The 115,343-nt window shown below is 41.2% G+C and carries 102 protein-coding genes, 1 tRNA gene and 1 pseudogene; 41 read left to right on the forward strand and 63 right to left on the reverse strand.

Annotated elements, in window-relative coordinates; all coding sequences use genetic code 11:
• Positions 1-116: 116 nt before the first annotated feature.
• Positions 117-184: transfer RNA gene (locus AN394_RS21895), tRNA-OTHER, on the forward strand.
• 175 nt (positions 185-359) lie between these two features.
• On the opposite strand, the gene AN394_RS06155 is transcribed toward AN394_RS21895, so the two are convergent.
• On the reverse strand, positions 360-2,306 hold the full coding sequence (locus tag AN394_RS06155; RefSeq protein WP_055021024.1) for a glycoside hydrolase family 97 protein: 1,947 nt from the start codon (positions 2,304-2,306) through the stop codon (positions 360-362).
• 194 nt (positions 2,307-2,500) lie between these two features.
• On the opposite strand from AN394_RS06155, the gene AN394_RS06160 reads away from it, so the two are divergent.
• Positions 2,501-3,409, forward strand: coding sequence for an ABC transporter substrate-binding protein (locus AN394_RS06160; protein WP_054561379.1), 909 nt, complete (start codon positions 2,501-2,503; stop codon positions 3,407-3,409).
• A 40-nt stretch (positions 3,410-3,449) separates the two neighbouring features.
• On the opposite strand, the gene prpF is transcribed toward AN394_RS06160, so the two are convergent.
• The 5 genes from prpF to AN394_RS06185 all read right to left on the reverse strand — a co-directional run bounded on the left by prpF (position 3,450) and on the right by AN394_RS06185 (position 10,144).
• Positions 3,450-4,619, reverse strand: a complete 1,170-nt coding sequence (prpF, locus tag AN394_RS06165) for a 2-methylaconitate cis-trans isomerase PrpF (RefSeq protein ID WP_054561378.1) — start codon at positions 4,617-4,619, stop codon at positions 3,450-3,452.
• A 3-nt stretch (positions 4,620-4,622) separates the two neighbouring features.
• The gene (acnD, locus tag AN394_RS06170) at positions 4,623-7,214 is read right to left on the reverse strand and encodes a Fe/S-dependent 2-methylisocitrate dehydratase AcnD (RefSeq protein WP_054561377.1); all 2,592 of its coding nucleotides are present in this window, start codon (positions 7,212-7,214) and stop codon (positions 4,623-4,625) included.
• A 116-nt stretch (positions 7,215-7,330) separates the two neighbouring features.
• Entirely contained in the window at positions 7,331-8,455 is a 1,125-nt protein-coding gene (gene prpC / locus AN394_RS06175; RefSeq protein ID WP_054561376.1) for a 2-methylcitrate synthase, read from the reverse strand.
• Positions 8,456-8,479: 24 nt separating this feature from the next.
• Entirely contained in the window at positions 8,480-9,355 is an 876-nt protein-coding gene (gene prpB, locus AN394_RS06180; protein ID WP_054561375.1) for a methylisocitrate lyase, read from the reverse strand.
• Positions 9,356-9,442: 87 nt separating this feature from the next.
• Complete coding sequence (locus AN394_RS06185; protein WP_054561374.1) at positions 9,443-10,144, reverse strand: GntR family transcriptional regulator; 702 nt, start codon at positions 10,142-10,144, stop codon at positions 9,443-9,445.
• A gap of 280 nt (positions 10,145-10,424) precedes the next feature.
• Here AN394_RS06185 and rsmF point away from each other — a divergent pair, with 280 nt between their 5' ends.
• Both rsmF and AN394_RS06195 read left to right on the forward strand, forming a co-directional pair.
• The gene (gene rsmF, locus AN394_RS06190; protein WP_055021025.1) at positions 10,425-11,864 is read left to right on the forward strand and encodes a 16S rRNA (cytosine(1407)-C(5))-methyltransferase RsmF; all 1,440 of its coding nucleotides are present in this window, start codon (positions 10,425-10,427) and stop codon (positions 11,862-11,864) included.
• 310 nt (positions 11,865-12,174) lie between these two features.
• Positions 12,175-12,990, forward strand: coding sequence for a polysaccharide deacetylase family protein (locus AN394_RS06195; protein WP_054561372.1), 816 nt, complete (start codon positions 12,175-12,177; stop codon positions 12,988-12,990).
• Here the strand turns inward: AN394_RS06195 and AN394_RS06200 are convergent.
• The 14 genes from AN394_RS06200 to yceD all read right to left on the reverse strand — a co-directional run bounded on the left by AN394_RS06200 (position 12,987) and on the right by yceD (position 24,685).
• Entirely contained in the window at positions 12,987-14,807 is a 1,821-nt protein-coding gene (locus AN394_RS06200) for an alkaline phosphatase D family protein (RefSeq protein ID WP_054561993.1), read from the reverse strand. The two genes, AN394_RS06195 and AN394_RS06200, sit on opposite strands and share 4 nt — an antisense overlap.
• Before the next feature lie 35 nt (positions 14,808-14,842).
• Positions 14,843-15,622: a TatD family hydrolase gene (locus AN394_RS06205; RefSeq protein ID WP_054561371.1), complete on the reverse strand. Its 780-nt coding sequence runs from the start codon at positions 15,620-15,622 to the stop codon at positions 14,843-14,845.
• A gap of 13 nt (positions 15,623-15,635) precedes the next feature.
• Positions 15,636-15,962 (reverse strand): PilZ domain-containing protein, encoded by a 327-nt coding sequence (locus AN394_RS06210; protein WP_054554720.1) that lies wholly within the window; start codon positions 15,960-15,962, stop codon positions 15,636-15,638.
• An 8-nt stretch (positions 15,963-15,970) separates the two neighbouring features.
• Complete coding sequence (locus AN394_RS06215) at positions 15,971-16,864, reverse strand: DNA polymerase III subunit (protein WP_054561370.1); 894 nt, start codon at positions 16,862-16,864, stop codon at positions 15,971-15,973.
• 1 nt (position 16,865) lies between these two features.
• Positions 16,866-17,492, reverse strand: a complete 627-nt coding sequence (gene tmk / locus AN394_RS06220; protein WP_054561369.1) for a dTMP kinase — start codon at positions 17,490-17,492, stop codon at positions 16,866-16,868.
• Between the two features lie 17 nt (positions 17,493-17,509).
• On the reverse strand, positions 17,510-18,487 hold the full coding sequence (mltG, locus tag AN394_RS06225; RefSeq protein ID WP_054561368.1) for an endolytic transglycosylase MltG: 978 nt from the start codon (positions 18,485-18,487) through the stop codon (positions 17,510-17,512).
• The gene (pabC, locus tag AN394_RS06230; protein ID WP_054561367.1) at positions 18,484-19,296 is read right to left on the reverse strand and encodes an aminodeoxychorismate lyase; all 813 of its coding nucleotides are present in this window, start codon (positions 19,294-19,296) and stop codon (positions 18,484-18,486) included. The genes mltG and pabC overlap by 4 nt, the downstream gene beginning before the upstream one ends.
• Before the next feature lie 57 nt (positions 19,297-19,353).
• On the reverse strand, positions 19,354-20,592 hold the full coding sequence (gene fabF, locus AN394_RS06235; protein ID WP_054554715.1) for a beta-ketoacyl-ACP synthase II: 1,239 nt from the start codon (positions 20,590-20,592) through the stop codon (positions 19,354-19,356).
• A 117-nt stretch (positions 20,593-20,709) separates the two neighbouring features.
• Positions 20,710-20,946 (reverse strand): acyl carrier protein, encoded by a 237-nt coding sequence (gene acpP, locus AN394_RS06240; protein WP_016707440.1) that lies wholly within the window; start codon positions 20,944-20,946, stop codon positions 20,710-20,712.
• 238 nt (positions 20,947-21,184) lie between these two features.
• A complete protein-coding gene (gene fabG, locus AN394_RS06245; RefSeq protein ID WP_054554714.1) occupies positions 21,185-21,931 on the reverse strand; it encodes a 3-oxoacyl-ACP reductase FabG in 747 nt (248 codons plus the stop codon).
• A gap of 11 nt (positions 21,932-21,942) precedes the next feature.
• A complete protein-coding gene (fabD, locus tag AN394_RS06250) occupies positions 21,943-22,869 on the reverse strand; it encodes an ACP S-malonyltransferase (RefSeq protein WP_054561366.1) in 927 nt (308 codons plus the stop codon).
• 70 nt (positions 22,870-22,939) lie between these two features.
• Positions 22,940-23,968, reverse strand: a complete 1,029-nt coding sequence (plsX, locus tag AN394_RS06255) for a phosphate acyltransferase PlsX (RefSeq protein ID WP_054554712.1) — start codon at positions 23,966-23,968, stop codon at positions 22,940-22,942.
• Between the two features lie 11 nt (positions 23,969-23,979).
• Positions 23,980-24,150, reverse strand: a complete 171-nt coding sequence (rpmF, locus tag AN394_RS06260) for a 50S ribosomal protein L32 (RefSeq protein WP_036967969.1) — start codon at positions 24,148-24,150, stop codon at positions 23,980-23,982.
• A 10-nt stretch (positions 24,151-24,160) separates the two neighbouring features.
• Positions 24,161-24,685 carry a 23S rRNA accumulation protein YceD gene (gene yceD, locus AN394_RS06265; RefSeq protein WP_054554711.1) on the reverse strand — a complete coding sequence of 175 codons (525 nt, stop codon included), beginning with the start codon at positions 24,683-24,685 and terminating at the stop codon, positions 24,161-24,163.
• A 141-nt stretch (positions 24,686-24,826) separates the two neighbouring features.
• On the opposite strand from yceD, the gene AN394_RS06270 reads away from it, so the two are divergent.
• Both AN394_RS06270 and AN394_RS06275 read left to right on the forward strand, forming a co-directional pair.
• A complete protein-coding gene (locus AN394_RS06270) occupies positions 24,827-25,423 on the forward strand; it encodes a nucleoside triphosphate pyrophosphatase (protein WP_054561365.1) in 597 nt (198 codons plus the stop codon).
• A gap of 52 nt (positions 25,424-25,475) precedes the next feature.
• Positions 25,476-26,558 (forward strand): hypothetical protein, encoded by a 1,083-nt coding sequence (locus tag AN394_RS06275; RefSeq protein ID WP_054561364.1) that lies wholly within the window; start codon positions 25,476-25,478, stop codon positions 26,556-26,558.
• Positions 26,559-26,578: 20 nt separating this feature from the next.
• Here the strand turns inward: AN394_RS06275 and AN394_RS06280 are convergent, their stop codons facing one another.
• Entirely contained in the window at positions 26,579-27,223 is a 645-nt protein-coding gene (locus AN394_RS06280; protein ID WP_054561363.1) for an HAD family hydrolase, read from the reverse strand.
• A complete protein-coding gene (rluC, locus tag AN394_RS06285; RefSeq protein WP_054561362.1) occupies positions 27,210-28,178 on the reverse strand; it encodes a 23S rRNA pseudouridine(955/2504/2580) synthase RluC in 969 nt (322 codons plus the stop codon). The genes AN394_RS06280 and rluC overlap by 14 nt, the downstream gene beginning before the upstream one ends.
• Before the next feature lie 619 nt (positions 28,179-28,797).
• Between rluC and rne the strand changes: the two genes are divergently transcribed.
• The gene (gene rne / locus AN394_RS06290) at positions 28,798-32,019 is read left to right on the forward strand and encodes a ribonuclease E (RefSeq protein ID WP_055021026.1); all 3,222 of its coding nucleotides are present in this window, start codon (positions 28,798-28,800) and stop codon (positions 32,017-32,019) included.
• Between the two features lie 59 nt (positions 32,020-32,078).
• Here the strand turns inward: rne and AN394_RS06295 are convergent, their stop codons facing one another.
• From AN394_RS06295 to yejK, 11 genes are all read right to left on the reverse strand, one after another.
• Positions 32,079-32,945, reverse strand: coding sequence for a PhzF family phenazine biosynthesis protein (locus tag AN394_RS06295; protein WP_055021027.1), 867 nt, complete (start codon positions 32,943-32,945; stop codon positions 32,079-32,081).
• Positions 32,945-33,457, reverse strand: a complete 513-nt coding sequence (locus AN394_RS06300; RefSeq protein WP_055021028.1) for a GNAT family N-acetyltransferase — start codon at positions 33,455-33,457, stop codon at positions 32,945-32,947. Before AN394_RS06300 ends, AN394_RS06295 begins: the two co-directional genes overlap by 1 nt.
• Before the next feature lie 38 nt (positions 33,458-33,495).
• A complete protein-coding gene (locus AN394_RS22020; RefSeq protein WP_161805749.1) occupies positions 33,496-33,660 on the reverse strand; it encodes a hypothetical protein in 165 nt (54 codons plus the stop codon).
• A gap of 105 nt (positions 33,661-33,765) precedes the next feature.
• The gene (locus tag AN394_RS06305; protein ID WP_054561358.1) at positions 33,766-34,218 is read right to left on the reverse strand and encodes a hypothetical protein; all 453 of its coding nucleotides are present in this window, start codon (positions 34,216-34,218) and stop codon (positions 33,766-33,768) included.
• Positions 34,219-34,245: 27 nt separating this feature from the next.
• The gene (locus AN394_RS06310; protein WP_054561357.1) at positions 34,246-34,974 is read right to left on the reverse strand and encodes a hypothetical protein; all 729 of its coding nucleotides are present in this window, start codon (positions 34,972-34,974) and stop codon (positions 34,246-34,248) included.
• 135 nt (positions 34,975-35,109) lie between these two features.
• A complete protein-coding gene (locus AN394_RS06315; protein ID WP_055021029.1) occupies positions 35,110-35,355 on the reverse strand; it encodes a hypothetical protein in 246 nt (81 codons plus the stop codon).
• 48 nt (positions 35,356-35,403) lie between these two features.
• Entirely contained in the window at positions 35,404-35,637 is a 234-nt protein-coding gene (locus tag AN394_RS06320) for a hypothetical protein (RefSeq protein ID WP_054561355.1), read from the reverse strand.
• A gap of 35 nt (positions 35,638-35,672) precedes the next feature.
• On the reverse strand, positions 35,673-36,122 hold the full coding sequence (locus AN394_RS06325; RefSeq protein WP_054561354.1) for a DUF3291 domain-containing protein: 450 nt from the start codon (positions 36,120-36,122) through the stop codon (positions 35,673-35,675).
• Between the two features lie 265 nt (positions 36,123-36,387).
• Entirely contained in the window at positions 36,388-36,732 is a 345-nt protein-coding gene (locus AN394_RS06330) for a hypothetical protein (RefSeq protein WP_054561353.1), read from the reverse strand.
• Positions 36,733-36,861: 129 nt separating this feature from the next.
• Positions 36,862-37,251, reverse strand: coding sequence for a hypothetical protein (locus AN394_RS06335; protein ID WP_054561352.1), 390 nt, complete (start codon positions 37,249-37,251; stop codon positions 36,862-36,864).
• A gap of 119 nt (positions 37,252-37,370) precedes the next feature.
• Positions 37,371-38,387: a nucleoid-associated protein YejK gene (gene yejK, locus AN394_RS06340; RefSeq protein WP_054554703.1), complete on the reverse strand. Its 1,017-nt coding sequence runs from the start codon at positions 38,385-38,387 to the stop codon at positions 37,371-37,373.
• Positions 38,388-38,450: 63 nt separating this feature from the next.
• On the opposite strand from yejK, the gene AN394_RS06345 reads away from it, so the two are divergent.
• The 6 genes from AN394_RS06345 to AN394_RS06370 all read left to right on the forward strand — a co-directional run bounded on the left by AN394_RS06345 (position 38,451) and on the right by AN394_RS06370 (position 44,118).
• The gene (locus AN394_RS06345) at positions 38,451-38,663 is read left to right on the forward strand and encodes a DUF1414 domain-containing protein (protein ID WP_054554702.1); all 213 of its coding nucleotides are present in this window, start codon (positions 38,451-38,453) and stop codon (positions 38,661-38,663) included.
• 5 nt (positions 38,664-38,668) lie between these two features.
• On the forward strand, positions 38,669-40,162 hold the full coding sequence (locus AN394_RS06350; protein ID WP_054561351.1) for a DUF3413 domain-containing protein: 1,494 nt from the start codon (positions 38,669-38,671) through the stop codon (positions 40,160-40,162).
• Between the two features lie 75 nt (positions 40,163-40,237).
• On the forward strand, positions 40,238-40,717 hold the full coding sequence (locus AN394_RS06355; protein ID WP_055021030.1) for a DUF4124 domain-containing protein: 480 nt from the start codon (positions 40,238-40,240) through the stop codon (positions 40,715-40,717).
• A 91-nt stretch (positions 40,718-40,808) separates the two neighbouring features.
• Positions 40,809-42,533, forward strand: a complete 1,725-nt coding sequence (gene aceK / locus AN394_RS06360; protein WP_055021031.1) for a bifunctional isocitrate dehydrogenase kinase/phosphatase — start codon at positions 40,809-40,811, stop codon at positions 42,531-42,533.
• Positions 42,534-42,549: 16 nt separating this feature from the next.
• On the forward strand, positions 42,550-43,488 hold the full coding sequence (locus AN394_RS06365; protein ID WP_054554698.1) for a LysR family transcriptional regulator: 939 nt from the start codon (positions 42,550-42,552) through the stop codon (positions 43,486-43,488).
• Between the two features lie 186 nt (positions 43,489-43,674).
• Positions 43,675-44,118: a PA2169 family four-helix-bundle protein gene (locus tag AN394_RS06370; RefSeq protein ID WP_054554697.1), complete on the forward strand. Its 444-nt coding sequence runs from the start codon at positions 43,675-43,677 to the stop codon at positions 44,116-44,118.
• A gap of 69 nt (positions 44,119-44,187) precedes the next feature.
• Here the strand turns inward: AN394_RS06370 and AN394_RS06375 are convergent, their stop codons facing one another.
• Both AN394_RS06375 and AN394_RS06380 read right to left on the reverse strand, forming a co-directional pair.
• Positions 44,188-45,609 (reverse strand): DUF1254 domain-containing protein, encoded by a 1,422-nt coding sequence (locus AN394_RS06375; RefSeq protein ID WP_054561348.1) that lies wholly within the window; start codon positions 45,607-45,609, stop codon positions 44,188-44,190.
• Between the two features lie 262 nt (positions 45,610-45,871).
• Complete coding sequence (locus AN394_RS06380) at positions 45,872-46,849, reverse strand: catalase family peroxidase (RefSeq protein WP_054561347.1); 978 nt, start codon at positions 46,847-46,849, stop codon at positions 45,872-45,874.
• Between the two features lie 288 nt (positions 46,850-47,137).
• On the opposite strand from AN394_RS06380, the gene AN394_RS06385 reads away from it, so the two are divergent.
• Positions 47,138-47,536, forward strand: coding sequence for a biopolymer transporter ExbD (locus AN394_RS06385; RefSeq protein ID WP_055021032.1), 399 nt, complete (start codon positions 47,138-47,140; stop codon positions 47,534-47,536).
• A gap of 58 nt (positions 47,537-47,594) precedes the next feature.
• On the opposite strand, the gene AN394_RS06390 is transcribed toward AN394_RS06385, so the two are convergent.
• The 4 genes from AN394_RS06390 to AN394_RS06405 form a co-directional block, all read right to left on the reverse strand.
• Positions 47,595-50,558 (reverse strand): TonB-dependent receptor, encoded by a 2,964-nt coding sequence (locus AN394_RS06390; RefSeq protein WP_082422952.1) that lies wholly within the window; start codon positions 50,556-50,558, stop codon positions 47,595-47,597.
• A 68-nt stretch (positions 50,559-50,626) separates the two neighbouring features.
• Complete coding sequence (locus AN394_RS06395; RefSeq protein WP_054561344.1) at positions 50,627-51,697, reverse strand: FecR family protein; 1,071 nt, start codon at positions 51,695-51,697, stop codon at positions 50,627-50,629.
• On the reverse strand, positions 51,694-52,254 hold the full coding sequence (locus AN394_RS06400; protein WP_055021034.1) for an RNA polymerase sigma factor: 561 nt from the start codon (positions 52,252-52,254) through the stop codon (positions 51,694-51,696). Before AN394_RS06400 ends, AN394_RS06395 begins: the two co-directional genes overlap by 4 nt.
• A gap of 85 nt (positions 52,255-52,339) precedes the next feature.
• The gene (locus AN394_RS06405; RefSeq protein ID WP_054561342.1) at positions 52,340-53,215 is read right to left on the reverse strand and encodes a LysR family transcriptional regulator; all 876 of its coding nucleotides are present in this window, start codon (positions 53,213-53,215) and stop codon (positions 52,340-52,342) included.
• A gap of 106 nt (positions 53,216-53,321) precedes the next feature.
• Between AN394_RS06405 and AN394_RS06410 the strand changes: the two genes are divergently transcribed.
• The 10 genes from AN394_RS06410 (at position 53,322) to AN394_RS06455 (ending at position 66,655) form a co-directional block, all read left to right on the forward strand.
• Positions 53,322-53,975 carry a peroxiredoxin-like family protein gene (locus tag AN394_RS06410; protein WP_055021035.1) on the forward strand — a complete coding sequence of 218 codons (654 nt, stop codon included), beginning with the start codon at positions 53,322-53,324 and terminating at the stop codon, positions 53,973-53,975.
• Between the two features lie 55 nt (positions 53,976-54,030).
• On the forward strand, positions 54,031-54,723 hold the full coding sequence (locus tag AN394_RS06415; RefSeq protein ID WP_054561992.1) for a haloacid dehalogenase type II: 693 nt from the start codon (positions 54,031-54,033) through the stop codon (positions 54,721-54,723).
• A 202-nt stretch (positions 54,724-54,925) separates the two neighbouring features.
• On the forward strand, positions 54,926-56,131 hold the full coding sequence (locus AN394_RS06420) for an efflux RND transporter periplasmic adaptor subunit (protein WP_054561341.1): 1,206 nt from the start codon (positions 54,926-54,928) through the stop codon (positions 56,129-56,131).
• 14 nt (positions 56,132-56,145) lie between these two features.
• The gene (locus AN394_RS06425; protein WP_055021036.1) at positions 56,146-59,319 is read left to right on the forward strand and encodes an efflux RND transporter permease subunit; all 3,174 of its coding nucleotides are present in this window, start codon (positions 56,146-56,148) and stop codon (positions 59,317-59,319) included.
• Between the two features lie 105 nt (positions 59,320-59,424).
• Positions 59,425-60,018, forward strand: a complete 594-nt coding sequence (locus AN394_RS06430; RefSeq protein WP_054561991.1) for a PilZ domain-containing protein — start codon at positions 59,425-59,427, stop codon at positions 60,016-60,018.
• Positions 60,019-60,102: 84 nt separating this feature from the next.
• Positions 60,103-61,161, forward strand: a complete 1,059-nt coding sequence (locus AN394_RS06435; protein WP_054561339.1) for an agmatine/peptidylarginine deiminase — start codon at positions 60,103-60,105, stop codon at positions 61,159-61,161.
• Entirely contained in the window at positions 61,154-62,047 is an 894-nt protein-coding gene (locus tag AN394_RS06440; RefSeq protein ID WP_055021037.1) for a carbon-nitrogen hydrolase, read from the forward strand. The genes AN394_RS06435 and AN394_RS06440 overlap by 8 nt, the downstream gene beginning before the upstream one ends.
• 29 nt (positions 62,048-62,076) lie before the next feature.
• On the forward strand, positions 62,077-65,550 hold the full coding sequence (mfd, locus tag AN394_RS06445) for a transcription-repair coupling factor (RefSeq protein ID WP_055021038.1): 3,474 nt from the start codon (positions 62,077-62,079) through the stop codon (positions 65,548-65,550).
• Positions 65,550-66,380 carry a peptidoglycan binding protein CsiV gene (locus tag AN394_RS06450; RefSeq protein WP_055021039.1) on the forward strand — a complete coding sequence of 277 codons (831 nt, stop codon included), beginning with the start codon at positions 65,550-65,552 and terminating at the stop codon, positions 66,378-66,380. The genes mfd and AN394_RS06450 overlap by 1 nt, the downstream gene beginning before the upstream one ends.
• A gap of 11 nt (positions 66,381-66,391) precedes the next feature.
• Entirely contained in the window at positions 66,392-66,655 is a 264-nt protein-coding gene (locus AN394_RS06455) for a hypothetical protein (RefSeq protein WP_054561990.1), read from the forward strand.
• A gap of 49 nt (positions 66,656-66,704) precedes the next feature.
• On the opposite strand, the gene AN394_RS06460 is transcribed toward AN394_RS06455, so the two are convergent.
• The 3 genes from AN394_RS06460 to AN394_RS06470 all read right to left on the reverse strand — a co-directional run bounded on the left by AN394_RS06460 (position 66,705) and on the right by AN394_RS06470 (position 71,791).
• On the reverse strand, positions 66,705-68,081 hold the full coding sequence (locus tag AN394_RS06460; RefSeq protein ID WP_054561335.1) for a hypothetical protein: 1,377 nt from the start codon (positions 68,079-68,081) through the stop codon (positions 66,705-66,707).
• A gap of 108 nt (positions 68,082-68,189) precedes the next feature.
• The gene (locus AN394_RS06465; RefSeq protein WP_055021040.1) at positions 68,190-70,781 is read right to left on the reverse strand and encodes a TonB-dependent siderophore receptor; all 2,592 of its coding nucleotides are present in this window, start codon (positions 70,779-70,781) and stop codon (positions 68,190-68,192) included.
• A gap of 590 nt (positions 70,782-71,371) precedes the next feature.
• Positions 71,372-71,791: a hypothetical protein gene (locus tag AN394_RS06470; protein ID WP_055021041.1), complete on the reverse strand. Its 420-nt coding sequence runs from the start codon at positions 71,789-71,791 to the stop codon at positions 71,372-71,374.
• Between the two features lie 346 nt (positions 71,792-72,137).
• Here AN394_RS06470 and ccoN point away from each other — a divergent pair, with 346 nt between their 5' ends.
• From ccoN to uspE, 10 genes are all read left to right on the forward strand, one after another.
• Positions 72,138-73,571 carry a cytochrome-c oxidase, cbb3-type subunit I gene (gene ccoN / locus AN394_RS06475; protein WP_036967883.1) on the forward strand — a complete coding sequence of 478 codons (1,434 nt, stop codon included), beginning with the start codon at positions 72,138-72,140 and terminating at the stop codon, positions 73,569-73,571.
• Positions 73,572-73,583: 12 nt separating this feature from the next.
• The gene (gene ccoO, locus AN394_RS06480; protein ID WP_054561332.1) at positions 73,584-74,258 is read left to right on the forward strand and encodes a cytochrome-c oxidase, cbb3-type subunit II; all 675 of its coding nucleotides are present in this window, start codon (positions 73,584-73,586) and stop codon (positions 74,256-74,258) included.
• A 5-nt stretch (positions 74,259-74,263) separates the two neighbouring features.
• Positions 74,264-74,449 carry a cbb3-type cytochrome c oxidase subunit 3 gene (locus tag AN394_RS06485; RefSeq protein WP_054561331.1) on the forward strand — a complete coding sequence of 62 codons (186 nt, stop codon included), beginning with the start codon at positions 74,264-74,266 and terminating at the stop codon, positions 74,447-74,449.
• The gene (ccoP, locus tag AN394_RS06490) at positions 74,446-75,411 is read left to right on the forward strand and encodes a cytochrome-c oxidase, cbb3-type subunit III (RefSeq protein ID WP_054561330.1); all 966 of its coding nucleotides are present in this window, start codon (positions 74,446-74,448) and stop codon (positions 75,409-75,411) included. Before AN394_RS06485 ends, ccoP begins: the two co-directional genes overlap by 4 nt.
• Before the next feature lie 149 nt (positions 75,412-75,560).
• On the forward strand, positions 75,561-76,052 hold the full coding sequence (locus tag AN394_RS06495) for a FixH family protein (protein ID WP_054561329.1): 492 nt from the start codon (positions 75,561-75,563) through the stop codon (positions 76,050-76,052).
• 9 nt (positions 76,053-76,061) lie between these two features.
• Positions 76,062-78,437 (forward strand): heavy metal translocating P-type ATPase, encoded by a 2,376-nt coding sequence (locus tag AN394_RS06500; RefSeq protein WP_055021042.1) that lies wholly within the window; start codon positions 76,062-76,064, stop codon positions 78,435-78,437.
• Positions 78,434-78,601, forward strand: a complete 168-nt coding sequence (gene ccoS / locus AN394_RS06505) for a cbb3-type cytochrome oxidase assembly protein CcoS (protein ID WP_054553052.1) — start codon at positions 78,434-78,436, stop codon at positions 78,599-78,601. Before AN394_RS06500 ends, ccoS begins: the two co-directional genes overlap by 4 nt.
• Positions 78,594-79,265 carry a sulfite exporter TauE/SafE family protein gene (locus AN394_RS06510; protein ID WP_054561327.1) on the forward strand — a complete coding sequence of 224 codons (672 nt, stop codon included), beginning with the start codon at positions 78,594-78,596 and terminating at the stop codon, positions 79,263-79,265. The genes ccoS and AN394_RS06510 overlap by 8 nt, the downstream gene beginning before the upstream one ends.
• 38 nt (positions 79,266-79,303) lie before the next feature.
• On the forward strand, positions 79,304-80,038 hold the full coding sequence (locus AN394_RS06515) for an FNR family transcription factor (RefSeq protein ID WP_054553050.1): 735 nt from the start codon (positions 79,304-79,306) through the stop codon (positions 80,036-80,038).
• A 102-nt stretch (positions 80,039-80,140) separates the two neighbouring features.
• Positions 80,141-81,064 (forward strand): universal stress protein UspE, encoded by a 924-nt coding sequence (uspE, locus tag AN394_RS06520; protein WP_055021043.1) that lies wholly within the window; start codon positions 80,141-80,143, stop codon positions 81,062-81,064.
• Positions 81,065-81,112: 48 nt separating this feature from the next.
• On the opposite strand, the gene ttcA is transcribed toward uspE, so the two are convergent.
• From ttcA to AN394_RS06545, 6 genes are all read right to left on the reverse strand, one after another.
• The gene (ttcA, locus tag AN394_RS06525) at positions 81,113-82,006 is read right to left on the reverse strand and encodes a tRNA 2-thiocytidine(32) synthetase TtcA (protein ID WP_054561325.1); all 894 of its coding nucleotides are present in this window, start codon (positions 82,004-82,006) and stop codon (positions 81,113-81,115) included.
• Positions 82,007-82,232: 226 nt separating this feature from the next.
• Complete coding sequence (locus AN394_RS06530; RefSeq protein WP_055021044.1) at positions 82,233-82,652, reverse strand: hypothetical protein; 420 nt, start codon at positions 82,650-82,652, stop codon at positions 82,233-82,235.
• 295 nt (positions 82,653-82,947) lie between these two features.
• Positions 82,948-83,085, reverse strand: a complete 138-nt coding sequence (locus tag AN394_RS22025) for a hypothetical protein (RefSeq protein WP_161805750.1) — start codon at positions 83,083-83,085, stop codon at positions 82,948-82,950.
• Between the two features lie 11 nt (positions 83,086-83,096).
• Complete coding sequence (gene ppk2, locus AN394_RS06535) at positions 83,097-83,990, reverse strand: polyphosphate kinase 2 (protein ID WP_082422950.1); 894 nt, start codon at positions 83,988-83,990, stop codon at positions 83,097-83,099.
• A 495-nt stretch (positions 83,991-84,485) separates the two neighbouring features.
• Entirely contained in the window at positions 84,486-85,154 is a 669-nt protein-coding gene (locus AN394_RS06540) for a DUF2987 domain-containing protein (protein WP_054561320.1), read from the reverse strand.
• On the reverse strand, positions 85,147-85,965 hold the full coding sequence (locus AN394_RS06545; protein WP_055021045.1) for a glucosaminidase domain-containing protein: 819 nt from the start codon (positions 85,963-85,965) through the stop codon (positions 85,147-85,149). The genes AN394_RS06540 and AN394_RS06545 overlap by 8 nt, the downstream gene beginning before the upstream one ends.
• Positions 85,966-86,179: 214 nt before the next feature.
• Here AN394_RS06545 and AN394_RS06550 point away from each other — a divergent pair, with 214 nt between their 5' ends.
• Together AN394_RS06550 and AN394_RS06555 are read left to right on the forward strand one after the other, a co-directional pair.
• A complete protein-coding gene (locus tag AN394_RS06550) occupies positions 86,180-87,475 on the forward strand; it encodes an anti-phage deoxyguanosine triphosphatase (RefSeq protein WP_055021046.1) in 1,296 nt (431 codons plus the stop codon).
• Between the two features lie 101 nt (positions 87,476-87,576).
• On the forward strand, positions 87,577-88,668 hold the full coding sequence (locus tag AN394_RS06555) for a DUF481 domain-containing protein (RefSeq protein ID WP_055021047.1): 1,092 nt from the start codon (positions 87,577-87,579) through the stop codon (positions 88,666-88,668).
• 68 nt (positions 88,669-88,736) lie between these two features.
• Here the strand turns inward: AN394_RS06555 and AN394_RS06560 are convergent, their stop codons facing one another.
• From AN394_RS06560 to AN394_RS06585, 6 genes and pseudogenes are all read right to left on the reverse strand, one after another.
• On the reverse strand, positions 88,737-90,890 hold the full coding sequence (locus tag AN394_RS06560; RefSeq protein WP_055021048.1) for a prolyl oligopeptidase family protein: 2,154 nt from the start codon (positions 90,888-90,890) through the stop codon (positions 88,737-88,739).
• 161 nt (positions 90,891-91,051) lie between these two features.
• Positions 91,052-92,053 (reverse strand): annotated as a pseudogene (locus AN394_RS06565) (branched-chain amino acid aminotransferase); the annotation flags it as partial.
• A 178-nt stretch (positions 92,054-92,231) separates the two neighbouring features.
• Positions 92,232-93,020 carry an SDR family oxidoreductase gene (locus tag AN394_RS06570; protein WP_055021049.1) on the reverse strand — a complete coding sequence of 263 codons (789 nt, stop codon included), beginning with the start codon at positions 93,018-93,020 and terminating at the stop codon, positions 92,232-92,234.
• 21 nt (positions 93,021-93,041) lie between these two features.
• Complete coding sequence (locus tag AN394_RS06575) at positions 93,042-93,545, reverse strand: DUF962 domain-containing protein (RefSeq protein WP_055021050.1); 504 nt, start codon at positions 93,543-93,545, stop codon at positions 93,042-93,044.
• Between the two features lie 104 nt (positions 93,546-93,649).
• A complete protein-coding gene (locus AN394_RS06580) occupies positions 93,650-94,054 on the reverse strand; it encodes a hypothetical protein (protein WP_055021051.1) in 405 nt (134 codons plus the stop codon).
• 53 nt (positions 94,055-94,107) lie between these two features.
• Positions 94,108-94,770 (reverse strand): Crp/Fnr family transcriptional regulator, encoded by a 663-nt coding sequence (locus tag AN394_RS06585; protein WP_055021052.1) that lies wholly within the window; start codon positions 94,768-94,770, stop codon positions 94,108-94,110.
• Between the two features lie 109 nt (positions 94,771-94,879).
• Here AN394_RS06585 and AN394_RS06590 point away from each other — a divergent pair, with 109 nt between their 5' ends.
• Positions 94,880-96,169 carry an amidohydrolase gene (locus AN394_RS06590; protein WP_055021053.1) on the forward strand — a complete coding sequence of 430 codons (1,290 nt, stop codon included), beginning with the start codon at positions 94,880-94,882 and terminating at the stop codon, positions 96,167-96,169.
• A gap of 116 nt (positions 96,170-96,285) precedes the next feature.
• Entirely contained in the window at positions 96,286-96,915 is a 630-nt protein-coding gene (locus AN394_RS06595; protein WP_054561309.1) for a trimeric intracellular cation channel family protein, read from the forward strand.
• Here AN394_RS06595 and AN394_RS06600 read toward each other — a convergent pair.
• The 8 genes from AN394_RS06600 to AN394_RS06635 all read right to left on the reverse strand — a co-directional run bounded on the left by AN394_RS06600 (position 96,912) and on the right by AN394_RS06635 (position 112,320).
• On the reverse strand, positions 96,912-97,367 hold the full coding sequence (locus AN394_RS06600; RefSeq protein ID WP_055021054.1) for an N-acetyltransferase: 456 nt from the start codon (positions 97,365-97,367) through the stop codon (positions 96,912-96,914). The genes AN394_RS06595 and AN394_RS06600 overlap by 4 nt on opposite strands.
• Positions 97,354-99,420 carry an exodeoxyribonuclease V subunit alpha gene (gene recD / locus AN394_RS06605; RefSeq protein ID WP_235576244.1) on the reverse strand — a complete coding sequence of 689 codons (2,067 nt, stop codon included), beginning with the start codon at positions 99,418-99,420 and terminating at the stop codon, positions 97,354-97,356. The genes AN394_RS06600 and recD overlap by 14 nt, the downstream gene beginning before the upstream one ends.
• A 5-nt stretch (positions 99,421-99,425) precedes the next feature.
• Positions 99,426-103,001 (reverse strand): exodeoxyribonuclease V subunit beta, encoded by a 3,576-nt coding sequence (gene recB / locus AN394_RS06610; protein WP_055021056.1) that lies wholly within the window; start codon positions 102,999-103,001, stop codon positions 99,426-99,428.
• A complete protein-coding gene (gene recC, locus AN394_RS06615; RefSeq protein ID WP_055021057.1) occupies positions 102,988-106,311 on the reverse strand; it encodes an exodeoxyribonuclease V subunit gamma in 3,324 nt (1,107 codons plus the stop codon). The genes recB and recC overlap by 14 nt, the downstream gene beginning before the upstream one ends.
• A 153-nt stretch (positions 106,312-106,464) precedes the next feature.
• Complete coding sequence (locus tag AN394_RS06620) at positions 106,465-107,526, reverse strand: alkaline phosphatase D family protein (protein ID WP_055021058.1); 1,062 nt, start codon at positions 107,524-107,526, stop codon at positions 106,465-106,467.
• Complete coding sequence (locus tag AN394_RS06625; protein ID WP_054561303.1) at positions 107,523-108,650, reverse strand: sulfatase-like hydrolase/transferase; 1,128 nt, start codon at positions 108,648-108,650, stop codon at positions 107,523-107,525. The genes AN394_RS06620 and AN394_RS06625 overlap by 4 nt, the downstream gene beginning before the upstream one ends.
• A 56-nt stretch (positions 108,651-108,706) precedes the next feature.
• Entirely contained in the window at positions 108,707-111,064 is a 2,358-nt protein-coding gene (locus AN394_RS06630) for a TonB-dependent receptor domain-containing protein (RefSeq protein WP_054561302.1), read from the reverse strand.
• A gap of 212 nt (positions 111,065-111,276) precedes the next feature.
• Positions 111,277-112,320, reverse strand: a complete 1,044-nt coding sequence (locus AN394_RS06635; protein ID WP_054561301.1) for an alkene reductase — start codon at positions 112,318-112,320, stop codon at positions 111,277-111,279.
• A 284-nt stretch (positions 112,321-112,604) separates the two neighbouring features.
• Between AN394_RS06635 and AN394_RS06640 the strand changes: the two genes are divergently transcribed.
• The gene (locus AN394_RS06640) at positions 112,605-113,186 is read left to right on the forward strand and encodes a TetR/AcrR family transcriptional regulator (protein ID WP_054561300.1); all 582 of its coding nucleotides are present in this window, start codon (positions 112,605-112,607) and stop codon (positions 113,184-113,186) included.
• A gap of 85 nt (positions 113,187-113,271) precedes the next feature.
• The gene (locus AN394_RS06645; protein ID WP_054561299.1) at positions 113,272-113,670 is read left to right on the forward strand and encodes a DUF2750 domain-containing protein; all 399 of its coding nucleotides are present in this window, start codon (positions 113,272-113,274) and stop codon (positions 113,668-113,670) included.
• A 27-nt stretch (positions 113,671-113,697) separates the two neighbouring features.
• Here AN394_RS06645 and AN394_RS06650 read toward each other — a convergent pair whose 3' ends face one another.
• Positions 113,698-114,582, reverse strand: a complete 885-nt coding sequence (locus tag AN394_RS06650; RefSeq protein WP_054561298.1) for an AraC family transcriptional regulator — start codon at positions 114,580-114,582, stop codon at positions 113,698-113,700.
• 229 nt (positions 114,583-114,811) lie between these two features.
• Between AN394_RS06650 and AN394_RS06655 the strand changes: the two genes are divergently transcribed.
• Positions 114,812-115,336 carry a carboxymuconolactone decarboxylase family protein gene (locus AN394_RS06655; RefSeq protein ID WP_055021059.1) on the forward strand — a complete coding sequence of 175 codons (525 nt, stop codon included), beginning with the start codon at positions 114,812-114,814 and terminating at the stop codon, positions 115,334-115,336.
• The last annotated feature ends 7 nt before the right edge of the window (positions 115,337-115,343 follow it).

Consider the following 115,343-nt stretch of genomic DNA (forward strand, 5'->3'; position numbering starts at 1 on the left):
AAATTTAAAAGCTCAGTTGGTTAGAGCGCTACCGCTCTCTATGGCCCACGCCAAAATCGGTGGTTCGAATCCACTCGGTCGTACCAATTCTAATTTTTCCGAATTATAAATTTAAAAGCTCAGTTGGTTAGAGCACTACCGCTCTCTATGACCCGCGCCAAAAGTTGGTGGTTCGAATCCACTCTGTGTACTAATTCTAAATTTCTCTAATTTAAAAAAATAAAAAGCTAAGTTTATTAGCGCATCCCTCCTCTCTGTGACCCACGTCTAATTTAACAAGGCAAATATAGCTATAAAAAAAGCGAGCAACCTGCTCGCTTTTCTCTACTTGGTTTTGTTTATCGCCTATTAACTCACATTTAGCGACCAATTATCAGTGCGCCACCTTGAGCTAGTAAGTTTAAGGTTAATTTACCACTGTTACTTACTGTGACTTGCTTACTACCTGCACTGCCATCTTTTTTATCAAACAACAGGGTGATTTTTTTACCTGCTAACATAGGCAAATCAATATCTAATGTTTTAGATTTATTTTCACCATTTATGGCTGCTACCCACCATGTTTGCTGGTGACGCCTCGCAATCGTTGCATCTTGACCCGGCTGACCTGCAATATAGCGTGTTTCATCCCATACCGTTGGCATCGCCTTTAAAGTATCAATAACAAATTTAGGTTGCTCTTCAAGGTTATTTGGCGTCAGGCCAAAATGTTGCACTGGTGATTGATAAAGCACACCTGTTGCCAGTTCAAATGTATCTGTGGTTTTACGAATATTGCCGACTGTTTGATCTTGAGATAAGCGTTTGTTTAAAAACACTGGGGCAAAGTCCATAGCGCCAATAGCATTACGAGTGAACGGTAAAATAGTCGCGTTATACGCATGTAAATCTAACGAATTTTGATGAAAAACAAGGTTCTCCGATGCCAGTACCGCTTCAGATGTGACGAAGTTAGGATACATTCTTTCCCAGCCACGCGGGATGGTGCTGCCATGAAAGGTGATCACTAAACCATACTGATTTGCATCTGTAAGAATATCTTCATAGAGTTTAATGGTCTCTTGTTTGTCACCACCAAAAAAATCTACTTTAAGCCCTTTAACACCAATGCTTTGCAACCACGCCATTTCATTTCGACGTGCTGGTGCACTGTTCATTCTATTTTGTGGGGTTTGAGGTGCGTCATTCCACCAGCCATTTGAGTTGTACCATAAAATAACATCAACGCCCTTTCCATTGGCGTACTTAACCAATTCAGCCATTCTCTCGCGGCCAATGTTTTTATCCCACCAATTGTCGATTAATACATATTCAAAATTTAATGATGCAGCTAAATCGATAAATTTGATTTGGTCATCGTAGTTGATACTTGGGTCTTGCCAAACAATCCAGCTCCATGTTGAACGACCCATTTTATATTCTTGGCTTGCTTGATAAAGGGGTTTAACCAAATCAAACGCCACGGTTGATTCAACAATTGGCTTTAAACTCGTTCCTAACGTGATGGTGCGCCAAGGTGTGGTTGCAGGCATTGCCATAGCCGCATAAGTTGCACCAATGCCATTGTTTTCTCCAGCCTGAGGAAATGAAATACGATAAACACCGTCTTTCGTGCCCTCGCTTAATTTTGAGCCAACATAATGGCTATCAACACCGGTTTCAGAAATTAATAACCAACCTTTATCGCTATTTTTAAATAATGCAGGAAATGTATAGCCCACGCCATTCGCTGACGGTGTTCCAAGGGCTTCGTTGAAGGTGTAAGGCTCTTCGTAACTTGGTTTTGTTTGCATCCAGCCCGTTTCAGGTAAGGCTTGTGGGCTTATAAACGTGGTTGCATTATCTGGTAGGTTAAAAGCACTGTATTCAGCTAACACCTTAATACGGGTATCAGTTTCAGCTCCCGATATCTGATAACGAAATGCAACATCGCTATCAGACACGTTAAACTCGACTCCTAGTACTTTGCCCTCTTGATTTTCAAATTGCGCTTTTAAGGTATTCGCCGTGTAGTTTACTTCACTCACCTTTGCATTATGCAGCTTATATCTTTCATTGACTGAAGCTGTTGTATGGCTTTTATATTTTAGGCTTTGTGAAAAATCACCCAGGTTGGTATTTAAACCAAGCTGTGATTGCTGCAAAAACTCTTGGTTGCCATAATTTACGCTATAAACAAGCTGATTTTGTTGTTTTTCGAGTTTTACAGTTATTTGTCCATCTGGGCTTGTAACGCTAAGCGGTAATTGTGCGTGAGCAAGCATAGAGCTTGTGAGAAGTGATATATAGATACTTGGTTTTATCATTGTTGTTATCCTTAAGCTGCAAAAGCATTAAGTGATATCATAATACAAATGTAAACTTTTTGTCACTCAAGTCTATTAATATAAGCTGTGATCGAAAAATGTACTCCATCCGTTAGATATTGTTACAGTTACTAGGTTGTATATTTACGGCAAAAGGCTAAGCTTTAGATAAATAACAAAAACTTAAACAATTTATGAAACTACTGACCGTATTTTTTTTATTCGCCTCATATCAAGCTCTTGCGGGCCTTACGCCTGTTAGCTTTGAAAAAAATGGCGAAATCATCACTGAAGAAGCGGTGCGTTTCAACGGCGGATATGGGTATAACTTAGATGCCAAACATGTATTAAAGCTCGTTACTTTAGATTGGCCTCCTTATATAGACGAAAACTTATGCAACAAAGGCTGGCTCTATCAATTTACTGTAAGCTCCTTACTTGAAAAAGGTTATGGCGTGCATATTGGTTTTTATCCTTGGGCACGTGCCGTAAGAGAAGCTGAACTAGGCCGCGCTGATATTCTTTTTCCTGAATATTTCGTTGAAGATGATGTTATTTCAGATAACTTCCTTGATAAAACCCGCAACGATTTACTCGCTTTGAGCCATGCCATTCCAGGTGGGGATCTTTCTTTCGTGGCGTTAAAGGGAACTCAAATTCCATTTAATGGCGATTTAAACTCTGTAAAAGACTTGCCTATTGGTGTAGTTCGCTCATATAAAAACACCAAAGAACTCGATGCCATGATTGATAATAAAGAAATCGATACAATCGTCGCTAATAATGAGTACCAACTAATTCATCTCTTACTTAGTAACCGCGTAAGCCTGATTGTGGCAGATCTTGAAGTGTTAAAAGCAAGCGTTTACAAGTCTGAATTATCAATTAGCGGCAAACGACAAATACTAGAATCACTGGTCGCATTAGAGCCTAAGCTTGAATACAAACCGCTATATTTTTCTGTCAGCAAATCAACGCCACACTGGCAAAAAGTTTTAGAAGACTTAAATGATGAAATAGAACTCATGCAACAGAGCGGCAAGTTTGATGAGTTTATTGAAGGTATGAAGCAACAATGCTACGGATTAGACAAAGCGGCGTAAACGCCGCTTTATTTTGATTATATCAGTACGCAAGTGAGTACTACTCGGGCACTCGAACCCAGCCTTCCATTAATACACGTGCACTTCGGCTCATACTTGCTTTTGTGACTTGCCAATTACCATCAACAAGTGTTGCAGCAGCGCCCACTTTTAAAGTGCCAGAAGGATGACCAAAGTTTACCTCCTGTCGCTCACCACCACCTGCAGCAAGGTTTACCAAGGTACCAGGAATAGAAGCTGCAGTACCTATTGCAACCGCAGCCGTGCCCATCATGGCATGGTGCAACTTACCCATCGACATAGCACGTACTACTAAATCAATATCAGCTTCGTTTACAACTTTACCGCTTGATGCATGATAAGTTTTAGCTGGTGCAACCCAAGCTACTTTTGGCGTATGTTGACGTGCCTTTGCTTCATCAATATGAGAAATTAGCCCCATTTTCAACGCCCCATAGGCACGAATCGTTTCTAACTTTTCAAGTGCCGATGCATCACCGTTAATGGCTTCTTGTAGCTCTGTGCCATCATAGCCAACTTCACTGGCGTTAATGAAAACTGTAGGAATACCCGCATTGATCATCGTTGCAGACAACATACCAATACCCGGCACTTCTAATTCATCGACTAAGTTACCTGTTGGGAACAAAGCCCCTTCGCCATCAGCAGGGTCCATAAATTCAAGTTTTACTTCAGCGGCTGGAAAGGTCACGCCATCAAGCTCAAAATCACCAGTTTCTTGCACTTCACCGTTAGTAATTGGCACGTGCACTATGATGGTTTTACTAATATTGACTTGCCATACTTTAACTTCAACAACGCCGTTCTCTGGAATTTTGCTGGCATCAACAAGACCATTTGATACAGCAAAGGCCCCGACTGCTGAAGTTAAATTACCGCAGTTACCACTCCAATCTACAAACGCTTTATCGATAGCAACTTGACCAAACAGATAATCAACATCGTGATCAGCTTTAGTACTTTTCGATAATATCACCGTCTTACTGGTGCTTGAGGTTGCACCGCCCATACCATCAGTTTGTTTTTGGTAAGGATCGGGGCTGCCAATCACACGTAATAACAGGTTGTCGCGCGCCTCACCTGCCACTTGAGCAGGCTCGGGTAAATCAGTCAAGTTAAAGAACACCCCTTTACTGGTGCCGCCACGCATATAGGTCGCTGGCACCTTAATTTGTGGTTTAAATACCATTGCTTAGTGCTCCTCAGATTCTAAAAAATCTTGCGCGAAACGTTGCAGTACACCACCCGCTGAATAAATTGACACTTCTTCAGCTGTATCTAAACGGCACGTCATTGGTACTTCAACGATTTCACCATTGGCACGGGTAATCACTAGTGTCAGTGTTGCGCCTGGTGTTGGCTCACCTTTAACACTGAAACTCTCACTACCATCAATACCTAGCGTAGTTCGCGTGGTACCTGCTTTAAACTCAAGCGGTAATACACCCATACCAATTAAGTTGGTACGGTGAATACGCTCAAAGCCTTCGGCTGCAATCACTTGAACACCAGCTAGGCGTACACCTTTTGCAGCCCAGTCACGTGATGACCCTTGACCATAATCGGCACCAGCCACAATGATAAGCGGTTGTTTGCGCTGCATGTAGGTTTCGATAGCTTCCCACATACGCGTCACTTTGCCTTCTGGTTCAATGCGAGCATATGAACCTTGCTTCACTTCACCATTTTCTTTAACCATTTCATTCAATAACTTAGGGTTAGCGAATGTAGCACGCTGTGCTGTTAAATGGTCACCTCGGTGAGTAGCATACGAGTTAAAATCTTCTTCTGGGAGACCCATTTTAGCGAGGTATTCACCAGCAGCACTTGACGCTAAAATCGCATTCGAAGGTGATAAATGGTCAGTAGTGATGTTGTCGCCCAACACAGCTAAGGCACGCATATCACTCAAAGAGCGTTCACCCGCTAATGCGCCTTCCCAATAAGGAGGACGGCGAATATAAGTACTTTGTGGACGCCATTGGTAAAGCGGATCGTTGTCTTCGCCATAATCTACACTTAAATCAAACATTGGCTCGTAAACCTTTTTGAACTGCTCAGGTTTAACACTTTGTTTAATCACTGCATCAATTTCTTCGTCTGATGGCCATAAATCCATAAGGCGAATTTCGTTGCCTTGTTGATCATGCCCTAATACATCTTTTTCGATATCAAAACGAATAGTACCGGCAATAGCATAAGCAACAACCAGTGGTGGTGAAGCTAAGAATGCTTGTTTAGCATAAGGGTGAATACGACCATCGAAGTTACGGTTACCCGAAAGTACAGCCGTTGCGTATAGGTCTCGGTCAATCACTTCTTGCTGAATTTTTGGATCAAGCGCACCACTCATGCCGTTACAGGTTGTACACGCGAAGGCAACAATACCAAAGCCAAGTTGTTCAAGCTCAGGTAATAAATTGGCTTCTTCTAAGTAAGACTTAACCGCTTTAGAACCCGGTGCCAGTGATGTTTTAACCCATGGCTTACGAGTTAACCCTTTAGCGTTGGCATTACGCGCAAGTAAACCTGCAGCAATAACGTTGCGTGGGTTACTGGTATTAGTACAACTTGTGATTGCAGCAATGATACAGGCGCCATCTGGCATTAAGCCTTCTTCATTCTCAACAACGCCAGTGATACCTGCTTTATCAAGTTCGCTTGTTGCAACACGGCGATGTGGATTTGAAGGGCCCGCAATATTGCGACCAACTGAAGACAGATCAAAAGTTAACACACGCTCATACTCGGCCGTTTTAAGGCTATCACTCCAAAGGCCAGTCTCTTTTGCGTAAGTTTCAACTAGTTTAACTTGCTCTTCTTCACGGCCTGTTAAACGTAGGTAATCAAGTGTGTTGTCATCGATGTAGAACATCGCAGCTGTTGCGCCAAACTCTGGCGTCATATTAGAGATAGTTGCTCTATCACCTAGGGTAAGTGCATCGGCACCTTCACCATAAAATTCAAGGTAGGTCGACACAACTCTTTCATTACGTAAAAATTCGGTGATCGCTAATACGATATCGGTTGCAGTAATACCCGGTTGTGGCTTGCCTTTTAGTTCAACACCCACAATATCTGGTAAACGCATGTAAGATGCACGGCCAAGCATCACACTTTCAGCTTCAAGACCACCTACACCGACTGCAATAACACCTAGCGCATCGACCATAGGTGTGTGGCTATCTGTACCAACTAATGTATCTGGGAATGCCACGCCGTCACGTTTTTGGATCACAGGTGACATTTTCTCTAAATTAATCTGATGCATAATGCCGTTACCCGGCGGGATCACATCAATATTTTTAAATGCTGTTTTCGTCCAATTAATAAAGTGGAATCGGTCATCGTTACGACGGTCTTCAATAGCACGGTTTTTTTCAAATGCGTCAGGTTCAAAACCTGCGTGTTCAACCGCTAATGAATGATCAACAATTAACTGTGTAGGTACCACAGGGTTCACTTTTGCAGGATCGCCGCCTTTTGCAGCTATTGCATCACGCAAGCCTGCTAAATCAACTAACGCTGTTTGACCTAAGATATCGTGACACACAACACGCGCAGGAAACCATGGAAAATCTAAATCACGCTTGCGGTCAATTAACTGCGACAGTGCATCATTTAGCATTTCAGGGTCACAGCGACGAACTAAGTTTTCGGCAAGTACTCTTGATGTGTAAGGAAGTGTGTCATAGCTGCCCGGTTTAATTGCATCAACAGCAGCGCGCGTATCAAAGTAATCGACGCCGGTGCCTGCTAATGGTTTTCTAAAATTTGTATTCATGATGATTCTACTTGTACTTGGTGACGGTGAACAAAGGTGGCCTGATTGTTTTTGTATTTATTTCGCCCCTTCATAAAGGGGCAGCCAAGCTACCCCTATCACTGATTTAATTACGATTAACGCTCAGAAATTGGCGTATAGCTACGCGCTTCTGGGCCCGTATAATCTGCACTTGGGCGAATAATACGGTTATTAGCACGTTGCTCTTTCACGTGCGCTGTCCAACCTGTTACACGGCTCATCACGAAAATTGGCGTGAATAACTTAGTTGGGATACCCATGAAGTGATACGCAGATGCATGGAAGAAATCAGCATTACAGAATAATTTCTTTTCACGCCACATAACTTCTTCACAGCGAACAGACACTGGATAAAGCACATCATCACCCACTTCTGCTGCCAGTTTTTCTGACCACTTTTTGATAATCACGTTACGTGGATCTGATTCACGATAAATGGCATGACCAAAGCCCATGATCTTGTCTTTACGCTCAAGCATACCCATCAGTGCATCTTCAGCTTGGTCTGCACTTGTGAAGCCTTCAATCATATCCATAGCCGCTTCGTTCGCACCACCATGTAATGGACCACGTAAACTACCAATAGCACCCGTTACACAAGAGTGAATATCAGACAATGTTGATGCACACACACGCGCAGTGAATGTTGATGCATTAAACTCATGCTCTGCATAAAGAATTAAAGACACATTCATTACTTGCTCGAACAGTGCTGATGGTGCTTCGTCATGTAATAAACGTAAGAAGTGTGCACCTACCGAATCATCATCTGTTTCAGTTTCAATACGAACGCCGTCATGGCTAAAACGATACCAGTAACAAATAATGCTTGGGAATACGGCAACTAGGCGATCAATCGCATCATTCGCTTGCGAGAAATCTTGCTCCATCTCTAAGTTACCTAGCATAGAACAACCCGTACGCATTACATCCATTGGGTGCGCGTCTTTAGGAATGTTCTCAAGCACTGTTTTAAGTGAATCTGGTAAACCACGTAGTGATTTTAGCTTTGCTTTATATTCAGTCAGCTCAGACTCTGTTGGTAATTCACCGCGCGACAGTAAAAAAGACACTTCTTCAAACTGCGCTTTATCTGCTAATTCACTAATATCATAACCACAATAAGTTAAACCTGAACCTGATTTACCTACTGTACACAGTGCTGTCTCACCTGCTACTTGTCCACGTAAACCTGCGCCGCCTAATGCTTTATCTACCATGAGTGTTCTCCTTATATGTTGTCGTTATGATTTTTTAGCTGAGAAAAGGTTATCGAGTGTGTTTTCATATGAGTGATAATCTAAAAACTCATATAATTCCGCACGTGTTTGCATATTGTCTACTTGGCTTTGTTGCGAGCCTTCGCTAAGAATAGACGAATACACATTAAGTGCGGCTTTGTTCATGGCTCTAAATGCACTAAGTGGATAAAGTACAATTTCAACACCCACTTCGCTCAATTGCTCTTTTGTATAAAGCGGTGTTTGGCCAAATTCGGTGATGTTCGCAAGAATTGGCACATTTAACGCTTTAGCAAATGCTTGGTAATCTGCTAAATCATGCACAGCTTCTGCAAAAATAGCGTCTGCGCCAGCTTCAACACACGCTGCTGCGCGGTCAATAGCTGCATTTAAGCCTTCTTTTTGGAATGCATCAGTACGCGCCATAATGTAAAAATCACTGTCTGTTTTGGCATCGACCGCAGCTTTAATACGGTCAACCATTTCATCTTTAGACACGATCTCTTTATTAGGACGGTGACCACAACGTTTTTGTGCTACTTGGTCTTCAATATGGAAGCCCGCTGCGCCTGCTTTGGTCATTTCTTTAACGGTACGAGCAATATTAAATGCACCGCCCCACCCTGTGTCAGCATCAACAAGAAGCGGTAAGTCGGTAGCGCTGGTGATTCGACGAATATCTTCAAGTACGTTATCAAGGCTAGTCATACCTAAATCTGGCATGCCGTATGATGCGTTAGCAACACCAGCACCTGAGAGGTAAAGTGCTTGGTGACCTGTTTTTTCTGCCATCATTGCGCAGTACGCGTTGACGGTGCCAACCACTTGCAATGGCTTGTTGTTGGCGATTGCCTGTTTGAATTTCAATCCTGCTGACATTGGATAACTCCTATCTTTGAACGGTTTTAGCTCTTTGGCTAACTCTATTTTTTAAATCTAAATTGTGACTGTTTAACTAAAGCGCTACTAATTTTTTGCTGCGAGTAAGTCAAACTTAGTCTGAATATTTGCCTGAGACGCACTGATATGGCGCTTCATAAGCATTTCGGCTAATTCACCGTCATGGTTTTCAATGGCATTAATAATAGCCAAGTGTTCATCAAACGCTTTTGATACACGCGGCCCAACCATCCCCATTTGTACACGGTACATACGAATTAACTGGTACAACTCATTACATAAAAGATGAATTAAGTGTGCGTTTTTCGACCCTTTAATAATGCGATAATGAAAATCAAGGTCGCCCGCTTCTTGGTAGTATGATTCACCTTCTTTTACACGCTGTGTTTGTAAGTGCTGGTTCAATAACTGTTTTAAACCCTGCACTTCTTCAGGTTCCATGTTATCGGCAGCTAAACGACAAGCCAGCCCTTCTAAGGCACTACGAACCTGATAGACTTCGATTAAACGCTCAGCTGTTAGTGCAACGACACGGCAACCGACATTTGCTTTACGCTCTACCAAATAACAGCTCTCTAAACGATTTAGCGCCTCACGTAAGGTGGCACGGCTTACACCATAGCGTTTAGCAAGTTCTGGCTCAGAAATTTTGCTACCCTGCTCGATGGTGCCTTGGACAATTTCACGACGCATGTCGACAAACACTTGGTCTGATGCTGTTGTTATCGTGATATCGTTGTAGTTATCGTTGGCTTTTTGCTCTGTCATAATAGGTCTATCAAAGTACTAAATTAAGATTGTCGACAATTTGTGAGTTCACTATGCGCCCTATCATTGCAAGTGTCAACCTTGAGATCGGAAAAACAGGCTAAAAAACCAACAAAATGTCGACATAAATTGATATTTATCAAAAATAATGGCTATAAAGAACATTTATATTAGCAATATGTCGACACTTCAATATCACTCTTAAAAAGCTAAAAATATCCCCTGATAGCGCTATAAATGGTATGATCCAGCTATTACTACGTGATGTGAGAGCCATTTAGTGGACGCTAATACATATATTCCTGACTCATTTATTGATGATGTAAAAAGCTACCTTCCCGAACATTTATCTTTAGACGACTTTATTGCAGCCTGTCGCCGCCCACTCAGACGATCTGTTCGCGTAAATACCTTAAAAATGTCAGTCGATGAATTTCAGCGTCAATGCGCCAAAAAAGGATGGGAATTAACAGCAATTCCATGGTGTGAAGAAGGATTCTGGCTAACACGTCCTAGCGACGAAGAAGCGGCGCTTGCCATCGGAAATACCGATTTACACTTAAGTGGTGCTATGTATGTACAAGAAGCCAGCTCAATGTTACCGCCGGTAGCACTGAGAGCCGAAGTTCAGCAAAGCGATGCGGTACTTGATATGGCATCGGCACCAGGTTCAAAAACATCACAAATCGCTGCCATGATGGATAATAGTGGCGTGTTAGTGGCCAATGAGTTGTCATCGTCACGCTTAAAAGTATTAGCAGCAACCCTTAAACGTATGGGCGTAGGTAATTGTGCATTATCACATTTTGACGGTGTGATCTTTGGGGATTACATGTATGAGTGCTTCGACAGTATTTTGCTAGATGCCCCGTGTTCAGGTGAAGGCACGGTTCGTAAAGATGCAGACGCCCTAAAGAATTGGTCAATCGAATCTAATATTGATATTGCTGCTGTGCAAAAAGCCCTTATCAAAAGTGCCTTTTATGCATTAAAACCAGGCGGCACATTAGTGTATTCGACCTGTACTTTAACACCTATTGAAAACCAACAAGTGTGTGAGTATCTATTAGCAGAGTTCCCTGATTGCATCGAAGTACAATCGCTCAATACTCTGTTTGATGGCGCAGACAAAGCGACAACCAGCGAAGGTTATTTGCATGTTTGGCCGCAAACTTACGACAGTGAAGGTTTCTTCATCGCTAAATTTAAAAAAATAGCGTCAAGCGATAACCCTAATCAAAAAGTTAAAAAAGGCGCATTTCCGTTTGCTGAGTTTGATAAAAAACAAAGCCAAGCGTTTATGCAAACAATTAAAAAACAGTTCGGTCTAAAATCACTCAAAGGCACGTTAATGCAGCGTGATAAAGAGCTTTGGTTGTTTCCTGGTGGCTTTGATGAACTGCAAGATAAAATTAAATACTCACGTTTAGGTATTCAACTTGGCGTGATCCACAAAGGCGGAGTTCGCTTAACTCACGAGTTTGCCACTGTCTTTGGCCAAGATTGCGATAAAAATACCTTTGAGATGTCTGCTTGCCAAGCAAACGATTACTTTAACGGTAAAGATATTAGGCTAGAAAAACCAACGCAAGATAATGGTGAAGTAGTTTTAATGTTATGTGGTTGTCCGGTAGGCCTAGGTAAGTGGCAAAAGAATAAAATTAAGAACTCATTACCTCGTGATTTGGTCCAAAATGCCCAGTTGATAACTTGGGTATAAGTTGCGCATAAAGACTGTATAAATAAGGCGCTAATTTAGGTAAAAAGCTGTAACAGACTGATTTTAAACTAGTATAAAATTTGTACATTTACCGTGCAATTTCCTGCTGATTAACTACACTTAAAAGTACTTTCTACTTCTCCCTACTGAATTTAGAAGGTGTTTTTTTATAGTTAGCGCAGGCTCACACGAGCCACCCCCTAAGCCCAGAACAATGCGGATTCGTTCTGGGCGTTTTTTATTCAAAAGTCGCATAGCAAAGCATTAGTCTTTTTGATTTCATTGTAAAAACAATGATAAAGGATTGATTATGCTTAAACCCTTGTGCGTCGTACTACCACTTTTAATCAGCTGCCAAACTCTGGCAAAAAGCAGTGACTACCTAGGCTTTGACTACCCTAATAAGGCTAAAAATGCTGTCAGTATCACTTTTGATGATGCAAGACATAGCCAAGTTGATACCGGTTTAGCACTTTTAAACAAATACCAAATAAAAGCGACATTTTATGTATCCCCTTTTAACGTAAAAGAACGTGTTGAAAAGTGGCAAATGGCTGTAAAAACAGGTCACGAAATTGCTAATCATACGGCAAGCCACTTGTGTACCGGCAACTTTGAATGGCTTCGGGAACTTGGGGTGTCGCTTGAACAATTTACGTTAAAAGAAATGGAGCAAGATATCTTAAAGGGGCAAGATTATATAAAAGCCACACTCAACGTGACACCAACCGCTTTTGCCTACCCTTGCGGAAACACCTTTGTTGGCCGTGGTGCAAATACTAAAAGTTATGTACCGTTAATAGCCAAGCACTTTAAAACAGGTAGAACTTGGCTCGACGAAACGGCAAATAACCCCAACTTTACAGACTTTTCGCAGTTAACTAGCTTACCCATTGATGGACTTACTTTCGAAGAGATCCAAAAAACCATAGAGCAGCACCGAACTAACAATAGTTGGATCATTCTGGCAGGCCACGATATTGGCAAACGAGATCAGTACACTACCGGCACCGACGCGCTAGAGCAGCTCATTGTTTATCTACAAGATCCTAAAAATGGGTTTTGGTTAGATACAGTAAGTAATGTTGCTGACTACGTTGAGGCGAATCGCAAAGCAATAGATTAATTATCGTTTAAATCGAATTCAGTTATTTGGTTATCAGCGTGAATAAGTTCATATTTAGCAAGCAAACCGTCATTGAGCTCAATTAAGCTGATAGCCGCATTACTGACCAAATACTTTTGCCCTTCGCCTATGGTTTGGTGTTTATCAACTTCCATTTGCCAACGTTTAGTGAAAAAGTTAAGTGGGCTTTTTGGCGCATATAAAATTGAGTCGAGCTTATCGAGTACATTAATAAGTTTACGTGGGAACTCATTTTTAATGCCACTGGCGGTCAACTGCCAAATCCGATTTTTATGCTTACCAAAGCGTTTTTGCACTGAAAAACAAAATGAATAATGGACATCACCAGAGAGGATCAAGGTTTCTTTTGGCGTATCTTCACGGCGAAAAGTATCTAGCAACTTTTTAGCAGAACCTTCATGGGCCATCCAGTTTTCAACATCAACTAACAAGGGTTGCCCGCAAAAATTAAAAATCGCTTGAATTGCTTCAATCGATTTAACACCAAACACCGGAGCTGGAGATACGATAATCACTTTATCGTGAGACAATAAGCTTTCTTCTAATTCAGTGAGCCTTTCCCAATCAAGTAAACCTGATGGCTCATTGAAGTTTTGTTCATTACGCCAGCGATGGGTTCGGGTATCGAGCACTACAACCTTTGGAATGGTATTAAGCTCGTAATGCCAATGGTTAAAATTGAGTATTAACTTATCAAAGTCTTTAAAATACCAGCTCTGTTGCTGCAGACTTTCTTTAAAGCTGGGTAATAAAGACAGTGAGTTATCGCCTGCATCATTACCAATCCCCTGCATTAACCAATAACTAATTAAACCATTATTTACAATACGACGGCTAGCTGGGTGCTGATAAATAGCCTGCTCCCAGCCTGCGGTTAAGTTCCAATCATCGGTGACATCATGATCGTCAAACATCATTAATGTCGACACATTAGCGAATAACCTTTCAACGCTTTGAAGACCCTTTGCAAAGCCAACCAGTGCGTCCTTTTCAAGTTTAAATAAGTTAGCGTATTTAGGGGCTAATGCTGGGCATTCAATTGATTCAAAATCAATTAGCTGCCAAGTAACAGCGCTGAAGTTTAATAAATAAAGCGCAATAAATTCTTGAAAATGAATTAAGTGGTTTTCAGCTTTTAAACTTGAGAAGTGTGGCTCGTCTTTTTTGAGCCAATAACCAACACCAAATTTGCTCCGTTTCTGCCAAGGTACTTTGGGTAAGTGTAAATGGCGCTGATATAGTTGCTGCTCAAACTCTTCTGGCAAATCTAAATCAAGCTCTGGTTCTCGAAACACACCAAATAGGCTAATCACTTTTTCAATCGCGAGCAGCATTGGCCCTGCGACATCATCCGCATATATTTGGTCGCCAGATAACAATAATAAATCAGCACCTGCATTAAGCGATTGGCGCTGATCATTTTGCCAATTATCTGCAGCAACAAGGCTGTCTTTTGCAGGGTGATGAGGATTACGACACGAACCATGAAGAATTCTATCGAGTCGATTTGGGATCACAAATGCCGGAGATTCGGCACGTTCATAGCAATAAGACGATAAATCAAGGCTTTTTTCTTCATCATGTAATGAATAGTAGATCAGTGAATCAACTGCAAACTGGCCACTGACTGGCATGACATTAATGAAATTTAAGTAAAGGTGTTGCCCTAATTGGATTGATTCTAAGCTAGAGAATGTCTCAACACCTTTAAACTCTATTCGGTATTGGCAAGGCCTAGTTGTAACAAATTGAAAGCACACTCGCCCTGCATCTGCTCGGCGTACCATTGGCCCCATTACTAACTGAGGTAAATTCGATACGCCGTGCACTATTACGCCCTTTTAGCCTGATTGAACAACGAATAAAAGTTGTTAGTTGTTGCTTCAGCTAATTCGTTAAAAGTAAGCCCTTTTAACTCAGCGATGTAGTAAGCGACATCTTCAACATAGGCTGGTTGATTTGTTTTACCACGATATGGCACAGGCGCTAAATACGGTGAATCTGTTTCGATTAGTAAGCGATCTAGCGGAATTTGCTTTACAACGTCTTTTAACTCTACTGCATTTTTAAACGTAACAATGCCCGAAATCGAAATATAAAAGCCCATATCAATGGCTTTTTTGGCCATTTCCCAGTTCTCTGTAAAACAATGCAATACACCGCCACAATTCTCAGCATTGTGAGCGCGCATTAAGTTAATAGTGTCTTCTCTAGCGTCTCGTGTATGAATAATAAGCGGCTTATTTAGCTCATTGGCAACGTCGATATGACCCACAAAGCTTTCTTGCTGAACAATATGGGTGTCTTTTGAGTAATAGTAATCAAGACCCGTTTCGCCAATAGCAACCACTTTGTCGTGGCTTGCAAGTGAAATAAGCTTTTGCTTATCGAGTGCGTCTTTTTGATCGAGTGGATGCACACCGCATGATGCAGAAACATCTGGATAGTTCTTAATTTTATCCAGCATACTTGGGAATTGATCTAAAGTTACACTTACACATAAAAAGTGTTCTACTTTCTTTGCGCGAGCATTATCTAGTACTTGGTCTAAGTCTAAGTCTAGTTTTTCAAAATCTAAACGATCTAAATGACAATGAGAATCTACAATCATGGTACTTCTTTTATTACATGGTATAGGTCGGATTGCCGGAGTTTAACATAGTACCGAGTAGTTTTTCGATTTTCGCATTCAAATTGGTTTTATCATCGATAAAATTAACACCAATACCTGGTGGGTTTGAGCTTTGTGCACCTTGTGGTGTGATCCAAGCAACTTTACCCGTTACTACATCATCTTCTAGTGCATCTGGTAATGTGACCTTTAAAGCCAATGAATGACCCATTTCAAAGCGCATATTAGTGCGAACAAACAAACCACCATTTTTTAGATAAGGCATGTAACAGCGATATAATTCTTCTAAGTCTTCAATATCTACTAATAATTCTTGCACGATACTTCCTAATTTTGGCTTTCACGTAAAGTAAACGCTAATTGTGAAATGGCTAGTTCCATATTCAAGCCAAGCACATGTGAGTTATTATAAAGAAACTCTGAAATTGCAGTTTGTGCTTTCTGATAATTGAAAAAGTCCATTCCTAACATTAATTGCGTTTTAAGATGCTCTGTTAAGAACAAAGCAAATACATTAACCAAGCTATGATCTTTATTAAGGATGTCGACTAACGCACTGAAATTATGGCTGTCTTTTATCTCAGTTGCAAATTTATAAAGAGAATCGACAGCTTCAAGTTGGTTGTCATTTTGCCACTGCTGAACAAGTAAAGGTTGCCTAGCGAACAACTCTAACCATGAATAATTAGCAATATTTAATGATGCTAACCATTTTTTCGTATATTCAGAGTTAACTTTTATTTCGTGTACGGCACAGCGACTTAAAATTGTTGCAGGTAATAATGCTGTTTGCTCGCACGTTAACAATAAATAACGGCGTAAGCTTGGCTCTTCAAGGGTTTTTAATAAAGCATTAGCCGCAGCAGTGGTCATTTTGTGACACTGTTCGAGCACAACTACTTTGTTACCATTTTGCGCCGCTGAATGGTTGATAAAATCACTGATCTCACGAATTTCATCAACGCCTATTGTTTGGCCTTCCACCTTTACAACGCGTTTATCAGGATGAGTACCCGCTTGATTAAGTTGACAGCTTTTACAATTGCCACAGGCTTTTAAATTTACAGGTGACGCGCAAAGTAAGCCATCGGCGAGCGAATCGACTAAACATTGTTTGCCGACACCTTTATCACCATTAAATAGCTGGGCATGATGAAAGCGTTGCTGTGCAAAACTTTGCGCTAGTTGCTGATAAAGCCCTTCAAGCCACGGCAAAGGCATATTAATTTAAACCTGCAAAAAAGTTATCAAGCACAGTTGTGATTGCCGCATGTACTTCTGGCATTGTTTGGTTTGCATCCACTGTTTTGATACTGCTATCAGTTTTAGCTATTTCAAGGTAGCGTGCGCGCGTGCGCTCAAAAAAACCTAACGCTTCTTGTTCGATACGATCAAGTTCACCACGGCCTTTTGCACGGGCAAGCCCAACTGCAGGGTCAATGTCTAAATAAATGGTTAAATCAGGTTTTAAACCATTTAGCACCATATCAGCTAAAAAAGAGAGTTTAGTCTGTTCAATACCGCGACCCCCACCTTGATATGCTTGTGATGAAAGATCATGGCGATCACCTAAAACCCAAGTGCCCTTTTCAAGTGCCGGATTAATAACATTAGCAACTAATTGTGAGCGTGCTGCATACATGATTAACAGCTCTGTTTCACCCGTCACTGTTTCTTGGTGAGCCTGTTTGACGATATTACGCAGCTCTTCAGCCATAGCTGTACCGCCAGGCTCACGTACATTAATAAAATCGACTTGCTTGTTTTCTAAATAAGCTTGGCATACGGCAATGGCCGTTGATTTTCCGGCACCTTCTAGGCCTTCAATCACTATAAATTTCGCTGTCATAGACTCAATTCTGGTTGTTAGTTTAATTGGTACTGCTTTACCGCACGATTATGTTCTTGCAATGTTTTCGAAAATTGATGGCTACCATCCCCTTTCGCAACAAAATACACATATTCAGACTCAGGTGGATTAACCGCGGCCAAAATCGCTGCTTTCGAAGGCATGGCTATGGGTGTTGGCGGCAAGCCTTTTATCTTATACGTGTTATACGGTGTATAGGTTTTTAAATGTTTTCGTTTTATATCGCCATCAAAATCAGCACCAATACCATAAATAACAGTTGGATCGGTTTGTAAGCGCATATTGGTTTTTAAACGATTGGTAAATACCGCAGAAATTAATGGTCGCTCAGAAGCAAGGCCCGTTTCTTTTTCGATGATAGAAGCCAGTATTAACGCTTCATACGGTGAACTTAACACCAAATCTGCTGCTCTAGTTTGCCATGCGGTGTCTAATTCCTGCTGCATTTTGTTGTATGCGCGTTTTAATAAGCCGCTGGCACTATCTTCACTGTGGTAGTGATAGGTGTCAGGGAACAACCAGCCTTCTAAATTCTCTTGCGTGTTACTTATCTGCGCCGCTAAATTTTCTGTATCTAAGTCTTGGTTTAAATGCGCTTGCTTTTGAATATTAGCAACAACGTCTCGAAGTGGCTGACCTTCAATAATTGTGAAGCTAAAACTCACTTGTGCACCTTGATTGATACGACGAATATTATCAATAACAGCGCTTGTATCCAGTTCATATAGACCCGCTTTTAAATCGGTAAGCGTAGGATCTAATTTAGCAAGTACCTGAAATTTAAAACAGCTATCAACCCACTGCTTTGTTTGCCATGCTTGGCAAAGCTGATTAAAGCCAGTGCCACGTTCTACTTTAAATAAAGTACTATTTTCAACCTTTAACGGCATTTTTAATGCTGATTGAAGCTGTTGATAGCCAATACCACAACATAGCAATGCTAATAACAGCACGCTAACAATGACTTTTATCACACACTCTCCTTGGCAAACTGCGCCGCTAATAGCGCTTTACTGCATTCAATATCAAACTGTGTATCAGCAATCCGTGCAACGGGAACCACGCCCATTAAACTGTTACACATAAATACGGCATCCATAGCTAAAAGCTCATCTAATTGGATTGCTTTAAATTCAATGGCTAACTTATCACATAAAGCGCTGAGATAAACCCCAGTGATACCGCAGCGGTCTAACTTAGGTGACATAACTTGACCGTCTTTAATAGCAAATAAATTTGCAGCCGAACATTCAATCACATTGTTATCATAATCAAGAACAACAACGTCATCACATTCAAGGCTGCTCATTTGCTTTTTGATAAGCACTTGCTCTAAACGGTTCAATGTTTTTAAGCCTGCAAGTAAAGGTTGATGTGCAAGTTTCACGTCGCTGACTGCTAAGCTTACGCCCTGCTGCTGCCAACTTTTATAGTGTGAAACTGCAGGCATTATACTGATCAGCACTTGAATACTTGGTGTATCTGGTAAGCCATAACCACGCCCACCTGCACCACGGGTGATAACTATTTTTGAAATACCGGTTTGTGTATCACTGATTGCGTGGTTAACTTCACGCTCAATTGCGGTTAAATCTAATTCGGGGAAAAATAGTCTTTGCGCGCATTCTTCTAAACGCGCTTTGTGTAAATCCCAGTGCTCAACGACAGAATTCACCACAGAGGCGGTGGTAAAAAAGCCATCACCATAATTTAAGCCACGGTCTTGCGTGCTTATTGTGGTGTCTGGTGTGATTATTTTTATTGTTTGTTTTAATTTACTCATACAAAAAAGCCCAGTTAAACAACTGGGCTCTTCTTTTTAGTCCGTTGTTAAAAAGAATTATACCTTTTTAAACAGCAACGAGCCATTAGTACCACCAAAACCAAATGAATTACATAGTGCGTAATCCAATTTAGCATCACGTGCAGTATGCGGTACGTAGTCTAAATCACAGCCTTCATCTGGGTTATCAAGGTTGATTGTAGGGCTTACTTTCTGGTCAACAAGTGACAAGATAGTAATGATCGACTCTACCGAACCTGCTGCACCTAACAAGTGACCCATCATTGATTTAGATGAACTTACCATCACATCTTTCGCTGCATCACCAAAAATAGTTTTAACAGCTGATGTTTCGGCTTTATCGCCTGCATTCGTCGATGTACCGTGAGCATTAATGTAACCAACTTGGTCTGCATTAACTTGTGCATCGTTTAGGGCATTTTCCATCGCTAGAGCTGCGCCTGCACCGTCTTCAGGTGGAGACGTCATGTGATATGCATCACCACTCATACCAAAACCAACGAGTTCAGCGTAGATTTTCGCGCCACGTGCTTTAGCATGCTCATATTCTTCAAGTACGATAACACCAGCACCATCAGCAAGAACAAAACCATCACGGTCTTTATCCCAAGGACGAGATGCTGCTTGTGGATCATCGTTACGAGTTGATAATGCACGTGCTGCATTAAAGCCACCCATACCAATTGGTGTCGATGCTTTTTCAGCACCACCGGCTACCATTGCATCTGCATCGCCGTATGCAATCATACGCGCAGCATGACCAATGTTATGTAGACCTGTAGTACAGGCTGTAACGATTGAAATATTAGGACCACGTAAACCGTGCATAATCGATAAATGACCAGAAATCATATTGATAATGGTCGAAGGCACGTAGAACGGAGAAAGCTTACGCGGGCCGCTGTTTAATAGTTTGATGTGGTTTTCTTCAATTAAAGTTAAACCACCGATGCCAGAACCCACTGCTACACCAACACGAGTGGCGTTTTCTTCAGTGATCTCTAGACCAGAATCTTGTAGTGCTTGTACACCCGCTGCAATGCCATATTGGATAAACAAATCCATTTTCTTTGCATCTTTCGGTGACATGTAAGCTGATGCATCAAAGTCATTCAGCAAACCTGCGAATTTGGTGCCGAAACTTGAGGTATCGAAATGCGTGATAGTTTGAATACCACTTTTACCGTTTAACAAACCTTGCCAAGTAGATTCAACATCATTACCTAGCGGTGTCAACATTCCTAAGCCAGTTACGACGACTCGACGTTTAGCCACGGGTTGCCTCCAATAAGGAAATTATTTTAGGTGGGGTGTATACCAAATTTATTAGTATCATTCTATAGATAGACTAAGGGCAGCTTAATGCTGCCCTTAAAATCAAAATGCGTAAAATTACTCAGCGTGAGCTGTAACGTAATCGATTGCAGCTTGAACTGTAGTGATCTTTTCAGCTTCTTCGTCTGGGATCTCAGTGTCGAATTCTTCTTCAAGAGCCATTACTAGTTCTACAGTGTCAAGTGAATCAGCACCTAAGTCGTCAACGAAAGAAGCTTCATGTTTTACTTCTTCTTCTTTAACACCTAGTTGCTCAATGATAATTTTCTTTACGCGTTCTTGGATGTCGCTCATTCTTCTTTCCTTTATTAAAAACGCCAATGCGTTATTTTCAGATTGCGGCGTAGTTTACGCCGCATAATTCTGTGATTCAAGGATTTGCTGATAATTACTTATCTGGTCAAACCTCTCGAATAGTATTTGTTCATTTATCGCTTATTTTCATAGCGAATTCAAGTATGTTTAAAGCAAGATCACAAAAATTTCAACAATTTTCGATAATCTTCCGTTAGCAAATTTTTGCTAACTTTCATTAAACCATGTACATCGCGCCATTTACGTGCAATGTTTCGCCTGATACATACGCAGCAGCGTCAGATGCTAAATAACATACCGCAGCAGCGATTTCTTCAGGTTGGCCTAAACGCCCTGCAGGTACATTTGCAAGCGTAGCTGCTTTTTGGTCTTCAGTCAGCTCGTCTGTCATATCTGTTTGGATAAAACCAGGTGCAACAACGTTCACTGTGATACCACGTGATGCAACTTCGCGTGCTAATGACTTAGTAAAACCAATTACACCCGCTTTCGCTGCAGCGTAGTTAGCTTGACCCGCATTACCCATAGTGCCCACAACAGAACCGATATTAATGATACGGCCATTTTTCTTTTTCATCATAGGGCGTAAAACAGCCTTAGATAAACGGAAAATTGAGCTTAGGTTCGTGTCGATGATGTCATCCCACTCACCGTCTTTCATACGCATTAATAAGTTATCGCGAGTAATACCCGCATTGTTAACTAATACGTCGATATCGCCTAAATCAGCCTTGATCGCAGCAAGTGTCGCCTCAATCGATTCAGGATCTGTAACGTTAAGGGCATAACCTTTACCGTTGTCACCCAGGTATTCACTGATTTTAGCAGCACCTGATTCGCTTGTTGCAGTGCCGGCTACTTTTGCACCTTGTGCAACTAGCGTATTTGCAATCGCTTTACCAATACCACGGCTTGCACCAGTGATTAGGACAACCTTGCCCTCAAGAGAAAATAAATTTGTCATTCTATTCCTACTTATTTCGCTTCATCAATAGCAGCTTGCGTATTAACCGCACCACATACCATTGCTTTATCAATTCGTTTAGCAAGACCCGTTAATACTTTACCTGGGCCAAACTCATAGCTTTGTGTGATACCTTGCGCAACTAATGCTTGTACAGTTTCAGTCCAGCGTACCGGGCTGTAAAGTTGGCGTACTAATGCATCTTTAATTGCTTCACTTGATTGCTCAGCTTTTACATCAACGTTGTTGATTACATCACACTTAGGTGTATTAAATGTTAAAGCCGCTAAATCAGCAGCTAATTTTTCAGCAGCTGGTTTCATTAGTTCACAGTGAGAAGGTACGCTTACTGCAAGTGGTAAAGCACGTTTAGCACCTGCTTCTTTACATGCTTCTGATGCACGCTCAACTGCCGCTTTGTGGCCGGCAATAACAACCTGACCTGGTGAGTTGTAGTTTACTGGTGAAACGACTTCACCATTTGCTGATGCTTCACACGCTGCTTTGATTTCGTCGTCACCTAAGCCGATGATTGCAGCCATAGAACCAACACCCGCAGGTACTGCTTCTTGCATATATAAACCACGATTTTCTACTAGTTTAACGGCTTCGCTTAAGCTTACAACGCCAGCACAAACTAATGCTGAATACTCGCCTAAACTGTGACCAGCCATAACAACATCGGCATCAGGGTTTGCGTCTAACCATTGACGGTAAATAGCAACACTAGCAGTAAGAAGTGCTGGTTGTGTACGATGGGTTTGATTTAATTCTTCTTCTGGACCATTTAGTACAAGTGCAGCTAGATCATAGCCAAGAGCTTCAGATGCTTCAGCGAATGTTGCTTTAGCAATTTGTGAATCAGCTAATAGTTCAGATAACATGCCCACAGTTTGTGAGCCTTGACCTGGAAATACGAGTGCAATTTTATGTGCCATACTTTGCTCTTATAATTAAACAAAAAAATATTCTGTAGCAGGCAGCATAACAAGTTTTAGATATGCTGCACTACTTTGTTGTTGGATGTGTTTGCTCAAAAATCGCAGCGATTTTTTCAGGGAGTTGGCGTTCGACTTCCCGCGCGGCTTCATCAATAGCAGCATGAAACGCCTTTGGTGAGGCATTGCCATGGCTTTTAACAACAATACCGCGCAATCCTACCAGACTTGCGCCGTTATACTGGTCGGGGTTCACCCGCTTGTAGAGTTTTTTTATCACTGGACGCAATAAAAACGCTAAACTTTTGTATAAGAAATGTTTGTGTAAGGCTTTGGTGAGTTTATGCATGATCAGTTTGGCAATACCTTCACAGGTTTTTAATGCCACATTACCTACAAATCCTTCGCACACTATAACATCGGCTTTTCCGCTGAAAATATCACTACCTTCACTGTAACCTGTGTAGTTGAGATATTCACACTGCTGCATTAACTGTGCAGCTTGTTTTATTCCTTCATGCCCTTTGATGTCTTCAGAGCCAATATTCAATAAACTAACTCTTGGGTTATCACACCCAAGTGCCTGCCCTGCTACCACAGAACCCATAATGCCAAATTGATAAAGGGTTTGTGCGTCACAATGCACATTCGCACCTAAATCAAGTAAATAAACAGGGTTTTTACGTTCGGTTGGAACAGCAGAGATTAATGCAGGCCGTTTTACGCCTGGAAGCATCTTTAATACATAATGCGCCATAAAAAATAACGCGCCTGTATTACCAGAGCTTACACACGCTTGCGCTTCACCCGATTTAACTAAATCGAGGGCAACTCGCATTGATGAATCTTTTTTAGAACGAACCGCTGAAGCAGGTTCACACGCATTTGTGACGACTTCGCTACAATGGCGAATAATTAAACGAGGGTGTGAAACAGAATCGAGTGCTTCGAGTTCTTTTAGAATAACTTGCTGATTACCACATAAGATGAGTCTTAAGTTGGTATTAGCATTTACCGCTTGCACGGCAGCGGGGATAGATGAACGGGGGCCGTAATCGCCCCCCATCATATCTAACGCTATGGTTAGATTGGTCAGCATATAGCAATCTCTTAGTTAGAAATTACTTTAACGCCTTTGTAGTAACCGTCAGCAGTTACGTGGTGACGACGGTGAGTCTCACCAGAAACTTGATCTACAGTTAAAGTTGGACCACTGATCGCATCGTGTGAACGGCGCATGCCGCGTCTTGCACGAGACTTTTTGCTTTTTTGTACAGCCATTAGTCTTCTCCTAAGAATCTTTCTTAAGTTGTTTCAAAATATCAAATGGATTTGGTTTGTCATCTTTTGCTGCTAATTTACCAAAGCTAGTAGGCTCTGATGAATAACTGCATGAAGCTTCGTTGTGTGTAGGCACTATTGGAATAGCTAAAATCAGTTCGTCTTCGATTAACTCAAATACGTTGATTTCACCGTTTTCGTCCAGCTCTACTTCATCGTAACCTTCAGGTAGATGATCTGACTCTGCATCCAAACCAATTGGCGAATACACAAAGTCTTGTTCCAAATCCAACCCTAATTCTCCATTACAGCGTTGACAAGTTACAGTTACATGTGTTGATAAGTTACCACTTATTACCACTAAACCTTGCTCGTCAATTTTGCAATGAATCTTTACCGCTATTTCACCTGCTTCCTCCTGCACAACTTGCTCTAAACGAGAAAGTTTTTCAAGCGGGACAATACCGTCATACGTTAAACGATGTTGAGCTGCTTTGCTGGGATGAAGAGTGATGGGAATTTTCACCTTTTGCATAGGGGCTGCATCATATAGATAGTTAGTAAGTTAGTCAAAGTAAAAAACCAATTTTGGTAGGTTTTTAACGATCTTCTGCTTTGTTTTCGGATTCATTGTGGCTTATCCTTGGCAAAATACAATTTTCATCCAGAATTTATTATGAAACCAACACTTATATTAGCGTCAAGCTCACCATTTAGACAGCAATTATTAACTAAGTTTAACTTACCTTTTCAAAGTTTTTCTCCAGATATTGATGAGTCCCCTATCGCAGCTGAAACGCCAGAGCAATTAGTTGCTCGTTTAAGCGAGCAAAAAGCCCGAGTAGCCAAACAACATTATAGTGAAGGTTTGGTAATTGGCTCTGATCAAGTTGCGGTATTCAACGATACAATTTTAGGTAAACCTCATACTAAAGAGAATGCCATTAAGCAGCTATCATCGTTTAGTGGCCATATAGTGACCTTTTTAACTGGTTTAAGTGTATTTGATATACAAAGCGACAAAGCAATTACCACCGTGGTGCCATTTGATGTGACATTTAAAGCACTCACACTTGAACAGATCAATGCTTATTGCGATGCAGAGCAGCCATACAACTGTGCAGGTAGCTTTAAAAGTGAAGGATTAGGCATCTGTTTATTTGAAAAGCTCAGTGGCGATGACCCTAATACATTGATAGGCCTGCCACTGATCACATTAACTAAAGTGCTGGCTGAGTTTGGTGTTGACGTGTTGACATGTCACAAAACTTAGTAAAATCTATTAAATAGCATAGATTAAAATTCAGCTAAAAAGGAAAGGCTTTATGACTCGACAAGGATTGTTAATAACCTTTTTTCTATCAGGGTTAAGTTTGTTTACGAGCAAAATGCATGCCTCACAAGGGTTATTAGAAGTGTACTCATGCAATACGTGTAATTATGAAAAAGCCAAAACAATTGCTAAAGAACACCACGTCAAACCTGACTGCCAAAGGGAACCTTCATCTAATGAAAGGTTACACCTTGGTCAGCCTATTCTTAAATGCGATACATCATCGAAAAACTTGATAATAGCAAATCCATTAGATAAAAGAGCTTTTAAATTTAATGTTAAGGCGACAAACAACTCATCAACTTCTCAAGAAAATGAGATTATTTCAACAATCGAAAGCTTGCCATTAAACACCTCAGAAAAAGATTTATTAAAAACTTTTTACGATATAGACCGAGATTTCAGAACCGCAGTATCGAAAAGTTCTTCCACAACATCCTCTAAAATTCAAAGTCCGCTTGAGCTTAATTCAACGAGTTCAAATAACGAAGATAGCTGTGCCTTACACCCAGTTAATTACTTTGGCAATCAACAATATCAAACCAACCTCCATGAAGATTTAACAAAATTCATAGAAAAAGAACTTTTTGATGCAAATTGGTTTGATAACTTTAAAGCCTCTGATACAACTGAAAGTGTGCTAAAACTACGTAAAGGCGACTCAGGATTTCAAATAAGTCTTCAACACAATGAAATAGGTTCTTATATTAGTAAGGTTTATGGAAGTTCGGATAACCTTTTAAACTTTGAAGTGAAATATAATGGTGAATTTAATATTGGTGGTACTCGTAAATTAAACTTAACTTACAAGTTAAACCGTGGCGCATCAATTATAGATGGTATGGCAATGAACTTATTATTCAGCCCTGTGGTGGATTTAACTGATGTAGCTATTTCAAATTGCCTACTTAAGTTTATTGAGGAAAATAGTAAAGAAATTGAAACGATTGATAGCCACACACGTGGTAATGCGCATTTAGCTGGGAATTGTAACCGAAAAATTAAAAAGGAATTGTGTTCTAATGAACACAATAGCCAAAAATGTACAAACTCGATTATTAGCTTACGTTGTTAGTGTTTAAATTGGCTAAGCAGTTAAAGCAAATATTGCTTTAACTGCTGGTATGAATCAACAACACATAACGGCGTATGTTGTTGCAACTGCGCCGGGCTATGGGCACCAAAACTCACTCCAATACAAGCAATACCTGCGGCATGAGCCATTGCCATATCGAGTTGGCTATCGCCAATCATCACAGCATCACTTTTTGCGATGCCCTGCTCGTGCAATATTTGCTCAAGCATATCTGGAGATGGCTTCGACTGTGCATCATCTGAGCATTTTACATTCAAAAAGTACTTCCCAAGACCTGACTCATTAAGAAGCCTATCAATGCCTTCACGTCCTTTACCGGTAGCCACAGCCAATTGCATACCTGCATCACTTAACTGCTTTAAAACGGATTCTACATCTTTAAATAAAGGTGTAGGTGTAACATCTAACTCACGGTACTGTGCTTTGTAACCTGCAACAAGTTCGTCGTTTAAATGTAAATGCGCCGGAAAAAGCACTTCAGTGGCTTTTGCCAGCGACAAACCAATGACGTCTTTCGCTTGTTGCTCTGTTGGAACAGGAATACCTAAGTCTCGCGCAGTATTTCGCAAGCAGGTAACAATTTTTGGCACAGAGTCCATCACAGTGCCATCCCAATCAAAAATAACCAGCTTAAACTTGTTCATTATCGGCACGTAGCTTTTTGATACAGTTTTGAAGTGCATTATCGAGTGGCGCTTCAACATGCATGGTTGTTTCGTTTTTAGGGTGCATAAAACGTAAATCATGGGCATGTAAAAACAAACGGTTTAAACCAGTCAGCTTATTTACGTATTGATCAAACTCTGCAACGCCATATTTATCATCACACGCGATTGGGTGACCTTTACATTGCGTATGCACACGAATTTGGTGAGTACGCCCCGTTACTGGCGACGCTTGCACTAATGAGCACTCAGCATATCGCTCAAGCACACGAAAACGCGTGTGCGATGGTTTACCTTCGGTATTATCAACACGAACCACACGCTCACCAGACTTCAAGGTGTTTTTACGAAGTCCTTCGGTAACGTTTTTCGTTTTAGAATCCCATTGACCATCAACTAATGCCCAATAGTTTTTTTCCATGGTTTTTTCACGTAACTGTTTATGTAGATCAGTTAACACTGAACGACGTTTAGAAATAAGCAAACAACCTGATGTGTCACGGTCTAGTCGGTGTACAAGCTCTAAACTACGCTCTTCAGGGCGAAGTACGCGAAGCGCTTCGATTAAGCCATAACTTAGGCCACTGCCACCATGCACAGCCATACCCGAAGGCTTGTTGATCACCATTAAATACTTGTCTTCAAACAAAATGGCGTCTTCAAGTTGTTTTACTTTATCGAGTTTTTTTGGCACAAACTCTTCTTTTTCGGCCACTTTAATAGGTGGAATACGAACCACATCATTTAGTTGTAGTTTGTATACGGGTTTTATGCGTTTTTTATTTACTCGCACTTCGCCTTTACGAAGGATTTTATAAACTGCACTTTTAGGCACACCTTTTAGGTGAGTAATAAGAAAGTTATCAATACGTTGACCTAGATGGTCTTCACCTATGGTAACAAACGAAACTTGTAAGCCGGTTTTTTCTGACATTGCCTAATCACTGATTTAAGTAAATAATTTAGTTGCTAACGCGACGGTAATAGTGGGATAATCACCGTCGCGAACATAAAGTTTGCAAGTAACAACGGTGCTTTTATCACATTAATACATTCGTGAAGCATATTCTGGGTTGCCGATCATACAGATCCGCGCTAAGTTTTCCAAAGCTTTTATAATTACCCAGCCAACACGAGCGTTCAATTATCGGCGATGCGCGTAATATATTGCCTGAATAATTTGAGCACGAATGTTGATTAATGAACATAAAAAGCAATTGAACAAGATAAATTGACTGATAGTGACGACGTAGCAACGTCATTCAGAAGCAGCTGTTGTAGCAAGACATTGAATAAAAATTTGAACATGGTCGACTTCGGGACAAAACTCGTAAATTAAAACCGCAGAATTGGCGGCAGTTTTGACACCTATAAGAATTTAATAACGTGAGAACATGTTATTGTCAGCCACACTTAGTGATGCTCAATGTAAGCAAACAACTTCAGGTTTTGACTTTACCCAGTCGTGAGACTGCACAAAAACAACCGTCAGAAACCACTGAACAGACGAGTTTATATCGTCATGTCAGCGACAGAATTAGTAGAGTAACAATATGAAACGTATGCTAATCAATGCGACGCAGCAAGAAGAAATGCGCGTTGCACTGGTTGATGGCCAGCGCCTGTATGATTTAGACATAGAGAGCCCAGGTCACGAACAAAAAAAAGCAAATATTTACAAGGGTAAAATTACCCGTATCGAACCGTCACTAGAAGCTGCCTTTGTTGATTATGGCGCTGAAAGGCACGGTTTCCTTCCTCTTAAAGAAATAGCTCGCACCTACTTCCCACAAGGCTATACATTCCAAGGTCGTCCAAATATCCGTGACGTGATCAAAGAAGGCCAAGAAGTCATTGTGCAAGTTGATAAAGAAGAGCGTGGCCAAAAAGGTGCTGCGTTAACGACTTTTATCAGCGTTGCAGGTAGCTATTTAGTACTTATGCCTAACAACCCTCGTGCCGGTGGTATTTCTCGCCGTATCGAAGGTGATGAGCGTACTGAACTTAAAGAAGCACTAAGCCGTTTAGAACTACCTAAAGGCATGGGCTTAATTGTTCGTACTGCGGGTGTTGGTAAATCATTTGAAGAACTAGAGTACGACTTAAAAGCCCTATTAGTGCATTGGCAAGCGATTCAGCAAGCTGCTGATAGCGGCCCTGCTCCGTTCTTAATTCACCAAGAAAGTAACGTAATTTTCCGCGCAATCCGTGACTATTTACGTCGTGATATTGGTGAAATTTTAATTGATAAAGCACGTGTATTTGAAGAAGCGAAAGCGCATATTGAGCGTTTCCGTCCTGACTTCATGAGCCGCGTTAAGCTTTATCAGGGCGATGTACCACTATTCACTCACTACCAAATTGAAAGCCAAATTGAATCTGCTTTCCAACGTGAGGTTCGCTTACCATCAGGTGGTTCAATTGTAATTGACCCAACTGAAGCACTAACGTCTATCGATATCAACTCATCTAAAGCCACTAAAGGCGGTGATATCGAAGAAACAGCACTTAATACTAACTTAGAAGCAGCAGACGAAATTGCCCGTCAATTACGTTTACGTGACTTAGGTGGTCTTATTGTTATCGACTTCATCGATATGACACCACCACGCCACCAACGCGAAGTAGAGAATCGTTTAAAAGACGCTGCTCGCCCTGACCGTGCCCGTGTACAGATTGGTAAGATCTCACGCTTTGGTCTGCTTGAAATGTCGCGTCAGCGCTTACGCCCTTCATTAGGTGAAGCAAGCCAAGGTCCATGTCCTCGTTGTAATGGTCAAGGTACGATTCGTTCTAACGAATCAATTGCACTGTCTATCCTTCGTTTAATCGAAGAAGAAGCAATCAAAGACAACACATCACAAGTAAATGCACAAGTGCCTGTGGCTGTTGCCGCTTACCTATTGAACGAAAAACGTCGTAGTGTTCAACGCATCGAAAAGCGCCATAACGTTGATGTTGTGATCATTCCTAATCAACACATGGAAACGCCACATTACGAAGTAGTTCGCTTACGTAAAGACGAAACAATCGAAACAGTAAGCTACGAGCAAGTTGTTGCTCCTGAGCCAGAAGCATTTGAAATGGCTAAAGCGCCTTCAGCACCAGTTCGTGAAGAGCCGGTTCTTAAAGGTGTTGTTATGCCTACTACACCTGCACCTCAAGCTGCACCAAAAGCTGAGCAAACGACTCCTGCGGCTAAAAAGTCTGAAGGTGGCTTATTTGCTGCAATTGGTAAGTTCTTCAAGTCGTTATTCAGCAATGCCGAAGAAGAAGCTGAAAAAGAGCAAGAAGAGAAAAAAGCAGCACAAAGACGTAGCAATAATCGTCGCAACAACGACAACCGTCGTCGTAGCAACAACCAACGCCGTCGCAACTCTCGTAATAAACGTCCTGACGATGCACAAGCTAAAGAAGAAAACACAAATACTTCGAATAAGCCTGAGCAAAAAGAAGGTAACGAGAATCGCAACAAACGTCGTCGTAATTCTAACAACAGAAAACGTAATGAAAAACGTAATGATGATGTAGAACAAACGAATAAAGACACTGCACCAGAGACGAAATCTGAGCAACCAAAGGAAACTAAACCTAAGGTTCGTCGTCAACGTCGCAACTTACGCAAAAAAGTTCGCGTAACAGATGAAAGCGCAGATGAAGCAAAAGCAGTACAAACGACTGAAACAACTGAGCAAGCACCTAAAGCTGAAAAACCAGCCAAGCCTGCAAAAGAAAAAGTAGCAGTTGAAACTGAACAAGCAGAACAGCCAGTTGCTGAAAAGCAAGTATCTTCAGAGCCAGTAAAAGCTGACGCTGAGCCTAAACAAACTGAGCAAACTGAATCGGTAGTTGAATCATCAACTGATGAAGATCAAGCTCAACCTCGTACACGCTCTCGTCGTTCACCTCGCCACTTACGTGCCGCAGGTCAACGTCGCCGTCGCCCTGAGCATGATGAAAAGTCAAGTGATGACAAAGCTGATGCGCCAGCATTTATTCCAGTTGCCGATCAAGCTGCTGCTGAATATGAAGCTGAGCTAAAAGCAAAACAGGCTCAGGCTGAAACTGAAGAACCAGTAAAAGCTGAAGAGCCAGTTAAAACTGAAGAGCCAGCTAAAGCTGAAGAGCCAGTTAAAGCTGAAGAGCCAGTGCAAGCTGAAGAGCCAGTTAAAACTGAAGAACCAGTGCAAGCTGAAGAACCAGTGAAAACTGAAGAACCAGTTAAAACTGAAGAGCCAGTGCAAGCTGAAGAACCAGTGAAAGCTGAAGAGCCAGTGAAAGCTGAGGAACCAGTTAAAACTGAAGAGCCAGTGAAAGCTGAGGAACCAGTTAAAACTGAAGAGCCAGTTAAAACTGAAGAGCCAGTTAAAACTGAAGAGCCAGTTAAAACTGAAGAACCAGTGAAAGCTGAAGAGCCAGTGAAAGCTGAAGAGCCAGTGAAAGCTGAAGAGCCAGCACAAGCTGAAGAACCAGTAAAAGCTGAAGAGTCAGTACAAGCTGAGGAACCAGTTAAAGCTGAAGAACCAGTGAAAACTGAAGAGCCAGTGAAAGCTGTAGAACCTGCTAAAAATGAAAAAACTGTTTTAGTAAAAGGTTCAGCAAGCGCTGCAATGGCAAAACCTACGCCAGTTGCAGATAGTGAGCCAGAGCCAACACCAGCGGCTATGGCGCATGACAAGCGTGTAGCTATTCCAGATAGCGGCCTTCGTGCAGGTTCAATTAAACCTGCTGGCAGAGCCCGTGCTGATATGGCAAAAACCTTAGCGGCTGAATAATTTAGTCGCTTAAGTAAAAAAGCCGCGTTTATAACGCGGCTTTTTTGTGTGTAATGTTTTTAAATAACAACCTGTTGAGTACCTAGGTGATTGGCGTAACCACCTACAAGCACTTTGCTTACCCCCTGCTCATCCGAATAAACACTGGCTGAAATGTGTGAACTGCACCCCATTGCTCTGCCTTGTTCAAACATGAAACGGTTTTCTTGCTGTATAAATACATGTTTTGATAAATAGCATGCAAGCGCGCCACTGGCGCTACCGGTTGCTGACTCTTCGGGTATACCAACCAAAGGCGCAAAGTTACGACAACTTGCAGTCAGCTCACTTTGCTCTTCACATAATTCAAAGGCATGCACACCAATCACGTTATGCTGTTGGCAGAACTCGCTAAGCGCTGCCTCATCAATAACAATTTGATCTAAGTAGCCATTCGGCACAGAGACTATAATATCCGGCAATCCTGTAGTTATTACATCGATTGGTAAGCCTGTTTCTGCTAGAGTAGTTTCATCAAGTCCTAATAAGCCTGCAAGGTCGTCATAAGCAAAGTTGCCTAGGTATTTTGGCAAGGCTTGCTCCATGGTAATTTGCCCGTCTTCGGCAATTGTTACACCTAACAAACCCGCTTTTGTTCGCTGAGTGTAATAACCGGGTTTTAATAACCCTTGTTCGAAGAGCGTAGCAAACACCGCTAGGGTTGCGTGGCCACAAAAATCAACTTCTTCCGTTGTCGTAAAAAATGACACTGCAAAGTCAACTTCATGATCTTGCGCCACAAATGCGGTTTCTGAATAGCCAATTTCTTTTGCAATAGTCAGTTTTTCTGCGCTGGTGAGTTTATCTGCATTCAACACGACACCTGCTGGGTTGCCGCCTGTATTATTTGCACTAAACGAGTTAACTAAAAATGCAGTTATTATCATTATTGTATGCCTTGGTTTAAATTAAATTCATAAAACAACATGCCATTTTCCTTAGATGCTTGCTCTTCAAAAGCCAATTTTTTTAAAAGTTTAATTGATGGTGTATTTGATTCATCAACACCAGCAATGAGCTTATGCCAGTGTGGCTGAGTATCAGCCAAGTTTATAAATCCCTGCAATAACTCAAATGCAAGACCCTGCCCCCAATATTGCTCAGCTAACAAATAACCAATATGAGCATTATGGTTTTCGGTATATATAAATAAAAGCCCAACAACTTCTTGATGTTCAGATTGCAGCATTAATAAGCGGCACTCGTTAAGCATGTTAGCCAACCACTTTTCAGCAGCAGCTATAGAATCAATACCTTGAAAATAACCTGGTAAGTTTGCAATTACAGCAGGGGTTAATATCGTTGGTAAGGCAATCGTTAATTGATGATGCTCATCCATTGACGAGCTTGCGTCTATTTCAATCACATTTAATCTTTTTGTAGTGAAAGATAAATTCATTTTTCATCACCTAGTAAAAGCAATAACAAAGTGAATTATTACTTAGACCATTTATTTGAAACAACTAAGATTGCAACACTAACGCTTATTACAGCAAATAAAAGACCTATAAGCAGTTGCTGGTATGCAATGAAGATTGAAAACCCAATAGCAGCACCGATACAAAAAAATAGCCCAGTATTAGCTTTGTTACGTTTTATCATGGTCGCGTCCCTTATTTAGCCACTGCTTTATTCCTAGTACTCATTTTTTACATTACTTCTGCCCTGAATATCCATGTTGCTGCAAGGCAAAATTATTAAATGAAGTTACTTTTCTATGACCTCTAGTACATCGTATTCATATTTTGAAATTTTTATTGCATAGGCTTTACTGCGCCACTTACTTCTCGACTCAGCGGATACATTTGCATGATCTAGCGTTGTTTTAATCATAAGTAAGAATGAATCATCATGTTCTACAAAACTAACGTATTGCCAACCTTTGGATTTTGGTAATTCAAATAAGGCTGGAACTTCGTAAAGATCGCCTGTATTTACTGATATGAATAACCTAGCATTTGGGCAAGTTTGATATTCACCATCACATTCAGTCTGCGACTCCCAGCTTTGAATGACCCTAATTTGCGGGAAAGATTTATTCTTATAAAGCACTTCCATAGAAGAAAGTATAAAGCTAAGTTCAGTATTAGACAGCTTCTGAACCGATTTAGCCTGAAAGCTTGACGCAAGCATTAACAACACTAGAACCCTGTACTTCATATAATCAACCTTGTTATTCGGTATTCATTACTGTTTCGGTAAGTCAGGGTCGAGCTTCCCGCCTTCGTTGATATAAACGCTGTCCTTTATCAATTCAGACAAGTACCCTGCATAGCCTTTTAACTCAGGATCAGTCACCAATTTCAATGATGTTTCCAAATCGTCTAAGTAATCTACATTTTTATTTTGCTCTGCAAACTGTTTTGAGTAGTTAGTCGCCAGATAAAGATATTCAAGTCGTTTATATCCATCTAAATCTCCATTTAGGGCATGTTGAATATCTTTAAATGCTCTAGCTCGATAATTATTTGCCTTATCAAGGTTCCCTAAAGACTGCTGCCAACGAGCAAGGATTCTTAGTAACTTATTTTTAAAAAATTCATCTTTTTCGCGAAGTGCGTAAGTTTGCTCGAGCAAAGCTAACTTTTGCTCGAGAGTTGGCTTCGAAATGTGTTGAGACGCAAGAAATTCCGTTATTCTCTCAATTTCTGCAGGTTTAAGTTCGTCAAAGTCCCCAGTTAAAGCTATAAAACCCGATGTTTCGCAAAACCAAATGCCATTTCTATCCGTATGCGGCCAAAACACCTGATCATATTTTGATGGCCAACTGTAAATATAACCACCATAGCTTGCAGGCTCAGCAACCGCACATTTTGCACCCTTAACGATTGGGTCATCTACTTCTAACTCTCCCCACGTTGTTGAGTTAGCAAAAGATGATAAAACCAATAAAGCCACTGATAACTTTTTTTTCATAAAAACTCTCTTATAAATATCTTTAAAAATTAGATTTGTTGTTACATCTTCACGATATTCACTAGAACGTTTCAAAATCAGTTAAGGGGTTATAATTGTCATTTTAATTTTCAGCTGGTTGGGTTTATGGATGAATTACCACTTGCCAGCAGCCTCCCGAGGGCATGCATTTTTTATCTCTGTGACAAGTTTTCTTTGCTGAGCCGTCGGTTCACCTTCAACATTCGCTACCTCATCGACGAGATAACAAATTGAAGCTGCTTGCTCTTTTGTTACTTTATCTAAGCATCGCTCAATTACTTTGTGAGGTTTATTGTAAACGTCACTAGTATGCCCTAATAAATGCACACTTGAGCTTAATAAATCTGTAGCTTCTTTCATACTTAAATGAAATTCACTGTTAAAAAGAGCTAGAATTTTTTCTTTTTGTTATTTACTCATTTCTCCATCTATTTTGGCCACTGCAACCATATATAACGCAGCCACATCCATCGGTGAATCTAACTTAAATGCGGGATTTAAATCATGGTGTTTTCTGAACTTACGACGTCGGTGCCAGCTAAAAGGATTCAACCAACCAATATCTATTCCCCCTTCTTGAAGTTTATTCAGTAACACCAAAATGGTCACTACAATACCTAAAACACCTAATACAACATGCATAGTTTTTCCTTATTTTTATCGCAGTTAATTGTTATTTATTTTTTAAATTCTTCAGCTGTAAAATTGCTTTTAAATGTGAAAGCATGTGGTGTGTCGCCGTTTTCTCGCAGATACTGCAACCTCTCTAATGCCTCTTGAGGGGTTGGAATATGGTTATCTTCAATCCACCATAAAACATAACTATCTTCTGCTAAGCGGTGAAACCATTCACCTTTTCTGCGCATGAAATCTCTGTGGTGAGTACGAAACATAAAATTTTTGAGATCTTCAACGCTTTCCCACACAGACATATTGATTATCATATTCGGATCATCAAACATTTTAATATTTGTGGCATCACCAGATTCGTCTTTTAATCGCCATACAAAACCAGCACTGCTTTCAGCAACGCCATTTATTAAATCAAGATTATCAACAAAATCTTTTATTTCTGGCGCATCTAATGGATATTTAGCAAGAGCGATATTCAATTGAGCAAGTTTCATTTATGACTCTCCTTAGCCATCGGGGAAGTTTGTACCTTGAGTGTATTAAAACTAAGCGATACTGAAAGAAAAGAAAAGCACTTTTACGCCTTCCACTATTCGAATTTTTATATTAATCATGCTAAAAACCATCTGTAGATGTTTTACTAAATCAATGATGGCAAATGGAACTACTTTATCTAATCTCCGCCACCGCAATCACCGCCGCCGTCAGAACATGAACTGTCCGATGAACAAAAGCAAAGTAAATATTAGAAGTAAATTTTTACTTAAGCTTAGGTAAAGCGAGTTGAAATTCTAAAGCTGTAAATTCATTTCTAGTGTAAGGCCCAAAAACGAACTCATTATGTTCTGCATATTTATGATCGTTCACTTTATCAATATAAAAGTAAGAACAAATATTTTCAGGGCAAGCCAAAACCGAAATGTATTTATCGTTAGACGCAATCAATTTAGGTTCATCTATACGTCCAATGAATGCACCTTCACCAAGCGAGTAGCCTAACTTTTTTGAGTTATCACTAAAATAGACTTGATATGGAGGTTCTTCCCAAAGCGGTGAACAACCAAGAACAAACAGTGATATGAATAATATAAGTTTCTTTGTCATTAATATACGAGCTAATTTTTGTTGTTATTTAACCATTCAAAATACTTCTCTAAGAACAAATGAGCATCACCCAACAAAAGTTTATCATGTGCCATTAAAAGCTTCTTAGCGTGCCAACCTAGCATGGTATTAAGATGGCTTTTGATCCTTAATCTCTTGGCATATAAGTTTAAACTTTGCTTTTTTAAAGCGATTCATAAAAGAGTTTAAATAAATTAACTGACCGTATTCATCCATAGTTGATTCTCTGTGAGATACACCTAACCAATGCTGGTAAAAGTCATCAAAGTCAGAATAAGCAATTTCTTTTGAGGCCCCTTCTACTAACCAACAATGCTCTATATCTATTAAATCGAGATTAATTGTTTTGCTTAAACTCAGCCCGAGCATTGCAAGCAATAATTTGAGCTCTTCTAAATTATTCAGGCATACAGATTCTTGCAACTCAAACCGAGACTCTAAGTTATTTAACATATTAGTATCTAAACTATTTACCGCTACAAAACTATAGTGATGCAATGTTTCTTCCTTGTAGTAGATAGTGTTTTATAGTACCCAAAACTAAAAAGCCCAGCAAGTGCTGGGCTAAAAACGGTTATCTATCGTCTTATCGCTTAAAACTTGAAGCTTAAACCCGATTAACTTTCGTCCTGCTCCATAAAGCGCTGAAGCTGGTCTTTAAGATTAGGTGGAATACCTTTGATCACTAGTGTATCGGTTGCTTCGTTATACATTACGCGTTCACCTAAGTGTTTACGTTCAAAGCTCACGCTAACACCGCCGCCCATGCCAGAGAACTTCACCATACTAGTGACTGTTTTCTTATCAACAGGGAACGACTCTTCTAAGTCATAACTTTGCTCTTGGCAGAAGCTTTCAAATGGGCTGTCGTCATTTTTCGATAAGGTTGCAGAAAGCTCTTTAACGTTGGCATCTTCACCTGTTGTTACGCAATCATTACAGTAATCAAATACTTGCTTGCGTAGCTCGTCTTTTTCTGACTTATCGTATTGTTGCTCAGATAAATAATCTTCTACAGCACTAAGCATAACTTGGCTTTGCTGTTTAGGATCAATGCCCTCTTCGCAGCCTAAAAAGTCTAAAAAGAAGTCAGCCACTTTACGACCTGCACGACCTTTAATAAACGACACATAGCGATTATCTTCTGGTTGAGTATCCCACGCAGTTAAATCGACACGTGCAGCTAGTTGCATACGCGAAATATCTAAGTGACGTGATGAAGCTAAATCAAGCTCAGAAGTAATTGAATAATGCTCTTTAATATTGATCATCGCGATTAACAAAAAGTCACTTGCAACATATTGATAATGGCAAAAAACTAAATAACCCGTTTCATTAAAGGCATACTTATTTAACTCTTCTTTTAGCACATTTGTTGCTTGCTCTGTCATGTGCCAAAAGCCAAGTTCGTCGTTACGGTAACTTTGCATAGCCGAAGCAACAATGCTGTTTTTCTCGCCGCTGAATGCACAGTAGCCTTTACCTGGCTTACCATTATATGCATGGTGTAGCTGCTCTATAAAAACGGCTACTTTATCGTTAACAACCATCTCATCATTGCGTAAATGAATATCTGTATCGTCATCTTTTTTGTCTACATAATGAACGACTAATTTTTTAACATCTATTGTCATCTTTGTTTTTCACGCCTCTGGTGTTAAAATACGGGAATATAACTCTTTTTATCGAACCAACTGATGCCTATCATATCAAAATATTCTAATGACCAAGTAGAACAAATCGTTGATCAGCTGATTGATGTACTAACAGAGCACAAAGCGCCTGTTGATTTAAGCCTTATGTGTTTAGGAAATTCTATCACGCATATTTTAAAAGAGCATGTACCATCAGAGAAAAGACAAGCTGTTGCCGACAACTTTGCCAAAGCATTAGCACAGTCGGTTAAATAAGATTTATGAATTTATCGCAACAAAGTCAGTTTTCTTCAAAAGTAAGTCAGCTTTTAAGTTGGGGCCATTGGTTCACCTTTGCAAACATAGGTTTAGTGCTATTTATTAGCTTAAGCTACTTAGTTGCAGACAGTGCACCGACAACCTTCATGGGCTATTTATACATGCTCGTGACTTGGTTAAGCCACACCAGCTTTATTACTTTTATTGCCTTTGTTTTAACGATATTTCCATTAAGCTTAGTGTTTCCATACCCTCGGCATATCCGAGGGATGGCAGCCATTATTGCAACCCTCGGCGCGTCATTCTTAACGCTTGATGCCTATGTATATTTTAACTTGGGTTATCACTTAAATACGTCTGCTCTACCTGAAATCGTTTCTTTGTTGTGGCACCGTTTAACAAGCTCACCGGCATTAACAACAATTCTTGCAGGCGGCATTGTGCTGCTAATTCTAGCGTTCCAATTATTAGTCAGTAACTACACCTGGCACCACCTAGCGCGCTTAAAGCAATATAAGTTCCCGCGCTATGCAACCAGCACTATTTTAGTGTGCTTTGCACTTAGCCACAGTATTCATATTTGGGCAGATGCCAATTTAAAATTTGATATCACTAAACAAGATAATGTATTGCCGTTGTCTTACCCTACAACAGCAAAAAGCTTGTTAGCTAAAAACGATTTGCTCGATTTAGAAAGCTACAAAGAAGCACACGATGTGAGGCTTGACCCACATAATATCGATTACTTAGCACCTACTCCACTTGCCGAGTGTAAAGCTGAGTCGAGTGCGACTATCGATATTTTAGTATTTGAGAATAATGCTGACCTAGAGCAATTTGTTGCCACTGAGCCTGCACTACGCAAGACAGACTTGTTCTTACAACCTGTAGAAACCGAAGATACGTTATTTAGTTTAGTTTACGGCCTGCCAGCATTTTACAAAGCCCCTATTCTAGACAAACAGCAACTGCCTGTGTGGCTTGCTGATAATCGCTCAATTCAAATTAATGGTTTTGAGCAATTCGAATTTATTAATAACGACGACCAAAACCCAGCGGTTCGCCTTGTACGCGCAGACGCTACAACACAAGCACGTGAATCTGCTAATGCCGTATTTGCCTTTAGTCTTGCACAGCAGAGCAATGGTATTGTTACAGCCTCTCGTTTATACAGCTCAGATAAAAAAGTTGTACAAACCGAAGGCCTTATTCAACCAAGTGATATTATCGCCACCAGCGTGGGGCATTACCTTGGTTGTAAAACACTCGCAAAACAAAGCATGTTGGGTAGCAACTTATACAAACGCCATGACGACACCGGTGTTAACTACTCGCAAAATGTATTTATCGCATTTAAAAAAGACAGAATTACCCTGATAGATTCAGACGGTAACTTTAAAAACATTTCAGCAGCACAAGGCTTTGCCATTGAACAAGGATTAGATATTCCATTCCTAGTGCAAAGCATTAAAAAGCTGAAACGATATACGCCCTAGCGCTTATTGATAAATCTTTATTTCGAGCTAGCTTTAGATATTAGACACCTTATTTGATTAGGAGACACGGACGTCATGAAAGCCATAATCATTTATCTAATATCACTTACACTTCTTTGTTTTACCAACACCTCACTTGCTGCCACCACAGAATACTATAAATGTGTCACAGACAGAGGCACGGTATTTAGTGAGTTCCCCTGTGGTAGCCGTGCAACCAAGCACAAAATTCAAGTCACCGACCCAGACTTACAAGCTCCGCAAAACTTCGTTAAAGAGCTCAACGAGCTTGAGCGCCAGCAAATTATCAGAAACCTCGAAGCCGAAATTCGAAGCTATAAACACCGTTTAGATATCTTAAGCCGTGATCGAGACCGAGCTCAGTACCAGCAAGAACAGCGCTTAAACCGAATTTTGTCTGATAAAGAAGCTAAAAAAATTAATAAAGACATTAAAAAACAGCTAAAAGCAATTAACAAGCAATACGGGCGCGACGTAAAAAGCGTTAATAAAAAACTCGCAAAACTTGAGAAAAAACTAGCTCGCTATAATTAAATACACTTTACTATTGGGTTTGAAGAATAAATAACATATTCTTAACACCAATAGAGTTATTGCTCTATGTTGGTTTAAGTAAGGAGTTTATATGCAGCCACAACACATTGCAGAGTTAATTTTATCTGGGTTTCGCAATCACTATAAACTCTTTCAAGCAATTACTGCCAAAGCACCACTCGCGTTTGCAGATCGTGATTGGCAAAAAATAAATGAGATAAGCAAACTCAGAATTAGCCATTACGATGATCGGGTTAACGAAACCATTGCTAAGCTAAAGTCGCTTAATGAACAGCAAATTATTACCTTAGATCAAACCTGCTGGCTCGAAACCAAACAGCTCTATCAGCAATTTTTGCGCTTTCACCCTCAGGCAGAACTTGCCGAAACCTTTTACAACTCTGTTTTTTGTCGTTTATTTCATCGTCGTTATTTTAATAATGACTTTATCTTTGTAAAAGCGACGCTTGCGGATGCCCCAGCACTACCAATGGAAGTTGAATACCGCAGTTACCACCCTGTTGTTGATGGCTTAAGACCCACAATACGCAAAATTATTAATCAGTTTGATTTTAAAGCACCCTTTGTTGATTTAGAACGCGATATTCGCTTGCTGGTAAAAGCCTTTTATAAACAAGCGCCCGATACACATCACCAAGCATGGCAAATGCGCTTTGATATACTGCAAGCCCCGTTTTACCGTAATAAAGCGGCTTATATTGTTGGCCGTGTGGTATCAGAAAGTGGCGTACAGCCATTTATTATTGCGGTATTGCATCATGAAGACAAAGGGTTATACCTTGATGCCCTACTCACCAAATCATCACAAATGCGCGTTATTTTTGGTTTTGCCCGTGCTTATTTTATGGTTGAAACTCATGCGCCATCTGCGTTAGTACGCTTTTTAAATCAGCTTATGCCGAACAAAACACTGGCTGAGCTATACAATGCAATAGGCTTTCATAAACAAGGTAAGACCGAGTTTTACCGAGAGTTTTTAAGTCATTTAGATCATTCAAACGATCAGCTTGTAATTGCCCCTGGTACACCGGGTATGGTGATGATGGTATTTACTCTGCCGTCGTTTGGTTATGTGTTTAAAGTCATTAAAGATACCTTTGGAGAAAGCAAACCCTTTGGCCGCGATACCGTATTAAAACGCTATCAATTAGTAAAAAGCCATGACCGTGTTGGCCGCATGGCCGACACCATAGAGTATTCGAACGTCGTATTTCCACTAGCCCGATTTGATAGTAAATTACTTGCAGAGTTACATAAAACCATTGGTTCTTCGATGGTTATTGAAGGCGAATGGTTAATCATCAAGCATTTGTATATAGAAAGACGCATGACACCGTTAAATCTGTATCTTGAAAATGCCAGTGAACAACAAGCGTTTGAAGCAATAGAAGAATATGGCCAAGCTTTAAAAGAAATGATCGCAGTAAATATTTTTCCAGGCGACATGCTGTTGAAAAACTTTGGGGTGAGTAAACATAATCGCATTATTTTTTACGACTATGATGAAGTTCAGTACCTAACAGACATGAACTTTCGCGCCTTACCAAAAGCAAAGTCGTACGATGATTACTTAACCAATGAGCAAAGTTACTCTGTGGCACCGCAAGATGTGTTTCCAGAGCAATTATGTACCTTTGTGACAGCAAATCCGGTGTATAAGCAATATTTATTGAGTACACACCCAGAGCTTGAAGATCCAGCCTATTGGCGACAAGCACAATACAATTATAAGCAAGGTGTAGTTAGCCACATTTATCCATACCCTGCTGCACAACGATTTATCCATTATTGGTAAACACCAAGGACACACAATGAATATAAGTAAAATAGATTTAAACTTACTTGTTTACCTAGATACGTTACTAAGGGAGTGTAATGTCACTAAAGCTGCTAACCAGCTAAGCATTACCCAACCTGCCATGAGTAATGGCCTAAAAAGACTCCGTAATTTATTTAACGACCCTATTTTAGTGCGTACCAGCGAAGGTATGGTACCAACAGAGCGCGCAAAAGAATTACAACCGGTGATCCGCGGCATTTTAATGACCCTTGAAGAAACACTGGCACCAAACCGCGAATTTGAAGCATCACAAAGTAAACGTGTTTTTCGTATCATGGCCAGTGACTACGCAGCAAGTACCCTTGCCCCACGCTTATTAAGTAAATTACACGAAGAAGCGCCCGATACCACACTCGATATTTTGACCCCAAGTGATGTTACCTTCCACGATGTTGAAAACGGTAAAGTAGATATGGCTATCAACCGCTTTGAAAACTTACCGCAATCGTTTCACTATAAACAAATTTGGAAAGACAGCTTTTGTTGCCTAGTAAAAGCAGATAACCCAATTATCAAAGACTTCAGCCTCGACAGTTATTTAAAAGCGCGCCACATCTGGGTTAGTAAAACAGGCTTTGGTGTAGGTGTGGGTATGGACCCTAAAGATGTGCAAAAGCTAGGTTGGGTGGATGAGGCGCTCGCTCACTTTGGTAAACACCGTAATATTGCCACCTTTACCCGTAACTACCACGTTGCTATTCACTTAGCGAAAGAACAAAACTTGGTTGCAACGTTGCCTTCAAAAGCGGCGAATATCTATTTAGATGATCCGGGCCTTAAAATTCTTGAGCCGCCATTCCCTATTCCGCCATTTGAGCTAGATATGATTTGGAGCCCGCTATTACACCGTGATGCAAGCCATATTTGGTTACGCCAAAAGGTTGCAGAAGTAGCCGACGAGCTTAAGTAAGATTTTACCAACAAAATTGTAATTATTGCTGATAAGCAAGGTGTTAGCTTAGCTTATCAGCAGCATCTCTCCTATTAAAAACCAATAACCAACTGAAATAAAATAACTTTATATTTAAGTAATGAACTGGAATATGCTTTGCAAGTATCTAATTGCATTGTTTTTAATATTCAAAAAGAGGTCATTATGAATACTCATCAAGGACAAGACGTTCATCATATTGCAGATATCATCCAAGTTATGAATAGCGGTATCGATTTTTATGAAAAAGCACAGGAAAAAGTAACCGACCCAAGCATTATTGCCCTATTTCAACGCATGATAGATGCGCGTAAAGTAAGTGTTGAACGCTTACAACCTTATGCTATTAACGAAAATGGCGAGCGCGAAAATGGTTCTGATTTTGCTGTAGAAGCACGTAAAGCCTATACATCACTAATTACTAAACTAGGTGCCGACAAAAACGCCACCTATGTTAGCGAACTTGAAGAAGTTGAAGATAAAACACTAGCCGAAATCAAACATGCGCTTAAAAAACCACAACCCCATGATTGTGAAGCCGCGTTATCTAAAACCCTGCTGACAATTCAAAGTTGTCATGCTGAAATGAGTAAAATGAAAAAGCATTAAATTGTGAGAGTGCAAAGCCCAGTTAAGCTGGGCTTTTATTTGTTTAGATTTAGATAAGCGGTTCGTATCTTATCTGAGAATTTTACTATTAGTTTGGAGCTTCATCTTTGGCAGCTTATATTCGCCATTTATCATTACATCGTCAGGGCCATAGCATCGAAGTGTTACGAAGAAGGGACCATCAGGCGCAGGTAGCCAATTAGTGTACTTATCGCCTTTAGGTTGCTCATGCTGAACATAAACCGTAAGTGATCCATCATCGTTATAGCGGATACCATCAGTTCTGGGACCTAGTGAATATCTGTCGATCGGATTAGCGACGAGATAGCGACCGGGAAGATCGAATAATGTTACAGACCAAAAGAATTTCACGTTCGGCAAATCTTTCTTCTCGAAATGAATGACGTATTTGTGTTTTCCGTCTAAGGGCTGACCACTAGAATCCAAAGACCACTGGCTATAAAAAGCCTCTTCTACAGAATTGGCGTAAATTCCTGCAAATGCCCCAGCAGCTCGATAAAGATAGTTATTTTTCAATTGTTCCCGTGAGCCATACACTTCGCCAGAATTGGTGAGTGAAGGCATCACCTCTTCGATTTCTTTCAATCCTTGCTCGACGCCATCAGTCAATGCTTGTTGGATATCTCGCGGTAGACTTTTGATATCGAATGGCGCACCAGCTTTGATGCCGATCTTTTCGAATCTTTTTAGAAGTTCCTTTTCAGATGGGTGAGGCTGAGTAAACTGCAAGAGAAAGTTTAAATAAGCGATGAATTCACCTGACAATGCACGACTCTCATTCCATGCCGGCCACGCTATCTCTGCAGCGGGTACCGGCGGCTTTTGACCTGCGAATTCACTGAGAGGCTGCAACACATATTTGTGCTGGATAGCCAACATGTTTTCCACATCACTCTCACCTTTGAGCTCTGTGCGAGTGAGAGTTCCTATAAATTCACTCTCACTGCGAAATACTTTCTTAATAGATGCAGGAACCTCGCCGTTCCATTCAGGCCCTGCGAAGAGATAGCTCCCCTCTCCAAATCCAGTTGCTCGAGCGCCAGTATAGGCAAAATTATGTGTGTAAAGATCAAACCACTGCTGTGTGTAATAGCGTTCTCCAGACACTTCGGGCAAGCTCAACACCCACGGTTCCGCCCTCAAGTCGAGCCACGCCCAGGAATAAGGAGTGTCATTATTGGGCGCATTTATATCCTTATCTTCAGGGGTGTTTAGTCTAGTGTAATGACGATATCTTCCGAATCCGCCAATAAAACCCGGATCAAGTGGATCTTGGGTTTGCGCCACCATGGTCTTATACCCGTATAGCATGGGATAGGCGAAGATAAATGCCTCTTTAGCAATCTTATGAGCTTCTTCAGGTGAAGTAATTATCTGTTGCGACTTTACGCCCTGAGCATACAATCCTAGCAGAGTGATTGAGAACATAAACAGTAAGTTTTTGATATTTATATGTTTTAGAAGTTTCATTCCATTTCCCTTTCTATTTAATCGCTTCAATGCATCCTCCGTATCAGGGCAGAGAGCATACTCTAAGAATAGGTATTTTTTGACCACTTATCAACACTGTAATTGTCCCGTTTACGTGATACATGAAAGGGCAAACTATAACTATTAGAAATCAAACTCATCCTTTAGCTTATACAACAGTCAGGTTTTATTAACTCCTTTTAATCAAGCATGACAAATACCCTTAATAATTATTCAATTTAGTGAGTTAACCCCAAGAAACTTATTGCCCCGTTAAACGCTTCGAAAATGAAATTGCATAAGCTGTTGAGCGTAATTTAAGTACTTTGTCATCACTTGGCATAAAGCCTTTAGATAGTAGATTTGGGTCATAATTAGTAAGGTCGCAACCTGACTCACCTGTTGATTCTATGGTGAGCTTTCCTAAATTAATTGTTTTGCGATCCGCAGGCCAACGAACTGAAGGGTCAGTTAATGCATCACCGGGCTTGGCTAATTGTGCTTGAAAACGATAATGCACCTTCCCTTTTGCTAAATCTTCTTCAAGTCGCTTAGCCAGAAATGATTTAGGGAAGGTTTTCATTTGCTCTTCAGTTAGCACCTGCTCTGGCTCTTCTGGCACCATGATCCATCTAAAGGCATGTTTAGCGCCCTTTTCATCAACCATGTAAAAGGTATGCACACCAAAATAACGTGAAGACACATAAGATGCTGGCGGGTTATGGCTTTGCAGCCAATTAAATTGCCCTAAGGTACTCGGGTTTTGATCTCTGTATGCTTTTACTTTTGCAAAATCGATTTGCCCAGTTTTTTCGTCAGGTACTAAAGTACTTAGCAAGCCAAAAAACGCTTCTGGGCTGTTACCTGCAAATACAGGTGTAGTTAGCCCTGCAATATTGTGTACATCACCATTTTCTAGCACAAACTGCACCCCCATTCCGCGTGGAGAACGTGATGTTTCGTCAGCATGAGGGTTCCCCCCGCCCATAGAAAAACGAATATTTGCTTTTGATGGCGCATTGAATAAAGGGCTAATTGAATACTGTTTTGCTGCTTGATTAGGTGTAAATGTGCCGACAGCGCACACCCCTTTGGCGTGACCTTTTCTGATACCGGGCTGCTTTCCTGAAAGCTTTTCAAATAAATTTATAAAATCTTGCCCGTTTACTGGTTGCTCAGCAAAACTTGCTGTTGGTAAAACAAGGCACATAGCACAAACTAAAGGCTTAATTTTTAGCATTTATCCATCCTTTAAACTTAGTTCCAACAAAAATGACCAGACTAACCTCAAAATCATTTCATCAAAGCTAATAAATATTTTTACCAACAAAAACGCTACAAACATTTAATAAACTTAGAATATTTATTTAACCACCGTTTTTTTAAAAGCTGCTAACTTTAAATTTAGGATCCGAAAAACTGCTGTGGCGCCCAGCATTTTAAAATAATCCGTGTTTTTAACACGACTATGGCTAGTCCACTTAATCGTAAATTTTGTGGGTTAGTCAAAAACAACAAGGACCTAATTATGGTGAAACAACATAAAAAAACCACTGCAAACGCTGATGTAGATATGACTCCTATGCTCGATATTGTGTTTATCTTGCTGATATTTTTTATCGTCACAACCTCGTTTGTTAAAGAGCGCGCTATTGAAGTGAATCGCCCTTTAGCAAAACCAAGTCTTGAAAACCCTAAAAAACAAGCGCAATTTACTATCACTGAAAACGACAGTATTTACTTTGCAAACCGGCTTATCACACCAGAGCAGATAATCGCTAACCTTGCGTTATTTGCCGCACAGTTTGAAATGACCAATGTGCAAGTAACAGCAAGTGAGCAAAGCAGCCACAAAACCTTAGTAACCTTGCTTGATAAAATAAAACAATATCAAGATGTGCCAATTTCTATAAGCACGTCTTTATAACTAAAAAAGGGCCTAACGGCCCTTTGCAAGTTAAATAATAAAGGAATCTAAAGGGAGTTTAGAACTTGTACTCTGCACCTACGTAGTAGTACGCACCGTTAAAGCCAAATGGTGCTGAACGACGTGAGTAAGTGAATACACCTGGGCTTGAAACAATTGTGTTGCCGCTAGCATCAACAATCGTACCCGAGCGTGAATTACCTATGGTGTTCTTATCTGGATAAACATCAAATAAGTTATTTGCACCAATGTTAAATGACAGGTTTTCGTTAAAGAAGTAGTTAACTTTAACATCAGTTAAGATTTCAGCACCGTATGTTTGACGACCACCATCTTCAACTGTGTATTCGCCGTAACGGTTTAGAGATAGGTTTACAGTCCAATCTTCTAAACGGTAAAGCGCGCTTAAGTTAATGCGGTCTTCTGGTTGCCATTCTTCAATAATTGATGTTTCTTGAGCAGAAAACACATCTTCTACCGGAATAGTCTCAAGACCACTGCCTGATGGCGTAAATAAATCAACTACATCTGTTTTAGTGAAGTTAGCAGCAAAGGTGAAATCTAAAGTACCGCCAAGGCCTTCTGTGTTCCATGTAGCAACTAAATCAACACCTTCTGTTTCTGTGTCTGCACCATTTAAGAAGAACTGACCCGCACCTGCGCCTGAGCTTTCAAGTGCAGCATCTAGCGTATCTGATAAACCTTTACCTAAACGGTTAGAAATAACGATACGGTCGTCGATATCAATCGAGTAGTAGTCAATGGTTAAATTGATATTGTCGGTTACGTTATACACAATACCTAAACTACGATTTTGTGATTTCTCTTCTTTTAGCTTAGGAATACCAATTGATTGCGCTAAGGTACTGTCGTTTCTAAACGTACCTACTTGCTCAGCCACTAAGCTGCCATCATCACCTACAACAAACTGTGTACTTACGTTATTAAAGTAAAGTTGTTGCATAGAAGGTGCTCTAAAACCTGTGCTTAATGCACCACGCAAAGACACATCTTCAGTGACAGACCAGTTACCCGCTAACTTAAAGTTAACTGTGTCACCAAAGCCTTTGTAGTTATCGTAACGTACCGCACCTGAAATAATTACATCATCGATAACATAGGTTTCTGCATCCATATAGAATGAGATCACATCGCGCGATTCATCAACAGATGATGCCGGGTCTGAACCACCAAAACCTTGCGTACCGCTTGCAGCGTCAACACTACCTACCCCGCCATTTAAGCCAGAATAGATGCTCATGCCATCAACAGTGTCGTAATCACGATATGCGTATTCGCTACCTTCAAGAATGCGGAACTCATCGGTACGAAGCTCAGCACCTAGTGCTAATGAGAAGTTGTCGTAATCTTTGGTGTAATCAAGATTTAAAGTTTGCAGTGATAATTCAAGGCCATATGCATACGCTGAACGCGGGATAGTGGCACGAATTTCATCAGCCGTTAAACCTTGATCATAACGAAGGTAGTTAGCGTAAGAGCCATTGATAGTATCACTTGTTGTGTAATCAATGCTGTTTTCACCGTAGGTGTACGATAAATCAATGCTTGAGTCATTATCGAACGATTTTTTATAACCAAAGTTATAAGACACGTCATCAATGACAGTATTAATTTTCGGTAAGAAACCCATAGGAATGGTTGCATCACCATCTTGTAATACAGGGTTACCATTAGCATTTGCGTTATGACGGAAAAACGCTGCTGATTCATTTTCACGATTTGAATAAGTGATAAAGCCATATAGCTCACCACCAGCAAGCTCATAGCCAGTATTAACTGTTAGAGCGAATTGTTGTGAATCTGCATCACCAATTCTAAACGTATCTCGAGGTGCTGTTAGCTCACGAGGGTCGCCTGCCAATAGCGTACCATCATCAAGTTCAGTACAGCCGTAAAATTGACATGAGCCATGAAAGCCTGCACGGTTAGTAGGTGCACGGTCACGGTAGTTGATTGTGGTGTTTAAATAACCTTCGTCACCTAAAGCAAATCCTTTGTTGAAATCAACAGTTACAGTTTCGCCATCGCCTTCTGAATACTCACCGTAGTTGATAGCCGCTTTACCGCCCTCTTCAGCGTCTTTTAATACGATATTAATAACACCTGCAATGGCATCTGAACCATATTGCGCAGCAGCACCATCACGTAAAACTTCAATACGTTTGATTGCAGCAGCAGGAATAGCATTCATGTCGGTACCCGCCGTACCACGACCTACTGACGTATTAATGTGAATAAGGCTCGCTTGGTGGCGGCGTTTACCATTGATAAGAACTAAGGTTTGATCTGGCCCTAAGCCACGTAAGGTTGCAGGACGAAGTGCATCAGTACCATCACTGATAGACGAGCTTGAAAAGTTAAAAGACGGTGCAATAGCCTGAAGCATACGGCCTACTTCTGTTTGACCTGTATTCTCTAGTGCTTCGGCACTTAAAATATCAACCGGAACCGGTAAATCTTCAACCGAGCGTCCTGCTACACGGCTACCGACAACGGCAATTTTTTCGATGTTTTGTTCTGCTGATTGATCTTCTGCTAACGCTTGCGTATTGGCGGCAAGCAGTAATGGCACGACTGCAGCGCTGACCCCTGATACTTTGATCATGTTATTATCTATCCTATCTACTTGTTTGAGTTTTATACTCAGCAAGCCTTGTTGATCAACAACCGCATCGAGCTCAGTGCCTTCTAGCATCGCATTCAGTGCATCAAGTTTGGTGTAAAAACCAAACACAGATTGCGCTTGATATTGCTTTGCTAATTCGAAAGAAAAAATGACTGTTTGTTCGGTTTGCTTTGCAAATTCGATTAACGCCAAATCAGCTCGTTGCGCTTTGATGTCAAATTGCAGCATTTGTTTTTCAGCCGCTATTGCTACTTGGCCTGTTGTAAGGCCATAAATAACAAAAGAGGCAGGTAACAACGGCAATTGCTTACTGCGCAATTTAAACAAACAAGTGAGGAAGATAAATCCGCTATGTAAATTTAACTTTTTTTTCATTAATTTTTTGTGACGAGAAGGTGGCGCACAATTAACATCATTATATTGGCGTATTCTCATAGACAGAACTAACCTTTTGCAGCGATAGTTAAGCTAACACGATGTTCACCTAAACGTTGATGTTCTACACCTAAGTTGGCCTGTAAAGAATCAAGCAAACCTTTAATGTCGCCTGTTTTAAACACGCCAGCCACTTTTAACGAGGCAAGTTCTGGATCATTTAATTCAAAACGTGTGGCAGTATAACGACTCACCTCTTGTAGAGCTTCGCCTAAAGACTCGCCATTAAAAATCAGCATTTCTTGTTGCCATGCCAAATCACGCTGAACGTCATCAACCGATAACTGTTTAATTGGCTCAGTTTTACTTTGTTTTATCAGTGCTTTCTCACCAGATACAACAACATTAGCGCGAAGCGCTTTAATATCTGCACTGTTATCTGAGGCATCTTTTAAACGATTAAAGTCGCTAGCATCAACCTGAGTACTCGGATCAGCAATCATCACCTTGCCTTCAGTCACCACTAGCTCTAAGTCTGAAGCAGTATTTCGCTGAACATTAAACACCGTACCAAGTGCAGTAAATGATTTATCACCAGCAATAACCGTAAACGGACGGCTGGGATCTTTGGCAACATTGAAGCGCCCTTCACCGCGGCTCAAAATCAACTGCCGGCGATCGCCTGAATAGGCAACTTCGAGTTTAGTATTGGTATTAAGCTGAACAATAGTGCTGTCTGGCAGCACAAATTCAGCTTGCTCACCCACTTTGGTTCGGTAAATTTTGCTAAATTTGGCGTAATCGTTTTCTTCACTTTGCCAATAGCTTGAATAGATAAGCATGATAGAACCAAGCAGCATTGCCACTAAAAAGCTGGCAGCGGTTGCCATACCAAACACTGCTGGTTGTTTTTGCGGTGCTTTATAAGGAAACAAACTACTTAACTCATTAAGTACACTCATTTCATCCCATAAGGTCGCAAGTTCAAACAATGCCTCTTGATGAGCCGCACTTTGGTGAGCCCACAAATGTAGTTGGCTTACTTCATCTTTAGATAGGCCACGATCAATGGCACTGATCCACTGACTCGCCTGCTCTTGAATCATGTCTTTTGATGAAAATAGATGGACATTACTCATTTGTTCACCTCTTTTGCAGTGAACTCTGTGGTAGGGGTAAATGCCTGTGGTTGTACGTCGTGTGATTTCATTGCTCGGTGAACATGTAATAAGCCTTTGGCTATATGTTTTTCAACAGTACTTTCGCTAAGACTCATTTTAGCTGCAATTTCCTTTTGGCTTAAGCCATAGACTTTTTTTAAGATAAAACATTTTTTAACCTGAGGGCTTAATTCGTTAGTCACTCGGCAAAAAAACAAAAAACGCTCTTTAGAAGTCACTTCATCTTCAAGTGCCATTGAACGCATGTGATGCTCAACCTGCTGTTGTTCATCTAACGATTCTTTGTATTTATTGTCCCATTTAGCAATATGATTTAGCGCCAAATGCTTAGCCGTTTTCAGCATGTAACTGTGAGTATATTCGATATTTTGCTTAAGATCAGCTTCATAACTTTTTATAAACGTCTCTTGCACAATATCTTCTACATCATCAGGGCTGACGATACGTGATACAAAGCGCCTAAGCTTGCTCGATATCTCGGTAAAAGCGGTGATAACCCCAGTTTGATCTGTCATCCTTAACTCACCTTTATTATATTTTTATTGCTTTAGGGTACGAGATTTCAGTTTAATTACAAGCCATTTGTTAAGTTTTTGTACCTTAGGTAAACAAAGATTTCATAAACTCATAAAAAACCTCTGTTTTGCGCGTCACTAGGCTGTTTTGTGGTTTTAAAAACCATACTGGCGCGTCAGCATCAACAAGGCTATTAGGGAGTATTTCGATTAACCGTCCTTCGGCTAAATCATCTTTAATTGCAATATATGATTTAATCGCTATGCCATGGCCTGCAATCGCCGCCTGTGTCATGTTATCTGAGTTAGATACAGTAAAACGCGTTCTCGCATTATAGTTAACTATTTGCCCACCTTCGTTAAATTTAAGCTGTCGCTGCCATGGCAAACACACCCAGTAATGGTCTTTAAGATCAGCCACCGACTTAGGTTGCCCATATTTTTTAATATAGCTCGGTGCTGCGCACAAAATACGAGAGTTACTAACAAGCTTACGAGAAAGAAGGTTTGAATCTGCCAACTGACCTACTCGAATAGCCACATCTTGGGCGTCATCAACAATATTCACAAATTGATCTGTAATCATAAAATCGAGTTTTAAGTCGGGAAATTGCTGTTCAAAGTGGCCAAGCTCTGGCATCACGAATTTTGAAAAAACCCAAGGCGGCATAGTGACTCGTAAAAGCCCTGTTACTGCTGAACCTCGTGCGCCAATTTGATGCTCTGCATCATATAAAGCCTCTAAAATGGCACCAGCTCGTTGATAAAACAACTCCCCTGCAGGCGATAAGCGTATTCGCCGACTATCACGAAACAACAATACAGTACTTAAGGCTTTTTCTAACTTACTTAAGCGATGACTTACCGTCGCAGGTGAGAGGCCCTGAGCTTTAGCGGCGGCAACTACACCTTGGTTTTCAACTATGGCAATAAAGGTTTCTAAATCACATAAACTGTACATGGCTTTGATTCAATATTTTCGAATTTAGGTTTCAGTTTTGTATTGTATATATAAAAATTTAAAACTCTATACTTGCTACAAATTGTAAAAAATGATTGGAGTATGTATGTCTTTAAAAACCCAAATCGACGCATTTGAAGTGCAAAAGAAAGCCAATGTCCCAGCTGATATCTTAAATTTGATGGATGTCACGACTGAAAAACTGATTGCAGAACAATTAAGTAAACATGCTTTAAAAGTCGGTGATAAGTTTCCAGCATTTGAATTACCCGACAGCAAGGGCAAACAAATCAGCTCGACTGAATTGCTAGCGAAAGGCCCGCTTGTACTGAGTTTTTACCGTGGTGGTTGGTGCCCGTATTGTAATTTAGAGCTTCGTGCGCTTAACAATATGCAACAAGCATTTGCTGATCAAAATGCACAGTTAGTTGCTGTTTCGCCGCAGTTACCTGATGAAACACTGTCTACCCAACAGCAAAACGAGCTGGCTTATACGGTGCTTTCTGATGTGTCTAACTCTTTGGCTAAAAAGTGTGGCTTGGTATTCACCTTAGATGAACGCTTAATCCCAGTTTACGATCAACTTGGTTTAGATATTCCAAAAGCCAATGGTGACGAAAGCTACGAATTACCACTACCAGCAACCTATGTTATTGATTGCCAAGGGGTGATCCAATTTGCATTTGCTCATGAAGATTACACATTAAGAGCAGAGCCTTTAGATGTTCTTAACGCTGTTAAGGCACTAAATCATGTTTAAAAAAGTATTTTTTAGTCTAGTTTTATTGGTAACCCTAACTTACTCGGGAGGCACAATGGCAGAGTCTCAACACCAAGCTAAACCAAAAGTAATTGTGTTTGATGTCAACGAAACCTTGCTTGATCTTGAACAAATGCAAAGCTCAGTCGCTGAAGCGCTTAATGGCAATACCCAGCTATTACCGCTTTGGTTTTCGACCATGCTGCATCACTCCTTAGTGAGTACGGTGTCTAATGATTATCATGACTTTGGTGAAATTGGCGTTGCTGCACTGATGATGGTGGCAAGTAATAATCAAATTTCCTTAACTAAAGAGCAAGCAAAGCAAGCGATTGTGCCACCGCTTTTATCTTTACCTGCCCATACTGATGTTAAACCAGCGTTGGCACAATTAAAGCAAGACTATAAACTGGTCAGCTTTACAAATTCGTCAAATAACGGTGTAAAAGCGCAGTTTCAACATGCTGGCTTAACAGATTACTTTACTCACCGTTACAGTGTTGAAGATATTAAAGTGTATAAACCCGATCTGCGCGCTTACAAGTGGTTGCTTGAACAATTAAATGTAGCGCCTCACGAAGCTTTAATGGTTGCTGCGCACGGCTGGGATGTAGCAGGCGCTAAAGAAGCGGGTATGCAAACAGCGTTTATCGCAAGGCCCGGTAAAGCGCTTTACCCACTGGCAAAACAGCCAGATTACATTGTTAAAAACCTTGAAGAGTTAGCCTCTTTACTAACGAAAAAGTAAAAAACGATTTAAACCGTTATATCAACGCAAAGCGAAAATGCTTTGCGTTTTTTTGCGCCTAACAAAAAAGTAAACTACAGGGTGTACCTTTCTCTTTTTTGGGTATAAACTAAACGCTAAATGAATATGCATAGTGACGTCTTTCTTGCTAATAGACTATTTTTTATGCATACCTACTTAACAATTGGACTGTGGAGTAAACATGCGTCTGCCTTTCGCACCTGCCAAATTATCATTATCTGCGTTGTTATTAGTTTCTGCTCCTTTGCTACTGCAAGGTTGTTCTGAAGCGCCACAGCAACAACAGGGTCAAATGCACCCCGCTGCTGTCGCGACTATGACAATGGAAACTCACGATGCCCCTTTTACGATTGAGCTGCCAGCGACGCTGTCTGGTTCAAAAGAGGTTGAAGTTCGTGCCCGTGTCACCGGTATTCTTGAATCACGCAACTTTGAAGAAGGTCAGCGTGTAGAGCAAGGCCAATCATTATTTACAATTGACCTTGAACCTTATCAACTTGCGGTTGACCGAGCGCAAGCTGCACTTGATGGTGCAAAAGCAGCGCTTGTTCAAGCTGATCGTGACGTTAAACGATTAGCTAAACTACGTGCCGAAAAGTCTGTTTCACAACGTGATTACGATAACGCAAGCTCAGCCAATGATATTGCTAAGACAGATTTAGCCGCTGCAAAAGTTGCGTTAAAAGAAGCACAACTAAATCTTGAATATGCGCAAGTAAAAGCCCCTGTCGCAGGTGTAATGGGACGTGAGTTTGTTTCTGAAGGAACCTATGTTTCTGGTCCAGATTTATTACTGACTCAAATGACTCAATTTGACCCTATTCGTATTCGCTTTGGCTTATCTGAGCGTGAACAACTACAAATGCGTCAAGATGTTAAAAATGGCTCACTAACATTACCTGAGCAAGGCCATTGGAAAACACAAATTAAACTGCAAGATGGCTCGTTATACGGACAAACCGGTGAAGTTAACTTCTCTGATGTGCGTATTAATCCAAACACAGGTACCAGTGAGTTTCAGGCAATTATTCCTAACCCTGATTTTCAACTTCGCCCGGGCCAATTCGTTCGCGTTGAGTTAAGTGGTGCAGTACGCAAAAACGCTTTCATTGTTCCGCAACGTGCAGTACTTGATAACGGCACCGGTAAGTTTGTTTATGTAGTAAGTAAAAACGAGCAAGGCATGGATGTCGCTTTACCTGCCCCTGTTACTGTAGGTGAGTGGATAAAAAAACCAGAAAACGAGCAATACCAAAACTTTTGGTTAATTCGCAGTGGTTTAAAAGAAGGCGACCAAGTTATTGTTGATGGCATGGCACGTATTTTCTTCCCGGGTATGCCAGTCAATGTTGGCCAACCTGCCGCTAACCCAAGCCACGCAGAATAAGCACAGGGAGTCTTATGTTTTCTCGTTACTTTATAGACAGACCCATTTTTGCGTTTGTTATATCTATTGTTATTGTGCTTGCGGGCCTTGCTGCGATGCGCAGCTTACCTGTGGCGCAATATCCTGAAATAGCACCACCGGTTGTACAAGTAACCGCAGCCTACCCGGGTGCATCTGCCGATGTACTTGAACAAACGGTTGCGACACCGATTGAAAATGCCATTACCGGTGTTGAAGGCATGATGTATATGTCTTCAACGTCAACCAGTGCAGGTTCAACCACCATCGAAGTTACTTTTGAAATTGGCACTGATGTTGACCAAGCAGCTGTTAACGTAAACAACCGTGTTAAGCAGGTTGAAGCGCGTTTACCTGAAGAAACACGCCGCCAAGGTGTGGTAGTTCAAAAAGGTTCTTCTAGCTTTTTACAAGTTCATGCCTTTTACTCACCAGATGGAACACGTTCGAGTTTATGGACATCAAACTATGTCACTATGAACGTGCTTGACCGTGTTAAACGTATTCCTGGCACCACCAGTGTACAAATTTTTGGTGCCAAAGATTACGCAATGCGTATTTGGTTGCGCCCTGATGTGATGAGCCAGTTAGGTGTCACTGTTGAAGAAATTGCAGGGGCAATTCGCGTACAAAACTCGCAATACGCAGCAGGTAAAATTGGTGCGACGCCTACTACACAATCTCCTCAAGAGCTGGTTTACAGTGTAACTGCACAAGGGCGTTTGTCTGAGCCTGAGCAATTTGAAAATATCATTATTCGTTCAAATACCGATGGCAGTAGTTTACGCTTAAAAGACGTAGCCCGCGTTGAGCTTGGCTCAAAAGACTATAACTTCAAAGGGACAATTAACGGTAAAGAAGCGGTACTGTTAGGTATCTTCTTGCAACCAGGAGCAAACGCTCTTGATGTAGCTGAAGAAGTAAACAGTGTTATTGAAGAAATGAAAAGCCAGTTCCCGACCGGCCTTGCTCATTTAACGTCATACGACACAACCCGCTTTGTTGAAGTCTCAATCCGTGAAGTTGTAAAAACACTACTTGAAGCCATGGTATTGGTATTCTTAGTAGTGTATTTATTCTTACAAAACTGGCGCGCAACGCTTATTCCAACCCTTGCAGTGCCAGTATCACTACTGGGCACATTTGCCGGTATGTATATGCTGGGTTACTCAATTAACTCACTCACCTTATTCGGTATGGTGCTATCGATTGGTATTGTTGTTGATGATGCCATCGTGGTACTTGAAAACGTTGAGCGTATCATGCACGAAGAAGGGCTAGGTGCTAGAGAAGCCGCTGTTAAAGCGATGGGTGAAGTAAGCGGCCCGGTGGTGGCAATTGTTTTAGTACTTTGTTCAGTGTTTGTGCCAATTGCGTTTTTAGGAGGCTTAACCGGTGAGCTATTCCGCCAGTTCGCTATTACTATTTCGATTGCAGTAAGTTTATCGGGTGTCGTTGCTTTAACGATGACGCCAGCCCTTTGTGTACTTATTTTAAAACAAGAACACAAGCAAACTGCCCGCTTCTTCTTGTGGTTTAACGACATGTTTACCAAGATCACCGGCCGTTACGTAGGTGCTGTTGGATTTATGGTGCGCCGTGGTCTGTTAGGGCTGATCTTAATGACAGGTATGATTGCCGCAACGATTGGCCTTTGGCAAAACACCCCTGGTTCACTTGTGCCAGATGAAGACCAAGGTTATTACATCTCTGCAATCTTCTTACCTGACGGTTCATCACTTGAGCGCACTGAGCAAGTCACACAACAGGTTGTTGAGGCCGTACAATCAAACCCAGCAAACGAAAACGTGGTGGCGTTTACCGGCTTTGACTTTATTGGCGGTGGTTACAAAAACAGCGCTGCAACCTTATTCGTGACACAAAAGCATTGGGATGAGCGTGAAGTTGATACCAAAGCTTTGGTACAAGAGCTCTTCATGAAAACAGCAGGTATTAAAGAGGCGCTCGTTCTTGCCTTTAATCCTCCGGCTATTTTTGGTTTAGGTAACACAGGTGGTTTTGAGTTTTATATTCAAAACAAAGGTGATAGCGATCCAGACAAACTTCAGCATGCAATGCAGTTGATGACAGCTGAAGCACAAAAGAGCCCTACCATCAGTGGCCTACAAACACTTTGGCGCCCTGATGCACCACAGCTACGTGTTGATGTTGACCGTGAACAAGCCCGCGCCATGGGTGTAGAAATTGATGATGCGTTCACTGCCCTTGCAGGTAACTTAGGTACTTATTACGTTAACGACTTCAATAAATTTGGTCGCGCATGGCAAGTACTAATGTCTGCAGATGCTGAGTTTAGAATGAAGCCTGATGACATTGGTCGTATCTATGTTAAAAACAACCAAGGTACTATGGTGCCGCTTTCAGCCTTTACCACTATCGAGTATAGCCGTGGCCCTGAAAATCTTAACCGCTATAACAACTTACCTGCTGTTAAACTGATGGGTAATGCAGCGCCGGGTTACAGCTCAGGTCAAGCTATTGCTGAAGTTGAGCGTATTGCACAAGCAGTATTACCACATAATATGACCTACGAGTGGACAGGCTCTGCATTCCAAGAGAAACGCAGTTCAGGCACCACAGGAATTGCCTTAGGCCTTGCTGTGATCATGGTATTTTTGATTCTAGCAGCGCTATATGAGCGTTGGTCACTACCACTGTCTGTGATGCTTGCCCTGCCATTTGGTACCTTTGGTGCGCTTATAGCAGTTTGGGTTGTTGGCATGACAAACGATGTGTACTTCCAAATTGGTCTAGTAACACTACTTGGTCTTGCCAGTAAAAACGCGATTCTTATTGTTGAATATGCTTTGATGAAACATCAACAAGGTTGGAGCGCAAGTACGGCTGCACTTGAGGCTGCACGTTTACGTTTTCGACCAATCATTATGACTTCGCTTGCTTTCATTTTAGGCGTTGTGCCTTTAGTACTTAGCTCTGGCGCAGGTGCAGGTGCCCGCCACAGCGTTGGTACCGGTGTAATGGGCGGTATGATGGCAGCGACATTCCTTGCAGTATTCTTTGTGCCGCTGTTCTTTTATTGGTTAACGGCGCGAAAATTAACTGAAAAACGTTCAAGACAAGAGCTTGCTGATGAGATAGCAGAACATCATCAACAAGAACATGTTAAAACCCAAGAGGGTAACCTGTAAAAAATGAAGGGCAAACAATGAGTTTGCCCTTTTTTTTGATTATTTGATTACTAGCAATTTACTGCTTCGAACGCTAGTATTAAGGAAAGATGTGTGGAGTACAGCATGAATAATCAAAAATTAGCCGAATTTGAACAGTTTTTTCAAATCAACGAGAGCAACCGTGTCAATTTATATGCGGTTGAACCTAGTGCTGTGCCAAAAACCAATGCTGAGCTCGAAGCGGATATCCCTGCCCTATTTAAACTTGCCAACGAAGTAAACGAACTTGAGCAAACAAGCTTACGACCACTGCGTAATCTGGGTGATGTTGCACAAGAACTCGCGGCCTTTTTACAAGCGCAGTCTCGTAAAATTGATTTAATCATGAGTCACATCTTAGCCTCAGAGCAGCCTGACGATAACGCAAACTATTGCGATAGTTATGGAGGTGGTGGTGTAAAACTTACCTCAGCTGATGTGTATGAATTAGGACAAACATTTCGTACTAAGTTGTTCTTGCAGCACGAAGCATCTGCCATTTATTGCTATACCGAATTAGTCGCCATTGAAAAATGCGATGATGATAAATACCAATACACATTATTGTTTACTGCCATTCGCGATGCTGACCAAGATTTAGTCGTAAGAGCAGCCCTGCACGCACAAACACGCCAACTTAAAAAACGTCAGCAAGAAAACAATCAGCAAGACAGTTAAAAATCACGCTTTATCGCGCACAAAAAGCTGACATCTATGGCTAAAATGCTAAACTAGCCCCACCTTAGTTTGTTTAATACCTTCATGAAATTTAGACTTTTACCTGAATGGGCTGAGCAAGATGCCGTTATGCTCACTTGGCCTCATCAAGACACAGATTGGGCTGCAAATTTAACCGCTGTTGAGCCTGTATATGTAGCACTTTGCCAAGCAATAAGCCAACAACAAGATGTTGTGATTGTGGCCCATGATAATGCTCTCAAAGCACATATTGCAGCTTTACTTGCAAATGCAGAGGTTGATGCTAATCGCATTCACTTTGTGGTTACACCCTGTAACGATACCTGGGCACGTGACCATGGCCCATTGACCTGTGCAAATATTGATGACGCAACTCAATTAAAAGTAATGGATTTTATTTTTAATGGTTGGGGCAATAAGTTTGCAAGTGATCTTGATAACCAAATTAATCAAGTACTTGTAAAGCAAGTCGCATGTCCTAAAAATGGTTATCAGCAAAGTGAACTGGTTCTTGAAGGCGGTGGCGTCGAGATCAATGAACACGGCGTGCTACTCACAACCAGCGAGTGCTTATTAAACCCAAATCGTAACCCAGAACTCACAAAAGCAGATATAGAACAAACGCTGGTCGAGCAACTGGGTGCGACCTCTTTTCTTTGGGTTGATCACGGTTATCTTGCAGGTGATGATACCGACAGCCATATTGATACGCTGGTACGTTTTGCACCAAACAACACCCTTGTTTATGTTAAGTGCGACGATAAAAATGATGAGCACTTTGCAGCCCTTGATGCAATGGAAAAGCAACTGCAATCATTTAAAACAGCAGAGGGTGAAAACTACACGCTGATTGCCTTACCTTGGCCAAAAGCTGTGTTCGATGAAGATGGTGACAGATTACCTGCCACATACGCTAATTATTTAATTATCAATAAAACCGTTTTAGTACCAATTTATGGTGATGAAAACGATCAACTGGCGCTTGGTCAGGTTGCCAAAGCATACCCAGATCACACTGTGGTGGGTATTAATTGTGTGCCAATTATTCACCAATTTGGCAGCTTACACTGTATTACAATGCAATTACCGCGCGGCTTTTTAGCAGGAACAAACAATGACTAAACCAACGCATTTAAAGGTTGCTCTTGTTCAGCAATCAAACACCGATAATGCTCAAGACAATATGGCAAAATCAATTGCTGGTATTCGTGATGCAGCAAGCCAAGGCGCTAAGCTTATTGTTCTTCAAGAGCTACACCGTAGCTTGTATTTTTGCCAAACCGAAGATGTAGACGTTTTTGATTTAGCAGAAACAATCCCGGGCCCAAGTACAGACGCCTTAGGTGCACTTGCCAAAGAACTCAATGTGGTGATCGTGTCATCATTATTCGAAAAGCGTGCTACAGGACTTTATCACAATACTGCTGTGGTGCTTGAAACTGACGGCAGCATTGCCGGTAAATACCGTAAAATGCATATTCCTGATGACCCAGGCTTTTACGAGAAGTTTTATTTTACACCGGGTGATTTAGGTTTTGAGCCTATTCAAACCTCTGTTGGTAAACTAGGCGTATTAGTGTGTTGGGATCAATGGTTCCCAGAGGCTGCACGCTTAATGGCAATGGCCGGTGCTGAAATTTTAATTTACCCAACAGCCATTGGCTGGGACCCGCGTGATGAAAAAGACGAGCAAACACGTCAAAAAGACGCCTGGGTTATTTCACAACGTGCTCATGCAGTTGCCAACGGCGTGACTGTGATCAGTTGTAACCGTGTTGGCCACGAAAGTGATCCAAGCGCTCAAAGTAAAGGTATTCAGTTCTGGGGTAACTCGTTTATCGCAGGCCCTCAAGGTGAAATCTTAGCCGAAGCGAACAACAGCGATGAGCAATTATTAGTTGTTGAATTAGACCAAGCGCGTAGTGAAAACATACGTAGAATTTGGCCTTACCTTCGTGATCGTCGCATCGATCACTATCAGGACTTAACCAAGATTTATCGAGACTAAGCAGTAAAAACAGTTTAAAGGAGTAGTAAATGGCGTTTGCGCAATGGGCAGCATTGCCTTGGGTAAAATCTGAAAAAGATAAAATTCAATGGGGACAACTTACCGGTAGCGGGCTTAGCATCGCTATCGCAGAAGGTGTAAAGCAACACAACGAGCTGGTTGTGATTGTCACCCCAGATACACCAAGCGCCCTACGCCTTGAAACTGAACTCGAATTTCTGTTGCCTGAAAACCCAGTCATGGTCTTCCCTGACTGGGAAACACTCCCTTACGATCATTTTTCGCCACATCAAGATATTATTTCAGCGCGCTTAGCCACGTTAAATACCTTAAAAAAAGAACAGCAAAGCGTATTAATCGTGCCAGTTTCGACCTTGATGCTGCGTACTGCCCCTGCTTCGTTTATTTATGGTTCAACCCTTAACTTTAAAGTGGGCGATACCCTAGATACCCACACATTGCGTGAAAACTTAGAACAAGCGGGCTATTTACATGTACAACAAGTGATGGAGCATGGTGAATACGCGATTCGTGGCTCTATCGTTGATTTATACCCTATGGGTAGCCCGCACCCATTTCGTTTAGACTTTTTTGATGATGAGCTCGACAGCATTCGCTTATTTGATGTTGAAAGCCAGCGCTCAGATGAAAAGGTCGAAAAGATTGAGTTACTGCCAGCTCACGAGTTTCCAACTAACGACTCAGACATTGAGCGTTTTCGTATCAACTATCGTGAACAATTTGGCGCAAGCTCTGAACAAGACTCAATTTATATGCAGGTGACTAAAGGAACCTGGCCTGCGGGTATCGAATATTACATGCCACTGTTTTTTGATGAATTGGCAACTATCTTCGATTACTTACCAAGTAATACAACCTTTATGCATTTTGGTGATATCGAGCATGCTGCTGATCAGTTTTGGCATGATGTGAATGTACGGTATGAAAACCGTCGTGTTGATCCGCTCAGACCTTTACTTGAACCTGTAAAGCTGTATCAAAGTGTTAATGAACTATTCGGTGAATTTGGTAAATACGCGCGTATTCGCTTATCACAAGCAAAATTAGGCACCAAAGCGGGTCACACCAACCTTGCTAGTAAAGAGCTGCCAAATGTTCGTATTGATCATAAGTTACATGAACCTTACCAAGGTTTAATTGACTATGTTGCCAGTGAGAAAAAACAAAAAGGCCGCGTGCTGCTCTCGGTTGAATCGGATGGCCGCCGCGAATCATTACTCACCTTATTAAAGCCAAGTGGTTTAAAGCTTAAAGAATTTGAATCGTTTAGCGATTTTACCAATAGTTCCAGTGATGTTGGCCTAATTGTTTCGCCACTTGAGCAAAGTGTGGTGTTAGACGGTAAGCCGCGTTTAACTATTATCACAGAGCAAGAATTACTAGGCATTAAGGTCTCGCAACGTCGACGCCGTAAACACAAATACGAAGCCAGCCAAGATGCACTTATTCGTAACCTTGCTGAGCTACGTGAAGGTCAACCTATTGTGCACCTTGATCATGGTGTAGGCCGCTATCAAGGCCTAGAAACCATTGATGCTGCTGGTGTGATCACTGAGTTTGTTACGATCATCTACGCCAACGAGGCAAAGCTTTACGTGCCTGTTTCAGCGTTACATATGCTGAGCCGCTATTCAGGTGGCGAAGAAGCCTCTGCCCCGCTTCATAAGTTAGGCTCTGATGCGTGGGAAAAAGCAAAAAAACGTGCCGCTGAAAAAGTGCGTGATGTGGCTGCTGAACTCTTAGATATTTACGCTAAACGCCAAGCAAAGCCCGGCAATAAATTTAAGCTTGATGGCAGTGCTTATCGTCAGTTTAGCGACAGCTTCCCATTTGAAGAAACTGACGATCAACGCAACGCCATTGAGTCTGTGCTCGGTGATATGCAAAGTAAGCAAGCGATGGATCGTTTAGTATGTGGTGACGTTGGCTTTGGTAAAACCGAAGTTGCAATGCGCGCAGCCTTTGTGGCCGTGAATGATAACAAGCAAGTTGCGGTACTTGTACCAACCACACTACTTGCACAGCAACATTATGAAAACTTTAAAGACCGCTTTGCCGATTTACCAATTGAGGTGGGTGTTTTATCGCGCTTTAACTCAACCAAAGAGCAAAAAGACACCCTAGATAAAATGGCTGAGGGTAAATTAGATATCGTAATTGGTACTCACAAGCTTATTCAACAAGATATTCAATTTAAAGATTTGGGCTTATTGATTGTTGACGAAGAGCACCGTTTTGGGGTGCGTCAAAAAGAAAAAATCAAAGCATTACGTGCAGATGTCGATATTTTAACGCTCACAGCGACCCCTATCCCACGTACATTAAACATGGCAATGAGTGGTATGCGTGACTTATCAATCATAGCTACACCGCCTGCGAAACGTTTAGCGGTTAAAACCTTTGTAAGACAAAGAGATGCTGAACTTATTCGCGAAGCAATTCTACGTGAGATTAAACGCGGTGGTCAGGTGTATTTCTTACACAATAATGTTGAAACCATAGACCGAGTTGCTGAAGAAATTAGCGAATGGGTACCTGAAGCCAGCGTAACAACCGCACATGGTCAAATGCGAGAACGCGAGCTTGAACAAATCATGAGTGATTTTTATCACCAAAAATATAACGTGATTGTGTGTACCACTATTATCGAAACCGGTATCGATGTACCCACTGCCAACACCATTATTATGGATAGAGCAGATAAACTCGGTCTGGCACAACTGCATCAGTTACGTGGTCGTGTTGGCCGCAGCCATCACCAAGCGTATGCATACCTACTCACTGGTAACCCTAAATCACTGAGTAAAGATGCGGTTAAACGATTAGAAGCTATAGAGTCACTTGAAGACTTGGGTGCAGGTTTTGCGCTTGCAACTCATGATTTAGAAATTCGTGGTGCTGGTGAACTGCTTGGTGATGATCAATCAGGTCAAATGCAAACCATTGGCTTTAGTTTGTATATGGAAATGCTTGAGCAAGCGGTTAACTCCCTCAAAGAAGGTAAAGAGCCAACCCTTGAGAACTTATTAGGTCAGCAAACTGAGGTTGACTTAAAGCTGCCAGCGTTATTGCCTGATGATTATATTCATGATGTAAATGCTCGTTTAGGTATCTATAAACGCATTGCAAGCTGTGCTAACCTCAATGATATGGACGAGTTACAGGTAGAGCTGATTGACCGTTTTGGTCTACTACCTGACGCCACAAAAAACTTATTCAGTTTGCAACAATTAAAACTGCAAGCAAGTAATATTGGCATTAAGAAGATTGAAGCAAACCCGAAAGGCGGTTATTTTGAGTTTAGCCAGCATACAAAGGTTAACCCTAGCTTCATTATAGGTTTGATACAAAGTGCACCGCAGGTGTATAAAATGGATGGCGCAAACAAACTGCGCTTTGCAATTAGCGAAGCCAACGCTCGCGAACGCTTAAAAATGGTCACTGCAATGATTGCAGATTTCGAAAAAAAGGTTAGCCATTAATGTTGTTTAGAAATAGTTTACTACTGCTTTGTTGCTTATTTACAAGCTCGTCATTTGCAACACGTTGGTTCGAAATTGAAGTTCTTATTTATAAACAGCGCCCAGCCCCCTACTTACAGGAAGATTTCAGTTTAAAACACGATGAAATCAAGGCTAAGCGTAGTGAGGATCTATTATCTCCTGCATACACAGAGCAGGCAAAACAGGCTTGTATTGAAGGTGATAGCCGCTTTCGCAGTGATTCTTTCACAGATTCTTTAGTCAATAGCAATCCTCACTCAAACGTGTGTGATGACAGTGTTGATTTTTTAGCAAGCTATAATCAACTGCCTGTGACACCCGTTGTAGAACCCCGTGAAGACACTGACGACATTTATTTAATGGCGCCAGAACAATTACAGTTTGTTGAACAAAAAAATCAGCTTGATAAAAAAGGCTTAACCCCAATTTTACACACCGGCTGGCGTTTTCCTGAAATGAGTGAAAAAAGAGCACCGAGTATCCGCCTCTTTGCCGGCGAGCACTTAGTAAAACACGCAAGTCCTGTAGAAGAAAACAACGATTTTATTAGTTTAGTCGGCCCTACTGAGCGCTACATTCCCGATCAGCTGCAAAATGTGCCTGAGTGGGAATTAGACGGTTTAATGAAGATTTATGTTCGTCACTACCTGTTTATAAACGCAGATTTTGATATTAGTCAGCGCTTAGAAACTGGTGATTACGAAAAAGCACGTTTTTCACAATTCAAACGTGTGATCAGTAACGAGATACATTATTTTGATCACCCACGTATGGGGATGATCGTGCAAATAAGACGCTACAACCATTAATGGATACAATTATGAAAAAATATATGGCAATTGCAGCAACGGCTGCGGCACTTACTTTAGCTGGTTGCTCAAAAGTAAATTTAGAGAACTACGAAAAAATTGAAATTGGTATGGATAAAACTGAAGTTGAAGCTATTTTAGGTTCAGCGGATAAGTGTGAAGAAAAGACACTACACACTAACTGTATCTGGGGTAACAAAGATAAAAACATCGAAATCACCTTAGTATCAGACAAAGTGTCGCTTTACAGCAAAACAGGTTTAGACGCTAAATAAACCGAAATGGGTGGCCAAGGCCACCCTTTCATCTTTCATCTTTCATCTTTCATCTTTCATCTTTCAAAATGTCAGTTTGCGAGTAAATACGCTCAATATTGACAATTTTGCTGCGATTTAACGTAATCTTGTAGCGCTGATACAAAGTTTCATCTTCGCTTTGTGTAAACACTAATACCACATTTAACTGATAACGCCTCTCTACGGCTTTCTTAGAGATTTTATTGCTATCTAGATGATAGAGCTTACCTTCACCCCGCTTTAAATAGCGAGCAAACGGTGCCAAGCTAAATTGCATGGTTTGTTGCAAGGTATCGTAGCCAGGTAAAAACTCTTTAGCGTTAACTTGTGTTTCGCTTGCAAAATGCAGCCACTGAGCAGCCTGTTTATTTTGATGGCGGCGCTTTGAAAAAATTCTTCTTACCGCTTTAGGCAGGCGTTTAAAACTGGTGTATTCAAGCCAAATGTATTGGCTGGCAATTTTGTCTTTGGTTATGCTGTTTTTAAATTGAAAGCGCCATTTAGGTCGCCCTCGTACGATAGCTCGCCAGATCACCCGTGTTATGTCTTCTTTAAATATTTCACGAAGACCATAAATAACACCCAAGATCAAAATCAACGTCGCTGTTACTTCGGTAAAGTTTGAGCGAGCATTTAACACAACCAACATCACAAAGGCCATGATCACAGCGGTCACCGTGCCCTTTACCATACGTTTTAAATAACTGTTTAAGTGACGCGTGCTACGTGTAAGCACCACTCCATGCTCAATCAAACGTTGTAATAGGCGCATTTTGTTGGTGATACGGTTGGCATCTTCAAGTGTTGATTGCGAATTATATTCTTGCTCTTCACGGTAACTGTTTTCAGCTTTACAAAACTCTAATAGCTCACTGCGCTCTTTTGCAAAATCACTACTGCGCGGCCCTTCATCCAGTAGTTTCAAAAATGACTGCTCTACATGCCAGCTTAAGTAGTTATCAGCGTTTTTATAAAATGGCAGTAGCTTTTCATCATCTGGGGTGTAGCGTCTTAGTTTTTTCAACAAGCCTTTGGTTTGCTCGCACAACTCAATGGCTGCAGGGTAAAACTCATCGGCTTCTTGGTGTTTTAGGGTGTCTTTAATATCGGCATTCAGCGCGAGTCGAACTTGATAACAATATAAGTTTAAGTTTTGCCGATAATCTTGCTGTTCACCTTTGTTTTTACTAACAAAGCGGCTTCTAACTAAGGGTAAGTGAATGTTGTTAGCGTTATACGCAAGGTGCGATTTAAAGTTATTATTAAAGAATGATTCTTCGCTCAGTGTTTGTGGGTTAACACTCATTTCATTCGGAATGGAGAAATACAGGTCGAGTCGTTGCTCTGTGCGTGGTTTAAGCTCAGGCTCAATAATAAAAGATAAGTTTTCGTCTTGTTTAAGCAATATCACCTCGTTTGTTAAAAGTACCTCTATAGTTTACGCGTTGATAGGCTTTCAGACAATAAAAAAGGCCCAGTAAAAACTGGGCCTTAGTAATCATTTCAAACTAGATTAGAACTTGATGTTCATACCAGCGAAGAAACGACGACCTAGTACATCGTATGTGTACGGGTCAGTGTTTGAGTCATTGTTACCTGAGTAGTAAGGTGCTTGCTTATCGAATAAGTTGTTAACACCTGCAGAGAATGACACTGTGTCGTTCAGGATGTATGAACCGCTGATGTCGTGGTATACAACAGTACCAACGCTTGGTACTAGACACTCGCTGTCGTCAGCAAGACATGCGTAGCTGTCTAGGCCGTCGATCATACGTGCTTGGTATTGTGCATCCCAGTTGTCGCCAGACGCGTTAAGAGTGAAGTTAGACTTAACTTTCGCGTAGCTACCGATACCTGAAGTTACAAGACCTGTGTAATCGATTGTGCTTGTGCCTGAATCAACGATGTACTCATCAAGGATTGTTACATCAAGACCTGTGCGCCAGTTAAGACCTGCAGCTTCAAATGCATACTTGAAGTTTACGTCGTAACCTTTAGTAGATTCATTACCAATGTTTTGTAATTGGTTGTTGAAGCTAATGCGACCAGTGCTTTGGTTGAAGTTGATTGCAGAAGACTGACATAGAGCAGTATCTTGGTTCTTGTATGCGCCAGTAGAAGCATCAAGACAGTTTTCAACGATGTACTGGTTGTTTACGCTTGAAATTGAGTTTTCAATTTCGATTTCGTAGTAGTCAACAGTCATTGAGAAACCGTCGAACCATTCTGGAGCGTATACGAAACCAGCAGTTACTGTATCAGCAAGCTCTGGCGTTAATTGGTCGTTACCACCAACAGTTACTTCAGCTTGGTCTTGTGCACCAGGGAAGTTAACTTGTTCGAATGAAGGTGATTTACCTTGGTAAAGCTCAGATACTGTCGGAGCACGGAATGCAGTTGAACGAACAGCACGTAGCATTAGTTCGTCGTTTACACGCCAAGTTAGACCTAATTTCCAAGTTTCATCTGAACCAAATGTGCTGTAATCGAATGCACGAACAGCAGCGCTTAAGTCAACCATTTGAGCAAATGGTGCGTCAGCTAGAAGTGGAACAGCGAATTCAACGTAAGCTTCGTTTACGTCAAAACGACCACCAGTTGGTTCAACACGTGGGTCATTTGCAAGACCTTGTGAAGTTAGTGAATCTGGAACGTACCATGCTTTTTCTTCACGACGCTCGATACCAGCAGCGAAACCAACATAACCAGCAGGAAGTTCCATTACTTCACCGTTAAGGCCAGCAGAAAGAACTAATAATTGGCTACCACCTGAGTTGTTTTCAGTGTAGTTGTATTGTGCAAGGTTGCTACCTGACCAATCAGCTTGGTTAAGAGGGTTGAAAGTACCCTCTTCGATTGCGTCTTGGATTGAACCCATGTTAAGTAGGTTAGTTGCGCGGTCAACTGAGTCGTTACGACCGAATACTACTGAAGTATCCCATCCCCAACCGTTGTCGAATGCACCGTCAAGACCGATTACTGCACGTACAGTGTCAACAACTTGCTCATAGCCACGAGGACCTACGTCAGTCATACGACGACCGTAAGAGATGTCTTCACCGTCAGCTACGCCGTGAGAAAGAAGTGAATCACCCATTGCGTCTGCATCGTAAGTGAAGTCAAACCATACTGGCTGTGGAGCCATTTGTTGAGTTGACCAACGCTTAGAGTAAGTGAACTCAGAAACTAAACGCGTTTCATCAGTTACGTCAAAGTGGCCGATACCTGTTAGGTTTAAACGACGCATTGGCGTGTAAAGGTAGCTTGTTGCTGAGTAGTTGTAAGCATCACCTGCTGAAGTGAAATCGTGCCACTCGCCGTCTGCTTGACCTTGTAAGCTTGCATTTTCAGCCCAAACGTGGCCGAAAGGCGTGTAAGAAGAACCACCACAGTAGAAGCTACCGTTTTCGTAATCTTCTTCGATTGGACAATCAGAGAAATCACGGTCTGCTTGAGAAGCGTCGCCACGGTCAGTGTATTGTAAACCAATTACAACGTTACCACGGTCAAAGCTTGAACCCATTGTGATATCGAAAGACGTTTCGTCTGCATCGCCTTCACCAGTGATAGCACCGTTAAGGTTCATGTCTAGACCTTCGAAGTCGTCTTTTAAGATGATGTTAACAACACCAGCTACCGCGTCAGTACCGTATACAGCAGATGCGCCGTCTTTTAGTACTTCAACTTGCTTGATCATTGATACTGGGATTGTGTTTAAGTCAACAGTAGATGCTGCGCCAGTACCAGAGTTGATCATACGACGACCATTTACTAATACTAGAGTACGTTGTGCGCCTAAACCACGTAGGTCAACACGTGCGTTACCGCCTGAACCGTTGTTAACAGCAGGGTTAGTCATCGCACCGCTTGCTGCAGTCATTTTTTGTAGAACGCCATCGATGCTTGATGCACCCATTGCTTTGATGTCATCTGCGCCGATTAAAGTTACAGGACTAGACGTCTCCATATCGGTACGCTTAATGCGAGAACCTGTAACTTGAATTTTTTCAATAGACTCTGCTGCATCATCAGCAGCTAAAACTTGCATGCTTGAGAACATTGGGATTGCTGAAACAACAGCTAAACCAAGAATTGATTTTTTCATGTGAAAACCCTACTTGTTGGAAATTTACCTTTAGTCAGGTAGCGCTCGTTATTATTAGAATCACGAGTCAGCGGAGGGCAACTTAGGCCCAGTTAACTGAACGAAAACTGAATGACAGGTTAAAGAAAAAACAACCCAAAAATAGCGTATCCATTTTAGGTAATAAGGTTTCACGATGTATCAATGTTAACAGAAAAAAACACTGCCACATCAGCAAGCTAACATTATTAAGTAGCAAAAAAAACACGATTGAAATCAATTGCACGCACTTTGTAATCAAGTGTAACTAAAGGCCGATTAGTGCTACAAATGAAATTTTTACAAGTTGATCACACAACGTTATAAAAACCGTAAAAGCTTGGTAAGACTGCTAACCATAGTTATTCACTAAAATTAACTAAATAGACAAAGTTAGTCCGTTAAACAGTGTATTAGAGGAAGAATTTTTGTTTTTGTTCCGTCAGTTTGCAATACCGTATAAAGATACGACTAATAAAGAACATTAAAGTAGAAAAAGATGACGAAGGAATGACATAAATCACAGCTTTTAAATAATCAAAAGCTGTGATCAACAATAATAAGGGAAGATGTTATCGAGTTTGCAGTGAATCGAAATAATAAAGCAAAGTTTGTGGTTGATTGTCACCAGTAGTATAAGTGAGCATCATTTTCCAGGTCATTACAGGCTCAGAGCATGCGCCAACCATAGTATCAGCAACCCAAACTTGACCTGTCTGTTTAAACTGCAGTGGAATAAAACCCATATACATAGTGACCCCTTCAAGTTTTGCAGAGAGGTTTTTAGCATCTTTCGGCAGCTTTAGGTTGATTGCAAAAGGCAGCTCAGGGCTGACATCTGGGTTGCTCAGCCAAACTTCTGCATTATTAGGGTAATAACAATGACTATTGTTCTCACAACTTGTACTTGTGCTGCCCTCTTCTATACTTTGGCTATCACATGCAGCTAAAAATACACTGAAAAGGAAAACGGGTAATAAACTAGTTCGCACTCTATTTGCCTGTATAAAATAAAAGCGGATACTAGTGAGCTACCCGCGAAAAGACAACCATGCTAGATGGAATAAGCTAATAAAAATACAATCTCTGACAAAAAATAACCAACAAAGCGCTAAAATTTGATTGATGTCATAATTTTATGCAATTGACCTATCTTTTTAAGGTCAAAAATTTTATCATTTCCATCGCAAAAATAAGGGTTTCTCGAGTTTGTTTTCTGAAGCTAGCACCGCTAAGTTGGCTTTAGGTAACACGCTTGTGAAGTAATAGTAGGCCCCACTTTGTATAAAAGTGGGTAATTCATTTCTAAAACGCATTTATTGCAGCGGAAGCCAGAAAATGAGCCAAACAGTAGCATCACAAACTGAGTACAATTATAAAGTTGTACGCCAATTCGCTATTATGACAGTGATTTGGGGCATCGTTGGCATGAGTGTTGGGGTTCTGATTGCTGCCCAATTAGCTTGGCCAGCACTTAACTTTGATACACCATGGTTAACTTACTCTCGACTACGTCCGTTACACACGAACGCAGTAATTTTCGCATTTGGTACAAGTGCACTTTTTGCGACGTCTTATTACGTCGTACAACGTACATGTCAAACGCGCCTTTTCTCAGATAAACTAGCAGCCTTCACCTTCTGGGGTTGGCAACTTGTTATCGTACTAGCAGCGATTACCTTACCATTAGGTATCACCAGCTCAAAAGAATACGCTGAACTTGAATGGCCAATCGATATTCTTATCGCCGTTGTTTGGGTAACTTACGCAGTTGTATTCTTTGGTACGTTAATCAAGCGTAAAGTATCGCACATCTATGTTGCGAACTGGTTCTATGCTGGTTTCATCATTACTGTTGCCGTTTTACACATTGTAAACAGCATGGCAATTCCAGTTTCACTAACTAAATCATACTCTATCTACGCAGGTGCTGTAGATGCAATGGTTCAGTGGTGGTACGGTCACAACGCTGTTGGTTTCTTATTAACTGCTGGTTTCTTAGGTATGATGTACTACTTCGTACCAAAACAAGCAGGTCGCCCTGTTTACTCTTACCGTTTATCGGTAGTTCACTTCTGGGCTCTTGTTTCTTTATACATCTGGGCAGGTCCTCACCACCTACACTACACTGCGCTTCCAGACTGGACGCAAAGCTTAGGTATGGTTATGTCAGTAATCCTATTCGTTCCATCTTGGGGTGGTATGATCAACGGTATCATGACGTTATCAGGTGCATGGCATAAACTACGTACTGACCCAGTACTTCGTTTCTTAGTTGTTTCTCTATCTTTCTACGGTATGTCTACGTTCGAAGGCCCAATGATGGCTATTAAGTCAGTTAACGCGCTTTCTCACTACACTGACTGGACTGTAGGTCACGTACACTCAGGTGCACTAGGTTGGGTTGCAATGATTTCTATCGGTGCTATCTATCACCTAATCCCTGCACTATTCTCACAAGGCCGTATGTACAGTGTTAAACTAGTTAACACGCACTTCTGGTTACACACTGTTGGTGTTGTTCTATACATCGTAGCAATGTGGATTTCAGGTGTAATGCAAGGTCTAATGTGGCGTGCAGTAAACTCAGACGGTACGTTAATGTACAGCTTTGTACAGTCATTAGAAGCTTCGTATCCGTTCTATATCATGCGTTTCCTAGGCGGTGTATTCATCGTAACAGGTATGCTAATTATGGCTTACAACGTTTATCGTACTATTGCAGCGAAGAAAGATTCGCTTCAATTAGACGCTGACGCACAATTGGCATAATGGAGTAGCACGATGAGCAATAATAATTCACAAAACAAACACGAAATAGTCGAAAAGAACGTTGGCCTAATGGCTATCTTGACTGTCTTTGCAATCAGCTTTGGTGCGTTAGTTGAGATTACTCCACTAATGTTCCAAGACGATACGACTAAACCTGTTGATGGCTTACGCCCTCTTACAGCGTTAGAAATGGAAGGTCGTGATATCTACGTGCGTGAAGGTTGTTACAACTGTCACTCACAAATGATTCGTCCTTTCCGTGACGAGGTTGAGCGTTACGGTCACTACTCTGTAGCTGGTGAGTCAGTATGGGATCACCCATTCCAATGGGGTTCTAAGCGTACTGGTCCTGACCTAGCTCGTGTTGGTGAGCGTTACTCAGACGATTGGCACCATGCTCACTTAATGGACCCACGTGCTGTGGTTCCTGAGTCAAACATGCCAGCGTTTCCTTGGTTAGACGAAAACAGAGTCGATACGACCCATACACTTAAAAAGCTTCAAGTATTCCGTGATAGCTTCGGAATCGACAAAGCAAGCGACCGTTACGACGGTAAAGGTTACGGAAGCGACGAAGAGCTAAAAGCTGACATTGCGAAAATCGAAGCCATGAACAATGGTGAAGGCGCAACTGAAATGCAAGCTCTAATCGCTTACTTACAACAGCTTGGCACACACTTGAAGTAATTATTATGGATTACGGAACATACAGAGGCATTTTGACTCTGGTAATTTTAGTACTGTTTATTGTGATTGTTGTATGGGCATACAGCAAGCGTAGCAAAAGCCGATTTGATAACGCTGCTAATGCCATATTTGAAGATGAAAAAAAACACAACAACACAATCTCTAACGAGGAAAAGGAGTCTGAGAAATGACTAGCTTTTGGAGTATATGGGTTATCGTATTAACCCTAGCGTGTCTTGCTATCATCTTCGGCCTACTTCTGTGGAACTTAAAAAACTACACAGGTGTTAAAGAAGGCGAAAGCTGTGGTCACGAGTTTGACGGCATTGAAGAACTAAACAACCCACTACCAAAATGGTGGACTTACATGTTCTTCGCGACATTCATTTGGTCTGTATACTACCTTGCTGCTTACCCAGGTTTAGGTAACTGGGAAGGTTTAGGTAAGTGGACAAGTTCTAACCAAGGTATTACTTCTTTAGCTGAGTCTAAAGAAGCGACTGAACAAGCATTAGCTAACGGTGAGAACGTTCAATTAGACCAAGAATTTATTGCTGCTGATGAGCGTTTTGGCCCAATCTTTGAGTCATTCGCAAAACAAGATATTGAAACACTAGTTAAAGATGAAAAAGCGCTTGAGATTGGTCAACGTTTATTCTCACAAAACTGTGCACAATGTCATGGTTCAGATGCACGTGGTGGTCAAGGCTTCCCTAACCTAACGGATAACGATTGGTTATACGGCGGTACACCAGACAAGATCAAAGAAACACTTCTTTACGGTCGTGTTGCTGCGATGCCACCTTGGGGTGATGCACTTGGCGAGCAAGGCATTAAAGAAATGACTGCTCACGTACTTAGCCTTTCAGGCCGTACTGTTAACCAAAAAGACGCTGCTGCAGGTGCTGCTAAGTTTGCAATGTGTGCTGCGTGTCACGGTGCTGACGGTAAAGGTTCAGTTGCACACAATTTACCATTTGGTGCACCTAACCTAACAGATAACATCTGGTTATACGGTGGTTCTAAACGTGCTGTTGAAGAAACACTAATCAATGGCCGCGCCGGTGTAATGCCAGCATGGAAAGACATTTTAGGTGAAGATAAAGTTCACTTATTAACAGCGTACGTTTACAGCTTATCGCAAGATAAATAACCACGCGGTTAATAAAATGTATAAACAATTAATCTTTTAATTCAATAGATTAATTAAGATCAAAAAAGCCTCCATCTGGAGGCTTTTTTTTAGTCTTTTGCTTTTAAATCCGATAAAATGCGTACAACGTTTTTAAAGGTATAAGTACTATGAAACCCACTCCTTGGTATAAGAACTTTTGGCCATGGTTTTTAATCTCTTTTCCTCTTGCAGCCATCATCGGCTGTGCTGGTCTTATTTATATGGCGATTGGCAACGGCCCAGATATGGTTGTTGATGATTACTATAAAAAAGGCAAAGCAATTAACCTTGAACTCAGCAAATTTAATAAAGCAAAAGCACTTTATTTACATGGCGATTTAAATGTTGCAGGCGACAAAGTAACTTTCACTTTCACCAAGGGTGATGCAAGCAATGTTCACTCTTTAAAAATGTCATTTTATCATCGCACCATTAAAGCCAATGACTTTGATGTAAGCCTAATGAAAAACGCCCATGGCGATTTTACTGCCCTACTCGACACCCATGTTGACGGTGCATACACAGTGTTTATTGAACCAATCGATAACAGTTGGAAACTTAAAGAAGATGTCATTTTGCCAACTGATAAAACGATTTCGATTAGCCCTGAATATAAGTAGTAAACTCTAATGTCCGATAATTGCTTTCATTGTCTTGAAAGTGTGCCAAAAGGCTTTAATGCGACTGTCGAAATAGACGGTAAGGCACAACCTATGTGTTGTATTGGTTGCCAAACGGTTGCTGAGAATATCGTCGCCCAAGGCATGACCGATTACTATAAATTTAGAACTGTGCGCTCTGGTAAAGTTGAACAACTTGTTCCAGAGCAACTCGAGTTGATTAAAAGTTACGATAACGAAGATATTCAAGACGAGTTTATTTCAGCCACTAATGATTTATCAGAAGTACTATTAACGGTTGAAGGCATCACCTGTGCTGCCTGCGCTTGGTTAATCGAAAAACAACTACTTAACTTAAAAGCAATCAAACGTGTTGATGTAAATACTTCAACCAACCGTGCCATGATCCAATGGGATAAATCGGTTACACCGCTTAGCCAAATTATCACTTCATTACATGAAATCGGCTATAAAGCCTATCCGTTTCAGGCAGACCTTGAAGCAAGCCAAAAACAACAAGCCGCAAAAGCCTACATTCGCCGTTTAGGGGTTGCCGGTCTGATGACCATGCAAGTAATGATGTTTGCTTTTGCCATGTATTTTGGCATGTTCTCTGGCATGGAAGAGAACTTTGAGCAGTATTTTCGCTGGATAAGCTTAGTGCTTGCTTCTCCAGTTATTCTTTACAGTGCCCTGCCATTCTTAACCAATGCCATTAATGGTTTAAAAGCCAAACAGCTGAATATGGACTTACCCGTTTCATTAGCGATTTTTGGTGCTTATGGGGCAAGCTGTTATGCCACATTAATGTCGGTTGGCGAAGTTTATTTTGAATCTATCTGTATGTTTACCTTCTTATTGTTATTAGGTAAATATTTAGAATTTAGAGCCCGTTTAAAAGCCAGTGAATTTACCGCTAATTTGCAAAAGTTACTGCCGCTTACAGCTCGAATTATCGATGAGAATAACCAAGAATCGATAATTGCCGCTAAAAAACTAAAACTGGGTGATGTTGTATTAATCAAAGCAGGCGAGACTATTCCTGCTGATGGTATTGTTACAAAAGGTCAAACAACCGTTGATGAAGCCATGATGACGGGTGAACACCAGCCAGTTAACAAGTTTGTCAGCCATCAAGTTTACGCAGGAACGATTAACCACGATGGAGTGATCAGTATTGAGATCAACAAAATCGGTCAAAATACCCTGCTTAATCAAATTATTAAGTTACAACACACAGCGTTAACCAAGCGCCCGCGATTAGTTGAGATAACAGATAAAGTAGCGCAGTGGTTTGTTGCCTGCTTATTAGTGTTCGCCTCAATAACAGCAATTGGTTGGTATCAAATAGATCCCGAGCATGCCTTTTGGGTTACTATTTCTGTACTTGTTGCAACCTGCCCTTGTGCGCTTAGCTTAGCAATTCCAACCGCTCTCACGTGCGCTGTAGCCAGCCTTACTAAGCGTGGAATTTTAATAAAACAAGCCCACGTGTTAGAAACGCTACCACAATTAACCGATATTGCTTTTGACAAAACTGGTACTTTAACGCAAGGTCGCTTTACCATTGAGCGCGTTGAGCTAGTAAATAGCCAGTACAGTGAAGCAGATGCATTACGACTAGCAGCGCAACTTGAAAGTTTCTCTGAGCACCCTATTGCTAATGCATTCGCTGGTTTCAACGACACAGTGAACCCTATTGAAAATGTGACTATCGAACCGGGTAAAGGCATTACCGCTTTACTCAATGATCAGCACCTTGCGATAGGTAAAAGCGGTTGGTTTAATACCGAAAAAGCAGATGCTCAAGCAACCTTATATATCGATAAACAAGTCATTGCGCGCTTTTACTTAGCCGACAGCCTTCGTAATAACGCAGAAAAATTGATTACTACACTTCATTCGCAACAAATTAAGTGCCATATGTTAACGGGCGATGCCTCTAACAGTGGTGAGCGAATTGCAAAACAGCTCAATTTAGATACCGTGCATGCTGCATGTAGCCCTCGCGACAAACAAACCCATGTCGAAGCACTTGCAAGTAAAGGTGCCATTGTTGCTATGGTGGGTGATGGCGTGAATGACAGCCCAGTATTTGCCAGTGCCCATTTATCTATTGCAATGGAAACAGGCGCTGATATTTCCAAAAATAGTGCCGATGTGGTATTACTCAATAGTGATCTAACAGCCATAGAGCATTTGCTTACTGTCTCGAAAAAGACACGCCGTATTGTTAAGCAAAACTTGGCATTATCACTTATTTACAATGGTTCGATTTTACCATTGGCAGCCCTTGGGCTCGTTGCTCCTTGGATGGCTGTAATTGGTATGTCTGCAAGCTCCATTTTGGTTATTACCAACTCATTAAGGTTATTAAAACTATGAGTATCATCTACATGCTTATCCCAATTGCCATTTTATTTGTGCTAATTGCCATTGGGGTCTTCTTTTGGGCTGTAAAAAGCGAACAATTTTCTGATTTAAACAAACAGGGCCACAGTATCCTGTTCGAAGACGATAAAGAGCAGCACAACAAAAGTAATGATTGATCCGCTGTTTATTAGTGCATTTATAATGGGCTTGTTAGGTAGTGGTCATTGCCTAGCGATGTGTGGTGGCATTGCCAGTAGTTTACAACTTGCCGCCAACAAAAACCGTGCAGTGAGCTTTTCGGTTGCTTATAACCTAGGCCGCGCACTCAGTTACATGCTTGCCGGTGCTCTTGTAGCAGGAATTAGTAGTCGCTTTGCAGCGCAAAATACTTCTATATCGATAGCGTTGTCGTTTTTGAGTGGTATTTTTATGCTCCTTGTTGGGGTTTACATTATGCGTTTAGCGGCAACTCTACAGTGGCTAGAAAAACTTGGCAAAACCCTAGTATGGCAGCATTTAGCTAAACTTAATCGTTATTTATTACCGGTCGATACTACCCCAAAAGCCCTACTCTATGGCGCTTTGTGGGGCTGGTTGCCCTGTGGATTAGTTTATTCAGCGCTAACCTGGGCACTGACTAGCCCATCAGCATCACATGGTGCAGGTGTGATGTTGTTTTTCGCGTTAGGCACCTTTCCTGCCATGATAAGCGTAGGACTCGTCAGCCAGAAAATTAACACTATTTTCAACCATGTTTGGACTAGGGTTATTCTAGGCAGCGTAATAATATGGTACGGTATATACTTATTAATTATAGCAACCGATAAGCTAATTCATTAATCTTACGTGTTGTTAACTTATTTGAATGGATTTGATGTATGGACTTCTCACAAAACAAGTCAAAAGGCTTATGCACAATTAGCTGTAATAATTGCAGTATCAGCCAGCTATGTTTGCCATTTTCATTAAACGGTCAAGAAATGGATCGTCTCGATGAAATCATCGAACGTAAGAAACCACTGCATAAAGGTGATTATTTATTTGAGTCTGGCGAAAGCTTAAATGCCATTTATGCGGTACGCTCTGGCTCGTTTAAGTCTTATACTTTGTCAGAACAAGGTGATGAACAAATTACTGGTTTCCATTTAGCTGGTGATTTAGTTGGTTTCGATGCTATTAACAAAATGGCTCATCAAAGCTTCTCACAAGCCCTTGAAACTTCAATGGTATGTGAAATTCCATTCGATACTCTAGACGAATTAGCAGGTAAATTACCTAAGCTACGCCAACAAATTATGCGTTTAATGAGTAATGAAATTAACTATGACCAAGAAATGTTATTGTTACTCAATAAAAAGTCAGCTGAAGAGCGTCTAGCAAGTTTTATTTATAATCTTGCAGAGCGTTTTGGTGAACGTGGTTTCTCACGAAAAGAATTCCGTTTGACCATGACACGTGGTGAAATCGGTAATTATTTAGGCCTTACTGTTGAAACAATTAGCCGCCTTTTAAGCCGCTTCCAAAAAGCTGGTTTTATTAAGGTTGAAGGTAAATTTATCACCATTTTGGACCAGCAAGCGCTTGCAGCAACAGCAGCGATTAAATGTAAATAGAGTTTGATTTAACGCAACTTTATATTGTTTGCCCCTTTAACTGTTCTAAATTTAGGTTACACTCAAAGTACTACTTTTTGCGGAACAGTTAAGGAGCAGCACATGGACGCAATTAAACGAATTTTAGCAGTTATAGACCCAACCAAAGAGCAGCAACATAGTTTAAGCCGCTCAATTGATCTAGCCAAAAAATCTGGCGCGACCATCACCGCTTTCCTCAGTATCTACGACTTCTCTTATGAAATGACCACAATGCTTTCTGCTGATGAGCGTGAAGCAATGCGCGAAGCCGTCATAAAAGACCGCCAAGAATGGTTAAATGAACAAATTGCCCTTTACCCAGAGCTTACCATTGATAGCTGTGTGGTTTGGCATAACCGCCCTTACGAAGCCATTATCAATACCGTGATCAACGATGGTTTTGACCTTGTTGTCAAAGGCACTCATCAACACGATACACTTAAGTCTGTTATTTTCACGCCAACTGACTGGCACCTCATTCGTAAGTGCCCTGCTCCAGTTTTACTTGTTAAAGAGAAAGAGTGGCCGGAAAAAGGCAATATTTTAGCTGCTGTGAACGCAGTGAGTGAGAATGAACAACACCTTGAACTTAATAAGCGTATTATCAATGACGCTCGTTTCATTTGTGATTTGGCCAACGCAACGCTTAACTTAGTTAATGCCTACCCAGCAACTCCAGTTAATATCGCTATTGAAATCCCTGAATTCAACCCAGGTGTTTATAACGAATCAGTTAAAAAACATCACTTTGAATCAACGCTTTCATTAGCTGAAGGGTTTGATATTGATAAAGCTCATTGCCACATTGAAGAAGGCTTACCAGAAGATGTTATTCCTGATGTGGCAGCACGCCTCAACAGCGAATTAGTAGTGATAGGTACAGTTGGACGTACTGGCTTAAGTGCAGCGCTTGTCGGTAACACAGCAGAGCATGTTATTGATAGCCTTGACTGCGATGTTTTAGCACTAAAACCAGACGGCTATGTGAGCCCACTTGCTAAATAACCTTTTAAATATGCATTAAAAAAGCCCCAGTTTGGGGCTTTTTTCTTTTTATATATTTGTTACATCAATAAATAATGATTCATCAATGTTTGTTGATGAGACCACCGCCTCGCTAAAGTCATAGCTTTCACGATTGCCTTCTCTATCAAGTGGTAAATTTTCAAAATCAAATAAGTTTCTGTCTGCAAGCTGGCTTGGACTAACATTTTGTAAAGACTTAAAGATACTCTCAACACGACCTGGAGTTTTCTTATCCCACTCAGTCAACATGGCTTTGATTGATTGACGCTGCAGGTTTTCTTGTGAGCCACATAAATTACAAGGAATAATTGGGAAGTCTTTGTGCTCAGCGTATTTAATTAAATCTTTTTCACGGCAATATGACAACGGACGGATTACCACGTTACGTTCATCATCAGAGCGCAATTTTGGTGGCATCGCTTTTAGTCGTGAACCATGGAACATATTTAAGAACATTGTCTCAACGATATCATCCATGTGATGACCAAGTGCTAGTTTAGTTGCACCAATTTTTTCTGCAAATGAATAAAGTGTGCCGCGACGAAGTCGTGAACACAGACCACAGGTAGTTTTACCCTCTGGTACTTTTTCTTTTACTACTGAGTAAGTATCTTTATCAACGATGTAATACGGGATATTTAGCGTTTCAAAGTAATCAGGCAAAATGTGCTCAGGAAAACCAGGTTGCTTCTGATCAAGGTTTACTGCAATCACTTCAAATTTAATCGGCGCTGCTTTTTGTAAATTAAGCAAAATATCTAGCATTGCAAAAGAATCTTTACCACCACTGATACATGCCATAACAACATCACCGTCTTCAATCATGTTGTAATCAGTAATCGCATTACCAACATGCCTTCTTAGACGCTTTTGAAGTTTATTAAATTCAAGAGTTTCTTTTCTAGTATCAGTTTGATTCATTTGCTCTGCTCATACAGGCTTTTGTAAGCCATGTTTCATAGTAAAAAGTTCGGCGTGGATTATACGGACTTTTTAAGCCAGTTGAAATGATTAGCATGGGATAATTAAAGCGCTTCACTCGTAGAGATACCACGTAAAGCAAAGCGCTTTGGGTATAGGGCCTCAGGTTCTTCAATTTACAGGCTGAAAGCTCTAATTTTCTGACCTCTGTAAACTGATCACTGATTTATTTTACTGTGCATTTGTAACGAGAAGCTGTACAAGCAAGGTCAGGCCAATCATCTCTGCCCCAACAGTATTTATCATTTCTAAGAGGTTTTAGATGCCAAACCACAGGCTTGCCCTTTTTATCTAAGCGGGTTTCATTTTCAAGCTGCACACGGATTAAATTTTTCTCTGCTGAGAGAATATTGTAAACGAAGGTTTTTCTCGCTTCAGACGCGGAAATATAGCCCTGCTCATCATAAGAGATTTCTAATGTTTTATTTTTAAACGTTATGGTATGAAAATTAGCTTCACAAACTGGGCTATTTGTAGACTGCCATGAGCCTTGCAACTTAGTTTGCATTTCTTGGTTGATAGGTGAATGACTGCTACAAGCTGAACATAGCAGTAAAATAACAAAAATAGGCGCTGAAGTTTTCATTAAGATGCTTTTAAGTCCCTGAAAAAGTAAGGTTTAGCATATCGAGAATCGTAAAAATGTCCAGCTATACGCTTAATAAAAAACAAAGGGCACATGAGCCCTGTGCCCTTTGTTAACTTTAAGCGCTTTTAGTTTTAGCTTTTTTATTCTTTGCCATTCGTTTAGCACGTTTTATTGCCGACTTTTTCGACGCATTTTTCTGCGCTATTTTTAACACTTTAGCCTCTTTTAATTGCTTTTTTGCTGCTTTCAAGCGCTTTTTAGCATTTTCGGCTAGTTTCTCTGCTTCACTAGCTCACTCTACAGCTGCTTGTGCTTTAAGTGCTGCATCTTTTGCAATTTCAGTGGTTTTGGCCACTTCTTTTTTACTCTTTTCGAGAATTTTTTCGAGCTTAGAAAGACGTTTCTCAAATACTGACTGTGAATTTTGCATAGTATTCTCCTTTACTGACGTGCAGACATGCGGGTAGGTTCTGTGACAATAAGCGGGTCGAGACGATTCACAATTTCGTGATCTTTTTCTGGGTAATCCAAACAGCTTAAGAAATGACGCATACAGTTGATACGCCCGCGCTTTTTATCATCAGAGCGAATCTGTGTCCAAGGTGCATCCTTAGTATGGGTATGAAACATCATGGCATCTTTGGCATCACAGTAATCATGCCATTTAGCCAGTGATGCCATATCAACTGGGCTTAGCTTCCATTGTTTGAGTGGATCATTTTGGCGAGATTTAAAGCGTCTAAATTGCTCTTCTCTGCTGACCGAAAACCAATATTTAAATAGCTTAATACCGCTATTCACCAACATACGTTCAAGTTGAGGAGTTTGACGCATAAACTCTAAATATTCGTGATCATCACAGAACCCCATTACCTTCTCAACACCGGCTCGGTTATACCAAGAACGGTCAAATAATATAATTTCACCCTTTGTTGGCAGGTGGTTAATGTAACGCTGAAAGTACCATTGATCACGCTCTCTTGCAGATGGTTTTTCTAAAGCCACCACGTGCGCCCCACGAGGGTTTAAATGCTCCATAAAGCGCTTAATAGTGCCACCTTTACCCGCCGCATCTCGACCTTCAAATAAAATCACAATTTGCTGGTTGGTCTCTTTTACCCAGCCTTGCATTTTTAAAAGCTCGATTTGCAGTTCGTGTTTATGACGCTCGTATTCAACTACGTCCATTTTGCGTTTATATGGGTATTTACCGTCAGCATTCCACTTTAAGCTTGGGTTTTTAACATTTAGATCAAAAACCACATCCTGCTTCGCATTGGCTTCGGCTAATTTCTGCTGTTTAACTGATACAGGTTCGACATTGACTGTCTGCATAACGACTCCTTTTAAACTATAACTACCTATATTGAGATCTTTATAGTTTTACTTTAAGCCAGTTATTGCTAAGTAACTTGATCTAAATCTATATTTTCAATTCTTGAAAAATCATTTAAAAATAGAAGGTTAGCACTTAATAATTAAGTAAAAATAAGGATGCTAAAATAAAATTAAACCTTTTATCTATAGCAAGAAACAATCAGTAAAAACGCATATTTTCATACTGTTTTCAGATCTAAAAACACGCTAATTCTTAAATGCACAGCAATACAAATAGTTAGAAAAGATATGAATTAAAGGGAATAATGTAGATAAAATAAACAGTCAAAGTAACTGCACTGCTTACGATGAATTTCAGATTTTGATGCTAAACCAAAATAACGAGGAAACTCTTTAAAAAAAGAGACATAAGAACTATCTGCTTCACAACGAAAAAAGGACCTAATAAGGTCCTTTTTGTCAATATTAAAACGCTTTACCAATATATGGTCGCTATTTAACAATCCACGGTGTGGCACTGATGAGCTCAGCATGACTGCTAAGCACTGTGTTATCGTCTTGCCAGTCGTCTGTTACTTTTATTGAACAACGCTGCTCTTTACAGCTAACGTCATTTGCCGAAATAGCATCTTGGCCATTAAATTTAAGAACAACACCTTGTTGTTCAGGCAGTAAAAACCACATTAATTTGCTAACAAAAAAGCCTGACAAATCAGATAAAAGCTCGTCAAATTCTTCATTTAACGTATATAAGTTCGCTTTACTGAGTTCAAAATCAGCCAGATCAGTTGCTTCAATTTGTAACTTTAACTGGCATTCATGTTTTGGATTTTCAGGTTGAACAACAATTACGGCTTTATCAGTATCTAGTTGCTTATCAAAAGGTAAAAGTAACTGAGCCTTATCTGTATATGTTAGGTCAAACTCTTGTTTTTCTGTAATTATTTTACCTGATTTAATTGTGCATACTTCGTTGCTAGCAATATCAGACAAATAAAAGTTAACTTGAGCGTATTGAAACTCGCCTTTATTAACAACTTTCAAACGATCGTAAAAGCCATCATAGGCAACAACAAATTCTGTTGCAGCGGCCTTTGAAGCAACTGCACCTAGCGCAACCGCGATGGTTGCTGCTTTTAACCATGGAAGGAGTTTATTCATCAAAGTAAGCTCTGTTTTGATTTATCATTTTATTCAATTCTTCAATGTACGCTTCACGTCGTTCAGAGTAAGACAGTAAACCTTGTGTTAGCTTAGTTGCATCAATTGGCTTTTGCTGGCGACGTAAATCAGCACGAATTGATCTTAAATCTTTATACGCCGCATGGGTATTAATATTTTTAAAATAAGAGTTTACAGCAGCACGTACCGATTGAAATGCAGCCACTTCGTGAGCAGCTTCGTTGGCACGGCGACGAGGAACCATGCCACAGCCTTTTTTATAACACCACTGACCGAAAAAGTTTAAGCCAATACGTGCAAAGCGTGACGTACCCCATGCTGACTCATTAGCTGCTTGCATAAGCGCAAGCTCTTTAGGAATGATATCAACACGACGAAGTGCCTGGGTAAGCGATAAAGTATCTATGGTGGTAGGCAACTTGTAGCTATTCAGTATTTTTTTAATATCTGATTGCTGTTTGTTACTTAGTGGCTCATTGTACTCCAGCATCATGCGCGCGATTTCTAGAGTCGCACGCTGCTGTAGAATCTTTTTATTTTCGGCCTCAACATGAGGGCGAATAAAATCAAAAAATGCATGTTTCTTTTCTTTCACATCAGTAAAAGCTGCAAAATCTGGCAGTTTCACATTATGTAATGGCTTTTCTTTTTTGATTACGCGCTGGGTCCCTTTTGGCGTTGTCTGCGATTGTTCAGACCCACTTTCTACTACTTCTTTATCTACAAATGGCGATAACAACGCCCATGCAAAAAAAGCAGCAAGTAAAGCTCGAAAAACGTAATTAAGCATGTATTCTCTCATATAAACTACTACTCATGTGCGGTAACGTCACGCACACACAAAGGCGAAGTATACCAAAACCCTCTATTTTTGGCGAATTTGCCCTAAGAGAATTACCTAAACCTTTACCAAAATAGCGTGATTTAGCGCCAATTTACTCGCAATTTTCAAGCGCTTGCGTATACTGAAAAGCAAGCAAACGAGAAAAAGGTAGGTTATTTTTATGTGCCAATCTTGGCAAGCTCGCATTATTGATCAGCAAAAATATCGTCCAAACGATAACCGCTCAGCTTGGCAAGTTGACCGCTCTCGAATCATCCACGCCGCAGCCTTTAGGCGGTTGCAGGCTAAAACCCAGATTATGGGTATTGGCTTAAATGATTTTTATAGAACCCGTCTGACCCATTCTTTAGAAGTTGCTCAAATTGGCAGTGGTTTATTACGTCATCTAAAAAAGCAGCACCCTGAATTTACGAATTTTCCGAGCGGTAGCCTACTCGAGACCCTATGTCTTGCTCATGATATTGGCCACCCTCCTTTTGGTCATGGTGGTGAAATAGCATTAAATTACATGATGCGCGAGCATGGTGGCTTTGAAGGTAACGCCCAAACATTAAGAATTGTGTCTAAGCTTGAGCCCTATTCAAATGGCTATGGTATGAATTTAACCAGACGCACCTTGTTAGGTTTTATTAAATACCCAGCCTTTATTGATGATTTATGGCACAGCATTCCACCTTTGAGTGAGCAGCGTAGCTTTATTAAAGCTGACCATTGGCGCCCTGCCAAAGGCTTATACAAAGACGATAAAGATGTTTTCGACTGGATCATTGAGCCACTGTCGAATAACGACAAAGCGCTGCTCAGTAGTCATTATAAGGTTGATGAGTTTAGAGCTAAAACCCATTACAAATCGATAGACTCAGCAATTATGGAATTAGCTGACGATATTGCTTATGCCGTACATGATTTAGAAGATGCCATAGCTACAGAGGTTTTAACGCTGGCTGATTGGCAAAATCATGCCCTTGTACAATTACAAGAGCTTGACTCTGCATGGCTAACCACCCATTTGAGCTCGATAACCGCCAGACTCTTTTCTCATCACGAGTATGAGCGTAAAGACGCTATTGGTGAGTTGGTTAACACCTTTATTATTAACGCTCAGTTAGTTGTACAAAACGCAGATTTCGAATCAGAAATACTGCAATACACAGTAAGCCTACCGGATGAATTTGCCGAAATTCTTAACGTGCTAAAACATTTTGTTTTTAAACGTTTAATTCGCGAGCCAAAGATGCAGCAAGTTGAATTTAAAGGGCAAAACCTGTTGATTGAGTTATTTAGTGCTTTTGCCAGCGACCCAATGCGCTTATTACCTGAAACAACCCAAGAAATGTGGCTAAATGCGCACCAGCAAGGTGATAATGCAATGCGCATAATATGTGACTACTTATCAGGGATGAGTGATGAATATGCTTATAAAACCTATCAGCGCTTGTTTTTGCCATCTGCTTAAGTAATTTTTGAACAGTAGTTGAAATTGTTCTAAAATTAAACAGGTTATAGTAATAACAACCTCACCCCTTGAATGCATTTTATTTAACATGGATTGAAATAATGCTCAAAAAATACCTGCTTATTAGTGCTGCTGTAGCAAGCTCATTTGCTTGCTATGCTGCAGAATCACTTCCTGATCCGCTTCTTGAAGAACGCGGCATAATCATAAAAGATGCCACTCATTTCGATTGGGTACGGCTGAATTCGGGCGAATGGCTCAAAGGCGAGCTAGTCTCCATGTATGATAAAGAGATTGAGTTCGACAGTGATGTACTCGACACATTAATTATTGATCGAGAAGATGTCTACATGATTATCTCAGATCGCCACCATACTGTGCGCTTTAACGATGGTAATGAGCTAAGCGGCACATTAAATATCTCTGGTGGTTTTGTGAAAGTTGGCGAACAAGAAGCTAAATACCGTTATCGCGATTTAGTCTCTATTGCTCCTTCAGTTGAAAGCGAACTCAGTGCATGGACAGTGAAAATATCACTAGGTGCCGATATATCAAAAGGTAATACTGACCAAACCGAATATTCGGCTCGTGCAGATATCAAGCGCCGTACGGCGTCTAGCCGTTTCCTCGCAGAGTTTTTAGGTTACCGCACCACCAGCGATGAGCAAGTCACTAAAAACAACATTCGCGCTAACGGTACCTTCGACTGGTTTCAGACCCAAAAAATGTATTACCGCCCTATCTTCTTTGAGTACTACCGTGATCCGTTTCAAAATATCGCTAACAAGTACACTGTGGGTGCCGGTGTTGGTTACTATGTAATGGATACCGATAAAACAGAATGGGATTTTTCAACAGGCCCTGCTTATCAAAAAACTGAGTTTGATACTGTCGCTACGGGTGAAGAAAAATCAAATTCATCTTGGTCATATTTTGTCGGCACTAATTACGAGCTAGAGGTCACCAAGAAAATTGATTTTACCTTTAATTACCGCTACCTAACTGCAAACAGTGATGCAGGTGGTGACTCTCAATATGCGATGGCTGCGTTTGAGTTTGAGATCACCGATGATATTGATTTTGATATGTCATTAGTATGGGACTATTTAGCTGACCCGATTGCCGATGAAAACGGTGTAGTACCAGAAAAAGAAGATTACAAAATGATTTTCGCGCTGGGTATCGATTTATAAACATCTCGATTATTAGATATAAAAACGCCGAGCTTAGCTCGGCGTTTTCATTTTAGTTAAGTAATATCTTATAGCGATTTAACACCCATGTTGTATAGGGTAAAGCCATAAATATCAGCGTATTGATCAATGATCTTACTTGTTGGTGTTCCTGCACCATGGCCTGCATTTGTTTCAATGCGAATAAGATACGGATTTTGATTCGCACCTTTTTCTTGTAGCTCTGCTGCAAACTTAAATGAATGCGCAGGCACAACACGGTCATCATGATCCCCTGTTGTTACTAAGGTTGCTGGGTAGCTAACACCCTCTTTTACATTATGAACTGGTGAGTAACCTTTTAAGTACTCGAACATTTCTTTACTTTGTTCACTCGTACCGTAGTCATACGCCCAACCAGCACCCGCTGTAAAGGTGTGGTAACGCAGCATATCTAAAACACCTACAGCAGGAAGCGCAACTTTAAATAGCTCAGGGCGCTGTGTCATAACCGCACCAACTAATAAGCCACCATTTGAGCCACCACGTACCGCTAGGTAATCAGGTGAGCTGTATTGTTTTTTGTTTAAGTACTCAGCCGCAGCAATAAAGTCATCAAATACATTTTGTTTCTTAAGCTGTGTACCATTTACATGCCATTCTTTACCGTATTCGCCACCACCACGAATATTAGCAACAGCATATACACCACCGTGCTCAAGCCATGCCGCAATTGTAGGGCTGTAGCTTGGTGTTAGGCTCACGTTAAAGCCACCATAACCATATAAAATAGTCGGATTTTTACCGTTAAGTTCGGTGCCCTTTTTGTACGAAATTATCATCGGAACTTTGGTGCCATCTTTTGATGTATAGAACACTTGTTCAGAGATATATTCTTCGCTATTAAATTTAGCGCCCGACTTGCGGTATACATCAGACTTACCTGATTCAACATCAAACGAATAGGTATTGCCTGGTGTAGTGTAATTAGTAAATGAGTAATACAGCGTTTGTGCATCGTGCTTACCGCTAAAGCCATATGCAGTACCCACACCTGGCAGGCTGATGTCACGCACCAATTTTCCTGATTTATCGTATTGTTTTACTTGCGAAATCGCATCAACCATATACTTAGCAAAGAAGTAGTCACCTCCTTTTGAAAGGCTAAGCACATTGTCAGTTTCTGGGATTAAATCTTGCCAATTTTCTGGGCTTGGATCAGCTGCATCAACAGTCACTACACGTTTATTTGGCGCGTTTAAGTTAGTCACTAAATACAGTTTCGAGCCGTCATTATCAATAATTGAGGTATCTGAGTCAGTGTTATCTAAAATCGTCACTAGCTCGCTGTCAGGCTTAGTTAAATCTTTGATAAAAAGTTTATTACCTGAAGTTGAAGTACTTGCAGCAATTATTAAATAACGATTATCACGGGTTACATCAGCACCAATATAACGATGTTTCTGAGCCTCTGTGCCACCATAAACTAATTGGTCATCTGCTTGTGCCGTGCCTAACTTATGGTAGTAAACTTTATGTTGATCTGTTTTTGCAGACAGCTCACTACCCTTTGGCTTATCGTAGCTCGAATAATAGAATCCTTCGTTGCCAAGCCAAGAGATACCGCTGAATTTTACATCGACTAATGCTTCTTCAATTGGTTGTTTAGTCGCTGTATCAATAATGATAATTTTACGCCAGTCACTGCCGCCTTCAGAGATTTGATAAGCCGCTAGCGTGCCGTCCTCTGTGAATGTTAAGCCCGACATTGAGGTTGTGCCGTCGCTACTGAAAGTATTTGGATCTAAGAAAACCTCAGCTTCTGAGTCGCCTTTTTTACGATAAACTACATACTGATTTTGCAGACCATCGTTTTTATAAAAGTAGGTGTACTCACCCTCTTTAAATGGCGCTGTGACTTTTTCATAGTTCATCAACTTTTCAAGCGTAGTTTTTAGCTCATCGCGATACGGAATATTTTTTAGATAAGAAAAGGTAACGTCATTTTCGGCTTTAACCCACTGGGCTGTTTCGTCGCTCATATCGTCTTCTAACCAACGGTATGGATCGGCTACTTTCTCACCGAAATATTCATCAACAACATTGCCTTTTTTAGTTTCTGGATAATTCACAGCAGCTTTAACCTCTGCAGTTTTCATTGTTTGTTCTGTTTTTGTTGGGGTAGATTCACCGCAGCCCGCCAATGCAACAACAATTGCACATGCTAGTGTTTTCTTGATCATAATAAATTTACTTTTAGTTATTGTTAATAAAATGAAAGTAAAATTAAAGCATTAGAATGTCTAGTAATTTGCGGTTAAACACAGGAACTGCTGTAAACCAATGTAAAAACAAAAAAGCCACGTAGTAACGTGGCTCTTCAAAGCATGTATTTGCTCAGCGATTATACTTTTGTTAACCAGCCATGAGTATCTGCTGATTTACCCCATTGAATATCATTCAATGCTTGGCGTAATTTAGCAACTTTCTCACCTGGTTCACCCGACCCCACTTTAAACTCTTGGTCGTTATGAATAAGTGTGCCAACCGAGGTAAGTACCGCAGCGGTACCTGATAACGCAGCTTCAGTACCTGGTTTAGCGGCTCTTTCTAGTAACTCAGACACAGTAAAGTTACGCTCAGATACTGTCATACCTAAATCTTTAGCAATCGTTAAAATACTATTACGCGTCACACCGTGTAAGAATGTGCTATCAAGTGCTTTTGTGATGATTTCATCACCATCAATTAGAATGAAGTTTGCAGCACCAGTTTCTTGTACATCACCACCAGGGCAGAATAAAATTTGGTCTGCTTGATGCTCTGAGCGAGCTTCTAAGATTGGACCTAATGCACTTGCATAGTTACCACCACTTTTAACCATACCCATGTGTGGTGCACAGCGCATGCCGTCTTCTTCAAGTAATACACGTAATGCTGTAGCACCGCCTGAGAAATAATCACCTACTGGCGAAAGCAATACATAAAGCAAGGAACTCATTGACGGTGCAGCCGCTTTACCGATTGCCGCTTCTGTACCAATGTGAGTTGGGCGAATATACATTGAACCCGGCGGTGTTGGTGTTTCGTCTGCGTACTCTTTTACAATGTCTTTGATCATTTGCTCAAGCATGCTTTCGTCAAAGTCAGGTAAGTTGAGTAACTTAGAGCTTTGTTTCATACGAGCAATGTTAGCATCCATACGAAAGATATAGACCGAGCCATCTTCGTGACGAAATGCTTTTAATCCTTCAAAACAGGTGCTTGAGTAATGTAATACGTGAGCACCCGCATGTAATTCGATTTTATCAGATGGGACCAGCGCGCTTTCACTCCATGAGTTATCAGCAAAACGTGCTTGGATCATTTGTGGCATAAATACAGTACCAAATGCGGCCATTGTTGTTCTCTCTTGTTTGGACTACTTTTACCCCATTGTATGCTAATCCATCCCCGTTTAACCATAGCAAACTAGTGCCTTTTATCGATTAAAGTGATAATAATCCGACCATTTGGTACAAAAAATGCGCAACCCAAGTTGCGCATTGTTTACTGAGAATCATTCGCTAACAAATGACTATAAATTATCTGTAGTTCATTTTTGCTGTGAGGCGATTAAAAAAGCCCGGGAAAAAACGCTTGATAGTCGGTGCTAAACCACTTATTCCTTCACCAATAACAACTTCATCTTTCTCGGCTTCAATGGCTTTAATCATTTTTGCAGCCGCTTTTGCCACATCCATACCGTTTTCAATTGATTCCTCTGGCTTATTTTGCGGTTTACCTTGGCCATCTAACGAATTATGCGCAATGGCTGTTTTAATTGAACCCGGGCAAATAGTCAGGCAATTCACATTTTTGTCGGCTAGTTCTGCTCTTAAGCAATCCATAAAGCCGACAACAGCATACTTAGAACCCGAATACCCAGTTCTGAACTTTGAACCGACTTTACCCGCTACACTGCTAATTGATATCACCATGCCCATACCTTGCTTCACCATCTGTGGTACGACCGCCTTAGTTAAAGCAATTAAACCAAAGTAATTTACTTCCATCAGTTGGCGATAAACCGTAAATTCGTTTTCTAAAAATAGACTACGCTGCGACACCCCACCGTTATTAATAAGCACATCAATGCGGCCAATTCGCTCAATCACTGCTGGCATATCTTCAAGTAAGGCTTCGGGCTTTGCCAAATCAAGAGCGACCACATGATGATTACCACCGAGCCTTGTATTAAGAGCGTTGAGTTTTTCCTCATTACGGGCAGACAGTACTAGCGTTGCCCCTTTTGCCGCCAATTGCTCACAAAGTGCCTCACCAATTCCAGAAGATGCCCCAGTAACCCAAACTGTTTTACCATTTAATTGCATGTGTGTTCCTTATTATTGTTGTTATGCTTTGTTAGGCCCTGCATGTTGTTCTATATGATCAGCAATATCTTTATAAAAACCAAGCATAATCAAGAACTCTGCTAATACAAATAACGGGCCTATGACCAAACCAATTAAATCATCAACAAAGGCTGGCTTTTTACCTTCAAAATAGTGACCAATAAACTGAAACACCCAACCAACAACGAAACTGCCAATGCTCACAGCTAGCCATAACTCTGTTGAAAGCGACACCACAGGCTCAGCAGCAATGCTTAACAAACTTAAGCATACAGCCATAATTAACCCCATAGATAAGCTAAGCATTAAGTAATAAAGACAGGTGAGTGCAATTACCACGGTTGCTAAAGAGATAACGGCAGGCTCTGAGATAAGCGTGACGCGTTGTAATAAACAAATAATTGCAAACACAATTAATGGAATGCCAATAAAGTGAGTGTAAATATTGCGTTTAGAACGGTGATAAAGGGCGTAATTTGTCAGTTGTTGTTTTAATGTTTTCATTGTTTTTCCTGCCAAAACTGTGTTCAAAATTCAGATTAGCAGAAAATTTACCATCAAGAATGTCAACTAGCCGACATTTAAAGTAGCTAGCTTAAACTCACACATTAAACCAGCGCATCAATAACTTTGCCTTTTTCAGCTTCTGGTCGCATATCCATGCGTTCGCGACCTTTTTGATACTCTTCATCGAGCATCGCTTGCAGCTCATTCATTTTTTCTTGCAGTGCTTTAGTATCGGCACCTTGTTGTTGCATTTGTTCAGCAAGCTTCTCTATTTGCGCTTTTATTTCATCAATTTTCTCTTTATCAACCCCGAGCCGCTGATAAACCAAAGCTTCTTGAGCTTGAGCTAAAAAAGAGTTGGACTCAGACTGCTTTTGTAAAAGTTGTTGTGCTGAAGATGCAGGCGTATGCATGGCTTTCACACCCTCAGTGCGAGCCGTTTGCGACAGCTTAGCAACAGCCGAAGCGTGATAAGGGTTATATTGATTATGAAATGTAATTGCCACAAGTGTCTTCCATTTAAGCTTGATTACAACCTTGTAGCAATTTTAGTTCCAAGCTAGCTTTGAGATTGCAATTTATCTATATCAATAATTTCAATCGTTTGATATTTAAGATTAATAATTGAATCAGCTTGCAGGGATTGTAATATTTGGTTAATGGTTTGCCTTGTTAAATAGGTCATATCGGCAAGTTGTTGCTGGGTAAGCGGCAAACAGCTTTGGAGTGACGATTGATAAAGCATGCACAACCGCTTACTTACCTTTTGCTTTGCTGTAAGGAGTGCGTGATCTTCTAATGAGTCAAACAGGTTTCGCACTTTATTGGTAAGCAGAAGCCCAAAATCATGCCAATATGCAGGGCTTTCTTGTAATAACTGGCTTAATGCCCGCTCAGGTACGTGTAAAAGTCGTACCGCAGTTTGAGCATACACATCGTGGGTGCGCTTACCACCATCAAACAGAGCAACTTCACCAAACCACATAGCACTGGTTACAAAACTGAGCACGGCTTCTTTGCCTTGGCTATTAACCCCAGAAACTCTAAGCACGCCATTAATAACACAATACAGACCGGTATTTTCATCACCACGCAAAAACAATGCATCACCAGCATTTAAGGTGATTAATTTAGCATTTTTTACTAGCTTGTCCCTAAATAATTGTGTGCGATTTTTAAACCATTTGTCTTGGTTAATTACCGAAAGGTCTTGTTCATTCAAGTGTTTATCCTTTACATTGGTGTAGTGTGCATATATCCAAGCCACCTCAAAATGCAGAATTCAGCGTTTCACAGGTTGTTTGGATATCTAAATAATAAAAGGATACGGGATGTTAAACAAACTACTTTCGACCAGCCTACTTCTCAGTGCTATTTCTACCCCTGCATTTGCGAGTGATATTAATACTGAACTTAAATCTGCCAATAAAAGCGTCAGCGAAAAAGTCATTAAATGGCGCCGTCATTTACACCAATACCCAGAGCTTAGTAACCGTGAGTTTGAAACAGCCAAATACGTGGCTAAGCATTTACGTTCGTTAGGCCTTGAGGTTCAAACAGGTGTGGCTCATACCGGTGTGGTTGCCAAACTTAAAGGGGGCAAAAAAGGTCCGCTTATTGCGCTACGTGCAGATATGGATGCACTACCTGTAAAAGAGCAAGTAGACTTACCTTTCGCGTCAACTCAAACAACAGAGTACAAAGGCAATACCGTTGGCGTAATGCATGCCTGTGGTCATGATAACCATGTGGCTATTTTAATGGCAGCAGCTGAGTCTTTAGTAAAAATTAAAGACCAACTAGCTGGTGATATTCTGTTTGTCTTTCAACCTGCTGAAGAAGGTGCTCCTGATGGCGAAGAAGGTGGTGCTGAGCTGATGCTTAAAGAAGGCTTATTTAAAGAAAAGCCAGAAGCCGTATTTGGTTTACACGTAACCAGCTCTCTTAATACCGGACAAATTGGTTTTCGTGAAGGGCCGCTAATGGCCAGCGCCGACAAATTTACAATTACAGTAAAAGGTCGCCAAACTCACGGCTCACGCCCTTGGAATGGGGTTGACCCAATTGTGGCGTCATCACAAATTATCATGGCAACACAAACCATTGCCTCACGCCAAGTTGATGTAACCAAAGCGCCTTCTGTGGTTTCATTTGGTGCCATTAATGGCGGTGTGCGTAACAACATCATCCCTGATCAAGTTGAAATGGTGGGCACAATCCGTACCTTTGACCAAGAAATGCGTGCTGACATTAAAAAACGTTTAGCTAAAACCGCTGAGATGGTAGCTGAATCAGGTGGCGCAGAAGCGCATGTTCACATTGATCATGGTTACCCAGTAACAGTGAACGATGTTGAATTAACTAAGAAAATGACACCAACTCTAGCTGGTGTGGTTGGCAAAGAAAATCTGATCACAACGCCACTTATCACAGGTGCCGAAGACTTTAGTTACTACGCCTTAGAAACACCAGGCATGTTCTTTTTCTTAGGTGTCACACCAAAAGGTCAAGATGCGGTTACAGCACCTAGTAACCATTCACCACACTTTTTTGCAGACGAAAAAGCTTTACAGCTTGGCGTAAATGCAATGACGCAATTAGTGGTTGATTACCTAAAATAATAAAAATTTTCTTACCGGCGGGTGACATCACTACCCGCCCTATTTTCTTAGCTGTTCAGCATCAATAAAGTTCATTTTGCTAGGGTTAGATTACTATAAACAGGTAAGGAAACCCCATGACATCAGAATACTTTCATTTTTTAAGCATTATCGGTGTAGCGTTTTTTGCTATTTCGGGCACCTTGCTGGGCCATGAAAAAAGTGTCGGTGGTTTTGGTGTGGTGGTCGTTGCCACAGTCACAGCTCTGGGTGGTGGCACACTTCGAGACATATTGCTCAACAAACCAGTATTTTGGATAGCTCAGCCTGATTATTTGTACGCAACTTATATAGCCATATTCGCCTCTATTTTATCTATTCGTCACTTACCCGATTTAAGTAACACCACCATGCTATTAATGGATGCCGTAGGGATGGCTATTTTCAACATTATTGGTATCGAAAAGGCATTGATTGGCGGCGCAGATATGGTTGTAGCCATCACCATGGGTATGACCACGGGTATTTTTGGCGGCCTGATGCGTGACGTGATCTGCCGAGAAGTGCCTTTAGTAATGGGCGAAGAACTTTATTCAACCGCTTGCTTATCTGGCGGGTTAACTTACGCGGCTTTATTCACCCTCGAGGTGAGTTATATTTGGTGCATTATTGGCGCATTTGCTGTGACGGTATGTTTAAGATTAGGCGCCATACACTTTGGCTGGCAACCTAACCTGTTTCGTAAAAGCAGCTTTAAACGCTCTTAGCAAGTCATATAAATACAGCCATCGAGTGGCATGTCAGCGGGGTACTGGGTTTGTATAAAACCCAGTTTTTCATAGGCTGTTTTAGCATGGGTATTGTGGCTATACACAAACAACGACAAACTATCGCAGTTAAATTGCTGTTTCCCCTGCTCTCCTAGTAAATTTATCAACACTTTTGCAAGACCTTTACCACGTTCACTTGGCGCGATAACTAGCCGCCCTAAATGGCAACGACCTTCACGTAAATAGTATTGACCAAACCCTAACATCTGGCCCTCGTCATTAATCAACGTGTAGGAATTCAGCGCATCTAGGTTTAAATCATTCTTAAAGCTTTGCGTATCAAATGGGTAATTAAAAAATGGCCCAGACCAAATACGCAGTTCAGCCTCTGAGTTAAACCAACCCATTAACTCGTTGAGTTGGTCACTCGTTACTTTAACTAGCCTCATGTTTTAACCTATCGTATAAACCTGATGCACGAGTAACAGATTTATTCATCGCCATAAGCAATACATTTTTATCGGCCACCAGCTCAAATGTGCTTTTCGCGCGGGTGATCCCCGTGTAAACCAACTGTCTGTTAATGCCCTGATTAGCCTGTTTTATTGGTGGTAAAATCATTGCTGTATAAGCAAATTCAGAACCTTGCGACTTATGAATTGTCATGGCATACACTTTGTCGTGAGCAGGTAAACGCGCGGGTGAAAAGGCACGAATATTTTCTTGCTCATCAACAAACATGGCTTTTAACTGACCTTGCTCATCGTGCATTAAAATACCTATGTCGCCATTAAACAGTTTTAGCTGGTAGTCGTTTTGGCTGATCATAATTGGCATACCCACGTAATGCCTTTGATATGGCGAGATTAAACCTTGTTGAGCCAGTGCTTTTTCAATACGCTGATTAAGGCTATTTACACCGTAATCACCCTCTCTGACGGCAGCCAGTAACTGATAATGCGCAAATGCTTTATGCACACTGGCAACACTTGCCCCTTGCTGGATAAGCTGCAAATAATCGTGATATTGCAACGCCGCTTGTTGCACAAATTGCTCAATCGGTTTATTAATTACGCTGTAATTAAGTTTAAGGTCTTTAAAGCCACCTTGATTAATCGTTTGCTCAACGTAACCCAGTAAGCCACTGTTATTGGTATTTACAGCTTGAGCTAATTGACCAATGCCGCTGCTGCCATCAAAACGATAACTTTGCTGTAAAAACGCAATACAATCGTTAAGTACAAAATGACTGCTCGCCGCGGGTATTTCGCTCTGATTATTAAAACAAACGCGATTAAGCTGCGCTGCTCTTTCACTGCTGTAATCAGGCATTTTGCCAAGCTCTAACCCTTGGCATAGGTCGCTAAGAATACTGCCCGTATCAACCGAGGCTAATTGGTCTTTATCACCCAGTAAAATAAGTCTTGCATGGCTCGGTAATGCCTCAATTAGTTTTGCCATAAGCGATAAATCTACCATCGATGCTTCATCAATGATCAGTACATCTAAATGCAGCGGATTACGCTTGTTATGGCGAAACTTATTGGTATGCGGAATAACCCCCAGTAAACGGTGAATCGTTTGCGCGCTGTCAGGAATAAGTGGCGCGATATTATCAGGGATCATACTGAGCTTTTGCTTTGCCCCTAAAATCGACTCGGTTAAACGCGCTGCCGCTTTACCTGTCGGTGCAACCAGCTTTATTGTTAGCGGTGCACTGGCATACAAAGATTGTAATATTGCTAGTAGCTTAGTTACTGTGGTGGTTTTACCGGTACCTGGGCCGCCAGTGATCACACTAAAGCCTTTTGTTGCGGCAATCGCACAGGCTACTTTTTGCCAGTTTAATGTTTTAATAGGATCGCTTGGGTTTGTTGTATGTTCACTATTAGGAAAATACACCTCAAGTAATGCCGTTAATTCGGCTTCATCAAGGGTGAGTTCTTTCGTTGCTAAATGATGTAAACGCGAAGCCAGTGTGGTTTCGTACTCTGCCAATCGGGCAAAATAAAGTTTATTCGCAAACAATAGCAGTGGTTTGTCGTCCCCGACACACTCAGCATTCATTAGTTTATCAACGGCTTCAGCAAGGCCAAATTCCATATCAAACGGGGTTAAAACATCAGGAGCTGCAATGCTGGCATCAGCTAGGCTTTGCTGTTTAATTTCAAACGGGTTTTGCCAGTTTATATTCACCAGCTCTAAACAACTGTGCTGACTTTGCTGCGCAGCCGCAAGTAATAAAATCAGGTAAAGAACCTCACTGTGCGCTGCTTCGTTACTCTCTATCAGTGTTTGTGAACCGGCTACTGTTTCTGTGCCAGTCAATAGCTCTGCAAGTTTCACATCAACTAAGCGAATACGTTTTGCCTCCAGCAAATAACTCAGTAAAGGCTGTGTTTTAAGTTCTGTAGCAGGCAACACTGAATCGCTTTGGGCATGTTGTTCTGGTTGCTTATTCATTGGCTCGTTTGGCTCATGGTCATCAAAGCCGAATGTCATTTGACTCATAGCATGGCTCCTTGTGCGAATAAGCTATCAAGCTCAGTTATTTGCTGTTTTGTTAGCTGATTGAAATACACCCCTTGCCCTTCGCTCATACCACGTAAGAAGGTGTAGTAAACACCGCCTAAATGCATATCGCTATCGTAATCTTGAATACGTTGTTTTAATAAACGGTGCAATGCCACGGTATATATCAAATACTGCAAATGATACTGGTGACTGGTCATGGCTTGCTCTAGTTGCTCATGTTGGTAGTCAGTCGCACTATTGCCTAAAAAGTTCGATTTATAATCAAGAATATAATACTTACCCTGCCAGCAAAATATTAAATCGATAAAGCCTTTTAGTAGGCCTTGCACCTCACTAAAATCAAGCTGACCAGGTAAGTTAAAATGTTTTACTAACACTTGGTTAAGCTTATCACTTGAGAGTGATAACAGCGGTAAGTTAAATTCCATTTCGACCAAACAGGTATCAGGTTCAAGTACAGATAAACTAAGCCCTTTATCATTTAATGGGCAATTCAGTGCAGCAAGGATCCACTGCTCGGTCATTTCCTGCCAGCTATCGTCAATATGGTATTTTTCGAATAACGTTTTGATCACTTTATCAAGTGCGTGGTCGTCTTGCTCAGTGGCTGGACGCTTTAACGCATAAGGGTCAGTAAAGTCTAATTGCTCAAAGATTTCATGCAAACAACTACCCGGCTTTGCGCCTTTAGGGAAGCTGTAAGGTGTTAAAGCATTGGCATTTTGGGCTAAAAACTCATCTTTTTCGTGATCTTCATCACTGCGACCAAGCTCAATATGATCAGTATGCTTTTTCAGCGTTAAGCTACTAAAGCTGGTTGAGCGCCAATCACGCTGAATGTCTGCTTTTACAGTATTAACTTGATAGGCTTGTTCACTGTCTGCACCAGCAAATGTTAACTTTTCAAGCTCATCCGCTTCGCTAAACGCCTCATAGTGCATGTGCGCAGAGCCATCACAAAATTGTTGTAACAACGCGCGCCATTCATCGCCCGATTTGATCTCTAACCCTGCAAATAATACGTGGCCGATACTGGTACTTTGAATACCTGGGCGAGCACTGCGACCTTGGGCAATGTTATACATACCCACTGAACAAAAATGCACGGCACGAGTCAATGCCACATAAAGTAAGCGTAAATCTTCAGCCAAGCGCTCTTGCTCGGCTTTTTGCATTGCGTCGTCACCTTTAGCAAAGTCATAAATAAGCTTACCGTCTTTATGATAAAGGGCTTCTTTGCTTTCGCGATAGCCACAGGCAAACGGCATGAATACTATCGGGTACTCTAAGCCTTTTGAGGCGTGCATGGTGACAATTTTCACCAAGTTAGCATCGCTTTCTAGGCGTACTTGCACCGCTTCACCATCTTGTTGACTGACTTTTTGCGCAAACCAACGCAGTAATCTGTGGGTGCCCTCAAGCTCAATTTGCTTTTGCTGCAAGATTTCCCCTAAATGACGGAAATCGGTGAGCCAGCGTTCAACGTTGTAGCCTAAGCCTTGCCAACGCGCTGCGAGCTGATTATGGCTTAATAAACGCTCGAGCATCGCCATAGCGCCTTGTTTATGCCAAATGTGAGCAAGCTGAGCAAAAAAGTTTAAATGCTCTTGCCATGCACTTTCATTTTCGTGAAGCTCATAAATGCGGTTGTAGCTTAAGCAAAACAATGGCCCGGCTAGCACACCACGCAGTAACGACTCATCATACTGTCCATGCAATGCAGTTAAAAAGTTCAGTAAGTGATGACTAAGCTCTTGGTTAAACACACTATCACGGGACAAATACACGCTGGCAATGGCAGCTTCTGCCAGTGCTGTTTTCATCAGCTGGGCTTCGTTGCGGTCACGCACTAACACACAGATATCAGCGGCCGTGAGAGGCTTTCCTGCAATGGTTGCATGGCCTGCATTAGCTTGCTTGAGTAGCTCAGTAATTTTTTTCGTATACTGCAAAGCCAATGCCTGTTGAGCCACCCCTTTGCTGGTTGGCTTGTTGTTGGCTTCGGCGTATTCATCAACAAAAACCGAAAATTCAAACGCAATTGGCATTTCACCGTTTATTAAAAACGCTTTGTCTTGCTGTTTTCCTTTGGCATTAACCTTTTGAAATGGGATCGCATCGTTGTAAATAAAGCTATTAGCATTTTTAGCAAATAAACGGTTTACACTATCAACAACCCCTTCACTTGAGCGGTAGTTGGTATCTAGGGTGTATTGCTTATCCTCTGAAACAGCTTGTTTTGCGCCAATATAAGTAAAAATATCTGCACCACGGAAGCCATAAATAGCCTGTTTTGGATCACCTATCATGGCAAGCGTGGTGTTTTTAATGCCATAAATGCGGCTAAAAATACCATATTGAACTGGGTCAGTATCTTGGAATTCGTCAATCATGGCAACTGGAAACAAGGCGGCAATTTTTTCACTTAACGCTTGGCCTTGCTCACTTAAAAGCGCTTGATGCAAGTTACTTAATAAGTCATCAGGGGTGATCACGCCTTGTTCTTGCTTGCGTTTAACTAATGCATTTGCGACCCATTTAGCTGCGTATTGCACTATCGCAATATTCAAGCCGTTATTGATAAGGCTACTCAGTTCAGCCATTTCATCAAAACGAGCCAGCATTTCATGACTAAGCAAGCTGCCGTTTTTCTTATAATTTGCAGGATCGCTTAAATTTTCTGTGCCCCATACTTCAAACGAGTATTTACTGGTACCAAATACAAAAAATAGCTCATCATTGTTTATATACTCTTCAAGCGCTGCAAGGCTGTTTTTTCGACCTGGGGTTTTTGAACCACTTAAATCAGACGCTTTTACGGCATTAATAAATTCACTCTCACGGCACGCCTTTTTAAATGTTGGTACTTTTGCCACAAAGTTGTCGCGCGCTTGCCATATTTCATCAAGGTCGTACTCAGGGGTAATTTTTGCCCCTTGTTTATTGAGTAAGCTCACCACCTGTGAGTACAGTGACGCTGGCACAGGGAAAATATCGGTAATTGCTTGGGTGCGCTCTTTTGATTGTGGGTAAACAAAGGCACGCCAAAAGTCATTAAGGGTTTCTTGAATAAGCTCTCGCTCATCTAAAATAAACTCTAAGTTAAACGCCACGCCGGATTCAAAGGCATGTTGTTTCAGCATTCGCTGACAAAAACCATGAATGGTGAATATAGCGGCTTCATCCATCGACTTTGCCGCAGCGTCTAATAAATCAAATGCGGCGTGTTTGTCAGTTACCTCGTCAATTACTTGCTCAATCAGCTCATCATCGGGCTTTTTACCAAGCAGTGCATCTCTGGCATTGATTATACGCGCCCTTACACGGTCTTTAATTTCTTGAGTTGCGGCCTCTGTGAAGGTCACCACCAGTATTTGCTCAACACTCAGCGGCGTATTTAATTGTTCATCTTCACCGGTCGCTTTTTGTAAGCCCAACAAATACCGTAAATACAAACCTGTGATGGTGTAGGTTTTACCTGTACCGGCACTGGCTTCAATAAGGCTTTGCCCACACAGCGCCATACTCATTGGATTAAGCGTTTGCATGATCTGCCTCCTGTGCTAATTCAACAATTGGCGATAACAGCAGCTCGCTCCATTTTATAAACTCTTCTTCACAGTCTTTAAGGCTCTTTATGGTTAAACGAATATACGGGTTTTCACCTTCACCTATGCCTATGTATTGCGGTGCGAACTTATTGTTTGCTTTAACCATATCTTTGTCTGTTTTTATGTACTCGTAACCACTGACCGGGAAAAACGCCACAGGGCGAGTTAAAAGCGTTTCATAAAGCGAAAACCAATCGTTTAAATAGCTGCGGGCATCGTCTTCTGACAAGGGTGAAAAACTAATTTGCTTGTCTAAACCAAGAATAAGGGTTTCAACCGGCTGCCCCATTATTTGCGCCGCTAAATGATGCACAAAGCCGCGAATAACATCTTTTGCTTTAATACTGGCGGTGCGATAAAACACCTGTTTTTGACCATAAATATGATTTAACCAACCTTCTAAAGTGGTGTTGGCTATTTTAATATTTACTTCAACGGGTAATGCTTCATCACCTTGAATATGCGCTTTCACTTGCCCAGCAAGCGCATCAACTCGGTGCTGCATACTTTCAAACACAAGATCGCCAACATGGGCTTGAGGTAATTCACCGCGCTGCATTATTTGCGCTTTGTTAAGCGGTTGCTCTTGAATGCTAGCTTCGAGAATTTCGTCAAGGTAAAAGTAACGACGTAATGCGTCTAAACTAAATGGCTCTTCATCTTTAGCGATATCGTTAAATTGCGGTAAGCGTAAACCCAAACTTTGCTGATAAAAGCTCTCGTGCGGCTGGCAAATACTGCGAATAAACTGAGTTAACTCAACACTGCTTTCTGGCTGAACACTAAGCGCTTGCTGTGGCTCAGGGTTAACAGCTTGAGTTGGCATCCACACAGGGTTATAGCTGTGTAATTGTGTGGCTAACGGTTTGTTTGCTTTTTGCTTGTCATCAATTTTCTCTGTTAGATAATAAGCCGAGTTAAATGGCTGTAAGTGCTGATAATTAATTAGCGCCTCTGGTAGCTTTAAGTGAGTGTCTTGATCAGCAAATTTAAAACTACGGGCTATGTATTCCAAAAGCTCGCTCACTAAGGTTGAGGGCATTCTTGGTTGGTTATCAAAGCAAGAACGGCCAATATAACTGATGTATAAATTCTCACGAGCACTTAAAATCGCTTCTAAAAACAGGTAACGATCGTCGAGTTTACGAGAACGGTCGCCTTTTTGGCGTTTTGAGTATGGAACTAAGTCAAAACCGATTGGCTGAACGGTACGCGGGTAATCTGCATCATTTAAACCTAGCATGCACACCACTTTAAATGGCACAGCGCGCATTGGCATCAACGTACAAAAGTTAACTTGCCCCACTAAAAAGCGCTGCCCTACACCTTTTTCTTGAATACCTTGTTTAACCAAGTAACTCACAATGCGCTGCGAAACAGCTTGTTGGTAATCGCCATTGTCATAATGCTTAATCAGTGTATCGAGCACTTTTTGCAGTACTAATAAATCCCAGCTTTGTTCACCTTCATCGCTGTACACATCGTTTAATAATTCTTTTAGAATTTCTGCCTTTTCGTTAAGCGGTGCATCAGCTTGAAGCTTGGCTTTATAACGGGCCAGTACATCAATAAATTCAATGAGTTTATTAAGTGTATTCAGTGCCATGCCTTCAACTTCATCGGCACTGTAAATCCCCGAAAACGGCAGTTGTTCATCACGTTGTGCAACACCTAATAACAAGCGGTTTAAGCCATGTTGCCAAGTGTTTAAATCTATTGCTGGTAAGCCAAAACTGTCTTTGTGTGCGGCATCTAAGCCCCATTTAACGCCAACGCGTTCAAGCCAAAAGCCAATTTGCTCATATTCATGAGGTTCAAGGTTAAACTTTTCGGCAATTTGTGTAACTTGCAGTAAATCAAGAATGTCAGACACACCAAAGCGTGAGTATGGTAAATCAGCTAAACTGGCAAACGAGCTAAGTACGGGTTTTTCTTGTTCTATGGCTAAATCGGCTAACGCATAAGGAATAAAACGTCGCCCTTCGGCACCACCAAACACCGCCTCAATATACGGGCTGTATGTGCCAACATCCGGCATCATTACAATAATATCTTTTGGTGTTAGCGCTTTATTTTCATTGAATAGATTGAGCAAGTAATCATGTAGTCGTTCGACTTCACGTAGTGGCGTGTGACAATCGCTCAGCACAATACTGGTATCGTCTGCCTGAATCGGCAATTTGCCTTCGTCATTAATAAACCATTCTTTATCAGGCGTTAATGACTCCCCCTTGAAGGCTAATTGGTAAATTTCAGACTGAATTTGCGATAACAAGCTTTGATCAAACTCGTTATCGAATCCGTCAAGCCACTGCGCGTCTAATTGTAGTAACTGCTCAAAATAGTCTCGTCCTAATTTACCCCACGACGAGAGTAACGGGTTACCAATAAAAAAATACTCGTGATCAGGGTTTTTAGCGCTGTCTTCAAGCGCTTGTAACTGCGGGCGTTTGGCATATTTAGCAGCAATCTTGGCTGCTGTTTTCTCATCGAGTGTGTCGCCCCAGTAATGTTCACTGGGGTTAAAGAAAAACAAAAATACCTGCGTTTTTTTCGCAATGGCCTGAAACACTTCAAGCTGGCTGCTCGCAATTGCAGAAATACCAAATAAACTAATGCGCTCAGGTAATAGGCTTGCGTCCATTTTTTCAAGGGCTGCAAGGAGTTTGTCTTGCATATTGGCGCGGTGATATTGGCTTTGCCCAAGTTCTTTACTATGCGCCACCAGCTTACGCCAGAGATCTGGCTGCCATGGCGCAATGCCCACATCAACATCATCAAGTTCATCGATGCCCTGCTCCCAAGTGGCAATCCAATTGGGGCGATACATTAAATATTGGTCATAAACGTCGGCAATTTTCTCGCACAAGGCAAAGGTTTTTTGCCCTTCACTGTCACCATCTAAATAGGTTTTAAGTGGTAAGTACAGCGGCTCATCAATGCAGTTTGGTAAAATCGCAAACAGCTTCCAAGCAAGGTTAGCTTTGTTATACGGTGATTCACTGGGTACATCAGGCAGCAATTGTTGGTAAAGCTGCCATATAAAACTTGAAGGCAGCGGAAAATCAACCTGAGCGGCAATCCCTAAGTGTTCACTTAAACCTATTTTTAGCCACTGCGACATACCCGGTGACTGCACAAGCACAATTTCTTTTTTAAAGGGACTCGTTAATGGATTAACTTTAATAACTTTATGAAAAAGCTCTTGCAGTGCTTCCATGCGATTTGATTGAATTATATTCAGCACTCTACACTGTCCTTGCTTGAAACTAACTAATTGACACAGTGTAAGATATTTTAATTAGATGGGATAGAGAGAAATACCCGCAAACAAGGCTTATTCCATGTTTACGGGTATGAGCTGCGGGCATGTGTTAAATATATGCGCAGCTGGCAATATTTACTGGTATGGGCTTATCGTCGATAACGCGAACTCGGTGTGCATGATCTCATCACCCTTAATACCTTTAAGCGCAATACGAATGGTAGGATCTGCTTTTTGCCAATCGATTGTTAAGTCGCCGTAGTTAACTTCATGAGTGTAATCACCCACACGGTGTTTATTAGGGCTAACATCTTTCCACTTTTCTGTAAGCCCAGAGCTGGTCATTTCATATAACGGGTAATCTAGGTTTTGTTGATATTTAGACAGCTCACCCCAGTGAGTATCACCACTGACAATAATCACACCATTTACTTTATGTTTTTTAATAAGCGCAAATAAACGCTCACGATCAGCCGGATAATTTGCCCATGACTCCCAGCCTGTAAAATCAGCCAATAACTGTAAGCTTGAGGCAATGATATTTATCTTTTCATCTGACTTAAGCTCTTGTTCGAGCCATTGCCATTGGCTTTCGCCAAGCATAGAGGCGTTTTTATCGGTTGTTGGACTATAAGGCCCTTGTTTTGCCGGTTTACGCTCAAGTTGATAGGTCATCGCTGATACATGATTTAACGGCGCACGATTAAAACGAAGATCAGGCATGATGACCTTTACTGTTTGCTCACCTTCACCGTACGTGTACGAAGTGTAAATACCATCTTCACGAGTCCTGCGAGCAGAACCTGCTGGCTCTTGCCAAAAGTCGAGCATGATTTTTCGTGATTGCTGTTTTTTTGGGTATTCGCTGCCAGCGTCATTTTCGCCATAATCATGGTCATCCCACATGGCTATTATCGGTGTATTCGCACGTAATGTTTTAAAGCCCGGCTTTTGCCCTAAACGTTGATATTTATTGGCAAGTACCGACATATCTTCGGTATCTCCATAAATGTTGTCGCCAAGGAACATAAACAAATCGGCTTTCTCTTTGTTGATGGCGTCAAAAATTGGAATAGCCTTGTCTTGATGACCACATGAGCCAAACAAGATTTTACTTGGCGCGGCAATCGCACTCACACTACTAACGAGCATTAACCCAGATAAGGCGCTTTTAAACAAACGAAGAGTGAAACTCATTTTAAAATCTCCTTAATCGGCGCTGCCATCTTCGGGTTAACTTGCTGACTGTTGACGCCTAAAATATTCAGCACAGTTGCCGCTACTTGCGATTGTTTAAGCTCATTTTTGGGCTTAATTAAGCCTGTTGCTTTTATATCTGGGCCAATCGCTGCTAACCAAATATGCTCAGAGCCAACAATGCCGTTTGGAAAACGCTGCTTTCCTTGCTCTGAACGTGCTAAAGCACGCTTAGAACTATGATGTTGCCAATCATCAGCATGACTGCCACGGCCATGATCGGTCGTGATGATCATTGTGGTGTTGTCTTTATAGCCCGGTGTTTGTTGAATTGTTTGCCAAAGGTCACGAATAAACGCATCACTTTGTTTAGCCGATTTTAAATAGGCATCGTATTTACCGTTATGGGCAAAGTCATCGGTTTCACCCAAGCTAATAACAAGCAAACGCGGCTGTTTATTTAATAAATATTGTTTGGCAAATCGGTAGGTAAAGCTGTCGAGGCGCACATTGTGCCAAGGGCTTGGGATCTCGCTTTGCATTTGGTTTAGCAGAGTCACTTCGGCTGAGTTCACTGCATCAAAGGATTCAAAGCCAGCATTAACATAAACCCCACTGCGCTCACGATTTACAATATAAAAAAACACATCCCAGCTACCAAAAAGCGCGGTTTTACCTTTAAACTCTGGCTGAGAATTTAAACTCTCTAAAATGGTTTTATTGGGGTTAGGCACTTTATCGTTGCTATCGATATTCTCATCTACTATGCCAGTTAAAATTTCACTGTAACCTGGGTATGAGAAATACCACGGGTTGCTTACCGACATCAATGAGCCTTGAGTTCTATCGCCAATCAAAACGCCCTGCTTTGCCAGTGTTTCACTAAAAAATGGCATTAACGCTTGAGTTCGCTGTGCTTGGTCATCTCGCCAAAAAAGCGCCTTTAGTTCATCTGTATCTGCAACAAAATCAGTGTTATCGATTAGGTTTTTATCTGCACCAGAGAACACTTCTTGCCAGCGAAGCCCATCAAGAGTAACGAGCACAACATTGTCGGCAGCTTTACTGTTTAAGCTTAATAGTGATGCCGCTACCACCACCGTGGCTAAAATTAATTTTTTCATATTTCACCTGCAAAAAAGCCCATCAAAGATGGGCTGTTTAAACGTTAGCTTATTACTTAAAACTGCGCTGTCAGTGTTAAAGCTGCGGTACGTGGTGCACCAATAAAGTAGGTTGAACCATTACCTGTGCCACCTGCGAGATATGATTTATCAAACAGGTTATTCACCACAAATGCAAGGTCGATTGATTTAAACACGCCTGAATCAAGGCTGGTGTTATACCCAATGTTTAAATCAACCAAGGTGTAACCATCAACCTCATTACGCGAACGGGTTTGCTCATCAGTCCATGCACCTAAACGCTCACCTGTGTATTTAGCCGATAAACCAAAGCGGAAATCACCACTGTAGTAGTCTGCCGATACCACAAATAAATCTTGTGCTGAGTCAATCACTTCATCACCCGCTTTAAAGCTGGCTGATGCATCCTCAAGTAGCTCACCATCGCTGTTGTAAGCACTTGGATCGTTCGATTGATACTCAGAGTTATTGTAGGTATACGATGTGTAAAGATTCCATTTGTCAGTCAGCATATAGCTTGCTGATAGCTCCACACCCGTTGACTCAATACCACCAACGTTGATGTAAGAACCGTTCGTGCCAATGGTGTAATCAATACCATCGGTATCACTGCCCGGAGCAATAAAGGTAATACGGTTATCAAATTCGATGCTGTAAGCGGTTGCCGTTAAACGTAAACGGTCATCACTGTAACGCACACCTAGGTCGATGTTTTCAGCTGTTTCAGGTTCAATTTCGGTCAGTGTTGATGAATCACGTTCAAGTACACCATCTTTAATTGCCGCAAAGTTTTCGCTGTAGCTGGTGAATAGCTCTGTGCTTGCAGATAGCTGATACAGCACACCACCGCTGAAAAGTACGTCTGAATCACTGTCGATTTTATCTGAGTATTCATCTTCAAAATGATTATAACGCTGAAGCTCAACAAGGTACTGTTTAGCACCTAAATTAAGCGTGAAATCACCTAAACTGATTGAGTCTTGTACGTACCACTTGAATGTATCTGTTTCGAAGGTGTTTTTATACTGTGTCCAATACGGCGTATGGTCAAAGTGATGATAAATACGGGCATCAATAACTTTATGCCAGTCACGTGACTCATCACGGTCTGTTTGTTCAAACCAAAAACCAGCTTCAATATCATGATTACCAAGAGTTACTTGGTACTCACCGGTCATACCTAAGCGGTCTTTTTTATAGTGAGTATGACGATACGACATAACAGGAATAGCATCATCTGGGTAACAGGCAGGGTTTAAGCCAGGGCCAGATGACCATGGCCACTCTAAACTTGCCGTACAACCTGCAGCAGGTGCAAGTGGGTTACCGTCGCTGTCGGTGAAGCCGTAGCTACCAGCATTTTCGCCGCCAATTGTTGTTGGGTTGCCATCGCCATCAACAGGTGACGTTAAATAAGGCGGGATCCAATCGCCACGACCCGAGTTTTTATGGTAATACGGCGACAAGCTTAAGTTTGAAGTGGCACTTAACGCGTAATCAAACTTTACATACGCAAGAGTATTTTCACGCAGTGTACCCCAGCCCTCAGCAAACATTTGATCAAAATGCGGCACGCCAGTCCAATTCCAAGTTAAACGATCCCAATCAGGGTTTTGTTCAAACTCACTAATGCTAATGCTGTTATAGTTAATTTCGTGAACATCATCATACGAAACACGACCCGTTACAGTTAAGTCACTAAAGTCTGATACAAACTTCGCTTCAATGTGCTGATTGTCTTTACCACCATTGCTGCCATCACCAATCCAGCGGCTGGTATCTGTTTGCGAATAGCTGATATAGGCTTGCGTGTTATCAAACACAGTGCCGGTTTCGTGCTTCACAAAGTAGCGGCTAGCATTATGATCGCCCGTTGTATAAGCAAACGTAGTGCTTTGCTCGGTACTCGGTTGTGCACTCACAAAATTGAAAGTACCGCCTAATGCTTCGAGTGATGCAGAGGCAATATCAGAAGTACCTTGCCCTACTTCAACCGTTGCTAAGTTTTCGCTGTCTAAGTAACGGTTTGCTTTTGCACCGCCACCATAGTTAGAACCACCATTAGGAATACCATCAATCGTCATACCTAATTGCTGTTGATTACCATCAATACTAAAGCCACGCATAGTAATGGTGGTTGACCAATCGTCACCACCAAATGCATCACCTTCGTTGATGCTAATACCCGGTAGGTTATCAATCACGGCTAACACGCTTGATACTGAACTTTGTTGCTCAAGCATGGCAGGTTCAATAACGTTATTTGCATAACTGGTTGGCTTTGCAACAACGGTAATTTCTTCAATTTCGTTATTCGTGTTTGCATTTGCCGATGTTGCTAAAAGCGTTGCGACTACAAGGCTTAGCTTTGTTTTTTTAGTTACTGTGCTCATTGTTTTTCCAAGGTTACGTATTTAAAAGCGGGCACAGTATGCAGAGCGCGTATGACATTTAGGGTCAAAATTTTTGACACAATAATTAAACAATTAATGCATTTTCATGGCAGATTTAAGACTTAACTGTTTAATAAATAAGAAAGTATTAGAAAAAACGCCCAGTTAAATTAACTGAGCGCTTGTTGGTTGGACAATATTATTAGGTTTGCTTAAATCAGTTCAGCCAGCATTTCGTCGCTGTATGGTGTTAACGCTTCACCATTTTTAACTTTACTGATGTAATCTGGGTTCGCAATGAATGGGCGACCAATCGCAATTAAGTCAAATTGGTTGTTATCGATAGCTTGATTAGCTGACTCAAAGCTATAGCTACCTACCCCGACTAAGGTACCTTTGTACGCACCGCGCATATATTCAGACGCTGACTTATCACCTAAGCTTGCAAAGCGCATGCTGTCATCAAAAATACCAACATGTAAGTACGCAAGGTTACGTGTTTCAAGGGCTGGTAATAGATAATCAAATACCGCCTTATCACCGTCACTTTCGGTCATATTAAAATACGCGCCTGGCGATAAACGTAATGCAGTTTTATTTGCACCAATTGCTGCCACTACTGCATCAACGACTTCAAGAGCAAAACGCGACATGTTTTCTGGTGTTTGACCGTATTGGTCTTCACGTTGGTTTGCAGCAAAGTGTAAGAATTGATCAATTAAGTAACCATTCGCACCATGAATTTCAACCCCGTCAAAACCCGCTTCAATAGCGTTTTCCGCCGCTTTTGCGTAGTCAGCAATCAAACCTTGGATGTCTTCGATGGTTGCCGCTTTTGGAGTAACGTAAGTTAACTCACGCATTCTTGGTACCGAACCTTCAATACCAATTGCTGATGGTGCCAGTACATCACCACCAAAAAAGTGAGGATGAGCAACACGACCAACATGCCAAAGCTGAGCAAACATTTTGCCGCCTTTAGCGTGCACAGCATCGGTCACTTTCTTCCAACCTTGTATTTGTTCACTAGTAAATAAACCCGGCGTATTTGGATAACCTTGGGCATCTGGGCGGATAATCGTTGCTTCGCTAATAATTAAGCCAGTATCAGCACGGCGTGCATAATAATCAACCATTGCTTGTGTAGGTACGAGGTTATCGTCGCTCATACAGCGCGTAAGTGGTGCCATTAGTACACGGTTTTGCAGCTCTATGCTGTCGTTTAATTTAAACGGAGAAAGTAAATCGGTTGTCATGGTTTTATCCTTATCTTGAACATACATTCAAGATAAGGGCGAAACATACACACTTCAAGGTTTATTTTGAATAATCGTTCAAGATTACGTAAACTTCGTTTATACCAATTCGCTTAATTAAGTGGTCTATTTTGAGGCAAGAAAACCTCGTTGATATCAAGGCAAAAATTTCGTTATTTAGTTGTTCTAAATCAGAAATTTTTAACGCGGGTAGCGACAGGTTTAATCCCTCAAAATGACTAAGTATTATTGCGGATTGGTATTATATACCGTGAGGAGCTTTAATGAGAACTGCTGAATTTGATACTGAATTTGTACTTCGCCAAGCCATGCATGCTTTTATGCAATATGGCTATGCGAAGACAAGTATGCAAAAGTTAAAAGAAGTAACTCACCTTCACCCGGGTTCTATTTACGCGGCTTATGGCAACAAAAAAGGCTTATTTTTAGCCGCCACCGAGCAATATCAAAAAGATAGAAACCAACAATTTACTGCCCTTTTTAATGACCAACAATCAATTTTATCGACCCTCAAACATTACTTAACTGTGATTGTTGATGAATGTATTGAAGGTGAAGTAGCTAAAGTGTGCTTGCTTACAAAGAGTATTTCTGAGGTTGAAGGCAACGACCCACAAATTTGCACTGTACTGCGTGGTAACTTAAACGCTTATGAGCATGCCCTCGCCGAACAACTTCAAAAAGCGCTAAATAACAACGAATTTGTAAGTAGCAAGTCAGCTCAACAGTTGGCGCGCTTTTTAGTCATGGGCATATACGGTATTCGTACCTATGCGCTGACAAATCAAGACCCTAAATCTCTGCAACAACTTGCTGACGATCTATTTGCCGCATTAGTAAATTAATTTAGCTATTAACTTTACTTGTCATATTAATTTATCACCTTATGATTAAGGTGTAGCTGTGTATAACTAAAAGAGTGAGCCTGTCATGAATAATGCAACTGCTAAACGTGTTGAAACTGAATTTGATGCTGTACTCGCCTTAGGCGCTAAGAAACGACTCGCTTATATGTTTGAAACGGTTCAAGAGTTTAAACAAGTGTGGATCCTCAATGATGAACATGGCTGCGTCATGCTCTCAAACGAAGACGACGACTGCGTGCCTGTGTGGCCTAGCCGTGAATTTGCCCAAAGCTGGGCAACCGGTGAATGGCAAGACTGCACGCCAAAAGCCATCCCTGTAAAAGACTGGTTAAGTCGCTGGACACCCGGCCTTGAGCAAGATGACTTACTCATTGCTGTATTCCCAACAGACCAAGACGACGGCACCATTTTATTCCCCGATGAGTTTGACTCACAACTAAGAATGCCAAAAAGACGATTTTAAGTACAAGGGAGCCAAGCGCTCCCTTTTTTATGCGATTTGTTGTAACCGAAGTGCCGAAATATCTTTTATCGGTGGCTTGCCAAAAAAGCGTGTGTACTCGCGGCTAAACTGCGATGGGCTTTCGTAACCCACTTTTAAAGCCGCAGAGCCCACATCAATTCGCTCATTCAGCATTAATTGCCTTGCCGCCTGCAACCGTAAGTTTTTTACGTATTGCAATGGGCTCATCTTTACCACATCACGAAAATGTAACCTGAATGTCGACGGACTCATGTGCGCATCACGGGCTAAATCATCAATTGAAAATTGACTCGTGTAGTTTTCTTTTAACCAACATAAGATCTTGGCTATTTTTTGATGGGCAGAGCCAGACATCACAATTTGCCTTAAATAAGGGCTGTGCGGACTATTTAACAGGCGCAATATAATTTCTTTTTTAATAAGTGGCGCAAGGTTAGCTTTTAATTGAGGCTCTTTGTCGAGTTGAATAAGCCTAAGTAAAGCATCAAGCAGGCCATTGTCAGTATCAACCACCGACATAGCTTGGTGCTTAGGGAACTTGTCTTGCCCAGCAAACTCCATTTCAGCAACAATATGGCTGATTTCATGGGCATCTAAGCGTAAGTAAATGCCGTAAAATGGCAGATCTTTACTAGCTCGCGTTATTTGTGAAGCTACAGGCACATCGACTGAGGTCACCAATGATTGGCCGTCAGTGTAATCATAACTATGTTCACCCAACACAACTCGCTTTGCACCTTGCAAGCTAATACCCAGACCTAACTCATACACGCAGGCCATCGGTAAAGAAACTTCGCTTCGTCTGAACACCAATAACTCAGGAATCGCCGTTTCAAAATTACCGTCTGCGATCGCTATCGCTTTAACCGCTTCTATTAATGCCTGACGCATTTAGATTACCTCTAAGAAATACTCAATTAAGTGTATCACCGTAATTTGAGGTTAGGACCATTTTAGGTAACAGTTCGTTATTTTAGGCAAAAATTAAATCATTTATGGCAAGCAGAAATCGCCATCATCAACCATAATGTATTTTCAATTTTTCGATTGCATGCTCTTTGCAATCAGCCAAAGCTACAAAACCTCAATACATTCAATACCTAAAATCAAAAGAGAAATTATGAACCATAACAACACGGATTTATTTGTGTTTGTCGCGATCGCTGCTTTGGTCACCGTTCATGACAAGCCCTTGTTAAAACGAGCATGTCAGCATGCATTGAATGATGGCGTTTCAATGCAAGAGTTGTGTGATACTTTACCGCATATCAGTGTGTATTCTGGGGTGCCAAAAGCATTGCTATCACTAGAGGTTTTAAAGTCCCTTGATGATACTAAAGGTTCACATACGTTGCTTATCAAACGCACAGAGCAGCAACTAAAAACCGCGCTCACATTTGGCCAGCTGCCATTTGGCATTGAGCAGCAAAATAACAGGGTATTTGAGCTTGCCTCTTTAGGCGCTTTATTTGCGCTAGACGATGCCAGCAGCTTAGTTAGCGAGCAACTTAAACGCTGTGTATTACTTGGTTATAGCCGTGAACAACTTGAATTATTAGTAATAGAACTTGCCAGAAAGGTCAGTAGCCACATTGCCATGCGCGCTAAATGTAATCTTGAAAAACACTTTGCTAAGGTGGGTTAAGAAAAGC

It is taken from the genome of Pseudoalteromonas sp. P1-26 (assembly GCF_001401795.1).
Lineage (GTDB): Bacteria > Pseudomonadota > Gammaproteobacteria > Enterobacterales > Alteromonadaceae > Pseudoalteromonas.

Coding starts and splice junctions, on each gene's coding strand:
- AN394_RS06630 (WP_054561302.1), bottom strand. CDS start 111,064: ATGAGCACAGTAACTAAAAAAACAAAGCTAAGCCTTGTAGTCGCAACG.
- AN394_RS06345 (WP_054554702.1), top strand. CDS start 38,451: ATGCCTATCATATCAAAATATTCTAATGACCAAGTAGAACAAATCGTT.
- mfd (WP_055021038.1), top strand. CDS start 62,077: ATGGCGTTTGCGCAATGGGCAGCATTGCCTTGGGTAAAATCTGAAAAA.
- ttcA (WP_054561325.1), bottom strand. CDS start 82,006: ATGAATCAAACTGATACTAGAAAAGAAACTCTTGAATTTAATAAACTT.
- AN394_RS06405 (WP_054561342.1), bottom strand. CDS start 53,215: ATGTACAGTTTATGTGATTTAGAAACCTTTATTGCCATAGTTGAAAAC.
- AN394_RS06515 (WP_054553050.1), top strand. CDS start 79,304: ATGGACTTCTCACAAAACAAGTCAAAAGGCTTATGCACAATTAGCTGT.
- AN394_RS06575 (WP_055021050.1), bottom strand. CDS start 93,545: ATGAAAACATTAAAACAACAACTGACAAATTACGCCCTTTATCACCGT.
- AN394_RS06320 (WP_054561355.1), bottom strand. CDS start 35,637: ATGCATGTTGTATTAGGTGTTTTAGGTATTGTAGTGACCATTTTGGTG.
- AN394_RS06545 (WP_055021045.1), bottom strand. CDS start 85,965: ATGCTTAATTACGTTTTTCGAGCTTTACTTGCTGCTTTTTTTGCATGG.
- acpP (WP_016707440.1), bottom strand. CDS start 20,946: ATGAGCGACATCCAAGAACGCGTAAAGAAAATTATCATTGAGCAACTA.
- AN394_RS06465 (WP_055021040.1), bottom strand. CDS start 70,781: ATGAAAAAATCAATTCTTGGTTTAGCTGTTGTTTCAGCAATCCCAATG.
- AN394_RS06155 (WP_055021024.1), bottom strand. CDS start 2,306: ATGATAAAACCAAGTATCTATATATCACTTCTCACAAGCTCTATGCTT.
- fabG (WP_054554714.1), bottom strand. CDS start 21,931: ATGACAAATTTATTTTCTCTTGAGGGCAAGGTTGTCCTAATCACTGGT.
- acnD (WP_054561377.1), bottom strand. CDS start 7,214: ATGAATACAAATTTTAGAAAACCATTAGCAGGCACCGGCGTCGATTAC.
- AN394_RS06500 (WP_055021042.1), top strand. CDS start 76,062: ATGTCCGATAATTGCTTTCATTGTCTTGAAAGTGTGCCAAAAGGCTTT.
- ccoP (WP_054561330.1), top strand. CDS start 74,446: ATGACTAGCTTTTGGAGTATATGGGTTATCGTATTAACCCTAGCGTGT.
- AN394_RS06365 (WP_054554698.1), top strand. CDS start 42,550: ATGAATATAAGTAAAATAGATTTAAACTTACTTGTTTACCTAGATACG.
- AN394_RS06530 (WP_055021044.1), bottom strand. CDS start 82,652: ATGAAAACTTCAGCGCCTATTTTTGTTATTTTACTGCTATGTTCAGCT.
- AN394_RS06595 (WP_054561309.1), top strand. CDS start 96,286: ATGACATCAGAATACTTTCATTTTTTAAGCATTATCGGTGTAGCGTTT.
- rluC (WP_054561362.1), bottom strand. CDS start 28,178: ATGTCAGAAAAAACCGGCTTACAAGTTTCGTTTGTTACCATAGGTGAA.
- AN394_RS06635 (WP_054561301.1), bottom strand. CDS start 112,320: ATGACAACCGATTTACTTTCTCCGTTTAAATTAAACGACAGCATAGAG.
- recD (WP_235576244.1), bottom strand. CDS start 99,420: ATGACATTCGGCTTTGATGACCATGAGCCAAACGAGCCAATGAATAAG.
- AN394_RS06160 (WP_054561379.1), top strand. CDS start 2,501: ATGAAACTACTGACCGTATTTTTTTTATTCGCCTCATATCAAGCTCTT.
- AN394_RS06280 (WP_054561363.1), bottom strand. CDS start 27,223: ATGAACAAGTTTAAGCTGGTTATTTTTGATTGGGATGGCACTGTGATG.
- AN394_RS06355 (WP_055021030.1), top strand. CDS start 40,238: ATGAAAGCCATAATCATTTATCTAATATCACTTACACTTCTTTGTTTT.
- AN394_RS06415 (WP_054561992.1), top strand. CDS start 54,031: ATGGCAGAGTCTCAACACCAAGCTAAACCAAAAGTAATTGTGTTTGAT.
- aceK (WP_055021031.1), top strand. CDS start 40,809: ATGCAGCCACAACACATTGCAGAGTTAATTTTATCTGGGTTTCGCAAT.
- AN394_RS22025 (WP_161805750.1), bottom strand. CDS start 83,085: ATGCAAAATTCACAGTCAGTATTTGAGAAACGTCTTTCTAAGCTCGAA.
- AN394_RS06555 (WP_055021047.1), top strand. CDS start 87,577: ATGCTCAAAAAATACCTGCTTATTAGTGCTGCTGTAGCAAGCTCATTT.
- AN394_RS06425 (WP_055021036.1), top strand. CDS start 56,146: ATGTTTTCTCGTTACTTTATAGACAGACCCATTTTTGCGTTTGTTATA.
- AN394_RS06570 (WP_055021049.1), bottom strand. CDS start 93,020: ATGCAATTAAATGGTAAAACAGTTTGGGTTACTGGGGCATCTTCTGGA.
- AN394_RS06215 (WP_054561370.1), bottom strand. CDS start 16,864: ATGCCTTTGCCGTGGCTTGAAGGGCTTTATCAGCAACTAGCGCAAAGT.
- AN394_RS06455 (WP_054561990.1), top strand. CDS start 66,392: ATGAAAAAATATATGGCAATTGCAGCAACGGCTGCGGCACTTACTTTA.
- AN394_RS06300 (WP_055021028.1), bottom strand. CDS start 33,457: ATGAATTTATCTTTCACTACAAAAAGATTAAATGTGATTGAAATAGAC.
- AN394_RS06540 (WP_054561320.1), bottom strand. CDS start 85,154: ATGAATAAACTCCTTCCATGGTTAAAAGCAGCAACCATCGCGGTTGCG.
- AN394_RS06645 (WP_054561299.1), top strand. CDS start 113,272: ATGAATAATGCAACTGCTAAACGTGTTGAAACTGAATTTGATGCTGTA.
- AN394_RS06185 (WP_054561374.1), bottom strand. CDS start 10,144: ATGACAGAGCAAAAAGCCAACGATAACTACAACGATATCACGATAACA.
- pabC (WP_054561367.1), bottom strand. CDS start 19,296: ATGAGTAAATTAAAACAAACAATAAAAATAATCACACCAGACACCACA.
- ccoN (WP_036967883.1), top strand. CDS start 72,138: ATGAGCCAAACAGTAGCATCACAAACTGAGTACAATTATAAAGTTGTA.
- AN394_RS06400 (WP_055021034.1), bottom strand. CDS start 52,254: ATGACAGATCAAACTGGGGTTATCACCGCTTTTACCGAGATATCGAGC.
- yceD (WP_054554711.1), bottom strand. CDS start 24,685: ATGCAAAAGGTGAAAATTCCCATCACTCTTCATCCCAGCAAAGCAGCT.
- ccoS (WP_054553052.1), top strand. CDS start 78,434: ATGAGTATCATCTACATGCTTATCCCAATTGCCATTTTATTTGTGCTA.
- AN394_RS06375 (WP_054561348.1), bottom strand. CDS start 45,609: ATGAAACTTCTAAAACATATAAATATCAAAAACTTACTGTTTATGTTC.
- AN394_RS06380 (WP_054561347.1), bottom strand. CDS start 46,849: ATGCTAAAAATTAAGCCTTTAGTTTGTGCTATGTGCCTTGTTTTACCA.
- AN394_RS22020 (WP_161805749.1), bottom strand. CDS start 33,660: ATGATAAAACGTAACAAAGCTAATACTGGGCTATTTTTTTGTATCGGT.
- AN394_RS06385 (WP_055021032.1), top strand. CDS start 47,138: ATGGTGAAACAACATAAAAAAACCACTGCAAACGCTGATGTAGATATG.
- AN394_RS06440 (WP_055021037.1), top strand. CDS start 61,154: ATGACTAAACCAACGCATTTAAAGGTTGCTCTTGTTCAGCAATCAAAC.
- rne (WP_055021026.1), top strand. CDS start 28,798: ATGAAACGTATGCTAATCAATGCGACGCAGCAAGAAGAAATGCGCGTT.
- AN394_RS06655 (WP_055021059.1), top strand. CDS start 114,812: ATGAACCATAACAACACGGATTTATTTGTGTTTGTCGCGATCGCTGCT.
- AN394_RS06435 (WP_054561339.1), top strand. CDS start 60,103: ATGAAATTTAGACTTTTACCTGAATGGGCTGAGCAAGATGCCGTTATG.
- AN394_RS06305 (WP_054561358.1), bottom strand. CDS start 34,218: ATGAAGTACAGGGTTCTAGTGTTGTTAATGCTTGCGTCAAGCTTTCAG.
- AN394_RS06430 (WP_054561991.1), top strand. CDS start 59,425: ATGAATAATCAAAAATTAGCCGAATTTGAACAGTTTTTTCAAATCAAC.
- AN394_RS06640 (WP_054561300.1), top strand. CDS start 112,605: ATGAGAACTGCTGAATTTGATACTGAATTTGTACTTCGCCAAGCCATG.
- AN394_RS06390 (WP_082422952.1), bottom strand. CDS start 50,558: ATGAAAAAAAAGTTAAATTTACATAGCGGATTTATCTTCCTCACTTGT.
- fabD (WP_054561366.1), bottom strand. CDS start 22,869: ATGGCACATAAAATTGCACTCGTATTTCCAGGTCAAGGCTCACAAACT.
- ccoO (WP_054561332.1), top strand. CDS start 73,584: ATGAGCAATAATAATTCACAAAACAAACACGAAATAGTCGAAAAGAAC.
- AN394_RS06620 (WP_055021058.1), bottom strand. CDS start 107,526: ATGAGTTTCACTCTTCGTTTGTTTAAAAGCGCCTTATCTGGGTTAATG.
- AN394_RS06200 (WP_054561993.1), bottom strand. CDS start 14,807: ATGGGGCCAATGGTACGCCGAGCAGATGCAGGGCGAGTGTGCTTTCAA.
- ppk2 (WP_082422950.1), bottom strand. CDS start 83,990: ATGCAGACAGTCAATGTCGAACCTGTATCAGTTAAACAGCAGAAATTA.
- AN394_RS06495 (WP_054561329.1), top strand. CDS start 75,561: ATGAAACCCACTCCTTGGTATAAGAACTTTTGGCCATGGTTTTTAATC.
- AN394_RS06275 (WP_054561364.1), top strand. CDS start 25,476: ATGACTCGACAAGGATTGTTAATAACCTTTTTTCTATCAGGGTTAAGT.
- prpC (WP_054561376.1), bottom strand. CDS start 8,455: ATGGTAGATAAAGCATTAGGCGGCGCAGGTTTACGTGGACAAGTAGCA.
- AN394_RS06295 (WP_055021027.1), bottom strand. CDS start 32,945: ATGATAATAACTGCATTTTTAGTTAACTCGTTTAGTGCAAATAATACA.
- recB (WP_055021056.1), bottom strand. CDS start 103,001: ATGCAAACGCTTAATCCAATGAGTATGGCGCTGTGTGGGCAAAGCCTT.
- AN394_RS06625 (WP_054561303.1), bottom strand. CDS start 108,650: ATGAAAAAATTAATTTTAGCCACGGTGGTGGTAGCGGCATCACTATTA.
- AN394_RS06350 (WP_054561351.1), top strand. CDS start 38,669: ATGAATTTATCGCAACAAAGTCAGTTTTCTTCAAAAGTAAGTCAGCTT.
- tmk (WP_054561369.1), bottom strand. CDS start 17,492: ATGACAGCGAAATTTATAGTGATTGAAGGCCTAGAAGGTGCCGGAAAA.
- AN394_RS06325 (WP_054561354.1), bottom strand. CDS start 36,122: ATGAAACTTGCTCAATTGAATATCGCTCTTGCTAAATATCCATTAGAT.
- AN394_RS06310 (WP_054561357.1), bottom strand. CDS start 34,974: ATGAAAAAAAAGTTATCAGTGGCTTTATTGGTTTTATCATCTTTTGCT.
- AN394_RS06205 (WP_054561371.1), bottom strand. CDS start 15,622: ATGATTGTAGATTCTCATTGTCATTTAGATCGTTTAGATTTTGAAAAA.
- AN394_RS06270 (WP_054561365.1), top strand. CDS start 24,827: ATGAAACCAACACTTATATTAGCGTCAAGCTCACCATTTAGACAGCAA.
- AN394_RS06510 (WP_054561327.1), top strand. CDS start 78,594: ATGATTGATCCGCTGTTTATTAGTGCATTTATAATGGGCTTGTTAGGT.
- AN394_RS06420 (WP_054561341.1), top strand. CDS start 54,926: ATGCGTCTGCCTTTCGCACCTGCCAAATTATCATTATCTGCGTTGTTA.
- prpF (WP_054561378.1), bottom strand. CDS start 4,619: ATGGTATTTAAACCACAAATTAAGGTGCCAGCGACCTATATGCGTGGC.
- rpmF (WP_036967969.1), bottom strand. CDS start 24,150: ATGGCTGTACAAAAAAGCAAAAAGTCTCGTGCAAGACGCGGCATGCGC.
- AN394_RS06550 (WP_055021046.1), top strand. CDS start 86,180: ATGTGCCAATCTTGGCAAGCTCGCATTATTGATCAGCAAAAATATCGT.
- AN394_RS06590 (WP_055021053.1), top strand. CDS start 94,880: ATGTTAAACAAACTACTTTCGACCAGCCTACTTCTCAGTGCTATTTCT.
- AN394_RS06395 (WP_054561344.1), bottom strand. CDS start 51,697: ATGAGTAATGTCCATCTATTTTCATCAAAAGACATGATTCAAGAGCAG.
- AN394_RS06195 (WP_054561372.1), top strand. CDS start 12,175: ATGCTTAAACCCTTGTGCGTCGTACTACCACTTTTAATCAGCTGCCAA.
- AN394_RS06410 (WP_055021035.1), top strand. CDS start 53,322: ATGTCTTTAAAAACCCAAATCGACGCATTTGAAGTGCAAAAGAAAGCC.
- uspE (WP_055021043.1), top strand. CDS start 80,141: ATGGACGCAATTAAACGAATTTTAGCAGTTATAGACCCAACCAAAGAG.
- AN394_RS06370 (WP_054554697.1), top strand. CDS start 43,675: ATGAATACTCATCAAGGACAAGACGTTCATCATATTGCAGATATCATC.
- AN394_RS06600 (WP_055021054.1), bottom strand. CDS start 97,367: ATGAGGCTAGTTAAAGTAACGAGTGACCAACTCAACGAGTTAATGGGT.
- plsX (WP_054554712.1), bottom strand. CDS start 23,968: ATGCTGACCAATCTAACCATAGCGTTAGATATGATGGGGGGCGATTAC.
- AN394_RS06650 (WP_054561298.1), bottom strand. CDS start 114,582: ATGCGTCAGGCATTAATAGAAGCGGTTAAAGCGATAGCGATCGCAGAC.
- prpB (WP_054561375.1), bottom strand. CDS start 9,355: ATGTCAGCAGGATTGAAATTCAAACAGGCAATCGCCAACAACAAGCCA.
- yejK (WP_054554703.1), bottom strand. CDS start 38,387: ATGACAATAGATGTTAAAAAATTAGTCGTTCATTATGTAGACAAAAAA.
- AN394_RS06485 (WP_054561331.1), top strand. CDS start 74,264: ATGGATTACGGAACATACAGAGGCATTTTGACTCTGGTAATTTTAGTA.
- AN394_RS06315 (WP_055021029.1), bottom strand. CDS start 35,355: ATGAAAGAAGCTACAGATTTATTAAGCTCAAGTGTGCATTTATTAGGG.
- AN394_RS06450 (WP_055021039.1), top strand. CDS start 65,550: ATGTTGTTTAGAAATAGTTTACTACTGCTTTGTTGCTTATTTACAAGC.
- AN394_RS06330 (WP_054561353.1), bottom strand. CDS start 36,732: ATGACAAAGAAACTTATATTATTCATATCACTGTTTGTTCTTGGTTGT.
- AN394_RS06560 (WP_055021048.1), bottom strand. CDS start 90,890: ATGATCAAGAAAACACTAGCATGTGCAATTGTTGTTGCATTGGCGGGC.